This is a genomic window from Mycobacterium sp. 20KCMC460 (assembly GCF_022179425.1).
GTDB lineage: Bacteria > Actinomycetota > Actinomycetes > Mycobacteriales > Mycobacteriaceae > Mycobacterium > Mycobacterium kiyosense.
On record NZ_AP025524.1, the window covers coordinates 5,491,084 to 5,606,426 of the forward strand.

Genomic DNA, 115,343 nt, shown 5'->3' on the forward strand with positions numbered 1-115,343 from the left:
ACCGGACCTTGTTGGCCGCGCTGATCGCGACCAACTTCTTCGGCCAGAATTCGCCGGCCATCGCGGCCACCGAAGCCCACTACAGCGAAATGTGGGCTCAGGACGCGGCGGCGATGTACGGCTACGCGGCCAGCTCCGCGGCGGCGTCGACGCTGACCCCATTCGACGCTCCGCCGCAGGTCACCGATGCCGCGGGAGTGGCTTCGCAGGCCACGGCCGTCGCGCAGGCCACCGGCGAGGCGGGCGCGACGCAGACCACGCTGGCATCGCTGGTGAATTCGCTGCCCACCGCGCTGCAGGGGCTGGCGACGCCCACGTCGTTGGCGTCGGTCGAATCGGCCGCCGCGTCGGTCCTGCCCACCACCGGCTCTACCTCCAGCGGCGACCTGGCCAACATGCTGAACATCGCCGTCATGCCGCTGTTCGCATTGAGCAGCCTGTTGAGCATCGCGCAGACCATGCAGGGCATGGCGCAGGCCGCGGCCACCCAGGTCGCGGAGGTTGCCGCGGACGCGGCCGGCGCAGTGGCGGGTGCGGCGGACGCCGTGGGCGCGGGAGGCGCCGGCGCTTTCGGCGCTATGGGGCAGGCCGCCGCGCTGGGGTCGCTGTCGGTGCCGCCGGCCTGGACCAGCGTCATCCCCACCGCACACCTGACCGGCATCAGCTCGGCGTTGCCCGCCGCGGGTGGTGGGGGGCCGGTAGGCGCGGTGCCGCCGAGCCTGCTGGGTGGGATGCCGCGCAACGCCGCCCAAGGACCGGTTGCCGGACCTCGCTACGGCCTGGTTCCGACGGTCATGGCGCAACCGCCGTCCGCGGGGTACGGCGCGTTCGCCTGAGCCGGCCGGGTGGCAGCCCAGCCACCCGAAAAGCGCAGACATTGCGCATCCGGCGCGTCTCCTCGCTCGAGCCTCCAAATAAGGTAGTAACTGTACTAGCAGTTTAGTTTTAGGCTTTAAACCGTTCTAATAGTATGTATACTAGGCACTACTTAGTTATCGGGTATGGACTGCCCGGCCGCCGACGCAGAGCTGCGATCAGCGGCTCGCATCGGGCAACCGAGAGCCGTCGCCCGTTCGAGCCCGAAGGGGGCAGGTAGATGAAGGTCGTACTCTTCTGCGGCGGATACGGGATGCGGATGCGCAGCGCCGACGGTGACCTGGTCCCCAAGCCGCTGCAGATGGTCGGGCCCCGACCCCTGCTCTGGCACGTGATGCGCTACTACGCGCACTACGGCCACACCGAATTCATCCTGTGCCTCGGCTACGGCCAGGCCATGGTCAAGGAATTCTTCGTCAACTACCGCGAGACCGAGTCCAACGACTTCGTCATGCGTGGCGGCCAGGTGGAACTGCTCGACACCGACATGTCGGACTGGACCATCACCTTCGTCGACACCGGGCTGGAGTCCCCGATCGGCGAGCGGCTGCGCCGGGTCCGCAAATACCTCGGCGAGGACGAGTACTTCCTGGCCAACTACGCCGACGTGCTCACCGACGCCCCGCTGGACACGATGATCGACCGGTTCCACGACAGTGGCGCGGCCGCCTCGATGCTCGTCGTGCCGCCGCAGTCGTCGTTCCACTGCGTCGACGTCACCACCGACGGCGACATCAAGGAGATCGCCCCGATCACCAAGTTCCCCATCTATGTCAACGGCGGCTACTTCGTGCTGCGCCAGGACGTCATCGACCTGATTCCGGAGAACGGCGACCTGGTCGGCGACGCCTGCACCGAACTGGCCGGCACCGGACGGCTGCTGGGGTACCAGCACGACGGGTTCTGGAAGCCGGCCGACACGTTCAAGGAGCGCGCCGAACTCGACGCCGACTACAACCGCGGCGTGCGTCCCTGGGCGGTCTGGGAGACACCGACGGACCTGTCGGCATGATTCCGTTGACGTTTGGTGCCCCCATCGGCTCGGTCGCCGTCGTCGGCGCGCACTGCGACGACATCGCCATCGGCGCCGGTGCGACACTGATGCGGATCGCGCGCGACAACCCCGCTCTGGTGATCCACGCGCTGGTGCTCAGCGGCGCGGGAACCGAAAGGGAAATCGAGGAGAAGAACGCGTTCGCGGCCTTCTTCCCGCGCGCCGACGTGCGGTTGACCGTCGCCGATCTGCCCGACGGGCGCCTGCCCGAACACTGGGGCACCGTCAAACAACGACTCGCGGACTTCCGCCGCAGCTGCGAGCCGGACCTGGTGCTGGGACCGCAGCGCGACGACTACCACCAGGATCACCGGCTGCTCGCCAAGCTGCTGCCCACCGAGTTCCGGGCGCAACTGGTGCTGGGCTACGAGATTCTCAAGTGGGAGTCCGACCTACCCAATCCCACTGTCTACGTACCGATTCCGGACGACGTCGCGCAACAGAAGGCTCGACTGCTGGCTCAGTCGTATCCGTCCCAGACCGGCCGGGACTGGTTCGACGACGAGACGTTCCTCGGGTTGATGCGGATCCGCGGCGTGCAATGCCGCTCCCGGTACGCCGAAGCCTTCGTGGCCGAAAAAGCCGTGCTGACCCCGATCACCGGCTCTCCCGGCGCCTGACGACGCGGCTCGAATCATCAGAGGGGACAACAGATCCGGATGAAGTACACACCCACCAGCGTCGCCGGCGTGACGATCGTCGACATCGAACCGCACCGCGACCACCGCGGCTTCTTCTCGCGCGTCTTCTGCGCCGAGGAGTTCGCCGAGCACGGATTGATACCCGAGGTCTCCCAGACCAGCATCTGCTTCAACCAGACCCGCGGCACGGTGCGCGGTCTGCACCGCCAGCTCCCACCGCACGCCGAAGCCAAGCTGGTCCGCTGCGTCCGCGGCGCCATCGCCGACGTCGCGGTCGACGTGCGCCCGGAGTCGCCGACCTTCGGCAAGCACGTGATGGTGGAGTTGAGCGCGGCCAACCATCGCGCCCTGTTCCTGCCGCCCTATGTCGCGCACGGCTTCCAGACGCTGACCGACGACACCGAGCTCATCTACCAGATCAGCGGCCCTTACGTGCCGGGCAGCGAAGAGAACTTCCGTTACAGCGAACCGGAATTCGGCATCCAATGGCCGCTTCCGGTGACGGTCATCTCCGAAAAGGACGCCAGCTGGCCCCTGCTGAACTCCGGCCTGGCCCCGACCGGAGCCGCACCCGCATGATCCGCCCACACGAAAAGCATTGGGGGTAGCGCGATCATGGCCAACAACGCGCCGGCCCAGGCATCGGTACGGATGGTCGTCAGCGGCAGCATCGTCGAGCGCTGCGAGACGCACCAGGTGCTCTCGATCATCGACTCCCGACTGCGCTGTACCTCGGGGCGCGGCTTGGCGGTGGGTTCGGTGAACCTGGACCACCTGCACCACTTCCGCAAGTTGGGCGCCGCCCCCAGCGGGCTGCTGGAGTGGCTGCTGCTGGCCGACGGCATGCCGATCGCCTGGCGGGGTCAACTGCTCACCGCCCGACCGTGGCCGCGGGTCACCGGAGCCGACCTGCTGCCGGCAACACTGGCACTGGCCGAAGCCGACGGGCACCGGGTCGGGTTCTTCGGCGGCAGCGCGGCGACCCATCAGCGCCTGGCCGGGTACCTGCGCGAGAAGCATCCCGCACTGGTGGTATCCGGGATGTGGTCGCCGGACCCCTACGACATCGAAACAGATTCTGCTGCACTGTGTTCAGCGATCCGGGCCGCCCGAACCGACCTGCTGATCGTCAGCCTCGGCAAACCGAGGCAGGAGCACTGGGTCGACCAGCACGGGCACGCCACGGGAGCCAAGGTGTTCCTGCCGTCGGGCGGTGCCATCGACTTCTTGGCCGGCACCACCAGCCGCGCGCCCGAATGGATGCAACGGTCCGGGCTGGAATGGCTCTATCGGTTGACTCGCGAGCCGCGCCGCCTGGCTCGCCGCTACCTGCTGCAGGGGCCGGTCGCGCTGCTGCGCGCGCTACGTGCCCAGCTGATCTGCTATCCCGGCATCCACTACGTCGCGTTACCGACGCACGAACACGTCGAAAACTCAAGCGCCACAACCCAAGCAGTGTCCGCATGACAGAGGGAGCTGCCGGCATGACTGCCACCCTGCGGACACAGGCCAGCCTGCCCACCGTCGTCACACTGCCCACCACCAAGGACAAGGTGGGAGGCGTGCCGCGCTGGCAGCAGCAGTATTCGGCGCGGCTGCGGTTCACCGACTCGCTGATCGTCTGCGCGGCAATTGCCCTCGCGCAGTTGGTCCGGTTCGGCGACACACCCAACATGTCGGGCTATCCGGGCCCGGTGATGACAATGTTCTCCTGCTTGTTCGCGCTGCTGTGGCTCACGTCCATCTCGGTGTTCCAGGCCCGTTCGGCCCGCGTCATCGGCGCCGGCATCGACGAATACCGTCGCATCGCCAGCGCGTCGTTCTCGGTGTTCGGCATCATCGCGATGGTCACGCTGCTCGCCAAGATCGACCTGGCCCGTGGGTATCTGGCCGTCGCGCTGCCGGTCGGCACGCTCGGCCTGCTGCTCAGCCGCAACCTGTGGCGCAAATACGTGTGGCGCAAGCGGGCGCAGGGCCACTACCAGACGATGGTGCTGGCAATCGGCGACCGGTCCGGCGTCACGCACTTGGCGCACGAATTGGTCCGCAATCCCAAAGATGGCTATGTCGTTGTCGGCGTGTGCATCCCGGGCTACGGCCCGCATCGCGGCGAGACCATCAAGGTGGGCGGCCAGGAGATCCCGATCCTGGGCGACGAGACCGGCGCCGTCGCCGCCGTCGGCGCCTGCGGAGCCGACACCGTCGCCGTGACCCGTACCGAACATTTCGGTGTGCACGGCATCCGCGACCTGATGTGGCAGCTCGAGACGATGGACGTCGACATGGTGGTTTCCCCGGGTGTGATGGACGTCGCGGGGGCGCGGCTGACGATGCAGCCCATCGCCGGGTTCCCGCTGCTGCACGTCGACAAGCCGCAATACGAAGGGACGCAACGCCTGCAGAAGCGGGCGTTCGACTTCTGCTTCGCCCTGGCAGCGCTGCTGGCAACCGCTCCCATCCTGGTGCTGGCCGCCCTGGCCATCAAGTCGACCAGCAAGGGTCCGGTCTTCTACCGCGCCGAACGCATCGGACTGGACGGTCAACCCTTCACCATGCTGAAGTTCCGCACCATGGTCGACGGCGCGGACAAACAGGTCGAACACCTGCTGCCGTTGAACCAGGGAGCCGGCGGCATGCTGTTCAAGATCCACCAGGACCCACGCGTCACCCCCGTCGGAAAGACGTTGCGCCGCTACAGCATCGATGAACTGCCACAATTCATCAACGTGCTCAAGCAGGACATGAGCGTCGTCGGCCCGCGCCCGCCGCTGCGGCGCGAAGTGGAGAACTACGACGGCCAGGTCAAGCGCCGGCTGCTGGTGAAGCCCGGGGTCACCGGACTGTGGCAGGTCAGTGGACGCTCGGATCTGTCCTGGGAGGACTCGGTCCGACTCGACCTGTCCTACGTCGACAACTGGTCGATGGCCGGCGATCTCGTCATCATCGCCCGGACCCTGCGCGCCGTCCTGGCCAGCGACGGAGCCTACTGATGAAGGGCGGCACCGTGTTCGAGCCGACGAGTCCGGGGGCTCCTCTTGCGGAGCCTGCGCCGCCGGGCACGCCCGACGTGCCACAGGCACGGATCGCCCACGCTTTCTCGATCCAGCTGATCTGCCGGGCACTGGGGATGGTCGCCTCGGTGGTCTCGGTGTCGATCACCGCGCGCTACCTGGGCCCGGGCCGCTACGGGCAGCTGATGGTCGCGGTCGCCTTCATCGGAATGTGGACCGCCATGACCGATCTCGGCATCACCACCGTGATCGTGCGGCGCGTCACGTCCGGCCGCGGCGAGCTGGAGCGACTGGTACGCGTCAACAGCGGCCTCTCCCTGGTGTACTGCATTCCGCTGGCCGTGATCGCGGCCGTCACCGGGTGGCTGATCTACCGCGACGCTGACGTACGGGTGATGCTGGTGGTGTTGTCCGGTCAGCTGCTGATGCTGACGATGCGGACCCGATTCGAACCGGTATTCCTTTCCACAGTACGGTTTTCCGCGGTCGCCATCTCCGACGTGGCCGGCCGGCTGGGCACGCTGGCGATGGTGGCCTGGCTGGTGACCACGCACGCCGACGTGGTGTGGTTCGCGGTCGCCCAGCTCATCCCGCCGGCTCTGGCCCTGGCGATCCAGGGCGCGGCGGCGGCCCGGCACATCTCGCTGCGCCCGGTGTTCTCGGCGGCCGAATCCGTCGACCTGCTCCGGGAAAGCCTGCCGCTGATGGGCGTTGCGGTGATCGGGATCCTGTACTGGCGTGCCGACGGGGTGATCCTGTCGCTGCTCAACACCCACGCCGAGGTAGGCGTTTACGGGCTGGCCTATATCGTCGCGTTCAACACCGAGGCGCTGTCGGTCTTCTTCCAGAAGTCGACGCTGTCGACCGCCACCGGGCTCTACGCCCGTGACGTGGGTGCCTACGTCGCGTTCCTGCGCCGCAGCGTGGAGCTGATGAGCTTCCTCGCCTTTCCGGTGGCCGTGGTGGGCGCGTTGCTGGCCGGGCCGCTGATCGAGCTGTTCGGCGACCATGATTTCGTCGACCGGGGCGCGCCCACGCTGGCGCTGCTGCTGGTCGCCGCCGCGTTGCGGTTCGTCACCGGAACCCTGGGGCAGGGCCTGTTCGCCTGCCACGAACAACGGTTCTTCTTCGGGCTTTTCATTGCAACACTTGTCGTCAACGTGGCGCTGAATCTCGCTCTGGACGGCCGATTCGGGGCGGTGGGGGCCGGCATCTCGCTGGTGTGTACCGAGCTCTTCGGGTTGGGGCTGGCCACCTGGCGGCTGGGTCGGCACTGCGGTTACCGCACGCCGGTGGCGTTCCTGGCCCGGTTGCTGATCCCGACGGCGGCCAGTGTGGTTGTGGTGCTGCTGCTTTCGGCTCAGCACGTGGTGTTCGTCCTCGTCGCGGCCGCAGTCGCATATCTGGGCGTCAACATGACCGCCGGGCCGGTCAACTGGTCGGCGCTGACCGCACTATTCCGCAAAGAGGTGACCACATGACAATCGAACTCGATCGCGCGTATCTCAAACGGCCGTCGCCGGGTTCCGGGCCGACCGAGCTGCCGTCGGACCGGCCGTTGTCGGCGCTGATCGTCACCTACAAAAGCCACGACCTGGTGGAGCAGTGCCTGGCCGGGCTGGCCGAGCACGCCCCGGAATTACCGGTCTACGTCTACGAGAACAGCGGCGAGGGCTATCCGGGTCGCCGGGAGCTGGCCGCCCGGCACCCGAACGTGCACTGGGTGTTGGGCCCGGTGAATCTCGGCTTCGGCGGCGCCTTCAACGCATTGGTGGAGCACACGCCGCCCGACACCGATCTGCTGCTGCTCAACGCCGACACCCGGCTGACCGGGCCGCTCACCCGCACCCGTGCGCTGCTTCGCCAGCCCGGTGTCGCGGCCGTCTCACCGCTGATCCAGGATGCCGGCGCTCCCGGACCGCAGCGGTGGGACATCGCGACCCGCCGCCGCACGCTGACCAGGGCGCTGGTGGCAGCCGCGGGTTACTCGGACCGATTCCGCGGTACCCCGATCTCGCACCTGTACCCGGAGCAGCCCGGCGAATCCCACAGCATCGAAGGCTATCTGGCCGGCATCTGCCTGGCCATCAACCGCGTGGCCTGGAACCAGATCGGCGGGTTCGACGAGGAATTCTTTCTCTACGGCGAGGAAACCGACTGGCAGGAGCGAGCCGCCGCGGCGGGCTGGCGCATCCTGCTGGCCGACGAACTCGACGTCGACCACGGCAACCCGGCCGCCAGCGAGGCCGTCTCCGCACACGGTGCGCAGGTCTCCACCGTCGAACGGTTCCGCAACCGTGACCTGTTGCGCGCCAACATCGCCCTGCTGCTCGAGCGCCAGGACAGCGTGCATCACGCCGATGCCTACCTGGCCGCCACCTCGGTGCTGGACCGGGTGCAGCGCTCCAAACGTGAAGTCCGCAGGGCCGTGCTGAGGGCGACCACCGCCAACCGCACCGGCAAGCCCGTCATCGTCATCACCACCAACCGGCTGGTGTACGGCGGCGCCGAACGCCAAAAAGCTTTGCTGGCGGCAGAACTGGACCGCCGCGGATACCCGGTCACCATCGTCTGCATGCAACGGTTCGGGCCGTTGATCAAGGAGATCCCACACAGTGTGCGGGTGGTGCGCCAACCCTGGTGGGCGCCGATGGTCGACCTGCCTGCCGGCCCGTCGGTGTTGATCAGTGGCGACACCAACACCGAGACGGGTTTTGCGACACTGTGGCGCGCGAGGTCCCGGGACCGGCGCTGGTTGGTGGCCCCGCACGTTCCACCGGAGACCGAAGGGCCGATCTACTCGCGGCCGCTCACCGCCGCGATATGCCGCTCAGACGGATTCATCGTTCTGGCGCAACGGCATTGGGACATGCTGACCCCCCACCATAGGATCAAGGGCCGTCCGTTCGTCGCCCCCAACGGGGTTGAACCCGCCGTTGCCGCCGGGCCGCCGCGCCGGACCGGGCCGGCGGGCGCACCGCCACACCTGGTGATGCTGTCCCGCATCGTCGAACACAAGAACCCCCAACTGCTGATCGAGGCGCTCGACGAGTTGGCGGAAATGCCCTGGCGACTCTCGATTTTCGGAGACGGACCCGACCGCGAACGATTGGAAGCCGGCACACCCGAGGCGCTTCGGAACCGCGTGCAGTGGCGCGGCTGGTCGCCCGGGCCGGGCCCGGCGCTGGCCGATGCCGACCTGCTTTGTGTCCCAAGCCGTTCCGAAGCATTCCCGCTGGTGATCCTGGAAGCCATGTCCCGCGGCGTGCCGGTGGCCGCGTCGGGCATCTGCGCGGTCCCGGAGATGCTGGACTTCGGCAAGGCCGGCTTTGTCGTCGAACCGGTTTCGGTGTCGGCGTGGCGCGACCAACTGGCCGAGATACTGGCCGACCCGGACCGACTGCCGGAAGTGGGCCGGCGTGGTTTAGAGCGGCTGCGCACCCACTACACCGTGGCGGCGATGACCGATGCCTACCTCGACGCGATCGGCGCGGTGATGTGAACGCCCTGAACTCCCAACCAGAACAACGGACTCAGAGAATCGAGGCCTGACATGAAGTGCCGCCTGTGCGACTCGGACCGGATGCTCAGCGTCCTGGACCTAGGTGCGACCCCGCCGTGCGAAAAGATTCTTTCCGCAGCCGAACTCGACCTGCCGGAGCCCACCTACCCGCTGCACCTGCGGCTGTGCGAGGACTGCCTGCTGTTGCAGATCCCGGCACTGATCACCCCGGAAGAGACCTTCACCGAATACGCCTACTACTCGTCGTATTCCGACAGCTGGGTGCAGCACGCCGGGACCTTCGTCGCGCAAGCCGTCGAGCGGCTCGGACTGGGGCCCGACTCCTTCGTGGTGGAGGCCGCCAGCAATGACGGCTATCTGCTGCAGCACGCGGTCGCCAGAGGCATCCCGTGCCTGGGCATCGAGCCGTCGTTGAACGTCGGCGCGGCTGCCGTCGAGCGCGGGGTACCCACGGTGTCGGAGTTCCTGGACCAGGATCTGGCCCGACGAGTGCGTGCCGAACACGGCCCGGCGAATCTGGTGGTGGCCAACAACGTCTACGCCCACATCCCCGACCTGCGCGGGTTCACCCAATCACTGCGTGGGCTGCTCGCCGACGACGGTTGGCTCAGCATAGAAGTGCACCACGCGCTGAACCTGGTGTGCCTGGGCCAGTTCGACACCATCTATCACGAGCACTTTCAGTACTACACGGTGTTCTCGGCACAGAATGCACTCGCCAGCGCCGGCCTGGCCGTCGTCGACGTCGAGATGCTGCCCACCCACGGCGGGTCGATCCGGGTGTGGGCCCGCCCGATCGAAGTCGCCGGGCCGCCCACCGACCGGGTCGCCAAGATTTTACGGATCGAAGAGGCTGCCGGGCTGCACCGTCCCGAGGGCTATCGGCAACTGCGGCAGCATACCGAGCAGATCCGCCACGACCTGTTGCGCTTCCTGCTGGAATGCAAGGCGGAGGGCAAACGGGTGGTCGGCTACGGCGCCCCCGGCAAGGGCAACACGTTGTTGAACTACTGCGGGATCCGCACCGATCTGCTGGAGTACACCGTCGACCGCAATCCGTACAAGCACGGCCATTTCACGCCGGGCACCCGGATCCCGATCCACGCCCCGGACCTGATCGCCCAGGACCGCCCGGACGTGGTGTTGGTGCTGCCGTGGAACCTGGAGACCGAGATCACCGAACAACTCAGCTACGTCACCGAGTGGGGCGGCCAGATCGTCTACCCGCTCCCGAGCCTGCACTGGGCCAGCAATGTGAAACCGCGCAGTGCCGCACTCGCGTGAGAAGCTGTCGAGCATGCGGCGACGCTGACCTGACCCGGGTCCTCGATCTGGGGAATGTGCCTGCGGCCGACCACTTTCCACCGGCCGACCAGCCGGTCGACCCCCAGGAGACGGCGCACGCGCTGGCGATGGACCTGTGCGGTCGCTGCGGACTGGCTCAGCTGGCCGACGACGACACCGTCACCGAAGAGCCCCGAGGTGTCGAGCCGCAGGCCTTGCGCGACCAGGCCGCCGATGCCGTGCAACGGGTCGCCGATCGGGGCTGGTTGCGCGGTCGCACCGTCCGCGAATTCGGCAGCCCGCACGGCGGCACCTGGTTGTCGCTGCTCGCCGAGCGTGGCCTGGCCGAAGCCGAAGTCGCCGATCTGGTGCTGGACTCGTTCGGCGTCATGCACGAGGCCGACCAGCGGGCCGGTTTCGAGCTGCGGGCCAAGGTGACCGCTCCCGACGGGGTGCTGCTGGTGCAGTTCCCGTCGTTGATGGCGATGATCGAGCAAGGCCAGTGGAACTCGTTGCGGCACGGCCACTTCGGCTACTACTCGCTGACCGCCATCGGCAATCTGCTCCGTGCGGCGGGGATGAGCATCGCGACCGCCTGGGAGTTCGACCTCTACGGAGGAACGTTCCTGGTGGCCGCCGTGCACGGCCACCTCGAACCGGACCGGCATGTCGAGGACATCTTGGCGCGCGAGCGCGAGTTCGGTGTGACGCGACCCGAGGTGCTGCGACGCATGCAGCAGGCGGTCGACGCGCATGCTGTGCAACTACGTGAATGGCTTGTCGCACAAGCAGATCAGGGCCACAGGGTGTATGGGTATGCGGCCGGTTCGCGGGTGCCGGCGCTGTTCAGCATCGCGAAGGTGGACCGGCGGCTGGTGCAGGGTGTCGCCGACGGGTCTCCGGCCAAGCAGGGCCGCCGGCTGCCCGGCACCGACATCGCCATCATCTCCCCCGAGCAACTCATCGCCGCCGATCCCGACCGGGTGCTGTTGACGCTCCCCGATCTCTACGGTGAGCTGCAGCGGCAGTACCCGCAGTTCGCCGGACGCTGGTGGGTGGACAACGGGCCGCTGCAGAGTCCGACGTCGTCGTGAATCCACCTCGGGTGCTTTGGCTTTCACCGTGGATGCGGCCGTTGGCCCGCGTTCAGGCCGAGGCGTTGCGGCGCCGCGGTGCTGACGTGCTGCTGGTCACCTCCGATCAGCATCCGGAGTCCGATGCCGCCCGCGCCTACGAGCTGGTGCTCGACCCGCGGTTCCGCTCCGCCGCGACGTGGCCGGCCAGCTTCGCCGCCTGGCGCCGCATCCGCGACTTTCAGCCCGACGTGGTGCTCACCGAGCTGGTGCGCGATCCTCGCTGGATCGCGCTGGCCGGTGGCGTGCCGCGGGTGCAGTTGGTGCACGACGACTGCCCGCATGACGACTCCGAACGGCGGCCCGTCTACGAGGCGGCTGTCTTCGACCGGTGGGGTGCGCGGTCGACGGCGACGGTTGCCTACAGCCGGTATGTGGCGGCCGGGGTGGCCGACCGCCGCGACGTGGCGGGCATGCCGGTGCGGGTGGTGCCGCTGACCAGTGACCTGGACCCGCGGCTGGTCCCCGAGCCGGTGGGCGCCGAGCGGCGTCGCGACTTCGTGATGATCGGCCGGCTCAACCCGTACAAGAACATCGACGTGGTGCTGTCGGCGTGGCAGCGACATGTGGACGGAAGTGGCTGGCGGGGAGACAATCTGGTCTTGATCGGCGACGGGTCGATCGATGCGCGACGGTTGCCGCGCCACACCGAGTGGCGCTCGGGCAGCTACCGCTATGCCGATGTGCTGCCCACGCTGTCCGCGGCCAAGGGCTCGCTGGCCCACTACCGGCGCGCCTCGCAGAGCGGGGTGCAGGTGCTCTCCATGCAATTGGGGGTGATGCCTATCGTCTCCGATCTCGGCGCGCTGCCGGAATACCAGCCTGCCGACTGCCCACCGGTCGACGTCGACGACATAGCTGCTCTGGCAGCCACTTTCGATACGCTCGCCGACCCTGCCACCGCCGCTCGGCACGGCCATGCCGCGGCCCGCCACTACGCGCAGAACTATGCCGTCGACCACGCCGCCGAGCGATTGCTCGAGGTGATCGACCAGGCTCGCCGACCGTGGTGGGCCACCGCCGCTCTCTAGAGAGCGCGCAATGCGCGCCAAGTGTGGCAGCCGGCTACGGCACGTCGTCGTCTTCGTTTGGTGGGTAGCGGCGTTCGGGGTGGTGGAAGGTGTTGATGCGGGGTTGGCCGTGGTCGAGGTGGGTGGGGGGTAGCCATTGGGTGTGGCCGCGGCTGGTGGTGTGGGTGGTCCAGCCTTTGTCGGCGAGGCGGTTGTGGATGCCGCAGGCTAGGGCGAGGTTGGTGATGTGGGTGCTGTGGCAGGTTTGCCAGGCGGTGAGGTGATGGACCTGGCAGTGGTAGGCCGGGGTGGTGCAGCCGGGGCGGGTGCAGCCGCGATCCCGCGCATACAGCATCAGGCGTTGGGCGCGGTTGGCCAGCCGCTTGGTGTGGTAGAGGGCCAGCGGTGTGGCGCCGTCGAACAGGGCGAGGTAGGGGTGCGCGGCGCCCGACCAGCGGATCACATCGGACATCGGCACTAAACTGCCGCCGGCGGTGCGGGCTTTGCCGGTGCCGGCTTCCAATTCGGTCAGGGTGGTGGTGACGATCAGGGTGACCGGCAACCCGTTATGGTGGCCGAGTTTGCCGGAGGCCAGCAGCGCCAGCAGCCCGGCCTGCAGCCCATCGTGCTGACGCTGAGCCGTGGTGCGGGTGTCGCGGCGGACCGCCTCGGCATCGGGCTCGCCCTCGTCGATGTGGGGCAGGTGGTCGTCGGGGTTGGCGATGCCGGGGCGGCCAGTTGGCCCAGGCGGCTTGCAGGGCGGCGCGCAGCGCGGGGGTGATCCAGCCGGTGAGTTTGGACATGCCGTCGGGGTCTTGTTTGCCCAGACTCAGGCCGCGCTTTTTCGCGCGTTCGTCGTCGGAGAATTCCCCGTCGGGGTGCAGGTAGGTCAGTAGTGCGGTGGCGTAGTCGGCGACCTCGTCGGGCCGGGTGGCGGTGGCTTGGTCGGCCAGGTCGGCTTCGGCGTGTTCGCGGGTGCCGGCGTCGATGTCGGCGGGCAGGTGTGTGAAGAAGTCGCGGATTTCCGCCACGTGCTCACTGCCGATGCGGCCGCGGCGTTGGGCGGCGGCGGTGGCTTCCAGCTTCGGGGGCAGCGGCTCCCCCGTCAGCGACATCCGGGGACCGAGGTCGGCGGCGTCGGCGATGCGCCGGCTGGCCTGGGCGCGGGTGATGCGCAGCCGGTCGGCCAGCGTATTGCGCAGGGTGTCGCCCAGCTCCTCTTTGGTGGCGGTGCCCAACTGGTTGAGCAGCTGATGCTGCGGCACCGGCAACCGCCGCGCCACCGTCTCGAGCCGCTCCAGGATCGCCATCCGCTCCGGAGTGGTGAGCACATCAAAGCTCAACTCGCACAACCGCTCGACGGCCGCATCACACGCGTCGAGGACCTCGACTATCTCCGCACGCGTGTTCGCAAGCATGTTCGAATACTATCCCCGCCCGGCGACACCAGCCCGGCCGTCACCCACCCGAAAGCCAGCCTGTAGACCAAAGCCCAACTGTGGACAACCCACGCCGGCGACCCCCCACGGACCGCGTAGAAGAACAAGCGGCACAGCAGATTTCAATCCACCCAAGGTGATATCACCGGCGATATCGCCCCTGGACATCGGGACAACATCGGGACACGACCTCCGAGTCACTAACGGAACCCGGCCACCATTTCCGGTGAGCGCACCGCGCAGAAGTCGTGCACATATCCCTTGGGCATCGCGAAGGGATGGAACTCACCGGAATTCACCATGTCCATCTGGTCCCGCTGCACGTCGAATTCGGCGATCGGCCGCAACCCGGACTCCGCGACGTAGAACAGGTGATACCCGAATTCTTCGATCAGCCCGAAGACCTCGGCGATCGGGAACGACAGATGCCGCTGCTCGATTTCGATCAAAATCGTTGGGCGGCAACGCTGGAACATCTCCGATCCACCGCGCAGCACCGACATCTCGTGCCCCTCGACATCGATCTTGACGAAGTCGACCTGTAAGTCCGGCGCCAACACTTCGTCCAGTCGCAGCAACGGCACGTCGATCGTGCACACCTCTACGCCCTGCCCGTCGAATCCGTGGGACAGACTGCCCTGCGCGGTCACCTGCCGGTTGTGCTGCGCGGGCACCAACAGTTGCGCGGTACCGACCGTATCGGACACCGCGGCCTGACTGAAATGCACATGAGGCAAGGCCTCGTCGAGCTTACGCAGCATCGGCGCATTGTCGGGATGCGGCTCAAAGCTGAACAGCTGCCCGCTTTTTCCGACCCGGCGGGCCAGGTGATAGCTGAACAGACCCCAACTCGCGCCCACATCAAGCACCGTTGACCCACGGGTGGCGAAGTGGTCAGCCACCGACATGGCTGGGTCCTGGCGCAGCCGGCGACGCCACAACGCCTCCGTGGCCGTGGCCATTGCGGTGCGGCCGAACACCCGGCCGACGTTGCGCACCGTTACATATTTCGCGGCCCAGTTCGCAACATCGCTGTGCGACAGGCGTTCTTTCGCTGACAAGTTGCCGCCCTCGGCGGTCGGCACGCACTGGACGTCCGTCCACACCTGATCCAACCGCTCATACCATCGCTGCAGCCCGAAGTCGGCGGCTCGGGCGCGGGCCGCCTGGGCCAGTTCCGCCCGCAAGGTGTCGTCTTTGAGTAATTCCGTTAGCGCAGCGGCGATTTGGGCGGGGTCGCCGGGCTCTATCAGCAGCCCGTTCACCCGGTCGGTGATCGCTTCGCCGATGCTGCCGACCAGTGTCGTCACCGGGGCCAGCCCATAGGCCATCGCCTCCAGCAGTGCCATCGGCAGGCCTTCGTCGTAGCTGGGCAGCACGAAAACATGTGCGCTGCATAGCAATGAGTCTCTGGCCGCCGGATCAAGCCATCCCGCCACGTGAATTGTTTCGGACAATCCCGCCGCCCGCACCGCCGCGCGCACTTCGTCGACCTCGCCGTCGCCGGCCAACGTCAGCTGCAACCGACCGCGTAACGAAGAATCAAGCCTGCCGACCGCGTCGATCAAGTCGTAACTGCCTTTGCGCACGCCTAACCTACCAAGTGAAACCGCATGCACGCGTTCGACATCCGACTGGGCTACCGAGTGTGACGGCATCGCCACCGCATTGTTGAGCACCCAAATCCGATCCGTGGACACCCCCAGCCGAACGGCGTACTCCTCGACGTGACGCGTACCCAGCACCAGCCACCGATCTGCGACCAGCGCCCGTCGCACCAGGCGTTGCACCAGCGCGGGCAGCCGGTCGAACCAGCCGCTGAAGTCATAACTGTGCGCGTGCACCACGGTGGGCACTTTCACCATCCGCGCCGCCGCCAGCGGCAGCGCCTTGCGCACAACGCTGCCGCCGTGCGCCAGGTGGACGTGCAGGATGTCGGCGCGGCCGCGCAGCACCAGCCAAGTGGCGCGCACCATTCCGGACACTCCGACCCAACGCCGGTACCAGAACGAGCCCTCGATGTACGTCGGCACCGGGGTGATGCAAATCCGCGGGTCCGGGTGCGCGGCCATCAGGGTCATCACCGTGGCCATGCCGCCGCGACTGGCCGCCTGTGCGGGCGCCGGGCCGACCACCAGTATCCGTACCGTCATCGGACCGCCTCGGCACCAGCCTCAGCCGGAATCGCTTCGAAATCCTCGTATTCCGGCCGCGGCGCGCGCTGCCGCAAGGTGGCGAAGGCCATCGCGGCACCCAATGCGACACCGAGTGTCATCGAATTGGCCGGGTCTTCGGGCAGCGGATCGATGACGCACATCACCAACAGCCCAACACTTGTGGCCGCGCTGACCTTGGCCGGCACCGACGCGCTGCGTAGCGCCCGCACCAGCGGTGCTAAAGCGAACACCGCAAACCCCAGCATGCCGACCGTACCGGACTTCGCGAGCCACCACAGGTAGAAGTTGTGCGCATAGGTCGTGCCCAGCGTCTGGGTGAACTCGGTTGGGTCATCGCCTCCGAAGGGCAGCTGATAGGCATAACCCAAGCCGTGGCCGAAGACCGGGGCGGCGGCAATCGCCTCGTTGAGATGGCGGTCCTCGGCAAACCTGGCCAGCGTCGAGGGATCCTCGGTGAGCGCGGTACCGGTCGACCTGCCGAGCACCCGATGGCTGAAGCCGGTGATCTGATTGGCCAGCCACACCCCCGCTGTGGAGTCCCCCAGCAGGAACAGCGCCAGCGGGATCGTCACCGCCAGGATGCCGGCGCCGATGAGGGTCAGCCGGGCGGCCCGGCGGACTGCCGACCAGCCCATGCTGGCGAAGAAGGCGACGACGGCGGCGACACCCACCGACAGAATGGTGTTGCGCGAGAAGGCCAATACCGCGATCACCAGTGCCGGCAAGCCCAGCGCGAGATACGCCGACGGCCGCACCCGGCCGGCTATCTGAGCGGCCACCAGCGCGGTCAGCACCGCGATCGCCGGGATGAGGCTGGAGGTGATCACCCGGTTGGCGGCGTCCCCGGTGTCGGCCTGCAGGCTCTCGGTGCGACCGGCCAACCGAATGCCGCCGGAGGAGCCCAGGATGGCCATGCCCGCGGAAAACCACAGGGTGAAGGCCATCGCGTGAATCGACAACATAATGTAGTCGCCGTAGACGATCACCAGCGCGAGGACGAATCCGGCGATCATCTCGAACAGGAAGGTGGACTCTCGCACCACGATCGCAGTGTTGTGGCCGGTCGAAAAACCAACGGCGGCAAAGTAAATGACCATCAGCCCGAACATGCCGGGCAGCAGGTAGTCGGACATGCGCAGCCGCACCACGGGCAGCACGAAGCAGATCGCCAGGATCAGTACCACGTGCGAGGCGTAAATCGACACGGGGCCAATCACTTTGCCTACATGCAAACCTTGTGGCAGCGCCGCGCAGCCCAAAAATAATGCCAGCCCGATCATCAACTCCGGCTTGGCCCAGTACACGATCAGAAAGAACGTCAGCCCGATCAGCAGGATGCCCTGGGTGGTGTTACGCACCGAAAGTGCGCCGTAGAGAAAGCACCCGAATACGAACAGCACCAACACGGCCGCAGCCATCGCCAGGCGATGACGACTCCGCAGATAGACGATCACGCCGGTCCACTGATCTTGGTGCGGTAAGTCCGGGTGGCAGCCCTGGTGTGGCGGGCGATGCGGGCGTCGGTCAACACCGTGCCCACCACGTCGGCGCCGGCCGCACGCAGCGCGGTCAGCGCGTCGGAGAGTTCGTCCTCGGTGGTGCGACCGGCCCGGGCCACCAGCACGGTGGCATCCACCGCGCCGCCGAGTAAGCCGGAGTCGGCCGACGCCAGTACCGGCGGACCGTCGACCACCGTGCGCTCGAACGTTTTCGCCACGTCGGTGAGCACCTTGTCCAGCACCTCGGGCAGGAAGGCGCTGGTGGGCAACGTCTCTCGGCGCACCGCACGGGCCGCAAGTACGAATAACCTCGGAATGGACGTCGGTTTGGTTGCCTCGGTGGCGATGTCGGGGTTGGACAGCACGTTGGACAGACCCTCCCCCGACTCGACCTTCAACAACCCGGCGATCGTCGGCCGCCGCGGGTCGCCCTCGATCAGCAGCACGTCCTCGCCCAGCTCCGCGAAGGCCCGGGACAGGTTGATCGCGGTGGTGGTGGTCCCCTCACCGCCGAACGGCGCCGTCAGCAACACCCGGTTGGCGCCGGGTCCAATCGCCCGCAGCAGCCGTGCGCGCAGGCCCCGCACCGCGTCGTCGAACGAGATGTCGGTGCCGAATCGCGGGGCGTTGCCGCGGTGCCCGGGCAGCTCGGCCAAGGTCGGCAGACCGGTGAGGTTTTCCAGCTTCGCTCGGTCGCGCACCGTGCGGTCGGCGGCCTCGCGGGTCAGCGCCACCCCGGTGCCCAGCAGCAAGCCGGCCACCAAGCCCATCGCCATGTTGCGCACCGGCACGGGCTTGACCGGCTTGTCGGGCACCCCGGGCTGTTCGACGACGGTGGCCCGGGCCATCGGCAGCTGCGACGGCGTCGGTGAGGCCTGCTGCGTCGGCTCCTGCTGTGCGTCCGGTGCCGCCGTCGGTGCTGCCGTGGTGGCCGAAACCGGCGCCGGCACCGACGCCGACGCCGACAGCGAAGGAGTGGTGTCACCGGCCTGGGGCTGGTCGGTGGACGGCGCAGCCGAGGGCGACGGCGTGGGCTGCGGGGTCAGCGGTGCGCCGGGGGCTTTGGGAGCACCCAGCGTGCCGACCATCATGGTGAACTCGTCGGCGACCGCTTTGGCCAGTGCCGCGGCGCGGTTGGGGTCGGTGTCGGTGACGGTGACGGTGAACAGTGTCGACTTCGGCGTGAACGCCACCTTGGTTTCGTTCGCCAGGACGTCGGCGCTGACCGGCAGGTGGAAGTGCTCGACCGCGCGTTCGGCCACGGCATGCCCACCCGCTATCGCCGCGTAGGAGGACAGGCGTTCCTCTGCGGCCTGCGTGCCCTGGTACACCTGCATCAGGTCGGTTTCGCCGGAGAAGGAGAGCAGGACGGTGGCCGAGGACTCGTAGCTCTTGGTCTGGAACGCGGTGATCGCTGCCGCGCCGGCCAGACAGGCCAGGACCGCCCCCACCACGAGCTTCCAATGCAACAGAAGCGTCCGGACGAACGTGCGGAAATCCATCCACTAACCTCTCTGGACGCCCCCGGGGCGGGGCGGCCGGGACCGTGGACGATTTGCATTTCGCAGGTCGCGACGATCCCGGCGTCAAGTGCCGTGGTCAAACCCGGCGGTTTCTAGATACCCATGTTGCCATACTTTTAGTACGCCAACCAAACCTAGAACAGTCTCCAGGTATGCCGAAGCCCGCAGCGGGTCTACACCTGGCCAGGAGTGCTGAGGACGCTGCGGGGCACATCCAGCGTGGCGATCGGATAGAAGCCCGCATCGTCGCGCCCGTCGCGGGCCAACCGCATGGGCGGATAGTTCACCGCGTGCGAGCCGTTCGGCTTGTGCTGCTGCCACTCCACCGCGGCCCGCAGCGTGTAATGGCCCGGCGGTAGTCCTTTGAGTTCGACCCGCACCGTCTCGGCCGCCGACACCGGCGGCGGCGTGTCGCTGCTGCCGCTGCCCGAAGAATCCGGAACCAGGCCCCGCAGGTTCACCGACCCGGGTATCACCCGCACCGTCTGCCCGGTGAAATCCACCACCCGGTACGCCGCCGCCCACTTCTCGGTGGCCGCGGCGGCGCCGTAGTTGGTCCAGTTGACCGAGATCGACGCCGTGTTGTCCTGCAACGACTGCGAACCCGGCCGCGCTTCGACCGAATAGCGGTAGCCGGCGACCGCGTTCGCCTGCGCCCACAGCACATACAGCTTGGGATCCATCGGCGAGGTCGCGTCCTGATCCGGAAAGTTGATACTCGAGGTCATCGACACGTGGTAGCCGATGACGTCGTGCAGTCCTTTCTCGTAGTACTGCTGCGGCGTCATCCCATTCTGCAACTGGCACCACTCGGTGATCACCGGTGCTTTTCCGAGCCGCTCCTTGAGCTTGTCGACCAGTGCGCCCTCGGTCTGCGGATAGTGGCCCGACTCGGCCCAGACGGGCAGCGGTGAGTAGACCCCCAGACAGTCCGAGCGAATACCCACCGGCGCAACCAGCTTCTTGGTCACGTCGTCGGAGAGCAGCTGCCGGGTGATCTCGGGGTTGTTCGGGGTGACCACCAGCTGCGTGTGCGGGAAGGCGGCGACATTGGCCGCGACCAGCTGGGTGATGGACGCCTTGGTGATGTTCTGGTCGCGGTACTGGCTGTAGTAGCCCAGCACGCGTTCGCTGTTGTCGGGATCCGGGCCCGGCACGCCGAGCGTGTCGCGCAGATAGGCGACGTGGTTCTCGCTGAAATCGCCGTAGCCGGAGAACTCGAAAACGCTGAGCCGTTCGTCGTTGTCGTAGCGGCGGCCGAGCGCGGCCAGCAGCTGCCCGAAATCGTTCAGATAGGTGGGGTCGTTGAAATTCGGCACCACCTGCGTGACGCCGGGCGCGGGCGCCTTCGCACCGCCGGAGTAACTGGTGCTGGTGCCGGGCTTGGCGCGTTCCCAGTCCGGGATCTCGATGTTGGTGTTGTCCGGGTAGCTGGGGTTGCAGCAGGAGTTGTAGGCCTGCACCCGCAGCGTCAGCCGCATGTGCCGCTCGGCGAGCTTGGTCAAAGCATCGTCGATGACGCTGAAGTCGAATCTGAGGTCGTCCGGCGCATCCGGCGGCAGGGTGGCGGGATCGGTGGGCTGCAACTGACGCCAGGTGACCCGAAGGCTGGCGTCGTGCGACGCGGGCCAGGCCGGGTAGCGCTGCTGGGCGAGATCGCGCTGCGGAAACAGCGGCTCGAGCAGGTCCTCGTACTGCCCGCGCAGCGGATTGGGTATCTCCTGCGCCGCCGGCGGGATGGCCGGGCTCACCATGGCGTTCAGCGGTCCGGGATCGGTGTGGTGGCGGCTGCACCCGCCGATCATCAGGGCAGTACCCGCGACCAGGACGGTGGCCAGCGCCGTCGCGCAGGCGACAGCGATCAACGTGGGATTTCTGATTGTTCGAACCATTCTCTGCGTTGGCTAGATCACGCCGAGCGTCAGCGCTTCGCGATCGGCGAGGAAGGGCATCGGCATCCAGCGTGCGGCCAGCAACTCCTCCATGGCGTTGCCGGGGACGGGGCGTGACAGCAAAAACCCCTGCGCGCGATGGCAACCGTGCTGCATCAAGGTGAGCGCGGCGGCCGGGGTCTCGACGCCCTCGGCAACCAGCTGCAGGCCGAATGCCTCGGCCAGGCCGATGATCGCCCGCACGATTGCCAGGTCACCGGCGTTGGTCCCGAGGTCACGGACGAACCCGGTGTCGATCTTGAGCATGTCGACCGGCAGCGACTTCAGGTGCGACAACACCGCATAGCCGGTACCGAAGTCGTCGATGGCGATCTGCACGCCCACGTCTTTGAGCTCGTGCAGCGTCTTGCGGGTGGCCTCGATGTCGTGGACCACCGCGCGCTCGGTGATCTCCAAGCAGACCGACCCGCCGTCGATGCCGAACTCCTCGATCGTGTCCGCGACGGTGCGGACGAAACCACGGGTGATCAGCTGCACGGGCGAGACGTTGATGCGCAGGATGGCGGTCTGCCCGACACCGTGGGACCGCCACCGGCTGAACTCCGCGCATGCGCTGCGCATCACCCAGCGCCCCAGCTCACCGGCCAGGTTGGTCGATTCGGCGACCCCGATGAACGAATCCGGCAGCAGCAATCCCCAGATCGGGTGCCGCCAGCGCACCAACGCCTCGGCCGCAACGATGGCCCCGGTCCACAGGTCGACCTCGGGCAGGTAATGCAGCAGCAGGGCCTCGCTGTCGATGTCTCCCTGCAGGTGCAGCTCGATGTCGTTGCGGAACGCGCTCTTGAGCGACATGTCGTCGGTGGACACGGCTACCTGGTTGCCGCCGGCGCGCTTGGCGGTGAGCACCGCCTCGTCGGCACGACGCAGCAGGTCGGTGCTGTTGTCGCGGCCCGGCATGCCCACCGCCAGCCCGATGCTGACGGTCCGGGTGATCTGATGGCCACCGATCGCCAGCCGCTCGCGCAGCATGGTGCCGAGGCGGCGGGCGAACGATTCGGCTGCGCCGCTGGACATCGTCTGGTCGGGGATGACGACGAACTCGTCGCCGCCCAGTCGGGCGATCATGCTCTGCGAGCCCGCGCAGACCCGCAGCCGCTGGGCGAAGACCCGGATGAACCAGTCACCGGCGGTGTGCCCGAGGTAGTCGTTGATCGACTTCAGCCGGTCGAGGTCCATGTAGAGCACGGCGACCGGGCCGGGGTTGCCGGCCGCGAGCCGGTCGGAAAGGTGCGCGACCAGCGCCCGCCGGTTGTACAGGCCGGTCAGGTCGTCGTGTTCGGCCAGGTAGCGCAGCTTCTCCTCGGCCGCGATCCGGGCCTGCAGCTGCGCGAACAGCGCCGCCACCGCCTCGAGGGTGTTGATCTCCTCCTGCTTCCACTTGCGGGCGCCGAACTTGACGAAGCCCAGCACCCCGGTGGTCATCTCGCCGGAGACCAGCGGGGCGGCAGCCACCGACGGCGATGCGGCCTGCTTCCCGCCCCCGATCCAGCGGGGCAGCGTCCGATTGTTCTGGTCGGGCCGGATCACCACCGGCTTTCTGCCGTGCTCGCACTGCGCGAGCACCGGGTCGGCGCTGGTGAAATGCACGACGCCCTGCGGATCGGGATCCGGCACATTGGCCCGCGGCGGCCATTCGGCGACCAGCACCGAGGCACGGATGTCGTGATCGTGGTGACGCAGAAAACTGGCGTCCACGTCGAACTGCTCGACGAGCTGAGCCAGGACCCGTTCGCTGACCTGCGTAGCGGTGGACGCGGTCGCCTCCATGAGCTGGGTAGCCACGGAGGTGACGACGAGGTCCAAGCTGCGCGGCACCGGTCCTCCGATTTGTGCACGAGTCGAGTGGCTGCACCGGTTGGGCAACTGACCCGGCCACCGTCAGTTTTGACGAACCGCCGCATCCGAACACCCACCGATGCGCTTCGAAGCGGCCCCTTGCCTAGCCTGGTTCCCTGAGAAGTACCCGGACCGGCGCAGGTCACGGACGAATTATCTGTCGGTGAGATTATCACGCGGGCCGGTCTGGACCCTTCGAAATCTTTGTGACCTGCACGATCCCGACGCCTCACCCCGGACCCCCGTCCGATACTGTCGTCACGATGTCGCTCGCCCGCACCGCCAAACATCGGCTCGCGCCCGCGGCGAAGTTGATCGCGCCGGGCCTGTTCTGGCGGCGCAAATACCGCATCCTGCAACGTCTCGGCGAGTCCCGGCCGGACGTGGCGCTGGTGCGATCGCTGTGCGATCCCCATCGGGTGTCGCTGGACATCGGCGCCGACATCGGTGAATTCGCCATCGCCATGGCGTCTTCGTCGCGCTCGGTGATCGCCTTCGAGCCCCGCCCGGCCCAGGCCCGCGAGCTGACGACGATGTTCGCCGCGGTCGGCGCGCCGGTGCGCGTCGAGGCGCTGGCCCTTTCCGACCAGCCCGGCGTAGTGGCCATGCGGGTCGTCGAGTCCGACCCGGGCCGCAGCACCATCGACGCGGACAACGTGCTGGACACCGCGGTCGGCGGACCGGTCGCCACCATCGAAGTCCCCGTCCAGCGCCTAGACGACCTCAGCCTGGACGGCGTCGGCCTGATCAAGATCGACGTCGAGGGTCACGAACTGGCCGTGCTGCGCGGCGCCGTGGAGACGCTGGACCGCAACCGGCCGACGATCGTCGTCGAGGCCGAGGACCGCCACCACGCCGACGCGGTCGCCGAGATCACCCGGCTGCTGACCGGCCTGGGTTACCGGGGCCACTTCACCCTGGACGGCGAGCGCCGGCCCATCGAGGAGTTCGACGCCGCCGAACATCAGAATCCGGCCAACATCGGCGGCGCCGAAGACGGCTGGGCGCCGCGGGGTGTCTACGTCAACAACTTCGTCTTCGTTCCGGCGGAGTGAAACAGCTCACAATCCGCGCCTGTTCTGTCACGTCTGGCCGCCCCACGGTGTCTTGAGGGCGTAACCCGATCAGAACAGGAGACAACGATGTCCAAGCTGTCCAAGGAGTCCAGGCCTGCCGAACCGGCCGCCCCCAAGACCCGGGTGGTCGTCGTCGGCGGCGGATACGCCGGCACCATGGCCGCCAATCATTTACGGCTGCGCGCCGCCGTCGATATCACCCTGGTCAACCCGCGGCCGCAGTTCGTGGAGCGAATCCGCCTGCACCAGTTGGCCGCCGGCACCGCCACCGGCACCGCGGACTACGGCACGCTGCTGGGCAGGGGCATCCGGCTGGTCGTCGACACCGCCACCCACATCGATGCGACGGCGCGGCGGGTGGAACTGAGCTCGGGCGGCGCGCTGGAGTACGACTACCTGATCTACGCCGTCGGCAGCACCGGAGCCACACCGGCCGCGGTGCCCGGCGCCGCCGAATACGCCTTTGCCCTGGCCGAGCTGGAAGGCGCGCAGCGGCTGCGCTACGCGCTCACCGATCTGGCCCCCGCCGCGCCCATCACCGTGGTCGGCGGCGGCCTGACCGGCATCGAGGCGGCCGGCGAGCTGGGTGAGCAGGGCCACCCGGTGACCCTGGTCTGCGGCGGCGTCCTGGGTCCGTCGCTGAGCGAGCCCGGCCGGCGCTCGGTGGCCAAACAGCTGGCCAAGCTCGGCGTGCGGGTGCTCGAGTCCGCGACGGTGACCGAGGTCCGGTGGGAGTCGGTGGTGCTCGGGGACGGCGCCGTGCTGCCCAGCGCTGTCACCGTCTGGACGGCCGGCTTCGGGGTGCCGGACCTGGCCAGCCGCAGCGGATTGCGCACCGACGCGCTGGGCCGCCTGCTCACCGACGAGACGCTGACCAGCGTCACCGACGACCGGATCGTCGCGGCCGGTGATGCCGCCGCGCCCTCCAACCAGCCGTTGCGGATGAGCTGCCAGGCCGCCATTCCGCTGGCCGCCCAGGCGGCCAACACGGTCCTGGCCCGGATCGCCGGCACCACCCCGGACCCGTTGAACCAGGCGTTCACCGGGCAGTGCGTGAGCGTGGGCCGCAGCTACGGCACCATCCAGCTGGCCCGCGCCGACGACACCCCGCTGAACCTCTACATCGGCGGCCGCTTGGCGGCGTCCGTCAAGGAGCTGGTCTGCAAGGGCACGTTGTGGGGCCTGCGCAAGGAGGCCGCCAAGCCCGGCTGGTACCGCTGGCTCAAAGGCGGCAACCGGCCGGCGCGGCTCGGCACCGACGAGCAGGTCGCCGTCCGGTGAATTCTCCCAGCCCGGTGAGTTCGCCGGGGAACGGCGGCGGGCACGCGGAACGGTTCACCCTGCTGCGCCCGCTGCTGTTCACCATCGCCTACGAGATCCTCGGCTCGGCGACCGAGGCCGACGACGTACTGCAGGACAGCTACCTGCGCTGGGCGCAGGTCGACCTGGACGGCGTGCGGGACACCAAGTCATACCTGGCCCGCTTGGTCACCCGGCAGGCGCTCAACGCATTGCGGGCTCAGGTCCGCCGCCGGGAGGAGTATGTGGGGCCCTGGCTGCCCGAGCCGCTGCTGCTCGACGACCAGGACGCCAGCGCCGACGTCGTGCTGGCCGAATCGGTGTCCATCGCCATGCTGGTGCTGCTGGAGACCCTCAGCCCGGACGAGCGGGCGGTGTTCGTGCTGCGCGAGGTGTTCGGGTTCGGCTACGACGAGATCTCCGACGCGGTGGGCAAGCCGGTGCCGACCGTGCGGCAGGTCGCGCACCGGGCGCGTGAGCACGTCCAGGCCCGGCGCACGCGGTTCGACGGCGCCGGCCCGGTGGATCCCGATCGGCACGCGCGGATCACCCGGCAGTTCCTGGCCTCGGCGGCCAACGGTGACGTCGAGGCGCTGCTGGAGATGCTGGCCCCGGACGCGGTTTGGCTGGCCGACGGCGGCGGCAAGGTCACCGCCTCCCGCAAGCCCATCGTCGGCGCACGGAAGGTGGCCGGCGCCATCGTCGGATTGCTGCGCAAAGCGCGCGGCGAACTGCACGTCGAGGCCGTGACCTGCAACAGCGCTCCGGCCGTGGTGCTTTACCTGGACGGCCGGCTGCAGGGGGTGATCACGGTGGAGATCGTCGACGACAAGATCACCAACTTCTACGCGATGCGGAATCCCGAGAAGCTGCTGGCGCTGGGTAATCCACGCAAGATCAGCCGCGGGTGAGGGCTTCTGTCAAGCTAGGCCGGTGCGAATCGAGCGGCTCGGCGATCTGGGTGGCGCACCGCAGGTGCTGCGGTCACTCGGTCGCGCCACTGCTCGGCTCGGGCTGGCCCCCCCGGCGGCCCTGACCGGCGAGTGGTTCGGCGCGCTGGCGGTGATCGCGCCGAGCGTGCAGGTGCGCCCTACCCCTGCCCGGGAAGCGTTCGCCCTGCCGACTGCGCTCCCGGCGGGGACCGCCCCGCCCGGACCGGTGGATGCGGTCGGAGGCGGCTGGATCGGTTACCTGTCCTACCCCGACCCCGGCGCCGACGGGTTGGGGCACCGGATTCCCGAAGCGGCCGGCGGCTGGACCGATTGCGTGCTGCGCCGCGACCGCGACGGGCAGTGGTGGTTCGAGAGCCTTTCCGGTGCCCGGATGCCGGATTGGTTGACGGACTCGCTGGCGGCGCCGGCGCCCAGAACTGGACCGCTGTGCCATATCGAATGGCAGCCGGCGAACCGGTCAGCACACACAGAAGGTGTGCTGGCATGCCTGGAGGCGATCGCGGCGGGCGAGGTGTACCAGGCCTGCGTCTGCACCCAGTTCAGTGGCGCCCTGACCGGGTCCGCGCTGGACTTCTTCGTCGACGGCGTGGCCCGCACCGCGCCGGCCCGCGCGGCGTACGTCGCCGGGCGATGGGGGGCGGTGGCATCGCTGTCTCCCGAACTTTTCCTGCGCCGCCACGGTGGCCTGGTGATGTCCAGTCCCATCAAGGGAACGCTGCCACTGGACGCTTGGCCGACGGCACTGCGGGCATCGCCCAAAGAGGTGGCCGAGAACATCATGATCGTCGATCTTGTTCGTAATGACCTTGGGCGCGTTGCGATTACCGGAACAGTCACCGTCCCGGAACTGTTGGTGGTCCGGCGCGCGCCGGGCGTCTGGCATCTGGTGTCGACGGTCTCGGCCCAGATCCCGCCCGAGTTGCCCATGGCGGCGCTGCTGGACGCGGCCTTCCCGCCCGCATCGGTGACCGGAACACCGAAAATTCGTGCCCGCCAACTTATTTCGCAATGGGAACGCAGACGGCGGGGAATCTACTGCGGCACCATGGGATTAGTTTCGCCGATAGCGGGATGTGAACTCAACGTCGCGATCCGCACAGTGGAGTTCGATGCCGGTGACAACGCCGTCCTGGGTGTGGGCGGCGGGATAACCGCCGATTCGGACCCCGCGGCGGAATGGGCGGAGTGCCTGCACAAGGCCGCCCCCGTCGTCGGGCCGCCGACCGCCGCCACGGCGAGTCGCGTGAGTTAGCCCAGCAAATTTTACCTCGATCGAGCTGGTTGGGCTGATTTCGCAGAAAGCCCGCGGCGGTCGTCGGGTGCGCCTAAGCTTCAGCCAGCAGTGTGTCGATTTGCACACTTGAAGGCGCGAGCGGGTGCGAAAGGTCTGTCATGAGAGTTGCCATCGTCGGCGCCGCGGCCGCCGCCGTGTTGGGCGGCGCGCTGGCGGTTGCGCCGTTGACCCTGTCCAACCAGAGCAAGGTGCTGTCCGGCGGCACCTGCACCGCCGGTAAACAGTGCGACAAGCTGGCTTCGGTCCTGATGCCGCCGGCGGGTAAGCCGGGCGCCGACACGGTGCCCCAGGCTCCCGCAGCACCCGCGGCGGTCGAGGCGCCGCAAACACCCACGCCCGCACCTGCTGCGGCGAAACAACCGGGCTCACCCGAATCGGCCGCCTACACCTCTCCCGGCGGGTCCAGCGGCAGCACCAGCGCGTTGCCCGACGCGTCCAACGCCGCCGCACCCCCTGCAGGTCCGCCACCCGATGCGGCCGCCCAACCCCCCGGCTCCGGCGACCCGGTCGACATCTACTCGATTCCCGGTGTGTCGGACCTCTACGGCGCTGCGGCCGGAGGCACCGCCCTGGCCAACGTCCCCAACGGCGTGAACGCGGCGACCGCCGTCGTCAACGGAGTGCTGGGCGTGGGCAACACCATCTCGGGCACGGTCTCGACCACCGCGCTGGCCGTCACCTACGTGGTGCTCGCCTACAACACGCTGAATTCCTCGGGTCTGCTCCCCGCCGTCAACAACCAGGTACAGGGCGCCGTCAACTCGGTCAGCAATCTGCTGTTGCCGATCACCAGCAAACTGCCCACCGCCGCGCTGCCGAGTCTGAGCCTGCCCGGCGTGCCGAACCTGAATCTGGCCGGGCTGCCCGGCGTTTCGCCGGCCGGCATGATCGGTTTGGCCGCCGCGGGCGGCCTGCCGGGCATCAGCCTGCCCGCCCTGCCGGGCGTATCTCCGGCAAGCCTGATGTCCCTGGCCGCCACCGGACTGCCGGGGCTGCCGGGCGTTTCGCCTACCGACCTGCTCGCGCTGGCCTCAGCCGGCGGCATTCCCGGCCTGCCGGCCCTGTCCGGGGTCAACCCGGCGATACTGACGGCCGCCCTGCCGGCGTTGACGGCTGGAATCCCGGGACTGCCGCCGATCCCCGGCGTGGACCCGGCGATGCTGGCGGCCGCGCTGCCTGCGCTGGCCAGCGCCCTTCCGGCGGTCAACCCGGCGATGCTGGCCCAGGCCCTGCCCGCCCTGGCCGGCGGCGCGCTGCCCGGCGTGGACCCGGCGCTGCTGGCCGCCGCACTGCCGGCGCTGGTCGCGGGCGCACCACAACTACAGGGTGTGGACCCGGCCGCGCTGGCCGCAGCACTCCCGGCGATGCTGGCCGCTGCCGGGGTTCCCACCAGCCTGCCGGCGCTGCCCGGGGGCCTGCCGGCGCTGCCCGCGGGCTTACCGGCACTGCCCGGGGGCTTGCCGGCGCTGCCCCCGCTACCCGCCCTGCCCGCTCCGCCGCCGCTACCGGCCCTACCGCCGCTGCCTGCGCTGCCCGGTCCGCCGCCGCACCCCCCGATCTGTCCCGTACCGCTGCCGGGCGTGCCCTGCCTCTAACCCCGGCGCGCTGACGGGCCGGGCCTACTCCTCGGTTTCGCGGCGCGACTTCAACACCGCCTCGTAGAGCTGGCGCGACCGCACCTCCGGATAGCCGGCCGCCACGTGACTGCACGCGTCTTTGACGCGGATGCCGCCTTCGACGAGGTTCTCCACCTCGGCAACCAGGTCGGCCACCAGCGTGGACAGGTCGGCCCGCGGGGTGGCTCCGGACAGCACGACGGTGATCTCGCCGAGGACGCCGCCGGCCGCCCAGTCCGCCAGCTCGTCCAGCGATCCCCGCACCACTTCCTCGTGCACCTTGGTCAGTTCCCGGCAGATCGCGGCCTGCCGGGCCCCGCCGAGCTGGTCGACCGCGTCGCGAAGGCAGGCGGCAAGCCGGCGCGGAGACTCGAAGAACACGCAGGTACGCCGCTCGTCGGCCAGCGAGGCTAGCCAGGATCGGCGGGCCGCGCCCTTACGCGGCGCGAAACCCTCGAAGCAGAACTTCTCGGCCGGCAGCCCGGAAACCACCAACGCCGTCGTCACCGCCGACGGCCCCGGCAGGCAGTGCACCGGCAGGCCGGCCTCGATACACGCCGTGGTCAGCCGGTAGCCCGGGTCGCTGATGATCGGCATCCCGGCGTCGCTGACCACCAGCACCGTCGCCCCCGAGCCGATCGCGTCGACCAGCGTGCCGACCCTGGTGGCCTCCACGCGGTCGAATAGGCTGAGCACCCGCCCGCCGATCGTCACGTTCAGCGCCTTGGCCAGGTTGCGCAGTCGCCGGGTGTCCTCGGCGGCCACCACGTCGGCTTCCGCGAGTGCCTCGATCAGGCGCGGCGACGCGTCCGAGGGCTGGCCCAACGGGGTCGCGGCGAGCAATAGGCGGCCGGTAGTCACGACCGACAGCCTACGATCGACACCGATGACTGCCCCGCCCCGAGAAACCTCCGTCTGCGACGAGGACCCCGCCGAGGACGGGGTCTTCGAGCGCGAGTCGATCCGCCCGGCAGCCACCGTCAGCCCCGCGCCGCTGCTTCCCGCTGCCGACTTCGGCCCGCGCGACCGGCTGCGGGGCTGGGTCACCACCGCGGTGATCACCCTGCTTGCCGCGCTGACCCGGTTTCTGAACCTAGGCTCCCCGACCGACGCCGGCACCCCCATCTTCGACGAGAAGCACTACGCGCCCCAGGCCTGGCAGATGCTGAACAACCATGGGGTAGAAGACAATCCGGGCTTCGGCCTGGTGGTGCACCCGCCGGTGGGCAAGCAGATGATCGCGCTCGGCGAGGCGCTGTTCGGCTACAGCGGCTTCGGCTGGCGGTTCACCGGAGCGTTGCTGGGCGTGCTGCTGGTCGCGCTGGTGACCCGCATCGTGCGGCGGATCAGCCGCTCGACGCTGGTCGGTGCGATCGCCGGGATCCTGGTGATCTGCGACGGGGTCAGCTTCGTCACCGCACGGACCGCGCTGCTCGACGGATTCCTGACGTTCTTCGTGGTCGCGGCGTTCGGTGCACTGATCGTCGACCGGGACCAGGTTCGGCAACGCATGCATGTCGCGTTCAGCGAAGGTCGCTGCGCCGCGACGGTGTGGGGCCCGCGGCTGGGGGTGCGCTGGTGGCGGTTCGGCGCCGGCGTGCTGCTGGGGCTGGCGTTCGGGACGAAGTGGTCGGGACTGTATTTCATGGCCTTCTTCGGCCTGATGTCGCTGGGCTTCGACGTGTCCGCCCGCCGCCAGTATCAGGTGCCCCGGCCCTGGCTGGGCACGCTGCGCCGCGACGTCGTGCCCACCGCGTATGCGCTGCTAGTCATCCCGTTCGCCGTCTATCTGGCCAGCTACGCGGCGTGGTTCGCCTCCGAGACGGCGATCGACCGCCACCAGGTCGGCCAGACCATCGGCCCGGACAGCGTGGTCCCGCTGCCCGACGCGATCCGCTCGCTGTGGTGGTATACCACCAAGGCGTTCCACTTCCACGCCACGCTGACCAATTCCGCGGGCAACTACCACCCTTGGGAATCCAAGCCGTGGAGCTGGCCGATGTCGCTGCGGCCGGTGCTGTACGCCATCGACCAGAACAACGTCGCCGGCTGCGGTGCCCAGTCGTGCGTCAAGGCGGTGATGCTGGTGGGCACCCCGGCCATGTGGTGGCTCGCGGTGCCGGTGCTGCTGTACACATCGTGGCGGATGTTCGTGCGCCGCGACTGGCGCTACGCGGTGGTGTGGGTGGGCTATTGCGCGGGCTGGCTGCCCTGGTTCGCCGAGATCGATCGGCAGATGTACTTCTTCTACGCGGCGACCATGGGCCCGTTCCTGGCGATGGCGATCGCGCTGATCCTCGGCGACATCCTGCACCAGCCCGGCCAGAACAAGGAACGACGTACGCTCGGCTTGATCCTGGTCAGCTGCTACGTCGCGCTGGTGGTGACGAACTTCGCCTGGCTGTTCCCGGTGCTGACCGGGTTGCCGATCTCCCAGCAGACCTGGGACATGGAGATCTGGCTGCCCAGCTGGCGTTAGCACGACTGCTGCGCGCCGAACGTCACGCTAGCGTGACGTTGCGCGCCGAACGTCACGCTAGCGTGACCCCGTCGGCCGACCGCGAGGGTGATGCGAGCCACCCTAAAGCGGGTCGCGGGCGGCCGGGCAGGTCATGCAGCGGGGGCCGCCGCGGCCTGTGCCCAACTCCGAGCCCGCGATGGTGAGCACCTCGATGCCGGCGTCCTGCAGCCGGGCGTTGGTTTGCGCGTTGCGCTCGTAGGCCACCACCACGCCGGGTGACAGCGCCAGGGTGTTGTTGCCGTCGTCCCACTGCTCGCGTTCGGCGACCACGGGATCGCGGCCGGTGTCGATCACGCGCAGCTTGTCGAGCCCCATCGCCGCGGCGGCGGCCGCCACGAACGGCGCCGCGTCGCTGATCGTCACACCGTCGGGGGTGCGCGCGATGGTGAACGCCGACAGCGTGTCGACGACGTTGGCGTACATCACCATCGCGTCGACGTCGACCATGGTGCACACCGTGTCCAGGTGCATCTGCGCGCGCTGCTGGGCGATCGGCACGGCCAGTACCGTATGAGCCAGATCGTCGTCGAAAAGGCTGCGCGCCAACGCTTCTGCACCGGCCGGGGTGGTCCGCTCCCCCACCCCCACGGCGATCACGCCCGGGGCGAGCAACAGCACATCGCCGCCCTCCACGGGCGCGGTGCGCGATTCGTAGGCCCGCCGCACCCCGGTGAACCGCGGGTGGTGTGCGTAGACGATGTCGGTCAGCGAGGCCTCGCGCACCCGCGCGCGCAGCGCCAGCGACGGGATCACCACCCGCGGACCGATCCAGATCGACGAGTCGCGGGTGAACACCAGGTTGGGCAGCGGGTCGATCACGAAGTCCGACTCGTGGTGCATCCGCAATACCAACGACACCGCGGTGCGGGCCGCCGCGGGCAGTTCCTCGAAGGTCATCCCGGCGGTCAGCACCCGCGCCAGCGCGGCCGGCTCGAGGCCCCGCAGGTGGGCCGAAACCGATTGCGCCAGCGGCGTTCCCAGTCGCCGCGCGTCCACGGCCGCCGCGACCCCCTGCATCCGGGCGGCCCCGCTGTGCTGCAGCGCCTCGGTCAGTAGCTGCGAGAGCAGCAGCACCTCGACCCCGCGCGAGCGCAGCAGCGCCGCGAACTCGTCGTGCTCGTCCTGGGCGCGCGACACCCATGGCAGCGCGTCGAACAGCAACTGGTCGTTGTTGCGCGGGTTGAGCCGGCGCAGTTCGTCGCCGGGGCGATGCAGGATGGCCACCCGCAACTCGCCCACCTCGGAATTGGTCCCCAGCGCGACACCCACGCCTCAAACCGTAGCGGCGGCGGCGGCCGCGGGCGCGTCACACACCGAGCGATCGAACTGGTGTGCGATAGACTCGCGGGGTGGCGATCGCGGTTCAGGGCTCGCTATTCGAGCACAACGAGCGCAGGTATCTGGGCGACGGCGCATTCCTCGACGTCCGCGCGAACTGGCTGCGGGACTGCGACGATCTGCTCGGGGAACTGCTGCGGACCGTGCCCTGGCGCGCCGAGCGCCGCCAGATGTACGACCGGGTGGTCAACGTGCCACGGCTGGTGAGTTTCCACGACCTGACCGTCGAGGATCCGCCGCACCCGCAGCTGGCGCGAATTCGGCGGCGACTCAACGACATCTACGGCGGTGAGTTGGGCGAGCCGTTCACCACCGTCGGATTGTGCTGCTATCGGGACGGATCCGACAGCGTGGCGTGGCACGGCGACACCATCGGGCGCAGCAGCTCGCAGGACACCATGGTCGCGATCGTCAGCCTGGGCGCCACCCGCACCTTCGCGATGCGCCGGCGCGGCGGCGGGCCGTCGTTGCGGTTGCCGCTGGCCCACGGCGACCTGCTGGTGATGGGCGGATCCTGCCAACGCACCTGGGAGCATTCGGTTCCCAAGACGTCGGCGGCCGCCGGTCCACGGGTCAGCATTCAGTTCCGGCCGCGCGACGTGCGGTAACCCGCAGCTGAAGCTACTGGCCGCGGACTGCGGCCACCGCCTTGACCAGCAGGTCGCGGGCGCGCTGGGTGTCGACCTTGGCGACCGGCTGGCCGGGTATCACCAGCGGGTTGGCGATCACGATCACCTGGTAGTCGCCGAACTGGGCAGAAAAGTCGTAGAGCTCGCCGGTGTGTGCCGAGCCGTCCACCAGCGCCTGCAGCACGCGATGGATGCCCTGGGTGTGCACGCCGTCGATGTGCGGCGCCTCGACCACCTCGATGCCGCCGCGCACCTGCGCACCTGCGAAGCCCACCTTGGCGCAGTCTTTGCCCGGATCGTTGACGGGCAGCGCCTGGGACGTCTCGACCGCGATCGCCACGAATCGGTTGCCGTTGCCCTCGGCGGAGATGGCGGCCATGTTGCCCTCCAGGCCGGGTGGCATCTCCGGGCCCACCGCCGTCTTGGCACAGGCGGCCGGGTCGAAATTGAGGCCCGCGGGCAGTTTGCGCGCAGCGAAGAACTGTGGGTCGATGGCGCGCGGGGTGACGTCGGTTACCTTGAATTCCGGCCCGAAACTGGACTTCACCTCGCTGATCTTGGCGATGTCGACCTTGGCGGGCTGCGAACTGTGGGTGCCGCCGGAACAGCCGACGAGCACACACACCGATCCGACCGCGAGCGACACCCTGAACATCGTGGCCAATCTACCGAACCGGGGAGGCTCAGCCGCGTAACGTCGACACCGTTTTGACCAGTAGATCCGCGGCGTATTGCGGTGGCAGCGGCGGCAGCATGGACCCCGGGTCGGTGGTCAGCGCGGTCAACACGTAGTAGGCGCCCAGGTATGCGACGAATGTGTATGCCCGCGAATCGATTTCGCTCCCCGATTCGACCGCGGCGCGGATGTCGGCGACCATTCCGAGCGTGTCGGCGCCGTCGATGTGCGGGGCTTCGATCAGGCCGACGTTCACCAGGGTGCGCCCGGCGGTCAGATCCCAGTGCGCGCACGCCGTTTGCGCGTTGCGGTCCAGCGTCGCCAGACCCCCGGACATCGTCACGACCACCGAGTCGACGATGCCGCCCGGGCCGGACCCCGACACGCCCTGCGCGGCCGGCTGATGCGCGTCACCCGGATCGGCCAGCACCATACACAGCGGCGGATTCGCCACGGTGTCTGCGCCCAATCCCCAGATCGCCTTCGGCGATGCGGCGCGGGCGACGTTGCTCACCTCGTAACCTGCGGGCAGTTCACGGCCGATCCGCCTGATGTTGCCCGGGTTGACGGCAGCGCCGGGGGCACGGCTCGACGTCGGTACCGACAGTGAGGCAGGCGCCGCGGTGGGCCGCTGCTCGGCGCAGCCGGCCAGCATCGCCACCGCGAGCCCAATCCATATGCGCCGCATGATCGTTGATACCACGACGGACGGGCTTCGTCGGGGAGCTCAGCTGACCACGTCGATAACCTGACGAGCGACCTGCTTGATCTGATCGGCCATCGCGGCGTCGATCTTCAGTTCGCGGGGCACGTCGATGACGGTGGCGATCACCCCGACGTCCTCGCGCTGCCATACCGCGCCGGCGCGGTCCATGATGGTACGCATCGGCAGGTTGTCGGAAAGCATTCGCGCAGAAAATCTTTCGACGCCGTCCGCCCGGGCGGCCACCGACAGCGCGTCGATCAGAAACGTCCCGATGCCACGTCCCTGATAGGCGTCGGCGACGGTGAAGGCGATCTCGGCGACCGTCGGGTCTTCCTGATCGCGCACGAAGCGCGCGTCGGCGACCGGGTCGCTGCCGTCGACCATGACCCAGACGAAGTGGTCGACGTAGTCGACCTCGGCCAGGTAGTGCATCATCGCCAGGCTGGGCGCCCGCGCCGACATGAACCTCCGGTAGATGGTTTCACTGGAGAAGTGCACGTGGCCGTGCACGGTTCGTTCGCTGTCGCCGGGCAGCACCGGACGCAGCATCAGCTCGGATCCGTCGCGCAGCCGCACCGGAATCGGGGTGATGAAGGCGGCCAGACGCTGGCGTACCGTGCGCACCAGCCGGTCCATGATCCCGGGGATGTGCACCATCTCATTCAGGGCGTCCCGGTCGCCGATCCAGCCGGTGAGCGGTTCGACGGTGGCGATCGTCGCCGTGCGCGGGATGTCGCGCAGCAAAGCGATCTCGCCGACGAGCATGCCCGGCACGGCCTGCTCGACGATTACTGCGTGGTCGCTGCCGACGTGCATGACCTCGGCGCTGCCCGATGCGATGAGCAGGAACGACAGCGCCTGCTCGCCTTGGCGCATCAGCACCTGGCCGGCCGGAGCGGACAGCGGAGACAGGCGCGCTGCCAGCGGCAGCAGATCCTGCACCGGACAGCCCCGGAAAATGTCCATTCCCGCGAGTGCTTCGACCCCCACGCCGGTCAATTCGGCCATCCCTCCGCGGTCTACTGCGCCCCAGGCTAAGACGTGCGGCGCCGCTCCGGCAAGGACGGGCACTAACCTGAGGGCAGGGAGGAACCGGCGACGATGATCGATAACCAGGATCGGCTCGAGCTCACGCGCAGTCTGCTCACCAAGCCCGCAGTGCTGCGGCACGGCTACCTCGACGTGCTCGGAGAGTCGACGGCCGCACCCGTGCCGACGTTGGCTCAGCTCGCGATGAACAACTCGTTCGTAGCGACGGTCTACGAGCAGCTCTGGCGCCCGATGTCGTTCTACCTGGCCAGCGGTGTCACCACCGGAGCCGAGCAGCGTCGCGCGGCGACGGCCCTGGGTTTGCGCGGCGCCACCACGTTGCTCGATGTCGCTTGCGGGCCAGGCAATTTCACTGCTCCGCTGGCCGAGCAGCTGTCCACCGGCAGCCTCGCGGTCGGGTTCGACATCTCCGAGCCGATGCTGACCCGCGCCGTGCAGGACAACAGCGGACCGCGGACCTGCTACGTGCGCGGCGATGCCCGTGAATTGCCCTTCCACGACGAAACCTTCGACGCGGTTTGCTGTTTCGGTGCGCTGTACCTGATTCCGGAACCGTTCCGGGTGGCCCAGGAGATGGTGCGGGTGCTGGCGCCGGGTGGTCGTATCGCGATCCTGACGAGTTATTACCCTGCGCCACAACCACTGGGCTTCGCGCTGAGCGCGGGCGCGCGCCTCATCGGGCTTACCATGTTCGACAGTGACGCATTCGTCGACCTGTTCACCTCGGCGGGGCTGGTCGACGTCGAACAGCAGACCCAGCGGGTGTTGCAGTTCGTGACCGCCGCCAAACCGCGCTGAGGTCGAGACTCGGGAGGCTTCAGGACGCTGCCCTCGCGCAGATGCCGAAGAGCCGCACAACCGGTGTGCCCGCTTCGTATTGCAGCGTGGCGGCGGTATCCGAAGTCAGGGTGACCGTCACCGGTTGGCCGCCGCGCCGCGACACCTCGATGCCTTCCACTTGGAACAGCCGGAACTTGGCGCCACCGGTGCGGACGGCATCGCGGATCGCGAGCGAGTAGCCCGGCTCGACGGCCTCCACGGGAATCTTCTGCAGGTAGTACTGGGTGTTCATTCCCTCGACATTAGAGACGTCCCCGGACACAATTCGACGCAGAAACGCTGTCTCAGCGAATGTTCAGCTGAATATTGGACGTTCATCAGGCTGCGGCGCGGCTCGCCGGTCCGTGGCTGTGCCGGAGGGCCGGCGGCCCAGTAGCGTTTGCGACATGGTCGACGATTGGGGTGTTCGATGAGTGTCGCCGGCTTCGTGCTGGGCTTGGTCGCCACCGTTCTTGCGGTGGCGTCCCTGGGCTGGCAGATCGGCACGTTCCTGCGGCAGCGACCGCGTCCCAGACTCACGGCGGTCATCGGCCGGCTGACGCCCGACGGATTGCTGACCAACGACGCCAGTGCCGATGTCCGGGAGTGCCTGAGCAATGCCGCCGAGCAATTCGACGATCTGGTGATCGGGGTGAAGGTGGTCAATGCCGGACGGGCGCCGTTCCACGTCGACGGGTGGGCGATACGTTCCGATCCGGACGGTACGTCGCTGGTCCCGATCGGCAAGCCGGTCGCGGGCGCCGATGTTCCGCACGAGATACCGCCCGCCGGCAGCGCGGTGTTCCTCACCGAGCTGGCGCATGCACACCACTTCAGCGACGTCGCCGCGGGTGTCGCGGATCAGCGTCTGGTACTGACAGTGTCTTCAGGTGCACGCACGTACGCAACCAAACCTATTGCGACCGAACTGTTTTCAGCCGGTTAACCGGGCCCGGTCGGTGCGCAGCGTAACCTGCGGACTTTGACCGTACTGTTCGCGGTAGTGCACGGCGAACCGGCCCGGGTGCGCGAATCCCCAACGCCGTGCTATGTCGGCCACGGTGGCCTCGGCGCGGTCGGCGATCAACAGGTCACGGTGGGCGTGGTGCATCCGTACCCGGCGCAGGTATTCCGTTGGGGTGCAATCGCGGTGCTTGCGGAACATGTACTGCAGCGCGCGGGGCGTGATGTGCACCGCTGCCGCGATGTCGGCCAGCGAAAGGTCGGTGTGGGCGTTGTCGTCGATGAATCTCATGGCACGCTTCAGCAATACCGGTGTGATGCCCCGCATTTCGGCCCTGGTCGGTTGTTGTGGTGCGGTGCTGGGGAAGATCGCCAACAGCACCGCCGCCAGGTATTGCTCCAAGTTGCTGCGGATCAACTGATTACGGTCCGCATATCCGGCGGCCGCGACGCCGTGCAGGTAATCGATGCAGTCGAAGAGATGCCGGTTGGCAGCCGGCGACAAGGGTGTGGAATCGGTCAGCCGGACGGGTTCGCTGTTGTGCGAAGGTGTTCCGGCTGCCCTGTTCAGGAGGGACCGGTCGACGACCACGTGGTAGTACTTGCCCCGCCGGACTCGCCCTCGGTATCCCAGCCCGTCGGCCGCGCCGAAGGCGTAAACCTCGCCGGGTCGGCAGAAAGTGGCTTCCCGCCGATCGGGCCCCGCTTCCAGTCCACCGGAGACCACGCCGCACACCACGATCGGTTCCGGCGGGTCCATTTCGTAGGTGAAGCCGCATCCGTAATCGGCGGCGTCGACGCCGATCGAGCCGAAGCAGCTCCGTTCGATACGCATCGCGGCGGGGGTGCCGTCCGGCGTCGCGTTGATGCGGATCTTCGAGTAGTTCGCGCTGAGGGCTGTCTCGGCCTCGGCGAGATCGCTGGTGTCGAGTAGGACAGTGGGCACTACGGTGACTTTCGGTGCAGGGAACGGCCACTACGGCATCGTTCTGAACCGACTTTCCATCTTAGCCACGCTCGTCAACCTGCGCACCGCGCCTGCAGGCGGACCGCCACGGCAGGCCGAACCTCATTTGATTGACGACTGTCATTGACGATCGTCAATCAGCTGGGTAGCGTCACCGGCCATGCCCATCCCACCAGCCAGCAGCCTGCGGGAGACGCGGCGACTCGAAACCAGGGCACGCCTATCCGCGGCGGCGCTGGACGAAATTTCCCGGCGCGGCCTGGCCGGGGCCGACGTCAGTTCGATCGCCGCCGCGGCCGGCGTGGTGCGCGGAACCTTCTATTTTCACTTCCCCACCAAGGAGCACGTGCTCATCGAAGTCGAACGCACCGAGGAAACCCGCATCGTCAGTGAACTCGGTGCGGCCGCGGGGCCCTTGGAATCGGTGCTGGCCCGCGTCGTCGAACTCGTCCTGGACGCCGAGCGCCGGCTGGGCGCAGCGGTGTTTCGCGACATGCTCGGACTGCACTTCTCCTCGACCCGGCCCGTCGAGGACGAGCTGGGCCGGCACCCCCTGGCGCAGTTCCTGGTGGGCGTGATCAGCCGGGCGCAGGACGGCGGGCAGGTTTCCCCGGACGCAGACTCCGCCGAGCTCTCAATGTTCTTCCTGACCGGGCTTTTCGCGCTGCTGGCCACCGGGGCGCACGACGCCGCGCTGCTCAACAGATACGTCACGACGATTGTCAAAGGAATGGAAAGATCATGACGCTCAATGGGATTGACGGTTACCGGGACTTTCTGGCCCGGCGCGACGGCGAGGCCGATCTGCTCAATCGGCGGTTGGCGAATCGTGAGGACTTCTTCGTCGAACTCGAGGCGAACCCGGTCCGCTCGGCCCGGCCGGCCGATCGGGTGACGTTCCTTCGCAACCTGCGGCGGCGGCGGCCCGAACCCGGCCTGGACCGCAGGATGTTGTTCCTGCTGGCGACGGCCAAGCTGAATCAGGCGGAGCGGTTCGGCGTCGGTCTGGGTGAGACGTACGGGCGCAACAGCGACGCGAACCTGCCGCCGGAGAACGTCTATCTCGAACTCGAGGAGCACTACCACACCCGGCTGCTGGCCTACGTGCTCGACGTGTTCGACCTGACCTTCCAGGTGGTCCCGCCGCCGTTCGTGCTACGCCAGTTCGTCAAGGCCGGGGTGTTCATGCCCCAACGGCTGGGCTTCCTGTTCGTCGGGGCCGCCGAAATGGCCGGCTGCATCATGTTCGACGAACTGCGACGCGTCGGTATCGAGCTGTTCGGCGACGAACCGGCCGTGGCGGCGCGAATCGAGTTGCTGTACAGCGAGATTCTGACCGATGAGATCGGACACGTCGGTTATTGCGCGTCCCGGTGCACTGCTGCCGAGCGCGCGGTCATGCGCCGGATCTACCCGATGATCGGCCGGTTGTTCGCCCGTCAGACCGCGGAGATCAGCCTGCTCGTCGATCCGAAGGCCCTGCACGCCCGCCTCGACCGACCGTTCGATGTCGAAGAACTCAGAGCCGGGCTGAGCAACGAGACGTATCTGCTCGCCCATCCGTGATGAGCACGAACTTTGTGGAGCTATGGGGAATCGAACCCCCGTGCTTTGGTGGGGAAATAGCCTTCGAACTGCAGTGATTGAAAGTCTGCATCGTTACGCACGTTGGCGTTGTTCTGGCAATATGTCTCCGCGTGTTACGCGACGTAACAGCGTGTGCGCCCATTGCGCCGCGCGGCAATACTGGGTCAGTTACGAAGGTCGCAGTGGTCGCAATCGCGATCGAGGCGCCGAGAAGGGCTCTCCGCAGTCTGTTCTCACTCGCTGCGGCACGAATTGCGACAGCCCGTCCTCATAGTCATGAGCTGCTGGCTCGGTCGCTCGAAACTCGATGGTCTCGAGCGCACAGTTCAACACCGGCCTATGTCCGCATGGTTGCGCACCGATCCGTGGGACTTCCCGGAGTTTTTTTCGGCACTGATCCTGCGGCGGATGCTCAGCGACCAACCCATCGCATATGTCGATCTGCGAAGTCCCGCCGGAATCGGCCTGGGAGCCTTCGTCTACAACTACGACGGAACCGTCTTCGCCTCCGACGAAGCCCGCATGCTCGCCGAAATGGGCGATCGGCGCTTCGAGCTGGGCAACGTCGGCGAGCACCACTACCGGGACCTGGTGCTATCGGACACCCTGGTGTCAGCGGTCGCGGACTCCCTCACCCAAACCGCACCCCAATGCTCAACCTGCGTCTTCGAGCCCAACTGCGGCGCCGATCCCGTGTATCACCATGCAACCCAGGGTGATCTGCTGGGGATCAAACCGCTCTCAGAGTTCTGCGAGCGACACAAGGGAGTCATCACCCATCTGTTCGAGCTGCTCGAACACTCCCCCGAGGACGCCGCCATACTCCGGAACTGGGCACAATGAAACCGCTCGTCCTGTCCGCTCGGACGCCGACGGCTGACATCATCGGACTGGGTGCACAGCGGCGATCCTGGCGACTGCGGCCCCCCAGCACCGTCCCGACCGACGCCCGCGACGCCGCACTCATCACCCACCACGGCGAATGGACACTGGCCCAAGCGCACGGCTATCACGTCGCCATCGGCCGCCGCGCGCGCCCGGACGACGTGATGCTGAACTATGTGAGGCTGCCCGCCGCGTTCGCCGAACTCGGCGACGGCGACGTGCTGAGCATCCACCCGCCATCCGGGCGAGTGCGGGTGCTCTACCGCCGCTCCTCGCGCCACAACTATTTCCTGGTCACCGAACGCTGCAACAACTACTGCCTCATGTGCTCGCAACCACCCAAGAAAAGCCGACGACGGTTGGCTGATCGACGAGATCGCCGACACTCTGCCGCTCGTTGACCCATCGACGCCGGCGCTGACCTTCACCGGAGGTGAACCGCTCACGGATTGGCGCCGGTTCATCGGTCTACTTGATCTGGCACGAAATGTGCTCCCGGACACCGCGGTACACGTGCTGACCAACGGCCGAGCCTTCGCCTCGCCCGAGATCGCGGATGCCTGGGCAACGGTTGGTCACCCCGAACTCTCGGCAGGCATACCAATCTATGCTGCCGTCGACCACATCCACGACTACGTAGTCCAAGCCCGGGGCGCGTTCGACCAGACAGTGCTCGGTGTACTACAGCTGAAAGATCGCAGCCAGCGAGTTGAAATCCGTGTCGTATTGCACGCGATCACCGCGCCACGCCTGCGCGAAACGTGCTCATGGAACGCCCGGAACCTCCCCTTCGTCGACCACGTCGCACTGATGGGCATGGAACACACCGGCTTCGCGATCGCCAACGAAGACACACTGTGGATCGACCCCGTCGACTACCAAGAGAAATTGAAGGCCGGCGTCCATATCCTCGCAGCAGCCGGGGTGAGCGTATCGATCTACAACCTCCCACTGTGCGTCCTCGACCCCAGCGTGAGACCCTTCGCAGTGCAATCGATCTCAGACTGGAAGAACGCCTACATCCACGAGTGAGAAGGATGCTCAGCCCGCAGCCAATGTGCGGGCTTCTTCTCCACCGGGCGACCCTGGTTCAGCCGAGGCATAGCAGCGATCTAGATTGTCCTGTCGCTGTCTCGGCCCGCAGACGTTCTCCGAGTCGCGGTTGGCCGGCTGACCTGACCAAGTGGTCAGTGCGACAAATCAACAGGTCCTCAGCGGCGACTGGAAGACTCACCACCGAGCGCACGCTTCAGCGACAGAGCGCCCCCGTCGACGGTGTCGTGCAATCGCCGTTCGGGGGGTCGAACGCGACAGCTGACGGCGTAGCGGAGGTACTCCCGGCGGGAAGCCTTGCGTCATCGTTGTCATCAGCGCTTGACCAGGGCAGCTTCAACGAGTCATCGACGACCCGGTCGTCGGGGGCCACGGGCAAAGCCAGGTCGGTCAGCGTCGCCATGGCGCAGCCGACCCTCGCCAACTCTTCAGCCGGTCTGACTGTAAGACCCATGACCCGCCAGGTCACTCGCGCCGGGGGAGTTTTCGGGAAGCCTTCGCAGCAGCCAGATATTCACGCACGCCCACGTAACAATAACGAGGATAAAACTGATAAAGATCGGTGAATAGAAATAGGAATCGATAAAGCTGTAAGCGGCCAGTAGCGCTAGGGCTTGGGGGATTTGCGTCAGTTGCATAAGGACGGACTGCCCCTGACGAGATTGCCTGCGAATCATTAGAGCTGTACTGAATGGAAGTGGCGAAAAGACCGTCACGGCAAAGCTGACGAAATAAAGTTCGTCGTTTATCGCATCCTTTACGAGAAGCCAAAAAACGGACAAACCTACCGTGGCCAGTATCACCAGAACGGTAAAACCCTTCTGTTTCAGGAAGGGGAAGGTTTCCGCACGACCATAGCGGGCAACAAAGTAGATCAACAGCATTTCGAGCGGGACAGTAATAAGCAGCACAAACCACCACGCTTTGCACCACCAGTGGCCGTACTGGTTGAACCATTTGTCATAGTAAACCAGGAATGATAAGTCGTGAGCGAAAATAAATATTGCGGTGGCCAGAGGTACTGCGTAGACCTTTTGCGAAATGGTCAATCTTATCGCTTCTATAAAGTAGACGAATCCAGCCAACACCGCAACGGCGTAAAACAGCAAAATAGATAGTGTATGGCTGTCGATTGCTTCCAATGCGGCATGCGGGTCGTACATAGCTACCTCGTTTATTCATGGTGTGAGACCTGGAGTAACAAAGGGGCCTGCGGTGATTTCCTGTTGGTTGAACCGGTCGTTCGGGTTTAATCCATCCAAGCGGTGAATGAGTAGGGACCCTGTGGGCTGCACGTTCAGTCAAGAGGCGGACCAGCCGCCGTCGGCGGTGAACTCGCAACCGGTTGTGTAGCTGGACTCGTCGGACGCCAGGAAGAGGATCATGTTGGCGATCTCGTCCGCTCTCCCGATCCGGCCCAGAGGCAGGTTCGGAGGAAGTATCTGATCAACTATGTCCCGTATGCCGCCCAGGATCGGGGTGTCGATCACGCCTGGGTGCACGGAGTTGACCCGGATGCGATCTGCGCCCAAGTCGAGGGCGGCTGACCGGGTCATGCCGCGCACCGCCCACTTCGACGCGCAGTAGGCCAGCGACTGCGCCATACCGACGAGACCGGCCAGAGACGACACGTTGATGATCGAGCCGCCCCCTGCGCGGCGCATGGCCGGGACGACCGCTTGCAAGCCGAGGAAGGTACCGAGGGCGTTGATGTCCATAACTCGGCGGAACTCGGCTTCCGCGAGATCGTCGATCGGAGCGCTTGAGGCGACGCCGGCACTGTTTACCAGGACGTGCACTGGGCCGAGCTCGGTGTTCACGCGCTCGAGGAGGGCGGTCCAGGCGGAGCCGTCGGTGACATCCAGCCTTGTCGGTCGGGCCTGCGACCCGATCTGCTCGGCGACTGTGGCAGCACCGGTCAGGTTGATGTCGGCAAGGACAACAGTCGCCCCCTCGGCCGCCAGCCGCCTGGCGGTTTCGGCGCCGATTCCGCTGGCTGCTCCGGTAATGATTGCGGTCTTGCCCGCTACCCGCTCCACGTCGGAGGTCCTTCCGGTCAGCCGACGGCGGGCAGCAGCGCCCGCCGGGTGGTGGCATGAAACATGGTGGCATCCACGCGGCGGCTGCGGCGGAGCATGTGGCGCATCGTTCCTGCGTACACCGCATGTACGTCGCCGCTGGGGTCCTGGTACCAGCTGTCGCAGCCGCCCGCGCCGAACACCGCCTTTGCGTGCTTCTCGCGTTGCTCTTGCTTCCAGGCATCGACCACCTCGGCCCGAATGTCCAGACTGGCCGCGCCCAGTTCGACGCGTGTGCGCAGCGCGGCGACGATGTAGTTGAGCTGGGCCTGCACCATCACGAAGTTGCAGCCGGTGCCCGCATTCGGGCCCCAGATCTGATACGCGTTCGGGAAACCCGGGACGCTGCTGCCCATGTACGCCTTGGGGTTGTCCCCGTACACCTCTGCCAGGGTGCGCCCATTTCGTCCGAGCAGCCGGGCTAGGAACGGCGGGTCAACGGTGTGGAAGCCGGTCGCCCAGATGATGGTGTCCACTTCGTGTTCGCTGCCGTCCTCGGCGACTATGGAGTGTTTTCGTACCTCTTTCAGCCCGTGTCCGACCACGGTGACATTGGTACGGGTAAGCGCGGGGTAGTACACGTTCGATGTCATGAATCGCTTGCAGCCAATTACATGGTGTGGCGTGAGGGTCCGGCGCAGCTTCGGGTCGCGCACGCTGGCCAGCAGGTGCAGCCGCCCGACCACGTGCAGCAGCCGGGCCAGGCGCACGCGCAGAAAGAGCATCAACACCAGGTCGTCGAAGGTGAATTGCAACCAACGGGCGAACCGCAGCAAGGTCGTCGAACGACGGTAGAGCGCGTACTCGAGCCGGCTGGTCCGCCAGTCCGGCTTGGGCATCACCCATCCTGCTGTCCGTTGCAGATAGGTCAAGTGAGCCACGTCCGGCTGAATCGAAGGGACAACCTGCACGGCGGTAGCGGCGGACCCGACCACCGCCACGCGCTTGCCGCGCAAATCATGGTCATGATTCCACCTGGCGGAGTGGAACTGGACGCCCTGGAAATCCGCGACGCCCGGCACGTTCGGTATGAATGGCTCGTTGAGGGCGCCGACACCGAACACCAGGGTCGCCGCAGCGAAGGCTCCGTTGGTGGTGTCCACCAACCAGCGCTGGGTGTCCTCGTCCCAGACGGTCCGGGTCACCTCGGTGCCCAGCAGGGCGCGGTCGGTAACCCCCAACTCGTCGGCCACTCGTCGCACGTAGGCCAGAATCTCGGGCTGAGGGGCGAACATCCGCGACCAGTTCGGGTTGGGAGCGAACTCGAAGGAATACAGCAGTGACGGGATGTCACAGGCGGCGCCGGGGTAGGTGTTGTCGTTCCAGGTGCCGCCGAGGCCGTCGCTCTTCTCGATGAGCAGAACGTCGTCAATCCCGGCCTCCTTGCGCAGCCGGACCACCGCCGCAATCCCGGAGATTCCTCCGCCGATCACGATCGCACCTCGCTCCTGGCGGACGGAGTCATTGACCTGACCGTTCACTGGGCATCACTTCCTCGGCGGAACGCATCGAGAACCTGCTGGTAGGCGTCGGCCGTCTCGTCAGCGGACAGCGGTGGCACATAGGGCGGATGCAACATCACGTGATCGATAACACCTTCCCAGCAGGCCAATTGTTCGCGACCTTCGTCGGGGGTGCCGGCGATGCTGAACGTGCGCACCAGCTCGTCGTCGGTCACCTCCGCCAGCGCCGCCGGGCCGCCGCTCATGATGGCGTCGCGTACCTCGTCTACTTGTTTGCGCAGTCCGTGAGCATCAATAACCCCGTCACTGACCGGATTTAGCACCAGCTGACCGACGTGGATGCGGGCGCGGCGCATCGCCACCTCTCGGTCCGGGTGCACGCAGCACACCACTTGGGTGATCGTGTCGAGTTCGGCGGCGTCGCGACCGGCCCGCTCGGCACCGATGGCCAGGTTTGGCCGCACCACGTCGGTGACGAATGTCCGCGAGTAACCGCCGCCTACCAGTCCGTCGCCAAGCTCACCGGCCAGCTGAATCATCTTCGGATTCATCCCGCCGAGGTACAGCGGAACTCTCCGGCGCACTGTCCGAGTGCCCAGCGGGTTACCCGGCAGCGGGGTGAACTGATAGTAATCGCCGCTGAGGTCCTCGGCCTCGCCGCCACTGAGGTAGGCCCAACTGCTCCGCAGCGCCAGCACGTACTCCCGCATGCGGGACAGCGGTCGATCGATCGCCGCGCCGTGCAGGGTAGCCATCAGCCCAGGAATGCCCAGTCCGACGCCGAGCAGTAGCCGGCCATCGGACAGGTCATCGACGTCGGCCGCGGCATTGGCCAGCTCGAACGGCGTCCGGGCCAAGGCGGTGACGACTCCAGTACCGAGCTGTATCCGGTCGGTGCGCATCGCGACGGCGGCCAGGACAGCCAGGGGGTTCTCGTACACCTCGTAGGTCCACACCGAGTCGAAACCAGACTGCTCGGCAGCTCGCGCCATCTCGGGGTATGCCCGCAGTGGATGCTTACCCATAGGCATAGTCACGCCGACTTGCACAGCGCTCCTTCCATACAGCTCGAAGTCGCTCTCACGATGAGTCGCATGAAATAATCTCAACAAAAAACGCTCTGTGTCAATGTTTGATAGTTCGGCACACCGTTGGGGTAGAGCTGGTCTGCCAAGCACGCAGCCTGCATCGAGCTCTAGAGTGAACAGCGTGTCCGCGTTGTCTCCCACTCCTGCGTCGGGCCACCGTAAACGCGGTCCAAAATCGATCCTCGGCGAGAACCCGCGTGACCGAATCCACGATGTCGCCTTAGCCTGCTTCGAACAACAGGGAATCGCCGCAACCAGCATGGACGATGTTGCCGGAAACCTCGGCGTATCTCGGCCGACGCTCTATTACTACTTCTCTTCCAAGGACGAACTAGTTCTCGAAGTCGTCGCGCGCCAGGGCGGAGCAATCCTGCGCGACCTGCCACACCGCCTGACTGCCACCGGCCTGGAGCGAATCGCCGAGGCCGCCTACCTCGGACTGATTGCCTCCCTGGATAATCCGTACGCTCGGCTGACAGTTGAGGCCGGCGCAACTTCGTTCACCGGTGCCGCGATGGAGAGTCCCCGGATGTGGGAGCTGCAACGGGCCTTCTGGCTACCACTGCTGGAGTATGCTCAGGGAAACTCTGACCTGCGGGGCGACCGCAGCCTCGACGAGATCATGAAACTGATTGTTTTCACCCAGTTCTCGCTAGCCACAGCTGGCATCGCGTTCGGCATGACTCGCGAGCAGATGCGCGAAATAATCACGACTTACCTGATCCCAGCTTTGCGTGGATAAAGTCCGGCCCTACCGTCGTGGTTGGCCGGAAATGCCACTGGCACAACGTATCGAATTCACTGACAATCTGTCTCTAGCGTCAATATTAACGACCGTCCCCGCCCGAAGCCGAGGGGGCCATCTGCGCTCCGATCGCAGCGTCCACCGCCAAGCGCAAGGCCGCGCGCGTCATCAAGTACAAAGGCAACAACAAGCTGGTTGCCGAGCGTGAACAAGAGGGTGATGTGCCCCGGGTTGCATGGAGTCAGTTTGCTTGACTTTTGGTCACGACATCCGATGAAGGAGCCGTGTCCGTGCCCAAGCGTTATCCCGAGGAGTTCCGCCGTAAGGTGCTCGATCTGGTGGCCGCTGGCCGCCCCGTGGCCCAGATCGCTGCCGATCTGGGCATCAGTGACCAGACGATTTACGGCTGGCGCAAACAAGAACTGATCGACACCGGGCAACTACCCGGTTTGAACCGCGCCGAACAAGCCGAGCTGACTGCGGCCAACAAGCGCATCCGCGAACTGGAGAACGAGGTAGTCATCCTGAAAAGGGCTCGTGAGCTGCTGCGGGAGCCGGACGACCCAAAAGGCGGTACGCGGCCATAGCCACGATGGCCGCGGAAGGACTGCCCGTGCAGCTAGCCTGCCGACTGTTGTCGGTGGCCGAATCGGGCTATTACGAGTGGCGCTCACGACCGCCGTCAGCGCGGGCTGTTCGTCATGCGTGGCTGACCGAACAGATCCGCGCCGTGCACAGCGCCTCACGGGGCACCTGACGGCGCCCGCAGGGTCCACGCTGAACTGACCCTCGGGCTCGGACTGCAGGTCGGCCACAACCAGGTCGAGTTGTTGATGGCGCGGGCAGCGATCAAGGGGCTGCCGGGTAACCGCCGTCCTCGGCCGCGTCACGAGACACCGACAGCCGCTGATCTGGTCGAGCGAATGTTCACACGTGAAGCGCCAAATCGGTTGTGGGTCACCGACATCACCGAACATCGCACCTACGAAGGCAAGGTGTACTGCGCGGTGGTTCTTGACACCTTCTCCCGCCGGGTCGTCGGGTGGTCGATCGATTCCAGCCAGACCGCAGCGCTGGTCACCAACGCGCTGAGCATGGCCATCGCAAACCGTGATCCGCAGGGCGGTGGCGTCATCCACTCCGACCACGGCGTGCAATTCACCTCTTGGGCATTCACTGATCGAGCCAAGCGCTCGGGGCTGGTGCCCTCGATGGGCTCGATCGGGGATTGCTATGACAACGCAATGATCGAATCATTCTGGGGCAGAATGCAAACCGAGCTACTCAACCGCAAACGCTGGAAGACACGCATCGAGTTGGCCAACGCCATCTTCGACTACCTGGAAATCTTCCACAACCGCCAACGCCGCCATTCCGCCCTCGGGATGCGCACTCCGATAGAGTTCGAACTGCTACACCAATCCGCCCAACCCGTGGCCTGAAACCAAGTATGACGACACCGCCGAACCCGGGGTACATCAGAGTCTCCGGACATGCCGGGGCGATTCAGAAACCTGTTCTGTGGTCATGAATTCGCCGCCATCCACCGGGCGCAGTTGTGGCGGTTGACTCGGGGGCATTCCGTTGCTCCTTGTGTTGGCGCGCCATCAGTTAGGGCGCTCTAGGTGCCAATGGTGCAGCACGCCGTTGACAGCGCCCACGTACAAAAGGCGTTATCTAGCAACGGAATTGCGCTTATGCCACCATTTGGTGGTTGCACCGCAACCAATCTCGGCGTGCACGGCACGTAGGCATAGGACGGCCACAAGCGGTGTGACCTGCACATTCACCTTGCAACCACAGGCACCCAGGGTTCCGGCCGCAAGAGGAGTTGTCCAGTTCGGCGAGGTCGTGGTTGTTGTCGACGTTGCCGAAGGCAATTACCTGGAACAGACTTAGTAGTCATGTTGACCTGGCGCACAGAACTTTTGCAATTCGTTCAACGCGTTGGGCACTTCGGTTGCACAGTGCATCATGTTGGTGGAAAGCCCACTAGCTACCAGGGCGGACAGACATGGCAACGAAACGCAATCGGCGCGCTGGCGTGGAGGACCGTTGGACGAAAACAGTGCGCGATGCCGATGGCAATGCCACGACGGTGCACCGCGCCACGCATGGCAAGGGGAAGCGTTGGCGCGCAATGTATGTGGACGATGCGGGCCGTGAGCACGGCAAGGTTTTTGAACGGAAGGCGGCCGCGCAGCCGTGGCTCGATACCGAGGTGACCGCCAAGTTCGCGACGGGCAGTTATGTTGCGCCTTCGGCCGGAAAGGTCACCGTCGCCGCCGTCTACGCGGTGTGGTCGGCGGCGCAGGCGCACGTGTTGCCTGAGACAGTGGCGTCGCGGCGCAGCAGTTGGCGTAGCCGCGTTGAACCGCAGTGGGGCGACATGGCGGTGGCCGACGTACGGACAGCGGCGGTCCGCGCGTGGGTTGCGGCCATGGCAGCGGAAGGTGCTGGTGTACCGACAATGGAGAATGCGTTCGGGCTGCTGCGGCAGGTGCTCGGCGCGGCTGTCGAGGACGGCGGCCTTGCCCGCAACCCGTGCCAGGGTGTGCGGCTGCCTAAGCGTCAGCACGCCGACCGGGGTTACCTGAGCCATGTGCATGTGGCCGCGCTGGCCGCGGCCGTTGACCGCCAACCGGAGGTCATTCGGTTCCTTGCCTACACCGGATTGCGGTGGGGCGAGATGGCGGCGCTGCGGGTGTGCGACTTCGATATGCTGCGCCGCCGCGTCAACGTGTCACGGCCGGTCACCGAAGCTGGTGCGCTGGGAATGGCACCGAGCGCCGCTCCCACGTCTTCGGCGTTGACCACACAAGGCCGGCGGGGTGCTGCGGAATTCCAACTACCGCGGCCGCGTCTTTCAGTCCGCCGTGGAGACGTGCCAGGAGGCCGCGCTGGAACAACGGGCGAAGGAGACCGCAGCCAGCGGCATACCGAGCACCCCCGAGTTCCCGACGATCACACCGCACGACCTGAGGCACACCGCAGCCTCGCTCGCTGTGTCGGCGGGAGCCAACGTCAAGGCAGTGCAGCGGATGCTGGGGACGCGAAGGCGTCGATGACGCTCGACGTCTATGCCGACTTGTTCGACGACGACCTGGACGCCGTAGCGGCGAATTTGGACGCGGCGATCGAATCTGCTGCGGCACGACTGCGACACGCAGGCAATTCTTGAAATGTCCGGCCAGCGAAACCGCTGGTCAAGTTGTGGAGCTATGGGGAATCGAACCCCAGACCTACTCGATGCGAACGAGTCGCGCTACCAACTGCGCCATAGCCCCTGACCGCTAGCAGGCTACCAGCCGCTGGCCCGTTGGGCCGAACCGCGGGCTACTGGCCGACGGCGCGGGGAAGGTCGCGCGGCCAACCGTAGTTGCGGGCGGCCACCGCGTAGTCCAGGTGCTCGAAGATCGGGTCCTCGTCGTCGATCTCGAGGACCACCGCGCCCGGGCGCCGCAGCCGCGAGGGCACCACGTCGTAGTCGCGGTCCTCGGTGTTCTCCACACCCATGCGCGCGCGGGCCATCCGGCGCATCCGCCGCCGCCGCACCTGCTCCTCGATCTTGGTCTGCCGCCGCAGGTAGGCCAGGTAGAACAGGGTGATCGTGGTGGCGATCCCGCACACCCACCAGGCCAGCGAGGTCACCTCGAACGCCGCGATGGCCGAACCGACCAGGACCAGCGCCATCACCACCAGCACCCGCTTGCGGAAGGCGTACTTGCGGGCGCTGACCGCCGCAGCGGTCTTGTTGTCGTAGCGGCGGCGCCGCGACGCACCCGACGCGTAGGTCAGCGGCGCGTCCTCTTCGTCGTCCTCCTCGGGCTCCAAACCCGAAGAGTCGTCGACGTATTCGTACTCGTCCTCGGCGAGGTCCGCGTCGGTTTCGGTCTCGGTGCCGGTTTCGTCGACAGGCTCGGCCTCGTCCTCGGCTACCTCGTCTTTGACCACGAGCAGCGCCGCGCCGTCGGCAGCGGCGGCGCCGGCACCCACCGGCAGTGCGGGCGCATCCTCGTCGACGATATCGACGTCGAGGTAGTCGTCCCCGCCGTCTGCTGCGGCCTTGTCGGCCTTGGTCAGCGTCGCCACGGCGGACCGCTGGCCCACCACCACGTCGGTGTCGACGTCGTGGTCCTGGTCAGCGTCGGCGTAGGCCCCGTCGATGCGGTCGGTGTCCCACTCCTCCTCGGGCTGCCAGTCGGGATCGGTGCGGTGACCCGCGGCGGGTCCGGTCCGTTTGAGCAGGCGGGAACCGGCGCCGCCGTTGAGGACTCTGGTCGCCAGGGCCACATCGCTGGTGCGCCGTACCGCGTCCCGTTTGCTGATCAGCATCGGCACCAGCACGAACAACCAGAGCACCACAAGCGAGATCCACAACAACGACTGCGGGATGCTTGGCATGATGACCTGCTCTCTTCGGTTCCGCTATCCGCGAGGCACCTCGTTGGCCAGCGCGGCCGGGTCTGTCGTGACCAGGGCAATTACACACCTGTAATTTGCCTCTTTCAAGCATCACACGCCACATATGTCACGCCAGCCACACTTTTATTTCGATTTACTCAGCAAAAGCGCGCCCGGATCGTGTCCCAGTGCCTCCCAGCGCCTCCCAGCGCCCTTCGAGACGCCCGGCCGGCCGCGCCCCCGGGCTCAGACCCAGCTGGCGCGACCGGCCCTGACCAGCGTCGATGCCACCGACCCGTACACCTCTTCCACCGTCAGCCCCACCAGCAGATGGTCGCGCCAACCGCGGTCGACCTCGAGATATCGGCGCAGTAGGCCCTCTTCCCGGAACCCGACCTTGGCCAGCACGGCGCGGCTGGCCGCGTTCTCCGGGCGCACGGTGGCCTCCACCCGGTGCAGTCGCACCGGGCCGAAGCAGTGATCCAGGCCCAGCGCTACGGCTCCGGTTGCCACGCCGCCGCCGGTGCATTCACTGGACACCCAGTAGCCGATCCACGCTGAGCGCAGCGCCCCGTGCGTGACGTTGCCGATGGTCAGCTGCCCGCAGAACTGCCCGTCCAGCTCGATCGCGTAGGGCAGCATCCGGCCCTTGCGCGCCTCGGCACGCAGACTCGAACACACCGCCGGCCACGCGGCAGTGGAATGACGGATCGCCCAGTCACCGTCGGCGCTGGGTTCCCACGGCTCGAGGTGCGCCCGATCCGACAACCGAATCCGGCTCCACTGCGCGCCGTCGCGCATCCGCACCGCGCGCAGCCGGATCACCCCCGCGGCAACCCGTAGCGGGCCCACCGTCATCGGCCAACCCGGGTGCCGGGCACTGGAACGCAGCAGGTTCACGCGCGGTGGGGCTCAGCCGTGCTGAGCCAGGAAGGCGACGTCGACGATCTCCCCGGTACGGATCTGCTCCGCCCCACTGGGAACCACCACCAGGCAGTTGGCCTCGGCCAGCGTCGCCAGCAGATGCGACGACGCCCCCGGCCCGCCACCCAGGGCCTGCACCAGGTACTCGCCGCTCTCCTGATCACGCATCAGCTGACCGCGCAGATACCCCTTGCGCCCGGCCACCGAGGTGATCGGCGAGAGCGTGCGCGCCTGTACCACCCGCCGCATCGGGTGCCGTCGGCCCAGCGACAGCCGGATCAGCGGACGGACCATCACCTCGAACACCACCAGCGCGCTCACCGGATTGGCCGGTAGCAGAAAGGTCGGCACACCGTCTCGGCCCAGTTGCCCGAATCCCTGGACGGAGCCCGGATGCATCGCGACCCGGACCACCTCCATGTCCCCGAGTTCGGACAACACCGCACGCACCCCTTCGGCCGCGGCGCCGCCCACTCCCCCGGCGATCACCAGCACCTCGGCCCGGTTGAGCTGCCCCTCGACCACCTGGCCGAGTTCCTTGGGGTCGTTGCTGACGATGCCGACACGGTTCACCTCGGCACCGGCATCGCGGGCGGCGGCTGCCAGCGCGTAGGAGTTCACGTCGTAGACCTGCCCGTTGCCGGGGTTGCGGGAGATGTCGACAAGCTCGCCGCCGACGGCCATCACCGACACCCGCGGCCGTGGATGCACCAGCACCCGCTCCCGGCCGACCGCCGCCAGCAGTCCGACCTGGGCGGCACCGATGATCGTCCCCGACCGCACCGCCACATCACCGGGCTGCACGTCGTCACCGGTGCGCCGCACGTATGCGCCCGACGGCGCACCGCGCAGGATCCGCACCCGGTTCATCCCCCCGTCGGTCCAGCGCAACGGCAGCACGGCGTCGGCGAGCGTCGGCAGCGGCGCACCGGTCTGCACCCGGGCTGCCTGGCGGGGCTGCAGCCGGCTGGGCGTGCGCGCGCCGGCCTCGATGGTCCCCATCACCGGTAGGGTCACCACCTCACGACCTTCGACACCGATCTCGCCGCCCTCGCCGCCGAACGCGACTTCGACCGGTCCCGAATCGCCGACCCCGAGCACGTCGACGCTGCGCACCGCGTAGCCGTCGATGGCGGCCTGATCGAACCCGGGCAGCGGGCGTTCGGTCACCACCTCTTCGGCGCACAACAGTCCCTGCGCCTCGGCAATGGCAACCTTGATCGGCCTCGGAGCCACAGCGGCTGCCGAGATCCGTGCCTGCTGCTCCTCCACAGAACGCACAGTGCGCCTTCCTGCCGCCGGCTTGCGCCTACTGTTCGGTCAGGCCCAATCGCGCTACCAACCACCGCCGAAGTTCCGGGCCGTAGTCGTCACGATCCAAAGCAAAGTCAACCGCAGCCTTGAGGTAGCCGCCGGGATTTCCCAAGTCGTGTCGGGATCCGCGGTGCACCACGACGTGAACCGGATGCCCCTCGGAGATCAGCAGCGCGATGGCATCCGTCAGCTGCACCTCACCGCCGGCGCCGCGGTCGATGCGGCGTAGCGCGTCGAAGATCGCCCGGTCGAGCACGTAGCGCCCGGCTGCTGCGAGCAGCGACGGAGCATCCTCGGTCTTGGGCTTCTCGACCATGCCCTTGACCTTGAGGACATCGGGGTTGGCGGCCCCTGCGTCACCGGCCAGGGGCTCGACGTCGAACACGCCGTAGGCGCTGATCTCGTCGGGCTCGACTTCGATGGCGCACAAGACCGTGCCGCCGTGCTGCGCGCGCACCTGCGACATCGTCTCCAACACCCCGGTCGGGAGCACCAGGTCATCGGGGAGCAGCACCATCACCGCGTCCTCGTCGGCCGACAGCGTCGGTTCCACGCAGCCGATGGCGTGGCCCAACCCGAGCGGCTCGGCCTGCACCACCGACTCGACCTTGAGCAGCGCGGGCGCCCGGCGGACCTTGGCCAGCATGGCCTTCTTGCCCCGGGCCTCGAGGGTGCCCTCCAGCACCAGGTCCTCGACGAAATGGGCGACCACGCCGTCCTTGCCTTCGGAGGTGATGATCACCAGCCGTTCGGCACCGGCGTCGGCGGCCTCCGCGGCGACCAGCTCGATGCCCGGCGTGTCGACGACGGGAAGCAGTTCCTTGGGCACCGTCTTGGTCGCGGGGAGGAAGCGCGTTCCCAGTCCGGCAGCGGGGACGATCGCCGTGAACGGGATCGGGTTTGGCGAGGGTAGTGACATCGATTCACACCATAACCTGCTGCGACGCTGTGGCGCCGGGAACACCGCAGCTGTCATGGTGGACGGCATGACCGACGGCGGTGGCGCAGCGAGTAAGGCTGCCTGGCGAGAACGGCTGAGCGCGGCCCGGTCAGAAGTTGCCGACGACGTCCGCGCCGCCGAGGCCGCGATGCTCACCCACCACCTCGAGGCAGCGGTGACCAGCGGCAGCACGGTTTGTGCCTACGTGGCGGTGGGGTCGGAGCCGGGTTCGATCGCCATGCTCGACGCGTTGCTGAGCCGCGCCGCCAGGGTGCTTTTGCCGGTGGCGCGCACCTCGACCAACGACGCCGCGGAGCCCCTGCAGTGGGGGGAATACCGAACCGGAAACCTGGTGACCGCGCGGTGGGGGCTGCGCGAACCGCCCGGGCCGTGGCTTGCGGCCACAGCCCTGGCCGAAGCGGATCTGGTGCTGCTGCCGGCGCTGGCGGTCGACCGGCGCGGCGTACGGCTGGGCCGCGGACGCGGCTTCTACGACCTGTCGCTGCCGCTGCGCAATCCGCGGGCCCGCCTGGTTGCGGTGGTGCGCGACACGGAACTGGTCGACGAGTTGCCGTGCGAACCGCATGATGTGCCGATGACGCATGCGCTCACCCCGACGTTGGGACTGATCGCACTGCCGATCCGGGAATGATTGCGATCACGTGGCGGTTCTAGCACTTAAGACGGTAGAGTGCTAACTCAGACTTACTCATCATCCGGAGGTTTTTGTGCCCACGTACAGCTACGCGTGCACCGAGTGCGGCCACCGCTTCGACAAGGTGCAGGCCTTCACCGACGACGCGCTGACCACCTGCGACCAGTGCTCCGGCCGGCTGCGCAAATTGTTCAACTCGGTCGGGGTCGTCTTCAAGGGCAGCGGGTTCTACCGCACCGACAGTCGCGAGGCGAGCAAGAAGAGTTCGACCAACGGCTCCTCGTCCAGCGATTCGGGGTCCAACGGCTCGGGCTCCGGCGACACCAAGTCGTCGGCCTCGGGTGAGAGCAAGTCGTCGGGGTCCGGTGAGAAGGCCAGCAGCTCGCCTGCGCCCGCCGCGGCCGCGGCATCCAGCTAGACCGGTTATCCACACCCCCGTCGCCCCGCGGACCCCATCGGCGCGCTACGCCACCTAACGTGGCGGACGTGCGGGAGTCACCGACGCTCAACCCTTCGCTGATCGACCGGATCGGCGCGCTCGTGCGTCCGGATTGGGCGCGCACCGTGCTGGCCCGGCGGGTCGCTGCCGCTGCGCTCGTGGTGCTGGCAGGCATCGCGGCGCTCCGCGCCAATCCCGAGGGCGACCGGGTCGACGTGCTGGTGGCCAGCCACGACCTGACCTCGGGAACCGCGCTGACCCCGGACGACGTGCGGCTGGAAAGACGGTTGAGCACGACCGTTCCCGACGGCTCGCAAGCGAAGCTGGAAACCGCACTGGGTTCCACGCTGGCCAGTCCGGCCCGCCGCGGCGAAGTGATCACCGATGTGCGGCTGCTGGGCAGCCGGCTGGCCGAGTCGACGGCGGGGCCGGGCGCCCGGATCGTGCCGCTGCACCTCGCCGACTCCGCGCTGATCGACCTGGTCAGGGTCGGCGATGTGGTCGACGTCCTGGCCGCACCGGCCGGCGAGGCGTCGGCATCCTCCCGCGTGCTGGCCGCCGATGCGACGGTGGTGCTGATCTCGGCTCGATCCAAGACGCACACCGACAGCGACGACCGCGTGGTGTTGGTGGCGCTGCCGGCCCGGCTGGCCGCCGCGGTCGCGGGCGCGGCGCTGGGTCAGACGGTGACCGTCGTGCTGCACTGACACGCACGAATCGCTGCCGGCAACAAGGCAACTCAGCGCGATACCGGCCCAGCCCCTATGTTGTACGCGTGAGCTCTGCATCCGAGAACGCGTGCCGTCGGCTGGACGACGCCCGGTTCGCCGCCGGCGTGCGCGACGGTGTCTCCCGGATCGCAGACCTGATCGACCGCGAACTCGCCCTGGACGACGACGTCGTACACGACGGCGTCACGCAGGACGACGTCGTTGCCGCAACCACCCAGCTGCGAGCGCTGTTCACCGTCCTGGCCGCACAACTGGGCCCCGACCCAGACGCGTGGCAGGTCACGACCGTCGGCGCAGCACTCGAGTTGATGCACCAGGCCACCCTGTGCCACTACGACGTTGCCGAAGACGAAGACGACGTTGCCGAAGACGAAGACGACGTTGCCGAAGACGCCGCCTCCGAAGACGGCGGCGCCGAGGGCAGGGCCGCCTACCGCGCACGGGTCAGCTCGGCCATTCTCACCGGCGACCACCGGTACGCGACAGCCTCGCGCCTGGGCTCGCGGCTGGGCCCGGAAGCCTTCGGCGTGATCGCCGAGACGTTCGCCGAAGTGGTCACCGGTCAAATGCGTCAGAAACGTTATACTGCAACACATTTCGAAAACGCCGAGCACCACTTGCGCATTGCGCGGGAGAAATCCGGCTCGCTGCTCGCGGCGTGTGGGCGGCTGGGTGCGCTGTGCGCCGGCGCGCCGGACGACGTGATTGCCCGCATGGGGCGGTTGGGGCACCTGGTCGGTGTCACGGTGCATCTGGGTTCTGTCGAAGCCTCGGGCGAACTGCCCGGCATCAGGGCCGCGGCCGCGAGCCATGCCGCGCGCGCACATCAGGAACTGGTCGAGCTACCCGATTCCGAGATCCGACAAGCCTTCTCGATCCTGGTCGACTCGGTGTACCCGGGCGGCGAATCCGAGCAGCGTTCGCACTGACCGGAACTGCCGCCGCAAAGGCGCGCCCCACACTTAGTCGTGGCAAATCGCGCCGACTGGGTTAGGTTTGCCCTGGGGTAGGAATTCTGAGATCAACCGAAGCCCACTGCAGAAAGGACGTCCCATGCTCAAAGGGTTCAAGGAGTTTCTCTCGCGGGGCAATATCATCGACCTGTCGGTCGCGGTCGTCATCGGTACCGCGTTCACGGCGTTGGTCAAGAGCTTCACCGACAGCGTCATCAACCCACTGGTGAGCTCGGTCGGCTTCAACCAGGAGTCGAAGCACGGCATCCTCAACCTGCACATCCCGGGCACCGACCTCTACATCGACCTCAACACGGTGCTGTCGGCCGCGATCAACTTCTTCCTGGTCGCCGCGGTGGTGTACTTCCTGATCGTGTTGCCGTACAGCAAACTGCGCAAGCAGGGCGAGGTGGAGCAGGCCGACGACGCACAGGTCGTGCTGCTGGAGGAGATCCGCGATCTGCTCGCGCAAACCAACGGCGCAGCCTCCTCGGGCCGGCACGGCGGCGCACCCGCAGCCGGCGAGGTTCCGCTGTCGCCGCCGCCCAACTACGGACCGCGCGGCGACCGCTGAGCCGGAGGCAGCCTCAGATCTCGAGGCTGGACAGCTGCCCGATGATGTGGGCTGCCAGGGGGTTCAGGGTCGCCATACCGTCCCGCACGGCGTAGCGCGAACCGGCCAGGTTCACCACCAGCGTGCTGCCGGAGACCCCGGCCAGCCCGCGGGACAAGCCGGCGTCCGTGATGCCGGCGGACAGGCCGGAAGCGCGGATGGCCTCGGCGATGCCCAGGATCTCCCGGTCCAGGATGTCGCGGGTGGCTTCCGGGGCGACGTCGCGCGGCGTGACGCCGGTCCCGCCGACCGAGACCACCAGGTCGACCCCGCCGATCACGGCGGTGTTCAACGCATTGCGGATCTCCACCTCGTCCGCCTCGACCGCCACGACACCGTCGACGACGAACCCCGCCTCGGTGAGCAACTCGGTGACCAGCGGGCCGCTGTGGTCCTCGTCGCCGTGCGCGGTGCGATCGTCGACGACCACCACCAGCGCCCGGCCGACAACCAGCTCCGCGTCCTGTTCCATGGGTGCGACCGTATATCCGAGGTCGGACAGCTGCCCCTCGGCCTTCATCACTGATCCGCCTTTCCGAGCGTGACCTGCACCGTGCGGCTCCCGCCGGCAGGATCCTCAAATGTCAGCGACACCTTGTCCCCCGGCGCTTTGGAACGCACCGCGGCGACCAACGCGTCGGCGCTGTTGATCGTACGGTCGTCGACTTTGGTGACGATGACCCCCTTGGGCACCCCGGCGTTGGCGGCGGCGCCGTTGGCGACGACCTCCATCACCTTGGCGCCGGGGACGCCCTTGTCGGTGGTCACCTGCACGCCCAGCGAAGCGTGCGAAGCCTTACCAGTGCTGATCAACTCGTCGGCGATGCGCTTGGCCTGGTCGACCGGGATCGCGAAGCCCAATCCGATCGAGCCGCTCTGCGCGTCACCGGAGTCAGCGCCCAGCGTGGCGATCGCCGAGTTGATGCCGACGAGTTGCGAGTTCATGTTGACCAGTGCACCGCCGGAGTTGCCCGGGTTGATGGCGGCGTCGGTCTGAATCGCGTCGAGCACGGTGTTCTGGTTGCCGGCCTCACCGGTGGTCGACACCGGCCGGTTGAGTGCGCTGACAATGCCGGTGGTGACGGTACCCGCCAGTCCCAGCGGCGAGCCGATGGCCAGCACCGGCTGCCCCACCCGCAGACCCGCCGATGAACCCATCTGGATCGGGGTGAGCCCGGAGGCGCCCTGCACCCGCACGACGGCGATATCGCTGGTCGGGTCCGCTCCGACGACGGTGAAAGAGGAGGTGTGCCCGTCGGAGAACGTCACCGTGGTCTTCGGCGGCGGGCTGCCGGCCGGCGGTTTCGCGGCGGCGGCCACGACGTGGTTGTTGGTCAGGACCAGACCGTCAGCGGACAGGATGACTCCGGAACCTTCCTCGGACTGACGCCCCAGGTCGGTCTCCAGCATCACGACGCTGGGCACCACCTTGGCCGCGACCTGTTCCACCGAGCCGGGCGGCATGTTCGCCGCCGGGACGCTGGGCGCCGAACCCGAGGCCACCGTGGTGCCGTGCGCGCCGCCGGACTGATGCCCCAGCTCGACCACCGTCGCCGCCGCGCCACCGATTCCCGCCGACACCACCGCGATGGCCAGCGCGCCGAAGATCAGTCCGCCCGAACGGCGTCGCCGCGGCGGGGGACCCATCGGCGGGTACATGCCGGGGATGGGGCCCGACATCGTCGCTCCCGGTAGGGGGCCGTGCATGGTTGCGCCGGGGACCGGACCGACCCCGGTGCCACCGGGAATGGTGCGGGCGCCGGTTCCGCCGGGTATCGGGCCGGGCCCGGTCCCGCTGGGAACCGGGCGTCCCCCGGTGCCGCTCAGCGGGTCGAAGGATCGGTACTCCGGCTGCGTGGCCGATTGGTAGCGCCAGTCGAACTGCTGGTTGTAGCTTTGCTGCCCCTGGGCATAGGCGGGCGGCACCGGCTGGTTGGACGCGGCACTGTAACCCGGCTGTTGCGGCGGTGGCGAATACCTCGGGTGATTCGTCATGGCGCTAAGACGCTCTTCCTCTACTACTACGTGGGGCTTGCTTACGGCCTAGAACATGCGTGGCTTGCATGGCTCAGGTTTTCAACACTAACTGCAACCAGCGTCCGCGCGCGGACTAAGAGTCCACTGAGATAACGTTCGCCGAACCCCGTGAGTTCTCGTTGTGACCAGTTTCTTCGTGCCGCATTTCCGCGGCAGCCGGGGGGTAGGCGCCCGGCGGCATCGGCCGGCCGGGTAACAGCACGTGAATCGAGGTTCCCGGCGGTTGAGCGGTGGGATCGGTGTCCTCGACGCGCAGTGATCCACCGTGGTTGAGCACCACCTGTTTCACGATCGCCAGACCCAGACCGGAGCCCGGCATCGCGCGCGCCGAGGTGGACCGGTAGAAGCGTTCGAACACCAGGCGCCGCTCTTGGGGCGGGATTCCCGGCCCCTGGTCGGACACCACGAGTTCGGCGTGCGACGGATCGAGCTGGCGCAGCACGACGCCCACTCGCCCGCCCGGCGGGCTCCACTTGGCCGCGTTGTCCATCAGGTTCAGCGCCGCCCGCGACAAACCCGCGGAATCGCCGTAGACCTGCCAGGGAACGACATCGACGTCGAAGTGAATGTCGTTGCGCCGCCGGCGAACTCGTTCCAGGCTGCGGTCGACCACCTCGGCCAGGTCGACCGGCTCGTGCACCACCTGACCGGCGTCGCCGCGGGTCAGGTCCACCAAATCGCCGACCAGCGTGGACAATTCCTCGATCTGCGCCAGCACGTCGGCGCGCAGGTCGACCATCTCCTGCTCGGGCAGCCGGGGGGCGCCGGGCTCCATCGAGGCCATCAACAGCTCGACATTGGTGCGCAAAGACGTCAGCGGGGTGCGCAGTTCGTGCCCGGCGTCGGTGACCAGGCGCGCCTGCCGCTCGCGCGATTCGGCCAGCGCCCGCAGCATCAGGTTGAACGCCTCGGTGAGCCGGGCCAGCTCGTCACTGCCGAACACCGGGATGGGCCGCAGGTCGTCGGTGCGGGCCACCCGCTCGGCGGCCTCGGTGAGACGCCCGACCGGTCGCAGCCCCGCGCGGGTGACCATGCCCCCGGCAACCGCGGCCACCGCGACGCCGACCCCGCCGACCATCAGCAGCACGAACCGGAGTTTGGCCATGACGTGATCGGTGGGTTTGAGGCTCTTGGAAATCAACAGCGAGCTGCCGTTGGGTAGGTGGATGGCGAGTACCCGCTGGTCGGAGGCGGTACGACGGGACATGAACAACTCACCGCGGATGACCGCCTTCTCCGGCGAGCCGACCGGCAGGGTCTGCCCCGGCTGGTTGGCGGTGTAGATGGACCGGCCCGGGTTCACCAGCATCGCGTTGACGTCCGAGTAGGCGGTGCCCTCGATGGCTTTGCCCGGGTCCGCGGCGAGCGAGCCGCTGGCGATCAGCAGCTGCGCGCGGCTCTGCAGTTGATTGTCCAGGTCGCTGTAGAGGGCAGCCGAGATCACCGCATAGACGGCGAACGACATCAGCACCACGCCGAGGGCGACCATCGACATCGCCAGCAGCATCACCCGCCACCGCAGCGACAGCGAGCTCGTCGCGCGCAGCGGCACGCGCCTCTTGCGGCGGAGCGAAAGCATCAGGGCGGCGTTTCGCGTAGCACGTAACCCACCCCGCGCACGGTGTGGATCAGCCGCGGCTCGCCGTCGGCCTCGGTCTTACGGCGCAGGTACCCGACGTACACCTCGAGCGCGTTGCCCGAGGTGGGGAAGTCGAATCCCCATACCTCCTCCAGGATGCGGCTGCGGGTCAGCACCCGGCGCGGATTGGCGATCAGCATCTCCAGCAGGGCGAACTCGGTGCGGGTCAGGCTGATGCGACGCTGACCGCGGGTGACCTCGCGGGTTACCGGGTCCAAGGTCAGATCGGAGAAGACCATCGCCACCGAGTCGGCGGCGTCCTCGGGCTTGGTCCGGCGCAGCAGCGCGCGCATCCGGGCCAGCAGCTCTTCGAGCGCGAACGGTTTGGGCAGGTAGTCGTCGGCTCCGGCATCGAGACCCGCGACGCGCTCGGAAACCGAGTCGCGGGCGGTCAGGACCAGAATCGGCAGGTCGTCGCCGGTGCTGCGGAGCTGCCGGCACACCTCCAGGCCGTCCAGCCGGGGCATCATCACGTCCAGAACGACCGCATCGGGCCGGTCGCTGGCTATCCGCTCGAGAGCCTCCACCCCGTCATGGGCCAGCTCAACCGAGTAGCCGTTGAAGGAGAGCGACCTGCGCAGCGACTCGCGCACGGCGCGATCGTCGTCGACGACAAGTATTCGCACGGAGCCTAGTTTCGTACGAGCGCCTGAGACTGGGCTGAGAGGCGCGCCGACGCCCGACGAGGAGGCGCTGCTGCGCAGCCGGTCAATCCAGCGCCGACCGTCGGGTCAGCGCTTGTCGAGGTCGATCAGGCCCAGGCGTGCGGCCTTGAGCAGCCGGCGCGGCACCTTGTGCTTGTGACCTGCGACGTTGACGCCCACCAGCTCGGTCGAGGTGGCCTTCCACTGCGAGCGCCGGCTGCGGGTATTCGAGCGCGACATTCTGCGCTTGGGTGTGGCCATGGTCGGGCCTTACTCCTCGATCGGGTTTTCGGGTGGGGCGTGTCGCAGGGGCCGTTGCTGACCGGATGTGGCGACAGTTGTCGATCAGGATAGTCGGTGGGCCTGCCGCTCACCAAAATGACTTCGGCCGCGGCGCCTCATCCCGGGGCGGTGCCGGTTGACGGGACACCCGACAGACGGGCTAACCTACCGGTTGGTTGGTCGTGTTCACGCCGATCCCGGGAGGATGCGCATGGCAGCTCTGGACGCCGTCCGGATCGCGAACTGCTCCGGTTTCTACGGCGACCGGCACTCGGCGATGCGCGAGATGCTCACCGGCGGCGACGTCGACTACATCACCGGGGACTACCTGGCCGAACTGACCATGCTGATCCTGGGCCGCGACCGGATGAAAAGCCCCGAACGCGGTTACGCCAAGACCTTCCTGACCCAACTCGAGGACTGCTTGGGACTGGCTCACCAGCGCGGCGTGCGCATCGTCGCCAACGCCGGCGGGCTGAATCCCGCCGGGCTGGCCGACGCGGTACGCGCCTTGGCGCAGCGCCTGGGCATCCCGGCCCGGGTGGCCCACGTCGAGGGTGACGACCTGCAGCCGCGCGCCGCCGAACTCGGTCTGGGTTCGCCGCTGACGGCGAATGCCTACCTGGGCGGCTGGGGCATCGCGGACTGTCTGCGGGCCGGGGCCGACGTGGTGGTCACCGGGCGGGTCACCGACGCCTCGGTGATCGTCGGGTCCGCCGCCGCGCACTTCGGTTGGGGCCGTAACGATTACGACGCACTGGCCGGCGCGGTGGTCGCCGGACACATCATCGAGTGCGGCACCCAGGCCACCGGCGGCAACTTCTCCTTCTTCACCGAGATCCCCGACCTGACCTACCCCGGTTTCCCGCTGGCCGAGGTGGCGGCCGACGGCTCCGCGGTGATCACCAAGCACCCGGGCACCGGTGGTCTGGTCAGCGTCGACACCGTAACCGCCCAGCTGCTCTACGAGATCGCCGGCGCCCGATACGCCAACCCGGACGTGACGGCGCGGATGGACACCATCTCCCTGTCCTCGGACGGGCCCGACCGGGTACGGATCAGCGGCGTGATCGGCGAGCCGCCGCCGCCCACGCTGAAGGTGTCGCTGAACAGCATCGGCGGGTTCCGCAACGCGATGACGTTCGTGTTGACCGGGTTGGACATCGAGGCCAAGGCGGAGTTGGTGCGACGCCAGCTCGAGGCCACCCTGACGGTCAAGCCTGCCGAGATGCAGTGGACGCTGTCGCGCACCGATCGCCCCGACGCCGACACCGAGGAGACCGCCAGCGCGCTGCTCAGCTGCGTGGTCCGCGATCCCGATCCCGCCAACGTGGGACGCAAATTCTCCGGCGCCGCAGTCGAATTGGCGCTGGCCAGTTATCCGGGCTTCACCGCCACCACGCCGCCGGGCGACGGCCAGGTGTACGGGGTCTTCACACCGGGCTACGTGGATGCCGCCCTGGTGCCGCACGTCGCCGTGCATGCCGATGGCACCCGCGTCGAAATCCCCTGTGCTGAACAGACTTTGACGCTGGCGCCGACCGCTGCCGCGCCGCTGCCCGACCCGCTGCCGCCCGGACCGGCCCGCCGCGTCCCGCTGGGGCTGATCGCCGGGGCCCGCAGCGGCGACAAGGGCGGCTCGGCCAACGTCGGGGTGTGGGTACGCACCGACGACCAATGGCGCTGGCTCGCACATACTTTGACCGTCGAGTTGCTCAAGGAACTACTACCCGAGGCCGCCGAGCTCGACGTCACCCGCCATGTACTGCCCAACCTGCGGGCGGTGAACTTCGTGATCGAGGGAATCCTCGGCCAGGGCGTTGCCTACCAGGCGCGTTTTGATCCGCAGGCCAAGGGGCTGGGCGAATGGTTGCGCAGCCGCCACGTCGACATTCCGGAGGCGCTGTTATGACCATCTGGACCACACCGGAGCGCGAGCAGCTGCGAAAAACGGTCCACTCCTTCGTCGAACGGGAGGTCCTGCCGCACGTCGACGAGTGGGAGCGCACCGGCGACCTGCCTCGCGAACTGCACCGCCGCGCCGGCGAAGCGGGCCTGCTGGGCGCCAACTTTCCCGCCGCGGTCGGCGGCGGTGACGGCGACGGCGCCGACGCGGTGGTGATCTGCGAGGAGTTCCACCAGTCCGGCGCGCCCGGCGGGGTTTTCGCCTCGTTGTTCACCTGCGGCATCGCGGTGCCGCACATCATCGCCTCCGGCGACGAGCGGTTGATCGAGACCTACGTGCGCCCGACGCTGGCCGGCGAGAAGATCGGTGCGCTGGCCATCACCGAGCCGGGCGGTGGCTCGGACGTCGGGCACCTGCGGACCTCGGCGGTGCGCGACGGTGACCACTACGTCGTCAACGGCGCCAAGACCTACATCACCTCCGGGGTGCGCGCGGACTTCGTGGTGACCGCGGTCCGCACCGGCGGCCCCGGCGCTGCCGGGGTTTCGCTGCTGGTGGTCGATAAGGACACACCCGGGTTCGCGGTGACCCGCAAGCTGGACAAGATGGGCTGGCGGTCCTCGGACACCGCGGAACTGTCCTACACCGATGTACGGGTGCCGGTGGCCAACCTGGTCGGCGCCGAGAACAGCGGCTTCGGCCAGATCGCGCAGGCATTCGTCTCCGAGCGGATCGGCCTTGCCGCACAAGCCTATTCGAGTGCGCAGCGGTGCCTGGACATCACCGCGCAGTGGTGCCGGGACCGGGAGACCTTCGGCCGGCCGCTGATCTCGCGCCAGGCGGTGCAGAACACGCTGGCCGAGATGGCTCGCCGCGTCGACGTCGCCCGTGTCTATTCACGCAATGTGGTGGAGCGGCAACTGGCCGGCGAGACGAACCTGATTGCGCAGGTGTGCTTCGCCAAGAACACCGCCGTCGAAGCCGGCGAGTGGGTCGCCAACCAGGGCGTCCAATTGTTCGGCGGGATGGGCTATATGGCCGAATCCGAGATCGAACGCCAGTACCGGGACATGCGGATCCTGGGTATCGGCGGGGGCACCACCGAGATCATGACCGCATTGGCCGCCAAACTCCTGGGGTATCAACAATGATCACAGCTCCTTTTCCTCATCGCTTCGCTCTGCATCGCCGGAGCTGGCAATGATTCTGCGGTCCACGCTCGATCCCGCTGCCGACGCTTTCACCGAGGCCGCCGCGGCGGCGACCACCAAACTCGACGAGATCGCCGCCGAACTGGCCAACGCTGTCGAAGGCGGCGGACCCAAATACGTTGAACGCCATCATGCCCGGGGCAAGCTGACCGCCCGGGAGCGAATCGAACTGCTGGTCGACGCGGACTCCCCGTTCCTGGAGTTGAGCCCCCTGGCGGCCTGGGGCAGTCCGTTCAAGGTGGGCGCCAGCGCGGTCACCGGAATCGGCGTCGTCGAAGGCGTCGAATGCATGATCGCCGCCCACGACCCCACGGTGAAGGGCGGCACCAGCAACCCGTGGACCTTGAAGAAGATCCTGCGGGCCAACCAGATCGCCTTCGAGAACCGGCTCCCGGTGATCTCGCTGGTCGAGTCCGGCGGCGCGGACCTGCCGACGCAGAAAGAGATCTTCGTTCCCGGCGGCCGGATGTTCCGCGACCTGACCCGCCTTTCGGCGGCCGGAATACCGACCATCGCACTGGTTTTCGGCAATTCGACCGCCGGTGGCGCCTACATCCCGGGCATGTCGGATCATGTGGTGATGATCAAGGAACGCTCCAAGGTGTTCCTGGCCGGTCCCCCGCTGGTGAAGATGGCCACCGGTGAGGAATCCGACGACGAATCACTGGGCGGCGCCGAAATGCATGCCCGGGTATCAGGTCTGGCCGACTACTTCGCCCAGGACGAATTCGACGCGATCCGCATCGGCCGCCGCGTCGTGGCCCGGCTCAACTGGCGCAAGCAAGGCCCGCAGCCGCGTCCGGTGACCGAACCGCTGTTCGACACCGAGGAACTCATCGGCATCGTCCCGGCGGACCTGCGGATCCCGTTCGACCCGCGCGAGGTGATCGCCCGGATCGTCGACGGCTCCGAATTCGACGAGTTCAAACCGCTGTACGGGTCGTCGCTGGTGACCGGCTGGGCGCAGCTGCACGGCTATCCGATCGGCATCCTGGCCAATGCCCGCGGCGTGCTGTTCAGCGAGGAATCGCAGAAGGCCACCCAGTTCATCCAGCTGGCCAACCGCTACGACACACCACTGTTGTTCTTGCACAACACCACCGGCTACATGGTGGGCAAGGACTACGAGGAGGGCGGGATGATCAAGCACGGCTCGATGATGATCAACGCTGTGTCCAACTCGAAGGTCCCGCACATCTCGCTGCTGATCGGCGCATCCTACGGCGCCGGGCACTACGGCATGTGCGGCCGCGCCTACGACCCCCGGTTCCTGTTCGCCTGGCCCACCGCCAAATCCGCGGTGATGGGTGGCGCCCAGCTGGCGGGGGTGCTGTCGATCGTGGCCCGGGCGGCTGCCGAGGCCCGCGGTCAGCAGGTCGACGAAGAGGCCGACGCCGCCATGCGGGCCGCCGTCGAAGGCCAGATCGAAGCCGAGTCGCTGCCCATGGTGCTCTCCGGAATGCTCTACGACGACGGGGTGATCGACCCCCGCGACACTCGCACGGTGCTGGGAATCTGTCTGTCCGCCATAGCGAATGGCGCGATCGAGGGGACGCCGAACTTCGGCGTCTTCCGGATGTGAGCCCCATGATTACTCGAGTGCTGGTCGCCAATCGCGGTGAGATCGCCCGGCGGGTGTTCGCCACCTGCCGTCGGCTCGGTCTGGGCACCGTCGCGGTCTACACCGAACCGGACTCCACATCCCCGCACGTCGGCGAGGCCGATGCCCGGGTCCGATTGCTCAACACCAACGACTACCTCAACGCCGAGGCCATCATCGCGGCGGCCGAAGCCGCGGGCGCCGACGCCGTGCACCCCGGCTACGGATTCCTCTCGGAGAACGCCGAATTCGCCGCTGCCGTGCAGAACGCCGGCCTGGCCTGGATCGGGCCACCGGTGGACGCGGTGCGCGCCATGGGCTCCAAAATCGAATCCAAGAAGCTGATGTCGGCGGCCGGAGTCCCGGTGCTCGAGGAACTCGACCCGGCCACCGTCACGCAGCAGCAGCTGCCGGTACTGGTCAAGGCCTCTGCCGGCGGCGGCGGTCGGGGCATGCGTGTGGTACGCGAATTGTCCGCACTACCAGGCGAAGTCGAGGCGGCCCAGCGCGAAGCGCAGTCGGCATTCGGCGACCCGACGGTGTTCTGCGAGCGCTACCTGCCCGCCGGGCACCACATCGAGGTCCAGGTGATGGCCGACAACCACGGCACAGTCTGGGCCGTCGGTGAACGGGAATGCTCCATCCAGCGGCGCCACCAGAAAGTGATCGAAGAGGCCCCCTCGCCGCTGGTGGAGCGTGTTCCGGGGATGCGTGCCAAGCTGTTCGAAGCGGCCCGGCTGGCGGCCGCCGCGATCGGTTACAGCGGCGCGGGCACCGTGGAGTTCCTGGCCGACGACCACGGCGAGTTCTTCTTCCTGGAGATGAACACCCGGCTGCAGGTCGAGCACCCGGTCACCGAGGAGACCACCGGGCTGGACCTGGTCGAGTTGCAGCTCGACGTCGCCGGCGGCGGCAAGCTGGGCGCCGAACCATCGGTGACACAAGGACATTCGATCGAAGCGCGACTCTACGCCGAAGACCCCGCACGCGGCTGGCAGCCGCAGGCCGGCCAGGTGCACGCCATCCACCTGCCGTCGGTGCGAGCCGAGTTCGGCGCCCTTGGACACCGGACCGGGATCCGGCTCGACTCGGGCATCGTCGACGGCTCCGTGGTCTCGATCCATTACGACCCGATGCTGGCCAAGGTGATCTCCTGGGCCCCGACTCGCCGGCAAGCGGCGCTGGTGCTCGCCGACGCGCTGGCCCGCGCCCACCTGCACGGCCTGCGCACCAACCGTGAACTGCTGGTCAACGTGCTGCGCCAGCCCGCCTTCCTCGACGGCGCCACCGACACAGCGTTTTTCCACACGCACGGGCTGGCCGAGCTGGCCGCACCGCTGGCCGATGCCCAGGCGGTCCGGTTGTCGGCACTCGCCGCCGCGCTGGCCGACGCGGCGCACAACCGCGCCGCTGCCACCGTGCTGGCCGCCGTTCCCAGCGGCTGGCGCAATCTGGCATCGGGCTTTCAGTCCAAGGCCTACCGGGACGACGACGACAACGAACAACTGGTCCGATACCGTTACACCAGAACGGGTTTGGCCCTTCCCGATGACCCTGCCGTGCAGTTGGTGTCGGCAACGCCGGATCAGGTGGTGCTGGCCGAACACGGGGTCGCGGTCGGCTTCGCCGTCTCCCGCTACGGTCACGACGTCTACGTCGACTCGGCACGCGGACCCGTGCACCTGCACGTACTACCGCGCTATCCCGAGCCCGGATCTTCCGTCGAGCAGGGGTCGCTGGTTGCGCCCATGCCCGGCAACGTGATCCGCGTCGGCGCCGACGTCGGCGACACGGTCACCGCCGGCCAGCCGCTGATCTGGCTGGAAGCCATGAAGATGGAACACACCATCGCCGCACCGAACGACGGCGTACTCGCCGAACTCAACGTCCAAGCCGGCCAACAAGTCGAAGTCGGCGCCCTATTGGCGCGCGTCGAAACACCCGAAGCACCGCAAGCAGAAGGGGATCCCCAATGACCGACACCAGTTTCATCGAGAGCGAAGACCGTCAGGCATTGCGCAAGGCGGTGCGCGAATGGGCGTCCGGCTACGGCGCCGAGTACTACCTGAAGAAGGCGCGCGCCCAGGAACACACCGACGAATTGTGGAGCGAGGCAGGAAAACTCGGCTTTCTCGGGGTGAACCTGCCCGAGGAGTACGGTGGCGGCGGCGCCGGCATGTACGAGCTGTCGCTGGTGATGGAGGAGATGGCGGCCGCCGGCAGCGCACTGCTGCTGATGGTGGTGTCACCGGCCATCAACGGCACCATCATCAGCAAGTTCGGCACCGAGGAGCAGAAGAAGCGCTGGATTCCCGGCATCGCCGACGGCACGCTGACCATGGCGTTCGCCATCACCGAACCCGACGCGGGCTCCAACTCGCACAAGATCACCACGACCGCCCGCCGCGACGGCAGCGACTGGATCCTCAAGGGCCAGAAGGTCTACATCTCCGGCGTCGACCAGGCCCAGGCGGTGCTGGTGGTCGGGCGCACCGAGGAAGCGAAAACCGGCAAGCTGCGGCCGGCGCTGTTCGTGGTGCCCACCGACACCCCGGGCTTCACTTACACCCCGATCGACATGGAGATCGTCAGCCCCGAACGGCAGTTCCAGGTCTTCATCGACGACGTGCGGCTACCGTCGGATGCCCTGGTCGGCGCCGAAGACGCCGCCATCGCACAGCTTTTCGCCGGCCTGAACCCCGAACGCATCATGGGCGCGGCCAGCGCGGTCGGCATGGGGCGCTGCGCACTCGGCAAGGCTGTCGAATACGTCAACACACGCAAGGTCTGGTCCACCCCGATCGGGGCGCACCAGGGCCTGGCACATCCGTTGGCGCAGTGTCACATCGAGGTCGAGCTGGCCAAGCTGATGATGCAGAAGGCCGCGACGCTCTACGACAGCGGTGACGACGCCGGCGCGGCCGAGGCGGCCAACATGGCCAAGTACGCCGCGGCCGAGGCCGCCAACCGCGCGGTGGACCAGGCCGTTCAGTCGCTGGGCGGCAACGGGCTGACCAAGGAGTACGGCGTGGCCGCCATGATGTCGTCAGCTCGGCTGGCGCGGATCGCGCCGATCAGCCGCGAGATGGTGCTGAACTTCGTCGCGCAGACCTCGCTGGGCCTGCCCCGCTCCTACTGATGGACACCCTGGTCGACTACGCACGCGTCGGTGTCGTCGCACGGCTGACGCTGAACTCCCCGCACAACCGCAATGCCCTGTCGACCGCCCTGGTCACCCAGTTGCACGACGGCCTGCGGGCCGCCGCGGCGGACCCGGCGGTGCGGGTGGTGGTGCTGGGGCACACCGGCGGCACGTTCTGCGCCGGCGCCGACCTCAGCGAAGCGGGCAGCGGCGACCCCTACGAACTGGCGGTGGCGCGGGCCCAGGAGATGACCACGCTGCTGCGCAGCATCGTCTCCTCGCCGCTGCCGGTGATCGGCGCCGTCAACGGGCATGTGCGGGCCGGCGGGTTCGGTCTGGTCGGGGCGTGCGACATCGTGGTCGCCGGACCCAGGAGCACCTTTGCCCTGACCGAGGCCCGGATCGGCGTCGCGCCCGCGATCATCTCGCTGACCCTGCTGCCGAAACTGTCGGCGCGGGCGGCGGCGCGCTACTACCTCACCGGAGAAACGTTCGGCGCCAGCGAAGCCGCCGAGATCGGGTTGATCAGCCTGGCCGCCGACGACGTGGACGCCGCGGTGGCCAGGCTGGTCGCCGACGTCGGCCGCGGGTCACCGCAGGGCCTGGCGGCGTCCAAGGCGCTGACCACCGCGGCCGTGCTGGATGGTTTCGACCGCGACGCGCAGCGGCTCACCGAGGAGTCGGCCCGACTGTTCGTCTCCGACGAAGCACGCGAAGGGATGCTGGCATTCTTACAGAAACGGCCCCCCAGCTGGGCTTCTGCACCGGAATAGGACTGGGCCGACGGCGCGAAGATTGCAGTTTAGCCAAACCCTCTTGCAGCAAAAATATGAAGTCGTAAGCTCGCCTGTGAGATGACCAACCCAGCCCAACGTAATGTGAAGGCCTTACGCGACGAGCTGTCGCGCGCAGAGGACACCGATCGCATCCAGATTGCGCAGTTGCTGGCCTACGCCGCCGAGCAGGGCCGCCTGCAGCTCAACGAGTACGAAGATCGGCTGACCAAGGCCTACGCGGCGACGACGTACCGGGAACTCGATCAGTTACGCGCCGACCTGCCGGGCACCGTGGTGAGCGAGCGCCGCGGCGGTAGCTGCAATCCGGCGCCGTCCACGCTGCTGCTGGCCATCATGAGCGGCTTCGAGCGCCGCGGGCGCTGGAACGTGCCGAAGAAGCTGACCACTTTCACGTTCTGGGGCAGCGGGGTGGTGGACCTGCGCTACGCCGACTTCACCTCCACCGAGGTCGAGATCCACGCGTACTCGATCATGAGCGCGCAAACCATCCTGTTGCCGCCGGAGGTCAACGTCGAGATCGACGGCCACGGGATCATGGGCAACTTCGACCAGTCGGTGGTCGGCGAGGGCAGCCCGGGCGCACCCAACATCCGGATCCACGGCTTCTCGCTGTGGGGCGGGGTCGCCATCAAGCGCAAGCCGCGCAAGCCTCGCAAGTAATCCACAGACACCACATCGGGTAATCCACACGGGCCACCGCAGTGAGTGGCCCGTCGTTTTGACCGCTGCCACGCTTTCGCCGGAAGTTCACCTCGGCGGAGGACGGATGGTATGGCGGAAGAACTGCGCGTGGCTCCCCACGTGCTCGCCCAGGTTGGGACGGCGCTGGCCGACCACGGCCAGGCGTTGCTGGATCTGCAGCAGGCGTGTCACACCGACGCCGACGGCGCCCAGCCCGGCTGGGTGGGCGCTTCGGCCGGCGCCCTGTCGGGGCTGTTGGACGGCTGGACGGCCTCGAGTGCTGACCACCTTGGTCGCATTGACCAGCATGCGGCTGGGATGCATTGTGCTGCAGCCGGTTTCGCTGAGCTGGAGCACGCCGGCGCGGCACAGCTGACCGGTCGGTCGGCGCCATGACCGTGACCCCGGCCGATATCGAGCGCTGGGATCCCGAGGCGATCCGTGCCGTGTTCGACGCGGCGATCCGGCGCGCACATGGCACCCGCACCGCCTCGGCGGCGGTCACGGAGACGATGCGGCTGCTGAACTTCGGCGGCGACACCGCCGACGCGGCGCAAGCAGCCACCCGGCACACCGCACTGGTTCTGGACGGCCACGCCGACGCCTGCGAAGCCGTCGCGCGCGCCGCCGAGCAGTCCGCCGACGAAGTCACCGCAATCAAGCTGCAGCTGAGCACAATCCGCGATCTGGCCCGGTACAGCCGGGTGGTCATCGACGACGAGAGCGGCGCGGTGCTGCCGCCCTCCGACTTCACCTCGCTGCCCGCCGACGACCAGCAGCGCATCCTGGACGCGGCGCTCAGGCTCACCGAAAGTATGTGGAATCTGTTGGTGTCGGCCGAGATCGCCGATGAAGATCTGGCGGCGGCGATCCGCGGCGCTGACGGCGATCTCTCCCCCGACCAGCTCAGCGCGCAACTCGGTCACCAACCGACCGGCCTGCCGGCGCTGCCGCCCAGCGGCAGCACCCCCGATCAGGTGAGCAGCTGGTGGCATGCATTGACACCGAGCCAGCAGGACCGGGTCGAGGAATCGGCCCCGGACGCCATCCGCAACCTCGACGGTATTCCAGTCGCCGTCCGCAGCCGGCTCAATCTGCCGGTGCTGCAACACGAAATCACCCGTCTGCAGCGAGGCTGGTTCGACGGCGCCGGCCTCTGGCACACCGATCCGGAGAAGATGGCCGACCTGCGGGCGCTGCGCAGCGCCCTGGACGCCAATCCCGGATCCAGCCTGATCCTGTTGGACACCACCGGGCTTGCCGGAAAGGTGCTGGCGGCGGTCGGAGTCGGCGACGTCGACAACGCCGAGTGCGTCGGCGTCATGGTGGGCGGCTTGAACACCCGGGTCAGTGCCAGCGTCTTCGACGTGACGAATCAGGCTGCGGCACAGCGGGACAAAGCGCGCGAACTCCGCACGGCGGCGCACCGCAGCAATCCCGGCGCGGTCGCGTCCATCGCCTGGCTGGGATACGACGCACCCGACAGCCTGCGCGACGTCACGCACGACTGGCATGCCCGCGACGGAGCCGACAAACTCAACCGCTTCTACAAAGGGCTTGCCGCGGCGAGTAACGTTGCCGATCAACACATCACCGCGTTCGGCCACTCCTACGGCTCGCTGGTCACCAGCCTGGCCCTGCAGCAGGGCGCACCGGTGAGCGACGTCGTCCTGTACGGTTCGCCGGGCGGCGAACTCACCGACGCGTCTCAGCTGGGCGTACAGCCCGGCCACGCGTTCTACCTGAACGGCGTGAACGACTATGTGGCGCAGACCATTCCCGGATTCGGCGCGTTCGGCCCGGCTTTGCAGGACGTGCCGGGGATGATGCCACTGTCGACCGGGACGGGCGTGGCGCCGCCCAACGAATACGGCGACGGGCAACTGCACGAACGCGCCTACGGCCATTCGGACTACGCCCGAATGGGCAGCAACGGGCAACTACGCATGAGCGCCTACAACATGGCCGCGGTGCTGGCCGGCTTGCCCGACGACCTGATCCGGCCGGCCGGGCCGCGCCGATGAGCCGGCCCCTCCGTCCGCGAGCCCTACCGGCGACGCCGCCGCGACCGCAGGTAGTCCCCGACCACCGCGGCACCCAGCCCGTCCAGATCGGGCACCACCACCCGGCCCTCCACCCGCCGGGCCACCTGGTCGATGAACCGCGCCAGCCCGGGATCGCTGCCCAGCCGGAAGATGGTGATCTGCGCGCCGAGCCGGGCCATGTCGTCGAAACCCTTGACGGTGAACGAGATGGTGCGCGGATGCGGCGGATAGTCAAAGAACACCGACGTGCCGTCGCCGTTGAAATCCTCCAGGTGGGCCGTCGGTTCGCCGTCGGTGACGATCAGCACCACCGGCTGCGCATTGGGGTGACGACGCAGGTGGCGCCCGGCCAGCGCCAGCGCGTGATGCAGGTTGGTGCCCTGCTCGTACACGCCCTCCAGCCCGGTCAACTCACCCGCCGTCACGGTGCGCGCGTAACGTCCGAAAGCGATGATCTGCAAGGCATCCGAGCGAAACCGGGTGGTCACCAGATGGTTCAGCGCCAGCGCCGTCTGCTTCATCGGCAACCAGCGGTTCTCCATCACCATCGAGAACGAGGTGTCCACCAGCAACGCCACCGCGGCCTGGGTGCGGGTCTCGGTCTCGGAGATCTCGACGTCGTCCACGGCGATGCGCAGCGACGGGCGGCCCTCGTCGAGGGTGTGCGTACCCGCTTGGCGCAGTACGGCATTGGTGAGCGTGCGGGAGATGTTCCACGGTTCGGTGTCGCCGAATTGCCAGGGCCGGGTCGCTCCGGTCAGCTCGCCGGCCGCACCCGCGCGCCGATGGTCACGCTCGCCGTGCCGGCCGGAAAGCTGTTGCGCCACATCGCGTAACGCGGTCTCCCCGAGCCTGCGCAACGCCTTCGGGGACAGCCGCCACTGCCCGTCGGAACCGCGATCCAGAAAGCCCTGATTGACCAGGGCGCGTTCGAGTTCGGCCAGGGTGCGGGCGTCGACGGCGGCCTCGTCGCCGAGCTGGCGGGCCAGCGCGTCGAGGTCGACGTCGTCCATGGTGGCACCGGGGTACGCCTGCGAAAGCTGTTCGGCGAGTTGCTCGAGCTCTCCGATGTCGGCCAGCGCCTGCGCTCCCTCGCCCATGCCCAGCGGGTTGTCACCGGAGAACTGCTGCGACCCTTCCCAATCCTCGCCCGGGCGGGCGGCCTGCAGATGCGCGTCCAGCCGGCCCAGCGCCTGCATCAGCGACGGTGAACCGAAAGCCTGCTGCGCCAAGGCATCCAGCTCGTCGCGCTGCTCCTGGGACAGGCTGTTGCGGAACCGCTGCGCGGCAGCGGCGCGCTTGGCCAGCGAGTCCAGCAACTCCTCCACGTTCTGTGGGTTCTCCGGGAAGAACTCACCGTGGGCGTCCATAAAATCCTGAAAGTCCTGCTGAGTGTCCTCGCCGCGAGAGTGCTTGTCCAGCAAGTTGTTCAGGTCGTTGAGCATGTCGTTGACCCGCTGGCGGTCCTCGTCGGTGGCGCCTTCCAGCGCCTGCTTCATGCCGGCGAAGCGTTGGTCGAGCATCTCGCGGCCCAGCAGATCCTTGATCTGCTCGTACTTCTGCCGGGCCTCGGGACTGCGCCAGTTGTATTCGGACAGTTCCTGCACGGCCTTGGCCGGAGACGGCGGCAGCGCTTCCAGCTGCAGCTCGGAGAAGCGTGCGTCGTCGTCCAGTGCGCGCGCCAGTTCCTTGCGCTCGGCCAGCACGGCCTCGTCGAGCAGCTTCTTGATTTCCTGCAGCGTGCCGTCCAAGTTGTTGCGGCGCAACAGGTCCCGGCGGCGGCGGTTGGCCTCGGCGGCCAGCCGGTCGGCGCCGCGCATGTTCTCGGTGCCGCGCCTCAGCAGCTCGGACAGCGCGCGGCGCGGCGAGGTGCCGGCCATCACGTCCTGGCCGATCTGTTCGAGCGCCTCACGCAGGTCCACCGGCGGAGCCAGCGGGTCGGGCCCGCCGGTGTACGCCGAGTACCGCGACGAGTGCCCTCTGTTAGCCATAGACGGTCTGCCCTTCTCCGGACACCTTGTCGACCCGCTTCGCCAGGTACAACGCTTCGAGTGCCAACTCCAAGGCGGCGGCCCGCTCGCCCTCGGATTCGGCGCCGAGCTTGCGGGCGATGGCGTCCACCACCGGCAGTCCGGGCACCGCGGCCAGCACGTCCTTGGCCGACACCCGTTCGCCCGTGGTCACCGCGGAACCGCCTTCGACAGCGGTCACCAGGGTGCCGACGTCGATGCCACCGAGCACGCGGGACGCGGTGTCGGCGGTGGCGCGGCGCAGCAGGTGCTCGAGCACGGCCTGCTCGCGACCCTCCTCGCCGGACTCGAATTCCAGCTTGCCGCGCAGCACGTCGATCACGGTGCCCAGGTCGACCACCCGGGCCACCGGGTCGGTTTCTCCCAGGATCGCACCGCGGTGGCGGGCCGCGGCGGCGACGGTCTCGGCGGCGGCGATGGCGAACCGCGCCGACACCCCGGAGCGCTGGTCGACCGAGCTGGACTCCCGCAGATAACGGGCGAACCGGGCGATCACCTGCAGCAGATAATCCGGCACCTGCGCGCTCAGGTGCGCCTCCTGGGCGATGACGCCCATTTCGGCCTCGAGTTCCAGCGGGTAGTGGGTGCGGATCTCGGCGCCGAACCGGTCCTTGAGCGGGGTGATGATCCGGCCGCGGTTGGTGTAGTCCTCCGGGTTCGCGCTGGCCACCACCAGCACGTCCAGCGGCAACCGCAGCGTGTAGCCGCGGACCTGGATGTCGCGCTCCTCCATCACGTTGAGCATGGACACCTGGATGCGCTCGGCGAGGTCGGGCAGCTCGTTGACGGCGACGATCCCGCGGTGCGCGCGCGGGATCAGGCCGTAGGCGATGGTCTCGGGGTCGCCCAGGCTGCGGCCCTCGGCGACCTTGATCGGGTCGATGTCGCCGACCAGGTCGGCGACGCTGGTGTCGGGGGTGGCCAGCTTTTCGGTGTAGCGCTCGCTGCGGTGCTTCCACGCGATCGGCAGGTCGTCCTGGGCCTGGGCGGCGCGGCGGATCCACTCCGGGGTGATCGGGGTGTAGGGGTGCTCGCCCAGCTCGGAACCCTCGATCACCGGGGTCCACTCGTCGAGCAACCCGGTCAGCGCGCGCAGCAGCCGGGTCTTGCCCTGGCCTCGTTCGCCCAGCAGCACGAAGTCGTGCCCGGCGATCAGCGCCCGCTCCAGCTGCGGGATCACGGTGTCTTCGAAGCCCAGGATGCCCGGCCACACGTCGTCGCCGTCGGCCAGCGCGGTGAGCAGATTCTCGCGGATTTCCTGCTTGACGCCGCGCTCGCGATGACCGGAGGCGCGCAGCTCGCCGACGGTTCTGGGCAGATTGCTCGGTGAAGTCACCTCTCCACGCTACGACCATGCCGCGGATTCGGCACGGGCGCGTTCCTCGAATGCACACAAGGCCGGGCAATCAAGTTGATCGCCCGGCCCTCGCGCATTGCCTCGGTCAGCTGGTCGTGACGGTGGCGTCGGCGTCGCCCGGCTTCCAGGTGATGGTGCCGTGCTCGAACGTCGACTTGTAGGTGCCGTCCGGCTGCACCTGCTCGTCAGCGGTGGGGTAGCCCAGCTTGCCCTGCGAAGCCTGGTTGGCGTTCCACGCGTCGCGGATCTTGCCCCAGACGAAGTAGACCGGGCCACCATTGCGGTAGATCAGCACTCCGCCGTCGAACTGCTGGTAGACGCCGCTGTTGTCGAGGGTGTTCTTCTGGTTGTCGAAGGGCGCGCCGAGGTCCTTCTTCTGGGCCTCGGTCAGGGTCTGCCACTTCGCCAGAATGGGCCCTTCGACCGTGTACTGGGTGCCGTTGGCGCCGGGGATCTGGGTCGAGCTGGCCGCCGCACTCGAGCTGGGGCTCGACGCCGACGACGTCGCGCTGGATACTGCGCTCGAGGCCGCCGAGCTCGCCGAACTGGCGGAACTGGAAGCCCCGCCGGACTTGTTCGAGTTGCTGCAGCCGGCGCCGATCACACCGAATGCGGCAATCGCCGCAGCAAACGCCGCTGTTTGTCTGGTTATCGCACGCATCATTGCCTCCGAATCTTCAGTCCCGTCCCTAATTGACGATGCTTTCAGTTTCGGGGTCGCACGACAAGGGCCCTCAGTGCGCGAAGTGCCGGGCGCCGGTCAAATACAGCGTGATCCCAGCGTTGGCGGCGGCGGCGGTCACCTCGTCGTCGCGCACCGAACCGCCGGGGTGCACGATCGCCCTGACCCCGGCGGCGGTGAGCGTCTCGAGGCCGTCCGGGAACGGGAAGAACGCATCCGACGCGCCGACCGCTCCCCGGACCCGCTCGCCGCCACGCTCCACGGCAAGGCGGGCGGCGTCCACCCGGTTCACCTGGCCCATACCCACCCCGATGGTGGCGCCGCCGGCGACGATGACGATCGCGTTGGATTTCACCGCCCGGCAGGCCCGCCAGGCGAACACGAGGTCGGTCAGGGTGGCCGGGTCGGCGGGTTCGCCGGTGGCCAGGGTCCAGTTGTTGGGGTCGTCACCGGTGGCGTCGAGTTGGTCGCGCTGCTGGATCAGCAGTCCCCCGCTGATCGGACGCAGTTCGTGGGCGCCGCTGAGCGGTTCGGAGGCCACCAGCACCCGGATGTTCTTCTTCTTGGCCAACACCTCCACCGCACCCGGCTCGTAGGCGGGCGCGACGATCACCTCGGTGAAGATGGTGCTGACGTACTCGGCCATCTCCACGCTGACTTCGGTGTTGGCCGCGATCACCCCGCCGAAAGCACTCAACGGGTCGCATTCGTGGGCTTTGCGGTGCGCATCGGCAACCGAGATGTCGGAAATCGCGATGCCGCACGGGTTGGCGTGCTTGATGATCGCCACGCAGGTCTGCTCGTGGTCGAAGGCTGCCCGCCAGGCCGCGTCGGCATCGGTGAAGTTGTTGTAGGACATCTCTTTTCCGTGCAACTGCTCAGCCTGCGCCAGGCCCGGCCACGCGGCGGGGTCGGTGTAGAGGGCGGCCTGCTGGTGCGGATTCTCGCCGTAGCGCAGCGTCGCCGCTCGGCGCCAGTTGCGGGCGAAGAAATGCGGGAATTCCTGCGGGGGATCCTCGGGCGCGAGGTTGGACTGCATCCAGTTGGCGACCGCGATGTCGTATTCGGCGGTGTGCTGAAACGCCAGGGAGGCAAGCTTTTTGCGCTCGGCGAGGGTGAAGCCGCCGTGCCGTACCGCGGCCAGTACGCCGTCGTAGCCGCGCGGATCGGTTACCACGGCGACGCTGGGGTGGTTCTTGGCCGCCGCACGCACCATCGACGGACCGCCGATGTCGATCTGCTCGACGCATTCGTCTTCCGACGCACCGGATTCGACGGTCTGGGTGAACGGATAGAGGTTGACGACGACGAGTTGGAACGCCTCGATGCCGAGTTCAGCCAGCGCCTTCTCGTGGGCGGTCTTGCGCAGGTCGGCGAGCAGGCCGGCGTGCACCCGCGGGTGCAGGGTCTTGACGCGCCCGTCGAGCACCTCGGGGAAGCCGGTCAGTTCCTCGACCCGGGTCACCGGAATCGCTTTGTCCGCAATGGTCTTCGCGGTCGAACCGGTCGACACGATCTCGACGCCGGCGTCGGCCAGCCCCCGCGCCAGATCGACCAGACCGGTCTTGTCGTACACGCTGATCAACGCGCGGCGGATCGGCCTCTTGTCGATGGTGCTCATCCCAGGGTCGCCTTTCGTCCCGTCACCGTCACGCCGCGGGTGGCGATCGCGGCTACCACATCCACCAGCAGTTGTCGTTCCACGACCTTGATGCGTTCGTGCAGCGTCTCTTGGTCGTCGCCGTCGAGTACCTCGACGGGTTGCTGGGCCAATATCGGACCGGTGTCCACGCCGGCATCCACCAGATGCACCGTACAGCCCGTCACCTTGACACCGTAGGCCAACGCGTCGGCCACACCGTGCGCGCCCGGGAAGGCCGGCAGCAACGCCGGATGGGTGTTTACGGTACGGCCGGAGAATCGCGAAAGAAATTGCGGGCCAAGGATTCTCATGAATCCGGCGGACACTATCACGTCGGGGCGCTGCGCGGCGGTGGCGGCGGTGATGGCGCCGTCCCAGGCGTCGCGGCTCGGGTGGTCGCCGACCCGGACGGTGAAAGCGGGGATGTCGGCGGCGGCGGCGATCGTAGTGGCCCGGCAGTCGCGATCGACGCCGACGGCCACCACCCGGGCCGGATAGTCGCCTTGGGCCGCGTCGAGCAAGGAGTTGAGCAGCGAACCGGTGCCCGAGGCCAGCACCACCAGCCGCGCCGGTGCACTTGGGGGTACCCGGAGCGGTTCCTGCACACGGCGAGCCTAATCTGCCGCCGCCGAGTGTGCGTGGGGGGCTTTGGGTATGGATCCGGCCTCAGTCCCGGCTCTCGCGCGGGTGGCCGGACGACGGGTTGCCGCCGTCGTCGGGCAGGATCTCGTCGCCGACCGGGTTCGCGCCGCCGGTCGGGCTCTCCCCGCCGACCGGGGCGTCACCGTCGTCGGGCACATCTTCGTCGGCGTCGTCGGCGAACTCGCCGGCCTCGAGGTCGTGGTCGAAAGATCCCAGCAACGGATCTTCCTGGTCGTTGTCGGGCTCCGGCGCAACGGGCCGGGGGCGGGGACGTCGCCGCCGTCGCCGGACCCCGCCGGCCATTATGACGGTCATCGCGCCCACGACGGTGAACCAGAACAGCACCCCGAGGAACATCGCCGACAGATCCACGCCGACGTCGCCGAAGTTGCCCAACCGGCCGCCGCCACCTAACCCGAGCAACGTCATCATCAGCGCCCCGACCACCGCGGCGACCACCAGCTTGGCCATCGCCGCCGGCAATGGCAGCGGCCGCCGCGCGCACTGCTGCCCGACCGCCACCCCGGACGACGCACCCACGATCAGCAGCGCCACCCAGGCCGGACCCAGCTGCGGGGTGGGCGCGGCGGCCAAGATCGGCACCGCCGGCACGTCGCCGCCGAACACCGCGAACGCGCTGAAAGTCGCAAACCCGATATGAGCGCTGGAACCGACCGCAACCGCCGCGGCCCCCACCATGACGTTAGGCGTATAGAGCACCGACAGCACCGCAAGGTTGAACTGTCCCCAGATTGAATCGGTGATGCCGAACAGGTCCTGCATGGTCGCCCAATGCACCACCAGCGATCCCGTCGTCACCGCGCCGGAGAGACCCAGCAGGGCCAGCACTCCGGCGACGGAGGCGCGCAGTGCATCGCCCAGCCAGTTGGGCAACGGGGTCGCGGCCAGCGCACGCCGGCCGACCTGGGACCACACGCCGATCGTGGCGCCGATCAGATGTACCGCCAGCACGCTGGTGAACGCCCGCAGCGCGTTGGGCGTCTGCAGTTCGGTGAGCACCGACGAGGCGTCGTGGATGACCGCCAGCGCGATCGCCGTCATCAGCAGCGGCCCGCCCAGGGCTGAGGCCACCACCCACCGCACCACCAGCCACGACGAATACGGTGACGTCGCGCGCGCCGTGGTGCGTGCGGTGCCCCAGATCATCAGCAGCACCGGCAGTAGCGGCATGATGCCCAGGTCGCGGCCACCGATCGAGACCGGGACCTGGTGCACGCCGAGCCACATGCTGGCGATGGCGCCGAGGGCGCCGGTCATGTCGCTGTTGGCGATCAGCAGTTCCAGCAGCGTCACCGCGGCGATGATGACCAGCGCCACCACGGCCGGCGCGAACGCGACCCTGACCAGGTCACGTGCCTGACGGGCGCCTGCCCGATTGTCCCCGCGTCTTGCCGACACGCTGCTCACTCTTCGCGTGTCACTCTTCGTGCACCGACGCGACTAGGCGCGAAAGCGCATGGTTAGGCCGGCGCCGAACCAGGCTGGCCGTAGGACTGCTGTCCGCCGGACGGATTCGAGTAGTTGGCAGGCGCCGAGCCGCCGCCCTGTGAGTCGCTGCCGGCCGACACCGGTGGCGGCGGGCTGAAGCTGGGGAAGCCGGTGGGCGGGGTGTGCGTCGGCGGTCCCTGATGCTGCGGCTGGTTGACCACCTGGGTGGGCTGTGCCGCGAAACCACCGGATTGCGGGTTCGGGCTGGACGAGTAGCCGCCGTATTGCGACCCGTAGCCGGGCGCCTGGCCCGGGTTGGGCGTGGGCTGCTGTGCACCTGGCTGACCGTAGTACCCACCGGGCTGTGCGCCGTACTGGCCGTACTGACCGTATTGTCCGTAACCGCTGAACGGGTCGTATTTGGGACGCGGCGTCGGCGCGGTGATCACGCCGGCGTCCAGCAGCAACGCGCCGATCGCGGCCACCGCTTGGAACACGATGCAGACCAGGACGATCCACAGCGCCCAGCCGGCCGAGAAGCCCTCCGGTTTGTTGAACGTCGAGGAGATGATCAGCAGCACCGCCGCAACCGAAAGCACCGCCGCGACCGGTATGTAGTTCTTGACCTTCGGCAGCAGGCTCACCCCGGCCAGCAGCGCGGCCAGAATCGCCACCGGAACCGCGTACCCGGCATCCCCGTGCAGGTCGCCGGTGATCTCGGATTTATAGGTGAACATCGGGCCGAAGCTGAAGAAGTAAGCCAGCAGGCCCAACCCGAGCACCGCGCTGGCCAGAATCAGGCCCAGCTTGCTTTCGGGGGCGGCCGGTTCGGCCGCCGGCTGGGTGGCCACCGGGCCGGAGGCCGGGTTTGCCGCGGGGGTGCTGCCGCTGTAGGAGCCGCCCTGCTGGGATGGATAGCCGGGACTACCGGGCGAGTAGGTCATGGACTCCTCCTATTGCTTCCGGTCTGTTGCTTCCGGTTCGTTGCTTGCTTCTGGTGCTCTGCGAGCCGGGGCGGCGCCACTGCCGCCGTAGCAGGCAGTGCAGTGCCGCGCTGCCCGCGACGCGTTCCGATCACCCACGCTAGCGCACTGCGCCGGACAAATACCCCCGCCGGTCGCCGCAGCTCGCGCCGGTGGCCCCGGCTCGCGGGAGGGGTGCCTGCGGGCAAAAATAGAACACGTTCTAAATTGGGGCATGGACTACGGACTGGTTCTGTTCACCAGCGACCGCGGCATTGCCCCGGCGGCGGCCGCCAAATTGGCCGACGACCACGGTTTTCACACCTTCTACGTGCCCGAACACACCCATATCCCGATCAAGCGGGAGGCTGCCCACCCGACCACCGGTGACGAGACGCTGCCCGACGACCGCTATATGCGCACGCTGGACCCGTGGGTCAGCCTGGGCGCGGCCTCGGCGGTCACCAGGCGGGTCCGGTTATCCACCGCGGTGGCTCTGCCCGTCGAGCACGACCCGATCACGCTGGCGAAAAGTATCGCCACGCTGGACCATCTGTCCGGGGGCCGGGTCAGCCTCGGCGTCGGATTCGGCTGGAATACCGACGAGCTCGCCGACCACAACGTGCCGGCCGGGCGGCGTCGCACCATGTTGCGCGAGTACCTCGAGGCGATGCGCGCGCTGTGGACGCAGGAAGAGGCCGAGTACGACGGCGAGTTCGTGAAGTTCGGGCCGAGCTGGGCCTGGCCCAAGCCGGTGCAGGCGCACATCCCGGTGCTGGTGGGTGCGGCGGGCAACGAGAAGAACTTCAAGTGGATCGCGCGCAGCGCCGACGGCTGGATCACCACGCCACGGGATTTCGACATCGACGCGCCGGTGAAGTTGCTGCAGGACACTTGGGCGGCGGCCGGTCGCGACGGGGCGCCGCAGATCGTGGCCCTGGACTTCAAGCCGGATGCCGAGAAGCTGGCACGCTGGGCCGATCTGGGTGTGACCGAGGTGCTGTTCGGGCTGCCGGACAGCGACGAGGACAAGGTCGCGGCCTATGTAGAGCGATTGGCCGCCAAGCTGGCCAGCCTGGGGTAGCGCGAAGCTCTGCGGCGGGCGATCGACACGCAGGTAGCCCAATACTCGGTGCTGCCCATTCCCCGACGGCGATACTGATGCCCGGGACCGCCATCGTTCGCGTCGGAGGGTACGAAATGTCGTTCGTCATCGTGACACCTGATCTTGTGACCGCTGCTGCGTCGGATCTGTCGAATATCGGCCGGGCAATCGGCCAGGCCAATGCGGCGGCATCGGCACCGACGACTGAGCTGCTTGCGGCGGGCGCCGACGAGGTGTCGACGGCCGTCGCCGAGCTGTTCGGTGCGCACGCCCGGGTGTATCAGCAGCTGAGTGCGGATGCGGCCGCTTTCCACAGCCGATTCGCGGAATTGATGAGCACCGCCGCGGGGCAGTATGCGTCAGCCGAAGCCGCGGCCGCATCGCCCTTGCAGCAGGTACTCGACGCGATCAACGCGCCCACCCAGCTGCTGCTCGGGCGCCCGTTGATCGGCAACGGCGCGAACGCCGCCCCGGGTAGCGGCGCCAAGGGGGGCGACGGGGGGTTGCTGTTCGGCAACGGTGGCGCGGGCGGCTCCGGCCAGTCCGGAGTTCCCGGCGGAAATGGTGGGGCAGCCGGACTGTTCGGCAACGGCGGAGCCGGCGGCAGCGGCTCTGGAAATGGCGGGACCGGCGGCCTCCTGTTCGGCAACGGCGGAGCCGGCGGACCTGGATTCAACGGCGGCAATGGCGGCGCCGCCGGTCTGTTCGGTAACGGAGGCGCCGGTGGCGCGGGCACACCCGGCATACCTGGGAACGGCGGAATGGGTGGTACCGGAGGTGCCGGCGGAATGATCTTCGGCTCCGGCGGGATCGGCGGCGGCGGGGGCGCCGGGTTGGAGGAAATCACCAACAGCATCGGCGGCGCCGGCGGAACCGGCGGCAGCGCCGGCATGTTCGGGTTCGGCGGCGCCGGCGGCACGGGCGGGTTCGGCCGGCTTGCCGGCGGCGCCGGCGGAACCGGCGGAGCCGGCGGCACCCTGCTCGGAGTCGGCGGGGCCGGCGGCACCGGCGGGCCGGCCTCGGCGATGTACCCGGGCAATCCCGCCGGCGTCTTTGCAGGCTACGGCGGAACCGGCGGAACCGGCGGCACCGGCGGAATCCTCTACGGAGTCGGCGGCACCGGCGGCAACGGCGGATACGGCTACGTTGGCGGGTTGGGCGGCGACGGCGGCAGCGGTGCACTGCTGGGCGGCGACGGCGGCGAAGGCGGCGCCGGCGGGTACGGACTGATATACGGCGGTCACGGCGGTCACGGCGGGCACGGCGGCACCATCATCGGCTCCGGCGGCAACGGCGGCGTCGGCGCGACTTCTCGCTACCCGTTTGCCGCGGCCGCCGGCGGCGTCGCCGGTGGCGACGGCGGCGACGGTGGCGATGCGGGGCTGTTCGGCATCGGCGGCAGCGGCGGCAACGGCGGCCGCATTGCCGGCAATCCCGCGATAAGCGGCGAGGGTGGTGCGGGCGGCGCGGGCGGGCCGTTGTTCGGCCTCAACGGGTTGGCCGGCCTGCACGGCTGACGCCGGATCCCGCGCCGCGGAACCGTCAGCCCGGCAGGCAGCGGTTGCCGTAGTCGAAGGACTTCACCTGCACCGGCTTGCCGAGCGGATCCCCGTCGATCAGCTGCGCCAGTAGGTCGTCGTCCTCGGTGGTGGCCAGGAAGCGGCTGCCGTCGGCGTCCAGTCGGCCGATGATGATTCCGGTGGGCCGGCCGCCGTCGCGGCGCACGGTGTAGGTCTCGATGACGCCGGCGCCGTCGGGCGACTCGGTGACCGGCACGGTGGGCCGACTGTCGATCTGGGTCTGCAACGCGGCGCTGCGATCGGCACGCCAGGGCGCTGGTGCGGTGGAATAGATCCCGACCGAGTACTTGCTCTGGATGCCGCCGTTGGCCCCGACGAGACCGAATTGCCCTGGCGCACTTCGCATCCGGGCCACCGTCTCGGCGACGCCGTGCATCGAGTAGTTGTTGCCCGCGCCACCGAAGTACGGCAGTCCGCCGGTCAGGGTCAGCCCGCGGGGGTCGTCGGTGGCAATCCCGAGGCCGTCGCAGAAGTTGAACACCGGCACCGGGAAGCAGCTGTAGAGGTCGAAGGTGGCGATGTCGTCGACGCCGATGCCGGCCACCTCGAGAGCCTCGCGCGCCGCCAACACGGCCGCCGGGTAGCTGCCCAAGTCCTCGCGCTGCAGGAACGGCTGCGACTCGAGATCGGCGTGCCCGCGCAGATACACCCACTTGTCCTCGGGCACACCGAGTCGCCGCGCCGCTGCCACCGACATCAGTAACGCCGCCGCGCCCTGGTTCACCTGGTCACGCGCGACCAGCAACCTCGGATAAGGCTCGGTGATCATCCGGTTGCTCTCGGTGACGGTGATCAGTTCGTCGACGGTCCGTTCGACCGGCGCCGCGGAAAACGGGTTGGCGGCAGCAACTTTGGTGAACGGCGAGAACAGCTCGCCCATCCGCCGCAGATACTCGGCCGGCCCCAGCCCGGTGCCGGCCCGCCGGGCGTTCTCCATCAACGCGTACTGGGTGGGCGCGTCCACCAGGCCGTGGATCACGGTGTAGCGCGAGATCAGCTTCTCGATGCCCGGCCCGCGGTCTTCCAGGTCGCCTTCGACGGTCTCGCTGAAGTCCGGCTTGTCGTCGCGCCCCGCGAAATAGCGCAGGGTAGACGTCGCGTCCGAACCGAAGATCAGGGCGACCTCCGAGTGGCCCGCGGCGATCTCCCCGGCCAACTCGGTGATCAGATGCTGCGGCCCCTGCCCGCCGACGATCTCCAGGATCGCGCGCCGCGGTTCGGCACCGATCCGTTTTGCCACCGAGCGGGGGTAGTTATTGGATCGGCCCAGCGGGGCCGTGGCCACCGGCCCGGAGATCTCGAACTGCCGGGTGGCCGCGATGGTGTCGATCTCGGTGGCCACCGCTGTGGCGCCGGAGTCGTCCAGCGCGGCCTGGGCCGCGGCGGCGGCCAGTTCGACCGGTGACATGGCCCGGTATCCGGGGTCGTCGATGCGTTCGGCGGCCTGCCCGACGCCGACGATGACGGGCGTCCGGGGGTCTAAATTCATAGCCTTACTATCTACCGGAGTGGCAGCAGACGCAAAATCCCCCTGTCTTGGGTTAGAAAAGGCGATTTTGCGTCAGCCCGGCGAAAACTTGGGATCGGTAGCCGGCAGGGTGACAATACGGTTCTGCTTATCGGGGACCAGCGGGCGGTCGCCGCAGCATTCGGAGGCCGGAAATGGCGTATGTAATCGCGGTACCCGAGTTCCTGACGGCGGCGGCATCGGATTTGGCAAATATCGGCTCGGCGATTAGTGCGGCCAATTCGGCGGCGACGGTCCCGACTTCGACGCTGCTGGCCGCCGCCGGCGATGAGGTGTCGGCGGCGGTCGCGGCGTTGTTCAGCGCACACGCGCAGGCCTACCAGGACCTCAGCGTCGGCGCGGCGGAGTTTCACCAGCAATTCGTCCAACTCCTGACCTCTGGGGCCGGCACCTACGCGACCGCCGAGACAGCGAACGCCAATTCCCTGCTCGCTGCGATCAATGACCCATTCCTGCGGTTCTTGGGCCGCCCACTGATCGGCGACGGCGCCAACGGCGTCGACGGAACCGGCGCCAGCGGCCAGAACGGCGGGCTGCTGTGGGGCAGCGGCGGCAACGGTGGAGCCGGCGCCGCCGGCCAGAACGGCGGCAGCGGCGGTGACGGCGGCTTCCTCTACGGCAACGGCGGCCGTGGCGGAGCCGGAGGTGCCGTTCCTAACGGCTTCGCCGGCTCCGGCGGCAACGGCGGCAACGCCGTCGGCCTCTTCGGCAACGGCGGTCCCGGCGGGATCGGCGGGGCCGGCGGGACCGGCGTGGCCGGCGACGGCGGCAACGGGGGCAGTGGCGGGCTCCTGCTGGGCAACGGGGGTGCCGGCGGTGCCGGCGGGCGGGGCTTCGTCGCTGGCTGGGGCGGGTTCGGCGGCGACGGACTCGGGCTGCTCTACGGTGCCGGCGGCGCCGGCGGCGGCGGTGGCGAGACCCCGTTCAACGGCGGCGTCCCCGGAGTGGGCGGCACCGGCGGCAGCGGCAACGTCCTGTTCAACCTGATCAGCACCGGCGCCGACGGTGGTGCCGGCGGGGCAGCAGCCGGCACCACCACCGGCGGCCAGGGTGGCCAGGGCGGTGGCGGCGCCGGCCAGCTGTTCGGGTTGGGCGGCAACGGCGGGGCCGGCGGGGCAAACCTCGGCTCCGGCCACGGCGGCCCGGGCGGAAACGGCGGCGACGGCGGCGCCTACTTCGGAATCGGTGGCTCCGGCGGCGTCGGTGGAGCCTCGGGGGCGGGTGGCACGGGTGGCGTCGGCGGCATCGGCGGGCTCGGCGGACTGATCTTCGGGCTCGGCGGCGCCGGCGGCAACGGCTTCGGTGCGTCCAATCTGGCTATCGGAGGCAACGGCGGCCAGGGCGGCTACGGCGGCGTCATCTTCGGCATCGGTGGGCCCGGCGGCAACGGCGGCATAGGGGCTACCCCGGGCATCGGCGCCCCCGGTGGCTTCGGTGGCTATTTCTTGGGCGGCCCGATCGGACGGCCCGGGGTGACCCCGCTGTGAACCAGTCCTACGCAACGCGAAATCGTCGCGGGGTCGGCAGCGACGGCGGCGACGCGGGACTGATCGGGAACGGCGGCAATGGCGGCTACGCGCCGTTCTGGGCGCCCCTCAGTACGCCCAGCGCCGGCGGGCAGGGCGGGCTGCTGCTGGGCGCGGCCGGCCTGCCCGGCTACCCGGCAGCTAACCAAACAGTCACAGCGGCGGGTCTGCGGCGATGGCTCCGGTGCGGCTTCCTGCGTCTGCGGGTGAAACCTACTCGTGTGAACTCGATGTGCATTCGCCTGGATCGTCCTATTATCCAAGTCAGCCGATCACATCAATTTGACTTGTTCGGGCGACGTCTTAATCAATCTGGCCACATGCGGGAGGTGGCAGGTGTCGTTTGTCATTGCAGCGCCAGAGTTTGTGACGGCGGCGGCTTCGGATCTGGCAAATATCGGCTCTACTATCCGGGCGGCAAATGCGGCCGCGGCCGGATCGACCTCGCAGGTGTTCGCCGCGGGCGCCGACGAAATCTCGGCGGCCGTGGCCGCGCTGTTCGAGGCGCATTCCCAGAGCTATCAGGTGCTCAGCGCTCAGGCAGCGGCATTCCACGACCAGGTTGCTCAACTCATGAGCGCAGGTGCGGGCCAATACGCGATGGCCGAGGCTGCGGCCGCTACTCCGCTGCAATCTGTTGAGCAACAGTTGCTGGACGTAATCAACATGCCCACGAACCTACTGCTGGGACGTCCGCTGATCGGCAACGGAGCCAACGGAGCCCCGGGGGCCGACGGCCAGGCCGGCGGCCTCCTGATCGGCAACGGCGGAGCAGGCGGGGCCGGCACCACCGCCCATCCCACCGGCGGGAATGGCGGTGCCGGCGGGATCTTCGGCTCGGGCGGAATCGGCGGAACCGGCGGGTCCAAGGGCGCCGGCGGCAACGGCGGCGCCGGCGGGTTGTTCGGCAATGGCGGCGCTGGGGGCAGCGGCGGATTCAGCGGTGCCGGCGGCGCCGGGGGGTCGGCCGGGCTGTTATTCGGCACCGGCGGTGTCGGCGGTGCCGGCGGACTCGCAGTCGACGGCGCCGGTGGGGCAGGCGGCGCCGGCGGAGCCGGCGGATTGTTCGGCACCGGCGGAGCCGGCGGGCGCGGCGGCACCGGTAGCTCTGGCGCCTTGGGTACCGCCGGACCCGGTGGCGCGGGCGGCGCCGGTGGCGCCGGCGGAATCGTCCTGGGTTCCGGCGGAAATGGCGGCGCCGCCGGGGATGGGTTTGCGGGGCCCGGGGCGACCGGCGGAGCCGGCGGCCACGGCGGATTCCTCAACGGCACCGGCGGCATCGGCGGCGCAGGCGGATTCGGCGGAACCGGCGGAACCGGTGGGGCAGGCGGTGGCGGCGGCACGCTGTCCGGCTCGGGCGGCGCCGGCGGCCTCGGTGGCGCGGGCGGCAACACCGGGGGCACCGGCGGCGCCGGCGGCGACGCGGGCTTGCTGTTCGGTGACGGCGGTACTGGCGGCTCCGGAGGATCCGCGATCACCAAAGGCGGCAACGGCGCACCCGGTGGACACGCCGGTCTGATCGCCGGTTTCGGCGGAAACGGTGGCAACGGGGGACCCGGAAACCAGGTGGGCAAGGGCGGCGCGGGCGGCGACGGGGGGCAGTTGCTCGGGGCGCCAGGCGCGCCCGGTTTGCCCTAGCGCGACCTGCACCAGCCCCATCAGCAGACGCGAAATCCCCCATTTCGGCACGAATGGGGGATTTTGCGTCTGTTCGCGATCTACAGCGTCTGGAGGATCTCCCGGGCCAGCGCCGCCGTCTCGGACGGCGTCTTGCCGACCTTCACCCCGGCCGCCTCCAACGCTTCCTTCTTGGCGGCCGCGGTGCCCGACGAGCCGGACACGATCGCACCCGCGTGGCCCATCGTCTTGCCCTCCGGCGCGGTGAAGCCCGCGACGTAGCCGACCACCGGCTTGGTGACGTTGGCCTTGATGAAGTCGGCGGCCCGCTCCTCGGCGTCGCCGCCGATCTCCCCGATCATCACGATCAGCTTGGTGTCGGGGTCCTTCTCGAACGCCTCGATGGCGTCGATGTGGGTGGTGCCGATCACCGGGTCGCCGCCGATGCCGATCGAGGTGGTGAAGCCGAAATCGCGCAGCTCGTACATCATCTGGTAGGTCAGCGTGCCCGACTTGGACACCAGGCCGACCGGGCCGGGCCCGGTGATGTTGGCCGGGGTGATGCCCACCAGCGACTGTCCGGGGCTGATGATGCCCGGGCAGTTCGGCCCGATGATGCGGGTCTTCGGAGTCTTGCCGCCACCTTTTTGTAGGTTGTAGGCCCACGCATATGCGCTGTCCTGCACCGGAATTCCCTCGGTGATGACCACCAGCAGCGGGATCTCGGCGTCGATGGCCTCGATCATCGCGTCCTTGGCGAATTTCGGCGGCACGAAGATGATCGACACGTCGGCGCCGGTCTTCTCGATGGCCTCGACGACGGTGCCGAACACCGGCAACTCCACGGGGTTGCCGTCAACGTCCTTGTGCGACACCGTCGTTCCCGCCTTGCGGGCGTTGACGCCGCCGACGATCTGGGTGCCCGCCTTGAGCATCCGCGCGGTGTGGGTGGTGGCCTCGCCGCCGGTGATGCCCTGGACGATGACCTTGTTGTCCGAGTTCAGAAAGATAGCCATTGGGTCATGTCTCCTTGTCAGGCGTTCGCCAGCTCGGCGGCTTTGTCGGCACCGGCGTCCATGGTCTCGGCCTGGATCACCAGCGGGTGGTTGGCCTCGGCCAGGATTCGCCGGCCCTCCTCGACGTTGTTGCCGTCCAACCGGACCACCAACGGCTTGTTGGCCTCGTCGCCCAGGATCTCCAGCGCCTTGACGATGCCGGTGGCCACCGCGTCGCAGGCGGTGATTCCGCCGAAGACGTTGACGAACACGCTCTTGACCTCGGGGTCGCCCAGGATCACGTCCAGCCCGGCAGCCATCACCTCGGCCGAGGCGCCGCCGCCGATGTCCAGGAAGTTGGCCGGCTTGACCCCGCCGTGCTTCTCACCGGCGTAGGCGACGACGTCCAGCGTCGACATGACCAGGCCGGCGCCGTTACCGATGATCCCGACCTCGCCGCTGAGCTTGACGTAGTTGAGGTCGTGCTCCTTGGCCTTGAGTTCCAGCGGGTCGGTGGCCTCTTTGTCCTCGAACTCGGCGTGGCCGGGCTGGCGGAAGTCGGCGTTGGCGTCCAGGGTGACCTTGCCGTCCAGCGCCAGGATCCGGTCGTCAGGCGTGCGCACCAGCGGGTTGACCTCGACCAGGGTTGCGTCTTCGCCGACGAACACGTCCCATAGCTTCGCGATCGTGACCGCGGCCGCGTCGAGCACCTCGGCCGGCAGGTGGCCCTGTTCGGCGATCGAGCGCGCGAAGGCCAGGTCGACACCCTTGACGGCGTCCACCGGCACCTTGGCCAGCCGGTCGGGCTTGGTCGCTGCGACCTCCTCGATCTCCATGCCGCCCTCGACCGAGCACATCGCCAGGTAACTGCGATTGGCCCGGTCCAGCAGGAATGAGACGTAGTACTCCTCGGCGATGTCGCTGGCCTCGGCGACCAGCAGCTTCTTCACGATGTGGCCCTTGATGTCGAGGCCGAGGATGTTCTTGGCGTGCTCGTAGGCCTCGTCCGGAGTGGCGGCGTACTTCACCCCGCCGGCCTTGCCCCGTCCGCCCACCTTCACCTGGGCCTTGACCGTCACGGGCTTGCCGACTTCTTCGGCGATGGCGCGCGCGCCTTCGGCGGTGTCGGTCACCCGGCCCTGCGTGCCGGGCACACCGTGTTTGAGGAACAACTCCTTGGCTTGATATTCGAAAAGATCCATTGGGCGTCACTGCCTTCGCTCGGCTTGCTTACTAGGCCAATTGGTGGCGGTGCCGGTAATCGGCAACTCGCACGCAGGCACTGTATCCACATGCCGAACGAGGCCCGTCGCCGCATCCGATCGCTGTGGCATACGTCACGTATGATTCGGGCGCTTCAAACGTGATCCAAGTCACAAAATTGGCCGGTTTTGGCACCGAGGTTGCCAGTCCCATACGTTTGCGGATACCTTCTCAAAGGTCCAGATAACGTTATGGTCACGATACAAGGACATTCAGGTTGTCCCAGCACCGTTTCGCCCGCACTGCCGCAGCCGGCTCGACTCTCGCATCCCGGGATCGCTGGCCGCATCACCACCGCAACGAAGTCACCGAGATCATCCCGTTAGATGGGTTTGATGAACTCGACGACATGGAACTCGCCGATCTGGACGAGCTGGACTTCGGAGAAGCCGAGTTCGACACCTCGGCGCAGCTGCTGCAGGCACCCGAACTCGACGATCTGGACGACACCGACAACCTGAGCCCGCTGTGGCTGGCCGCGCCCGTCACCGAGGTGCTGCCCCCGGTCGCTGCCGACGACCCGCGCCCGCCGCGCATTGTCCGTACGCACACCACGAACGTCACCCCGGTGCCCCGCCGCGGCGGAAGCCACCGCAAGCAACCCACCAGCGCCGCCAAGGGCCGCATGCTGATCGGGGCGATGGCCGCCGGCGCCGCGGCCGCAGCCACCCACTCGGCGCTCAACCAGTCGGACGCGCCGAAGATCGAGACGGTGCTGACCGCCAACGCTTCCACGATGTCCGGCGGCTCCGGCACCAACGGGCCGCGCGGCGTCCAGGTGGTGGCCGCGCAGCCGGGCAATGTCGCGGTGCACAACGAGGAGTTCGCCCGCGGGGTGGCCTTCGCGCAAGAGCGCGCGCAGCGTGAGGCACGGCTGCAGCAGCCGCTCTTCGTGATGCCGACCAAAGGCATCTACACCTCGAACTTCGGCTACCGGTGGGGCGTGCTGCACGCCGGCATCGACCTGGCCAACTCGATCGGCACCCCGATCTACGCAGTGTCCGACGGCGTCGTGATCGACGCCGGGCCGACAGCCGGCTACGGCATGTGGGTCAAGCTGCTGCACGCCGACGGCACCGTCACCCTCTACGGCCATGTCAACACAACTCTGGTCAGCGTCGGAGAGCGGGTGATGGCCGGCGACCAGATCGCGACGATGGGCAACCGGGGCTTCTCCACCGGGCCGCATCTGCACTTCGAGGTACTGCTGGGCGGCACCGAGCGAATCGACCCGGTGCCGTGGCTGGCCAAGCGAGGACTGTCCGTCGGCAACTACGCCGGCTGACCAGTGACCGCGCCGAACGACCCCGCCGACGCCGCCGCACCCGAATCGCAAGAGTCAACCGAGGAACCACGGACTCGGATCATCAGGCGCGCGCCGACGGCGCCGCTGCCGCCGATCGCGTCGCCGCCCACCACCCAGCTTCCGCGCAGCCCAACGTCTTTGGATGCGCGGACCGGCGTACCGCCGCTGCCCGGCCTGTTGCCTCCCGCGCCGCTTGCCCGGACGGCCGTGGCGGCCAGTGCGGTGAGCATCGTCAGCGGCTGGGCCACTTCGGTGGTCGCCACCGACCTGATCGCCGGCTGGTGGCACACCGACCGGTTGTTCTGCGTCGCGGTCGGATTCCTGGCCATGGTCTTCGCGATCACCACGGTCTCCGGGGTGATCACGCTGCTGCTGCACCGCCCGGTCGGGCGGTACCTGATCATGGCCGGCGCAGCCGTCGCGCTGTTGACGTATCTGGGCGTGTTCATCGCCGGGGCGCGCGTGGCGTGGGTGGTGCATGCGCTGCCGCTGCTGCCGGTCGCCAGCGCCGTGCTGGCGTCGCTCCCGGAAACGAAGCGTTGGGTCGACTAGCCGGGTCAGGCGCCGGAACTGCACCGGGACAAGACTTCTCGCGCTTCGGCCCCGGGCCTGCCTCGGGGCCGAACGCTCACAGCTTGCTGATCGGGGCGTGGTTGTGCATCAGCTTCACCCGGCCCGCGCTGCCGAAGTCGATCAGCGACATCGCCGATTCGCCGGCGCCGGAGACTTCCTCGACCCGCCCCAGACCGTACTTGTCGTGCGTCACCCGATCACCGGGCTCCAGCACGATCAGTGGGCGCTTGCCCGCCCCGGAACGCGCCGGTGCGACGCGCGGCGTACCGAACCGGCCGGCGCCGCTCACCGGCGCACTGAACGACGGCTTCGGCGCGACGCGGCGCCAGTCGATGAGCTGTTGCGGAATCTCGCGCAGGAACCGCGATTCCGGGTTCAGCATCGGCTGTCCCCACGATGACCGGACGATGGCCCTGCTCACGTACAGCCGCTGCCGGGCCCGGGTGATGCCGACATAGGCCAGCCGCCGTTCCTCGGAAAGCTCCACCGGGTCGTCCAGCGCCCGCATGTGCGGGAACATCCCGTCCTCCCAGCCGGTCACGAACACCACCGGGAACTCCAGGCCCTTGGCGGTGTGCAGCGTCATCAGCGTGACGACGCCGGAGCTGTGCTCGGGGATCTCGTCGCTGTCGGCGACCAGCGACACCCGCTCCAGGAACGCGGCCAACACCCCGGTGTCGGGGACGTCTTCGGTGTCGGTCTCGGATTCCAGTGCGGCCGCTTCGTTGGTTTGCAAGGCCCGGTCGATGCTGAATTCGTGTGCGACGCTGACGAGTTCGTTGAGGTTGTCCAGCCGCGCCAGCTCCTGCGGGTCGGTCGAGGACTCCAGCTCGCGCCGGTATCCGGTGCGCTCCAGCACCGCCTCGACCAGATCACCGAGGTCGTCGTCGAGATGCCCGCGCAGTTCGTCGAGCAGTTCGACGAAACCGGCGATGCACTTCTCGGCGCGAGAGTTGAGCATCGGCACCTTGCCGGCGGCGGCGGCCTGCAGTGCGTCGGCGAAGCTGGCGCCGGTGTTCTCGGCGTACACCGCCACGCACGCCTCGGCTCGCTCGCCGATGCCGCGGCGCGGCGTGTTCAGGATGCGCCGCATGCTGACCGCGTCGCCGGGGTTGTCCAGCACCCGCAGGTAGGCGACGATGTCGCGGATCTCTTTGCGCTCGTAGAAGCGCACTCCGCCAACGACTTTGTACGGGATCCCGGCCCGGATGAACACCTCTTCCAGCGAGCGCGAGGAGTTGTTGGTGCGGTAGAACACTGCGACGTCGTTGTAGGTGATCTCACCCCGGTCGGCCAGCGCGTCGATCTCGTCGGCCACGAAGCGGGCCTCGTCGTGCTCGTTGTCGGCGACGTAGCCCACGATCAGTTCGCCCTCGCCGGCGTCGGTCCACAGCCGCTTTTCGCGGCGCCCGGAGTTGCGGGCGATCACCGAGTTGGCCGCCGACAGGATGTTCTGCGTCGAGCGGTAATTCTGTTCCAGCAGAATCGTTGTCGCGTCCGGGTAGTCGCGCTCGAAGTCCTCGATGTTGCGAATGGTGGCGCCGCGGAAGGCGTAGATGGACTGGTCGGCGTCACCGACCACACACAGCTCGGCCGGCGGCACGTCGTCCTGGGCATCGTGGCCGACCAACTCGCGCACCAGCACGTATTGCGCGTGGTTGGTGTCCTGGTATTCGTCGACCAGCACGTGCCGGAACCGCCGCCGGTAGTACTGCGCGATATCCGGGAACGTCTGCAGGACCGCGACGGTCTCGCCGATCAGATCGTCGAAGTCCAGTGCGTTGGCCGCGCGCAGCCGCCGCTGGTATTCGCCGAAGACGGCGGCGACGGTGCGGGTCAGCTCGTCGGACTCGTCGGTCAGGTTCGCCACCGCCTGGTGCGGGTCGATCAGTTCGTTCTTCAGATTGGAGATGGCGTTGGCCAACAACCGCGGCGAGTACCGCTTGATGTCCAGTCCCATGTCGCGGCCGATCATCTGCAGCAGCCGGCGCGAGTCGTCGGCGTCGTAGATGGAGAAGTTGGAGTTCAGTCCCTCGATCAGCGCGGCCTGGTTGCGCAGTATCCGCACGCAGGACGAGTGGAACGTCGACACCCACATGTAGCGGGCACGGGGACCGACGAGGTTGACCACCCGTTCGCGCATCTCGGCGGCGGCTTTGTTGGTGAAGGTGATCGCCAGGATCTGGCCGACGCTGACGCCGCGCTCGGCGATCAGGTAGGCGATGCGGCGGGTCAGCACCGCGGTCTTGCCCGAGCCGGCGCCCGCGACGATCAGCAGCGGCGAACCCTGATGGACCACCGCCTGGCGTTGTTGCGGGTTGAGGCCCTCCAGCAGTTGGTCGGCTTCGGATTTTGCGTCAGCAGCGTGCACACTCATGTCGGTCCAAACTTACCGCCGTCCACCGACGGCCTACCCGGCAACCGATCGAGTCACCCGGCGATGGGCAACGGGAGCCGGTTGACCCAACTTGCGAACCCGGATTGCTGGTTGCCCTGGTGGAATCCGCCCGAGCTGCCGTTACCGGAGTTGGCCAGACCGGAGTTACCGGTGCCGGTGTTGCCGTATCCGGAGTTGTCGGTGCCGGTGTTCAGGAAGCCCACGTTGCCCGGCCCGCCGCCGTTAGCCCAACCGATGCTGAGGTTGGCCGTGTTCGAGATACCGACGTCGTTGGTGCCCGAGTTGAAGAATCCCGTGTTGTTGGCGTTGGTGTTCTGGAACCCGGTCTGGTTGTTGCCGACGTTTCCGTAACCCTCACTGTTGTTGCCGGTGTTCTGGAATCCCGAGGTGTTGTTTCCGTGGTTGTTGAATCCGGACGTGCCGGTGCCGACGTTGCCGAAGCCCGAACTCGACGCGCCGGTATCGGTGGCGCTGCCGAACCCGGTGTTGACATCGCCGGCATTGCCGCCACCGGTGTTGACGTTGCCCGAGTTCCAGATTCCGGTGTTGGTGTTGCCCGAGTTTCCGTAGCCGGTGTCGCCCGAACCCGAATTGCCGAAGCCCACGCTGCTGCTGCCGGAGTTACCGAAGCCCACGGTTCCGCTGGCGCCGGAGTTCAGCCCGCCTACCGCGAAGCTGCCGGCGTTGCCGAATCCGACGTTGTCGTGGCCGGCGTTCCAGAACCCCAGATCGCCGGCGCCGGAGTTGCCGAACCCGAAGCCGGTGTTGGCGGAGTTCGCCCAGCCGGTGTCCAGGCTGCCGGTGTTCCAGAAGCCGGTGTTGGTGCTGCCGGCGTTGCCGAAACCGGTGTTGAAATTGCCCGAGTTTCCGAACCCGAAGTTGCCGTTGCCGGAGTTGAAGAAGCCGACGTTGTTGTTGCCGGAATTGAAGAGTCCGATATTGCCGCTGCCTGAATTCAGCAGGCCGGCGAAGTTGATACCGACCTGGTTGTCGCCGGACAGCCCGATGCCGAAGTTGTTGTTGCCGGTGTTGCCGAAGCCCAGGTTGTTGTTGCCGAGATTGCCGAAGCCGATGTTGCTCAGACCGTTGTTGCCGATCCCGATGTTGAGGTTGTTGGTGTTGCCGAAGCCGAAGTTGTTAGCGCCGCGGTTGCCGAAGCCGTAGTTGGTGTTCCCGAAGTTCCCGCTGCCGATGTTGTAGTTGCCGGTGTTGCCGCTGCCGACGTTTCCGCTGCCGCTGTTTCCGCCGCCGACGTTGCCGCCCCCGGTGCTGGAGTAGTTGCCGAAGCCCACGTTGGCGTTCCCGCGGTTTCCGCCGCCGAGGTTGCTGCTGCCGATATTGCCACTGCCCAGGTTGAAGCTGCCGGTGTTGCCGTCGCCGACGTTGAGGTTTCCGTTGGCGTTTCCACTGCCCAGGTTGAGGTTGCCCTTGTTGCCGCCGCCGAAATTCACACTGCCGGTGTTGCCGCTGCCAAGGTTCAGGCTGCCGATGTTGCCCAGCCCGAGGTTCGCGGCACCGATGTTGCTCGCGGACGCGAGCGCGGGAAGCACCTGCTGCCAGGGCAACAACGCCTCGGCCACCGCCGACACCCCGCTGTGGTAACCGAACATCGCCGCGACGTCCTGGGCCCACATCTCCTCGTACACGCCCTCAGCGGCCGCGATGGCCGGGGCGTTCTGGCCGAACAGATTCGACAGCACCAGCTGCACAACCTGCGAGCGGTTGAGCGCAACCGCCACCGGCTGCACCGTCGCCGCCCGGGCCGCCTCGAAGACTCCGGCCACGGTGCGTGCGAGTCCCGCCGCACCCGCCGCCTGCGCGGCCGCGGCATTGAGCCAGCTCGCGTAGGGGGCCGCCGCGGCCGCCATCGCCATGGACGCCGGCCCCTGCCATGCGGCGGCCGTCAGTCCCGACGTCAATGCACCGAAAGACGTTGCCGCCGAATCGAGTTCCCCGGCCAGGCCCTCCCAGGCGGCTGCGGCCTCCAACATCGGCATCGATCCCGCTCCGGAGAACATCCGCAGCGAGTTGATCTCGGGGGGCAGCAACGAAAACGTCATCAGCACATTCCTTCCCCGCCCTTCCGAGGGCGTCAATATGGCGGATGGAATTCTAGGTCGCAGCCCGGCGTCCGCACCGGCGTTTCTTCAGAACCGATCCGATCGCTCGGTGGCGACCAGTTGATCTGCAGGACAACGCCGATCGGCGGGCGGCGGCGACGGGCGCGGCTCGCTCCCGGTTGGCGAACGCGGGGAATTTGCGCCAAGTTTTTGCGCGGGCGCGGCCCTTAGTGGCACACTCGACGCGTGCTCAACACGCAGCCTCGATTTTTTTACGGGTACCCGACAGCGGTGCCCGTGGTCTAGCTGCTTTTCGCAGAGCCCCGTGGTCCGCTTCGGATTCGGGGCTCGTCTCTTGTGTGAGGCCCGAACCGGATGAGACCAGACCCCCCACCTCACGAAAACACGGAGATTGCAGAGATGAACACCGAGACCCTCGATTCCGAAGAGCTCAGCATCGAAGAATTGCGCGCGGAGATCGACCGCCTGGACGCCGAGATCCTGGCCGCGGTCAAGCGTCGCGCCGAAGTATCCCAGGCGATCGGCCGGGCGCGGATGGCATCGGGCGGCACCCGTCTGGTGCACAACCGCGAAATGAAGGTCATCGAGCGTTACAGCGAGCTGGGTCCCGAGGGCAAAGATCTCGCGATGCTGCTGCTGCGGTTGGGACGGGGACGGCTCGGCCACTAAGAGTCGGCCTCTAATCGGTTGCGACCGTCGTTACATTCGGCTGATTCCGGCTTTGCTGGGGTAAATTTCGCCGAAAATGGTTACGGCATCGACAGCTGGGCTTTCGCCGTTGCGCCGGTTGAGATTCCTGTCGGCCGCAGCGTTGCTCGCTCTGCTGGGTGGGGTGTCGGGTACGGGTTCCTCGGCGGCGTGGTCGCGGCAAGGCCAGCCGTACCTGCTCGACGGGATGCTGGCCCGAGACGACTTCAACGGCTGGGACATTCACCTTCCGGTGTTCGAATGGTTCGGCCAGTCCGGTCTGTCCCTGGTGATGCCGGTCGGCGGGGAGGCCAGCTTCCGCTCGAATTGGTACCGGCCCGCCGTCGGCAGCGGCGGCACCCACACCTACAAGTGGGAGACGTTTCTCGCCGACGAACTACCTCAGTGGCTGGCGACCAACGGCCAACGACCCGACGGTCAACGTGCCGAAAATGGTCGCCAACAACACCCGCGTCTGGGTGTACACCGGCAACGGCGGCGACCGGCACAAAGCTGGATGCCAGCCTGCTGGAGAGCGCCACCCGGATCAGCAACAAGGTCTTCGCCGCCAGATACCAGGCCAAGGGCGGTACAACGGCGTCTTCAACTTTCCAGACAGCGGCGCTCACCTGGCAGTACTGGGGTGAACAGTTGCAGACGATGCTGCCGGATCTGCAGCAAGTGCTCGGTAGCGCGGGGCCGCATTAGGGTCGAACTATGACCTCCCAGCCATCAGACATCACCGCCACCTCTGAGTGGGACGCCCTGCGCAAGCACCACGACCAGATCGGTTCAACCCACCTGCGGCAGTTGTTCGCCGACGATCCCAAGCGCGGCCGCGACCTGACCCTGACGGTCGGCGATCTGTACATCGACTACAGCAAACATCGCATCACCCGCGAGACGATAGAGCTGCTGATCGACCTGGCTCGCGCGGCGGGGCTGGAGCAGCGCCGCGACGCCATGTTCGCCGGCGAACACATCAACACCTCGGAGGACCGCGCGGTGCTGCACACCGCGCTGCGGCTGCCGCGCAACGCACAGCTGGAGGTCGACGGCCAGAACGTGGTCAGGGACGTGCACGAAGTGCTCGATGCGATGGGTGACTTCACCGATCGGCTGCGCAACGGCGACTGGACCGGGGCCACCGGCGAGCGGATCCGCACCGTGGTCAACATCGGCATCGGCGGCTCGGACCTGGGCCCGGTGATGGTGTACCAGGCGTTGCGGCACTACGCCGACGCGGGGATCTCGGCGCGTTTCGTCTCCAACGTCGACCCGGCCGACCTGGTCGCCACCCTGGCCGACTTGGAGCCTGCCACAACACTTTTCATCGTCGCGTCGAAGACGTTCTCGACGCTGGAGACGTTGACCAATGCGACGGCGGCGCGGCGCTGGCTCACCGATGCGCTGGGTGACAGCGCGGTGGCCAAGCACTTCGTCGCGGTCTCCACCAACAAGCGACTGGTCGACGAATTCGGGATCAACACCGACAACATGTTCGGGTTCTGGGACTGGGTCGGCGGACGCTACTCGGTGGACTCGGCGATCGGGCTTTCGGTGATGGCCGTCATCGGCCGAGAAGCGTTCGCAGACTTCCTTGCCGGGTTCCGCATCGTTGACGAGCATTTCAAGACCGCGCCGCTGAAGTCGAATGCCCCTGCGCTGCTTGGTCTTATCGGCCTGTGGTACTCGAACTTCTTGGACGCCCAATCCCGGGCGGTTCTGCCGTACTCCAACGACCTGGCCCGGTTCGCGGCCTATCTGCAGCAGCTGACCATGGAATCGAACGGCAAGTCCATCCGCGCCGACGGTACCCCGGTCACCACCGACACCGGCGAAATCTATTGGGGTGAGCCGGGAACCAACGGTCAGCACGCTTTCTACCAGTTGCTGCACCAGGGCACCCGGTTGATTCCGGCCGACTTCATCGGGTTCAGCCAGCCCCTCGACGACCTGCCCACCGCCGAGGGCGACGGCAGCATGCACGACCTGTTGATGAGTAACTTCTTCGCCCAGACCCAGGTGCTGGCGTTCGGCAAGACCGCCAAGGAGATCGCGGCCGAAGGCACCCCGAAGGACGTGGTGCCGCACAAGGTGATGCCCGGAAATCGGCCGTCGACCTCGATCCTGGCAAACCGTCTGACGCCGTCGGTGCTGGGCCAGTTGATCGCGCTGTACGAGCACCAGGTGTTCACCGAGGGTGTGGTGTGGGGTATCGACTCGTTCGACCAGTGGGGTGTGGAACTGGGCAAGACACAAGCCAAGGCGCTGTTGCCGGTGATCACCAGCGAGGCGTCGCCGGCCAAACAGACCGACAGCTCAACGGACGCGCTGGTGCGCCGCTATCGCGCCGAACGCGGCCGGGTGGAGTAACGCCAGCGCCCCGACGGCCCCGAGCCCCGAGTGCCGACCGCCGACCGCCGACCGCCGAGCGCCGAGCGCCGAGCGCGAATTTCACGACACGACACGCCGTTTCGGCGTCGCGGATTTCACACTGGGCGGCTGGAGTTGGGTCGGGCGAACGGGCTGGGATCGGGTCAGGCGAAGGGTTTGGTCAGCTGCGGCGGCAGCACCCGCATCAGCTGCACCAGCGGCGCCCACGGCCACCACGGAATCGCGGCCCGGCCGGGCTCGCGTTCGATGGCGCCGACGAGCGCCTTGACGCCGGTTTCGTTGTCCACCATCAGCATTGTGCTGTTCGACTTGGCCGTCATCTCCGACTCGATGTAGCCCGGCTCGATCACCGACACCTTGATCGGCCCCTTCGCATACTCGGCGCGCAGCGATTCACCGAGTGACCGCAGGCCGGCTTTGCTTGCGGCATAGGCGGCTTTGACGCCCGGGACGCCCTTGTTGCCGAGCACGGACGAAATCAGCACCAGGTGACCCGAACCGCTCTTCTGGAACATCTCCAGCGCGGTCTCGATCTGGACCAGCGCCGCGATCAGATTGGTCTCTAGCGTCGCCTTGTTGGCCCACACCTTGCCGGAGCCCAGCCGGGCACCTTTGCCGATGCCGGCGTTGACGATCACCCGGTCGATGCCGCCGAGCTCGTCGCTGAGCTCGGCGAACACCTTGGGCACCTGCTCGTGGTCGTTGACGTCCAACTGCGCCACCGCGACTTTGATCGACGGATACCGTTGTGTCAGTTCGTCTTTGAGCTCATCGAGGCGGTCGGTGCGGCGGGCGCACAGCGCCAGGTCGCGCCCTTTGGCGGCGAAGGCCCGCGCCATCCCGGCGCCCAGGCCGGAACTGGCTCCGGTGATCAAAATTTTCTGACGAGTCACCCGCGCAGCATATCGGTGCTACTTGAGCAGTCGCGACATGCGCCGGTCGGCCAGTACCTTGCCACCGGTCTGGCACGTCGGGCAGTACTGAAATGACTTGTCCGCGAACGACACTTCCCGCACGGTGTCGCCACACACCGGGCAGGGCAGGCCGGTGCGGGCGTGCACCCGCAGTCCCGAGCGCTTCTCGCCCTTCAACGTGGCGGCGCCCTGCCCGACGGAGCGGCGCACGGCATCGTTGAGCACCGAGATCATCGCGTCGTGCAGAACGGTGAGTTGTTCCGCGGTGAGTTTGCCGGCGGTGGCGAACGGGGACAGCCGGGCGACGTGCAGGATCTCGTCGCTGTAGGCGTTGCCGATGCCGGCGATCACCTTCTGGTCGGTGATGACGGTCTTGATCCGCCCGGTGTTGCCGGCCAGCATTCGGGCCAGGTCTTCGGGGCCGAGTTCCAGGGCGTCGGGACCCAGCGAGGCGATCTGCGGGACCTGCTGCGGATCTTCGACGAGCCAGACCGCGAGCCGTTTCTGGGTGCCGGCCTCGGTGAGGTCGAAGCCCGGCGCCGCACCCGGGGTGCCCAGGTGGACGCGCAGCGCGATCGGCCCCTTGCCCGGCCGCAACGGCGCGGCGGCGAGCTTGTCCGACCAGCGCAGCCAGCCGGCCCGCGACAGGTGGGTGATCAGCCACAGGTCACCGGCCTGCAGGCCCAGGTATTTGCCCCACCGGCCGGCGCCGGCGACGGTCTGGCCGTGCAATGCGTGGATCGGCGGGTCGAAGGTCTTGAGCACCGACAGTGCCGCGACGTCGACGCGGCCGATGGGCAGTCCGACGGCGTGCCGGCGCAGATGGTCGGCCAGCGCTTCGATCTCGGGGAGTTCGGGCACCGGTCCAGTCTGCCCCTAGGTCCTGATGCCCGGCGTTCCGGCGGCTCCCGAGATAAGCCCCATGTTGCCGCCGGCGGCCGGGGGGTCGCCGTTGCCGCCGCGGCCGCCGTTGCCGTACAGGCTGGCGTTGCCGCCGTGGCCGCCTGCGCCGTTGGCGCCGAGGGTGCCGGTGTACGTCGTGCCACCGACCGTGTTTTGCCCGGGAGGCCCGCCCAGACCACCGTCGCCGCCGTCGCCGCCGTTGCCGAGCCAGCCCGAGGCGCCTCCCGCAGCGCCCGAACCTCCGGCACCTCCGTTACCCGAGGCCGGGGCCGCGACGCTCAAGCCCTGGTTCCCGCCTCGCCCGCCGCCACCACCGAACCCGCCGGCGCCACCGTCGCCGACGACGTAGCCGCCGCGACCGCCCAGCCCACCGTTACCTCCGGCGCCACCGTCGCCGCCGTTTTCGTACCTGGCGCTGCCGCCGAACCCACCCAGACCACCGTTGCCGCCGGCACCACCCGCGCCGAATAGTCCGGCGTCGCCACCCGCTCCAGCCGTAAGACCGGCCGCGCCACCCTCGGCGCCCTTGACGACTTGGGACCCGCCGCCGGCCAGACCCCCGCCATCTCCGCTGTCGCCGCCGTGCCCACCGTTGCCGGACAACCACCCCGCATGGCCGCCGTTGCCGCCGAGGCCGCCCGTTCCGCCAGTGCCGGCAACCGTGGTACTGGTGTTGTGGCTGGTGGAGCCGCTGCCCTGCCCCCCGGCGCCGCCCGCCGCACCGGCACCGCCGTCACCGAACAGGTAGCCGCCGCGGCCGCCGGCGCCACCGTTCCCACCGATGCCGCCGTTCGCGCCGGAGCCGCCGGAAGCGCTGTTGTTGAGACCGGCATTGCCGCCGGTCCCGCCTATCCCGCCCTGCCCGCCGTTACCCCAGATCCAGCCGCCGGCCCCACCGTTGCCGCCGTTACCACCGTTGGCACCCGCCAGGGCCGTGCTGCCCGACAGGCTGTTGGCGCCCGCTCCGCCGGCACCGCCGCGACCGCCGTTGCCGAAGAACCCGGCCGACCCGCCGTTACCGCCGTTCTGGCCGGCCCCACCATTGGCGCCGTTACCGCCGTTGCCCCACAGGATCCCGCCGTCCTGACCGTTGGCGCCGGCGGTGGCGCCGTTGGCACCGTTGCCGATCAGCGGCCGGTTCAGCAGAGCCTGGGTGGGCGCGTTGATCGCAGCAAGCACCTCCTGCTCGGCGGTCTGCAGCACGTTGGATGCCTCGGCGCTGGCGTACTGCCCAGCACCTGCGCTCATCAGCTGCACGAACTGCTCGTGGAACTGCGCCGCCTGCGCGCTCAGCGCCTGATAGGCCTGGGCATGCGCCCCGAACATCGCGGCGATGGCGGCCGAAACCTCGTCGGCCCCGGCGGCCAGCACGCTGGACGTGGGAAACAACGCCGCTGCATTCGCCTGGCTGATCGTCGAGCCGATCCCGGCCAGATCGGATGCGGCAGCATTGACAAACTCCGGCGTAGCGTTCACAAACGACACAAGCGGACCTCCTACGACCCGCATGCTACTGCGATCAAGATCACATTTTGGGCGTTTGGCCCGAATTCGATTGAGGCCGAAGAAGTTCAGCCCCGGCCGCTATGCGGACCCGGGTGCTCCGTCCTTGCCGGAGATCGTCCCGCCGGAGCCGCCGCTGCCCCCAGGCTGGTTGAACCTGCTGTCCCCGCCGTGGCCGCCGGCGCCGAACAGACCCGCGTCGCCGCCGTTGCCACCGATACCGGTGTGAATGTTGAACGGCGCTCCCGACGGCGAAAGCCCGGCGTTGCCGCCGCCCCCGCCGTTGCCGAACAGCCAGCCGCCCTGACCGCCGTCGCCGCCGTTGCTGACCGCGGGAACCAGGAAGGAGGTGGTACCGGTGTCGCCGCCGTCACCGCCGCGTCCACCGCTGCCGAACAGCCGGGCGTCGCCGCCGAGGCCGCCGTCGCCGCCGACGCCGGAGTATCCGTTACCGGCATCTCCGGGCACGCCTATGGTGCCGCCGTTGCCGCCGGCGCCGCCCCTTCCGCCGGCACCCCCAGAGCCGATCACGCCGCCGCGGCCGCCGTCTCCGCCGGTGCCTCCGACGCCACCGTTGCCCCCGTCACCGCCGTTACTGGTTCCACCGAGGCCGCCCGTTCCGCCGACTCCCCCGACGCCACCGTTGCCCCACAGCAATCCGCCGTCGCCGCCGTTGCCGGCGAAGCCACCCTGCCCGCCGTATCCGCCGGATCCGTTGGCGACGCTCGCAGCCTGGCCGTCGCCCCCGTAACCGCCGTTCCCGCCGGCCCCACCGTGGCCGAACAGACCGGCATCGCCGCCGTTACCGGCGTGGACGTCGAACAGGTAGTAGCCGTTGGCAGAACCGTTGACCCCTTCGTCGATGGGCGTGTTGCCCGGGTTGGTGAAGGACCCGCCCCTGCCGCTGTCCCCGCCGGCGCCGCCGTCGCCCGCGATCAATCCACCGTGGCCTCCGTCGCCACCGGCACCGGCCAGGCCACTCACGCCGGCCCTGCCGATCCCGCTGATGGCCTGGGAACCCACGGCGTCGCCCCCGGCCCCACCGGTGCCGCCGGTGCCGCCGCTACCGAACAGCCCGGCCGACCCGCCGTTGCCGCCGCCACCGCCCGGGCCCGCGTTGCTGCCGCCCGTGATCGAAGACTGGTAGTAGCCGTTGCCGCCGTTGCCGCCGAGACCACCGCCCCCGCCGTTGCCGTAGAGCCACCCGCCATTGCCGCCGTTGCCGCCGAGGCCGGCCGCCTGCCCGGATCGGGCAGTGCTGTCGCCGGCGACGCCGTTGGCGCCGTTCCCGCCGGTGCCGCCTTGGCCTCCGTTGCCGATCAGCCCCGCCGAACCGCCGTTACCACCGTTCTGGCCGACGCCACCGGCCGCGCCGTTGCCGCCGTTGCCCCACAGCAGTCCGCCGGCTTGGCCGCTGGCGCCCGCTGTGGCCCCGTTGGCGCCATTGCCGATGAGCGGCCTGTTGAATAGCGCCATGGTGGGGGCGTTGACGACGCCGAGCACATCCTGGCCGGCCGCAGCAAGCACGTTGGACGCTTCGGCGCTGGCATATTCCGTGGCGCCGCCGCTCATCAGCTGCACGAACTGCTCGTGGAAGAGCGCCGCCTGCGCGCTGATCGCTTGGTAGGCCTGGGCGTGCGCACCGAACATCGCCGCGATGGCCGCCGAGACGTCGTCGGCGCCGGCCGCCATGACCGCCGCGGTGGGCGCGGCCGCGGCGGAACTGGCGGCGTTGATCGAGGATCCGATGTTGGCAAGGTCCGACGCCGCAGCGGCAACCCACTCCGGCGTGGCGAACACATACGACATCCGGCAACCTCTTCCCGACCGAATCTCTTTCCCGGCCGATGCTGTGTTTAACACGTGTCAAGCACGCGAGCAATGATCGTATCGTGCCGGGGGGCGCTTGGAGCACACGTTCTTCGTGGGATTCGGCGAACCTCAGCTACCGGTCACCGGCGTCACGGCCCTCGGGCGCCCGCAACAGGTAGGTATCCATGATCCAGCCGTGTCGGGCGCGGGCCTGCGCACGAAGCTCGGCGATGCGCTTCCCCACCCCGCCGACCGTTCCCGCCACCAACAATTCGTCCGGGGTGCCCAGGTAAGCGCCCCACCAGATCCGGGTGTCGGGCGCGCAGGCCGCAAACGAGCATTCGGCATCGAGCATCACCACCGCTGTCCCGGACAGCCCGTGCGTGCGCAGTTGGCGGCCGGTGGTGATCAGCACCGGTTCGCCGACGTCGTTGAGGGGGATGCGGTGCCGCGCGGTCAGCGCCTGCACCGCGGTGATCCCCGGGATGACGTCGTAGCTGAGGTCGATCTGCGCGGCCACCGCGTCCAGGATCCGCAGCGTGCTGTCGTAGAGCGATGGATCACCCCAGGCCAGAAAGGCCCCGCACCCGTCGGGCCGCAATTCGTCGGCGATCGCCGCCGCCCAGATCCGGGCGCGCTCCGCGTGCCAGTCGGCAACGGCTTGCCGGTACTGCGCAGCATCCCCGGCGCCAGCGGCGCGGCGCGGATCGGGCAGCTCGACGAACCGATAGCCCGGCTGGCGGATGTAGCGGGCGCAGATCTGCTGCCGCAACGCCACCAGATCACTCTTGGCTTCCCCTTTGTCCACCGCGAAGAACACCTGGGTGTCGTTGAGCGCCTCGACCGCTTGCACCGTCACATAACCGGGATCACCTGCGCCGATACCGATGACGTGAATGCGCCGGCCCATACGGCTCAACCTAGATAGGGCGCTGGGTCAGCACCAACACGAGACCAGCGGTACCCGGTACCCGGGGTATTGACTAATGAGTGTGACCTCCCTAACGTTTTCAACTATCCGACGGAGGGAGGCCAACGATGACCACTGCGGTGCGGCCAAGCGGGCCGAGTCGCGAAGAATTCTCCGAACGCCTGTTGAAGGGCTCGGTCAAGAAGTCCTACGAACCGGTCGTCGACATCGACTGGGATGCCCCACTGGACCCCGACCGGTTCTTCCTGCCCCCGCGACTGGTGTCGCTGTATGGCACTCCGATGTGGGACGAGATGACCCGCGACCAGCAGATCGAGTTGTCGCGGCAAGAACTGGTCAACACCCTATCGGCCGGGATCTGGTTCGAGAACATGCTCAACCAGTCTCTGTTGCGCACCATCCTGCACGAGGATCCCACCAGTCGCTCGACGCACTACAAGCTGACCGAACTGGGTGACGAAACCCGCCATATGGTGATGTTCGGCAAAGCCATCGAGCGTGTCGGCGCAAAACCGGTGCGGCCGAAGCGGTTTCACCGCTGGGTCATCAACCTGCTGCCGCTGGCCTTCCAACGCGGTTCGATGCTGTGGGTGGCGGCGCTGATCGGTGAGGAGATCTTCGACTCGTTGCAACGGCAGATGATGGACGATCCGGAGTTGCAGCCGATCATCCAGCGGCTCATGCGAATTCACGTCACCGAAGAAGCCCGCCACATTCAGTTCGCCCGCGACGGAGCCCGCAAACGGGTGGCCGAGATGCCCCGGCTCAATCGGTGGTTCATGGCCAACATCAACGGGCTGGGCGGATACTTTTTCAACTACCTGTTCAGCAACCCGGTGCCGTATGCGCGCACCGGCCTGGACGTCAAACGCGCCAAGCATCTGGCCCGCACCAGCGCGCACCGCCGCGAGGTACAGGTTGCCGGATTCGCTCCGCTAGCAGCGTTTCTGACCGAGGTGGGGTTGATGGGCCGGATCGGCCGCCGTGCCTGGCAGCGCAGCAGGTTTCTGTGACGGTGATCGTCGTCGGGGCGGGTGTCCCGGACGTCGAGGCGGCGTTGTCGCAAGCCGGCATCGGTGACGTCACGACACTCGAGCGGGCAGTGCTGCGTTCGGAATTCGATGAGGACACCGACTCCTGGATCCTGCACACCGACGCAGCACCGCTGCGCACTCGCGTCGTAATCGCCACGGACGGAGGTCTTTTCACCCCATTCATACCGACAATCAACGGCCACAACGAATTTCGAGGCGAATCCTGTCACGCGGCGGCATGGGACCCGCATTTCCATCCGGCCGGAAAACACGTCGCAGTCATCGGCACCGATTCGTGGGCCGGACATCACCTCGGCCGACTGGTCGAATCCGCGCGGTCGGTGACCGTCTTCCCGCATGCCCCGCGCCGGGTGGTCACCGAATTGCCTCGCTGGACCACGCGCACCGCGCGCCGGCTGCGGCGCCGCCGTCCCGCTGCGGGCCCGCAGATCGGATCGACCATCACTGCCGTCACCGCGTCGGGCATCCGCACCCCCGATGGCCTCGAGCACCCCGTCGACGCCATCGTCTACGGCACCGGCTTGGCGACCACGGATGAGTCGCTGATCGGGGTCGGCGGACGCACCCTGCGCGAAGCCTGGCACGACGGGATGGAGCCCTTCGCCGGAGTTGCCGTGCACGGCTTCCCCAACTACTTCTTCCTCGCCGGTCCCGACGTCGCTGCGCAAGCGCGCTACATCGCCCGCTGCCTGGCGACGATGGAACGCACCGGCAGTCGCCGGATCGAGGTGCGTCGCTCCACCCAGCAGGTGTTCAACGAACGCGCTCAGTTGGGGCCGTTCTCGCCGCCCGCGCCGACCGGCGCGTTCGAAACCTTCGAACTGTCGTCCGGCGCGCCGGACTACGAAGACACCTACGACGGCGCCGCCACCCTCGAAATCGGCGGCACCCGCCATTCGGTGCGCGTCCGCCTGGTCGGCCACCTCGACCCGCTCGACGGGAACTACCACTGGCAGGGAACCCTGTTCGACGCCCCGCCCGACGACTCCCTGACCAAGGCCCGGGCGGGCACCCTGACCGTCGGCCAGCGCAGCGCGGCGGCCCGCATCGTCGAGAAGACGCCGTGGGGTACCCACTCGGTCACCGGGGTGGGCGCGCCGCCGTATCCCTGCTGACCTCGCCAGGCCCCGCTGCCCGCCGCCCGCCGCCCGGTGCCTTTTCTGCCGAGCGTCACGCCAGGGCAACAGCGGACGCCGAACGTCACGCCAGCGCGACGCTCGACGCGGGTGGGGCGGGAAAAATATTTGCCGCTGAGGATTGATCGCGCTCCAAACGGGTAACTCGTGTTTGGGGTGCGCGCCACGGGCGCGCTGTTGCGGTAAGCGATACAGCGAGAACGGCGAGCTCGGCGTGTTGGTGACCAGGCGAAACGCACGGCTCCGGGGGAAGTCTGCCGGCGGTGCATATTCGCGTATCCATGTCGGTCCAGGCGTGTCGACCGCACCCTTTTTTCACAAATCGGGCAGTTTGCTTGAAGATAGGTCCTTAGCAACGACGGGGGCGCAGCACTGAAGACCATCGATGACGGGGCAGAAGTTCGAGGAGCTGGAATGAGCGCGGTGGCCAAGTCCTCCGGTTCGTTGGCCCTGCAGGCCCGCACCGAGCAAGGGGTGGTCCTGCTGGCCGCCGAGGGCGTGCTGGACGCCAACAACGCCGCGGCGCTGCGCGACAGCGTCACCAAGGCCACGCTCGACGTGCCCACCGCCGTCGTCGTCGACGTCAACGCCCTGCAGGTACCCGACGAATCGACCTGGTCGGCGGCGTTCGTCAGCGCGCGCTGGCAGTTGAACTCACGGCCCGATGTCCCGATCGTGCTGGTGTCGGGCAACCGCGCGGCCCGCGACGCGATCACCCGCAGCGGCGCCGCCCGGTTCATGCCGGTGTACCCGACCGACAAGGGCGCCCTGAAAGCCGTCACCCGGCTCGGGCGGCGCAAGTTGCAGCATGCCCAGGCGAAGCTGCCGGCCAATCTGTCCAGCCTGCGCGAGTCCCGCCAACTGGTCCGCGAATGGCTCACCAACTGGTCGAAACCGGGACTGATCCCGGTCGCGTTGGTGGTGGTCAACGTGTTCGTCGAGAATGTGCTCGAGCACACCGGCAGCGAACCGGTGATGCGGATCGAATGCGACGGCCAGACCGCTACCATCGCCGTCTCCGACACCAGCACCGCACCCGCGCTCCGGTTGGCGTCGCCCCCCAAGGGCATCGACGTGTCCGGGCTGGCCATCGTCGACGCGTTGTGCCGCGCCTGGGACAGCACACCGACGTCGTCGGGCAAGACGGTATGGGCGATCATCGGGCCGGAGAACCAGCTCTGAGGAAGCCCGCTGCGGGCCGAACTGCAACACGTTCTAACCTCGATCGGGATGCCCCTCCGAGGAAAGCAGGGACGACGTGCGGTTCAGTTACGCCGAGTCATTGACCGACCCCCAGTTCTATATTCCGCTGGCCAAAGCGGCCGAGGCGGCGGGCTATCACAGCATGACGATCGCCGACAGCCTGGCGTACCCCTTCGAGTCCAACTCGAATTACCCCTACACCCCAGACGGTGGCCGCGAGTTCCTCGACGGTAAGGAGATTGTCGAATCTTTCGTTCTGGCAGCGGCATTGAGTGCGGTGACGACGACCTTGCGGTTCAATTTCTTCGTCCTGAAGCTGCCAGTGCGACATCCGGCGTTGACGGCCAAGCAGGCCGGGTCGCTGGCCGCATTGTTCGGCAACCGGCTGGGCCTGGGGGTGGGCAGCAGTCCGTGGCCGGAGGACTACGAGCTGATGGGTATCCCATTCGTCAAGCGCGGCAAGCGAATGGACGAATGTATCGAGATCGTGCAGGGGCTGACCACCGGGGAGTACTTCGAATTCCACGGCGAGTTCTACGACATTCCCAAGACGAAGATGAGCCCGGCGCCCGCCCAGCCGATCCCGATCCTGGTGGGCGGACACGCCGACGTCGCACTGCGACGGGCCGCGCGGCTGGACGGCTGGATGCACGGCGGCGGCAGCTCACCGGAAGAATTGGACCGACTTATCGCCCGGGTCAGGAAGTTTCGCGACGAGGAGGGCAAGACGGGACCGTTCGAGGTGCATGTCATCTCGACCGACGCCTACACCGTCGACGGCATCAAGCGCCTCGAAGACAAAGGCGTCACCGATGTCATCGTGGGGTTCCGCTGGCCCTACATCATTGGGCCCGACAAAGACCCGCTGGGCAAGAAGGTCCACCTGCTGGAGAAGTTCGCCGACCAGGTGATCGCGAAAGTCTAACGCTTACAGCGAATCCCAGTTGGGCGCCCGCTTCTCACGGTGCGCCATAGCCGCTTCGGTTGGATTGTTGGTGAAGCCGGTCAGGATCTGGGTGCGGTTCTCGATTTCGATGGCATGCCGCAAACTCGGCGCATCCAGCGCGGCATTCAAGCCGATCTTGGTCTGCCACACGCCGAAAGCGTTGTTGGCGGCTATCTCTCGCGCCTTGTCCAGCGCGGCGGTCATCAGGTCGGCGGCCGGCACCACCTGGTGCACCAGCTTGATGCGGTAGGCCTCGTCGGCGTCGATCATCCGCCCGGTCAGCATCAGTTCGCGCGCCACGCCGGCGCCGACGATCTTGGGCAGCAGGTAGCTGGTGCCCATGTCCATCGAGGAGAACCCGGCCTTGATGAACGCCGACCCGAAGCGGGCGCTCGCCGCGGCGATCCGGATGTCGGAGTGCAGCGCGAACGCCAACCCGCCCCCGACCGCCACCCCGTTGACGGCCGCGATCACCGGGATGGGCAGCTCGTAGAGCCGGATGAACAGCTCGGCCAGCCGCACCTGCGAGTCGTAGCTGACCTTGAAACGCGGGGTCGACGGCTTGACCTCGGTCCAGGCCTCGCCGGTGCCGCTCAGGTCGGCGCCGGCGCAGAAGCCGCGACCCGCGCCGGTGAGGATCGCCACCCGGTGCTCGCCGCGGCTCAACACGTCCAGGGCGTCGTCGGTGGCCCTGATCAGCGCTCCGTCGATGGCGTTCAACAGCTTGGGCCGGTTGAGGGTGAGGCGCGCGATGCCGTCTTCGAGGGTTTCCAGCGTCACTGCGGGTTCGGATGCCATACCCGAACCGTAAGCGACTCAGCACACGTCCAGGCAGCGGGCATACCGTGAACGTCATGACACGGTCGGGCCTCGGCTCGCGGAGTTTCTGCAACGCCCCCAGCATCGCCGGCAAAAATCCAGATCGCCTCCCGGGCAGAACGCTGTCAGCGCCCGGCGCGCTCCCGCTCGATTTCCTGCTCGACTTCCTGGCGAACGCGCTGTCGAACATCATCGAAGTACCGGTCAGGGTTATCCAGGATTTCTTTCGCTCGCCGGTCCTCAGGAGGTGCTATTTGAACCGCCATTGCAGCCGCCGCCCTTCTCACACGGTATGGGGTTTCACACCTATCGTTCGCCCGACCTCTCAGGCCGGTCATTCTAATCTGTAGTCTGCTGGACGCCGAGCTGATCAGAGCTTCCAGCCGTAATGCTACGGACGCACATTCTCAGCCTTCCAGCTATGGATCATGAGTGGTGGCCATCGCCGCAGCGACAACATCAGCAACCACCCTCAGTACATCGAGATCCAGCGCCGAGAGGTCGCCGGGACTCAGCGAATCAACCGTTAGTAACCCGTAAGCCACATTCCCCGCGACTACGGGGACGGAGATGCACGTTTTCCATCTGGCCCCAGCGGCCACGAAGTCATCGAACCCCGGGGGCGCATCCTCGTCAAGGTTCGGGTAGAACTCGGCCTGATTCCTCCTCACCTTGTCGAGTGCGTAATCACCATGCGGCGTCCCTTCTTTGAACGCGAATTGGACTACCTGATCTGGACGGCCACCCCAGTAAGTCGATGCGACAAGCTGTTGCGGCGGCCCGGCCTCGAAATAGGTAGTACGCGCGCGAGGAATTCGGTGGCCCCATGATCCGGGGAGTGGTTTCGACTGCAAGCCTCAGAACTGTGTTGCGAAGTCCCCGGCGGATTCCGGGGCGCTGAACTGGCCTGGCTGTGCGTAGGTCCGCGGCACCGTCGGCCAAGCTGCGAACGATCGGGTCAAGCGCTCCGCCTACTTCCACACGCGCCTTGGTGCGCGCGTCGATTTCCTCCGCTTTGCAAGCGGCGGCCGTACGAGCTTCTCGCCGCTTCGAACGAAGCGCCGTGATCGCGGGCAGCGCCGTGGCAAGGAGAACGGATCCGATCTGACCGACAAGTACCCATCCGTAGACCCCGTCGCCCTCCGGGCGCTTGAGTAGCGCTGCGCAGACGGTTGACGTAGCTACGAATATTAGGGTCAACGGGATCGCGACGTAGTCCCACCGCGTTAGTGTCGAGCGCAATTGCACACGGTTAGCCGATGTGTCGCCCACGGCGCGACGATAACAGGCAGCTCCGACGCTATTGTCGCTGGCTCGTAGCAACGGCTCCGGGCCCGAGGCCGCCCTGGGCAATGGAGTCCAGTGTCATACCTACTGATGCTTCGCCAGCCACTCCGCCTGCATCGCAAACAAATTCAGCAACTCCGGCTGCGGGGTGTCGGGATCCAATTCGCAGTAGCGCCGGAAGATGTTGACCACCACCCGCTCGGAGTCCAGCCAGGACGCGTACTCCCCCAGTTCGACGGCATCCACCGCTTCGGCCAGCGACAGTCCCTTGCGGTGCGCCTCGTCGGCGT

General features: G+C 67.9%; 99 protein-coding genes, 1 tRNA gene and 4 pseudogenes (2 of these 104 only partly in view). 55 read left to right on the top strand and 49 right to left on the bottom strand.

All coding sequences use genetic code 11. The annotated features are described in order from the left end of the window. From MKCMC460_RS25225 to MKCMC460_RS25275, 11 genes are all read left to right on the top strand, one after another. Window positions 1–836, top strand: partial view of a PPE family protein gene (locus tag MKCMC460_RS25225; protein ID WP_238305003.1) — the 3' portion only. Its footprint begins 337 nt before the window's first position; 836 of the gene's 1,173 nt are visible here — the last part of the coding sequence; its start codon lies beyond the left edge, outside the window; its stop codon occupies window positions 834–836. 260 nt (window positions 837–1,096) lie between these two features. After that, window positions 1,097–1,888: a glucose-1-phosphate cytidylyltransferase gene (locus MKCMC460_RS25230; protein ID WP_236977776.1), complete on the top strand. Its 792-nt coding sequence runs from the start codon at window positions 1,097–1,099 to the stop codon at window positions 1,886–1,888. Continuing rightward, window positions 1,885–2,550: a PIG-L deacetylase family protein gene (locus MKCMC460_RS25235; RefSeq protein ID WP_236977778.1), complete on the top strand. Its 666-nt coding sequence runs from the start codon at window positions 1,885–1,887 to the stop codon at window positions 2,548–2,550. The genes MKCMC460_RS25230 and MKCMC460_RS25235 overlap by 4 nt, the downstream gene beginning before the upstream one ends. A 39-nt stretch (window positions 2,551–2,589) precedes the next feature. Beyond that, window positions 2,590–3,150, top strand: a complete 561-nt coding sequence (locus tag MKCMC460_RS25240; protein ID WP_236977780.1) for a dTDP-4-dehydrorhamnose 3,5-epimerase family protein — start codon at window positions 2,590–2,592, stop codon at window positions 3,148–3,150. Window positions 3,151–3,186: 36 nt separating this feature from the next. Continuing rightward, on the top strand, window positions 3,187–4,038 hold the full coding sequence (locus tag MKCMC460_RS25245) for a WecB/TagA/CpsF family glycosyltransferase (RefSeq protein WP_236977781.1): 852 nt from the start codon (window positions 3,187–3,189) through the stop codon (window positions 4,036–4,038). Between the two features lie 17 nt (window positions 4,039–4,055). Further along, window positions 4,056–5,561, top strand: coding sequence for a sugar transferase (locus MKCMC460_RS25250; protein ID WP_264915956.1), 1,506 nt, complete (start codon window positions 4,056–4,058; stop codon window positions 5,559–5,561). Then, entirely contained in the window at window positions 5,561–7,063 is a 1,503-nt protein-coding gene (locus tag MKCMC460_RS25255; RefSeq protein ID WP_238305004.1) for an oligosaccharide flippase family protein, read from the top strand. Before MKCMC460_RS25250 ends, MKCMC460_RS25255 begins: the two co-directional genes overlap by 1 nt. Continuing rightward, window positions 7,060–9,084 carry a glycosyltransferase gene (locus tag MKCMC460_RS25260; protein WP_238305005.1) on the top strand — a complete coding sequence of 675 codons (2,025 nt, stop codon included), beginning with the start codon at window positions 7,060–7,062 and terminating at the stop codon, window positions 9,082–9,084. The genes MKCMC460_RS25255 and MKCMC460_RS25260 overlap by 4 nt, the downstream gene beginning before the upstream one ends. Window positions 9,085–9,135: 51 nt before the next feature. Continuing rightward, the gene (locus MKCMC460_RS25265) at window positions 9,136–10,389 is read left to right on the top strand and encodes a class I SAM-dependent methyltransferase (protein WP_236977784.1); all 1,254 of its coding nucleotides are present in this window, start codon (window positions 9,136–9,138) and stop codon (window positions 10,387–10,389) included. Further along, window positions 10,386–11,483, top strand: coding sequence for a methyltransferase domain-containing protein (locus MKCMC460_RS25270; protein WP_236977785.1), 1,098 nt, complete (start codon window positions 10,386–10,388; stop codon window positions 11,481–11,483). The genes MKCMC460_RS25265 and MKCMC460_RS25270 overlap by 4 nt, the downstream gene beginning before the upstream one ends. An 11-nt stretch (window positions 11,484–11,494) precedes the next feature. Further along, a complete protein-coding gene (locus MKCMC460_RS25275) occupies window positions 11,495–12,553 on the top strand; it encodes a glycosyltransferase (protein WP_236984411.1) in 1,059 nt (352 codons plus the stop codon). A gap of 34 nt (window positions 12,554–12,587) precedes the next feature. Here the strand turns inward: MKCMC460_RS25275 and MKCMC460_RS25280 are convergent. The 6 genes and pseudogenes from MKCMC460_RS25280 to MKCMC460_RS25305 all read right to left on the bottom strand — a co-directional run bounded on the left by MKCMC460_RS25280 (window position 12,588) and on the right by MKCMC460_RS25305 (window position 22,940). Beyond that, a pseudogene (locus tag MKCMC460_RS25280) lies at window positions 12,588–13,950 on the bottom strand (HNH endonuclease signature motif containing protein). A gap of 221 nt (window positions 13,951–14,171) precedes the next feature. Further along, a complete protein-coding gene (locus MKCMC460_RS25285) occupies window positions 14,172–16,124 on the bottom strand; it encodes an FkbM family methyltransferase (protein WP_236977786.1) in 1,953 nt (650 codons plus the stop codon). Continuing rightward, the gene (locus MKCMC460_RS25290) at window positions 16,121–17,602 is read right to left on the bottom strand and encodes an O-antigen ligase family protein (RefSeq protein ID WP_370653016.1); all 1,482 of its coding nucleotides are present in this window, start codon (window positions 17,600–17,602) and stop codon (window positions 16,121–16,123) included. Before MKCMC460_RS25290 ends, MKCMC460_RS25285 begins: the two co-directional genes overlap by 4 nt. Further along, entirely contained in the window at window positions 17,599–19,149 is a 1,551-nt protein-coding gene (locus MKCMC460_RS25295) for a polysaccharide biosynthesis tyrosine autokinase (RefSeq protein WP_236977790.1), read from the bottom strand. The genes MKCMC460_RS25290 and MKCMC460_RS25295 overlap by 4 nt, the downstream gene beginning before the upstream one ends. A 194-nt stretch (window positions 19,150–19,343) precedes the next feature. Continuing rightward, on the bottom strand, window positions 19,344–21,062 hold the full coding sequence (locus MKCMC460_RS25300) for a hypothetical protein (protein ID WP_370653018.1): 1,719 nt from the start codon (window positions 21,060–21,062) through the stop codon (window positions 19,344–19,346). A 12-nt stretch (window positions 21,063–21,074) separates the two neighbouring features. Next, the gene (locus MKCMC460_RS25305; protein ID WP_238305006.1) at window positions 21,075–22,940 is read right to left on the bottom strand and encodes a bifunctional diguanylate cyclase/phosphodiesterase; all 1,866 of its coding nucleotides are present in this window, start codon (window positions 22,938–22,940) and stop codon (window positions 21,075–21,077) included. Between the two features lie 284 nt (window positions 22,941–23,224). Between MKCMC460_RS25305 and MKCMC460_RS25310 the strand changes: the two genes are divergently transcribed. From MKCMC460_RS25310 to MKCMC460_RS25330, 5 genes are all read left to right on the top strand, one after another. Further along, complete coding sequence (locus MKCMC460_RS25310; RefSeq protein ID WP_236977792.1) at window positions 23,225–24,016, top strand: FkbM family methyltransferase; 792 nt, start codon at window positions 23,225–23,227, stop codon at window positions 24,014–24,016. A gap of 87 nt (window positions 24,017–24,103) precedes the next feature. Next, the gene (locus MKCMC460_RS25315; RefSeq protein WP_236977793.1) at window positions 24,104–25,318 is read left to right on the top strand and encodes an NAD(P)/FAD-dependent oxidoreductase; all 1,215 of its coding nucleotides are present in this window, start codon (window positions 24,104–24,106) and stop codon (window positions 25,316–25,318) included. A gap of 14 nt (window positions 25,319–25,332) precedes the next feature. Beyond that, window positions 25,333–26,247, top strand: coding sequence for an RNA polymerase sigma-70 factor (locus MKCMC460_RS25320; RefSeq protein WP_236977794.1), 915 nt, complete (start codon window positions 25,333–25,335; stop codon window positions 26,245–26,247). 22 nt (window positions 26,248–26,269) lie between these two features. After that, window positions 26,270–27,541: an aminodeoxychorismate synthase component I gene (locus MKCMC460_RS25325; RefSeq protein WP_236977795.1), complete on the top strand. Its 1,272-nt coding sequence runs from the start codon at window positions 26,270–26,272 to the stop codon at window positions 27,539–27,541. 140 nt (window positions 27,542–27,681) lie between these two features. Then, window positions 27,682–29,178, top strand: coding sequence for a hypothetical protein (locus MKCMC460_RS25330; RefSeq protein WP_238305007.1), 1,497 nt, complete (start codon window positions 27,682–27,684; stop codon window positions 29,176–29,178). A gap of 24 nt (window positions 29,179–29,202) precedes the next feature. Here MKCMC460_RS25330 and rsmI read toward each other — a convergent pair whose 3' ends face one another. After that, entirely contained in the window at window positions 29,203–30,060 is an 858-nt protein-coding gene (rsmI, locus tag MKCMC460_RS25335; RefSeq protein ID WP_236977798.1) for a 16S rRNA (cytidine(1402)-2'-O)-methyltransferase, read from the bottom strand. A gap of 25 nt (window positions 30,061–30,085) precedes the next feature. Between rsmI and MKCMC460_RS25340 the strand changes: the two genes are divergently transcribed. After that, a complete protein-coding gene (locus MKCMC460_RS25340) occupies window positions 30,086–31,678 on the top strand; it encodes a dolichyl-phosphate-mannose--protein mannosyltransferase (RefSeq protein WP_236977799.1) in 1,593 nt (530 codons plus the stop codon). Between the two features lie 102 nt (window positions 31,679–31,780). Here the strand turns inward: MKCMC460_RS25340 and arcA are convergent, their stop codons facing one another. After that, entirely contained in the window at window positions 31,781–32,989 is a 1,209-nt protein-coding gene (gene arcA, locus MKCMC460_RS25345) for an arginine deiminase (RefSeq protein WP_236977800.1), read from the bottom strand. 80 nt (window positions 32,990–33,069) lie between these two features. Here arcA and MKCMC460_RS25350 point away from each other — a divergent pair, with 80 nt between their 5' ends. Further along, complete coding sequence (locus tag MKCMC460_RS25350) at window positions 33,070–33,666, top strand: alpha-ketoglutarate-dependent dioxygenase AlkB (RefSeq protein ID WP_236977801.1); 597 nt, start codon at window positions 33,070–33,072, stop codon at window positions 33,664–33,666. A 13-nt stretch (window positions 33,667–33,679) separates the two neighbouring features. Here MKCMC460_RS25350 and MKCMC460_RS25355 read toward each other — a convergent pair whose 3' ends face one another. Genes MKCMC460_RS25355 through MKCMC460_RS25365 form a run of 3 tightly spaced genes read right to left on the bottom strand, consistent with a single transcriptional unit; the run spans window position 33,680 to window position 36,077 of the window. Continuing rightward, entirely contained in the window at window positions 33,680–34,342 is a 663-nt protein-coding gene (locus tag MKCMC460_RS25355; RefSeq protein WP_236977802.1) for a DUF5642 family protein, read from the bottom strand. A gap of 28 nt (window positions 34,343–34,370) precedes the next feature. Continuing rightward, complete coding sequence (locus MKCMC460_RS25360) at window positions 34,371–35,051, bottom strand: DUF5642 family protein (protein ID WP_236977803.1); 681 nt, start codon at window positions 35,049–35,051, stop codon at window positions 34,371–34,373. Window positions 35,052–35,090: 39 nt separating this feature from the next. After that, window positions 35,091–36,077 carry a GNAT family N-acetyltransferase gene (locus tag MKCMC460_RS25365; protein WP_236977804.1) on the bottom strand — a complete coding sequence of 329 codons (987 nt, stop codon included), beginning with the start codon at window positions 36,075–36,077 and terminating at the stop codon, window positions 35,091–35,093. Window positions 36,078–36,170: 93 nt separating this feature from the next. On the opposite strand from MKCMC460_RS25365, the gene MKCMC460_RS25370 reads away from it, so the two are divergent. Further along, window positions 36,171–36,917, top strand: coding sequence for a class I SAM-dependent methyltransferase (locus tag MKCMC460_RS25370; RefSeq protein WP_236977805.1), 747 nt, complete (start codon window positions 36,171–36,173; stop codon window positions 36,915–36,917). Window positions 36,918–36,936: 19 nt separating this feature from the next. Here MKCMC460_RS25370 and MKCMC460_RS25375 read toward each other — a convergent pair whose 3' ends face one another. Further along, window positions 36,937–37,191: a hypothetical protein gene (locus MKCMC460_RS25375; RefSeq protein WP_236977807.1), complete on the bottom strand. Its 255-nt coding sequence runs from the start codon at window positions 37,189–37,191 to the stop codon at window positions 36,937–36,939. 177 nt (window positions 37,192–37,368) lie between these two features. Between MKCMC460_RS25375 and MKCMC460_RS25380 the strand changes: the two genes are divergently transcribed. Beyond that, window positions 37,369–37,884, top strand: a complete 516-nt coding sequence (locus MKCMC460_RS25380; protein ID WP_236977809.1) for a hypothetical protein — start codon at window positions 37,369–37,371, stop codon at window positions 37,882–37,884. Here MKCMC460_RS25380 and MKCMC460_RS25385 read toward each other — a convergent pair. Further along, entirely contained in the window at window positions 37,873–38,847 is a 975-nt protein-coding gene (locus MKCMC460_RS25385) for a helix-turn-helix transcriptional regulator (RefSeq protein ID WP_236977810.1), read from the bottom strand. The genes MKCMC460_RS25380 and MKCMC460_RS25385 overlap by 12 nt on opposite strands. A 181-nt stretch (window positions 38,848–39,028) precedes the next feature. On the opposite strand from MKCMC460_RS25385, the gene MKCMC460_RS25390 reads away from it, so the two are divergent. The 5 genes from MKCMC460_RS25390 to MKCMC460_RS25410 all read left to right on the top strand — a co-directional run bounded on the left by MKCMC460_RS25390 (window position 39,029) and on the right by MKCMC460_RS25410 (window position 42,372). Continuing rightward, window positions 39,029–39,613 (top strand): TetR/AcrR family transcriptional regulator, encoded by a 585-nt coding sequence (locus MKCMC460_RS25390; RefSeq protein ID WP_236977811.1) that lies wholly within the window; start codon window positions 39,029–39,031, stop codon window positions 39,611–39,613. Further along, a complete protein-coding gene (locus MKCMC460_RS25395; RefSeq protein WP_236977812.1) occupies window positions 39,610–40,434 on the top strand; it encodes a hypothetical protein in 825 nt (274 codons plus the stop codon). The genes MKCMC460_RS25390 and MKCMC460_RS25395 overlap by 4 nt, the downstream gene beginning before the upstream one ends. 360 nt (window positions 40,435–40,794) lie before the next feature. After that, window positions 40,795–41,298: a hypothetical protein gene (locus MKCMC460_RS25400; RefSeq protein WP_236977813.1), complete on the top strand. Its 504-nt coding sequence runs from the start codon at window positions 40,795–40,797 to the stop codon at window positions 41,296–41,298. After that, complete coding sequence (locus MKCMC460_RS25405) at window positions 41,295–41,741, top strand: hypothetical protein (RefSeq protein ID WP_236977814.1); 447 nt, start codon at window positions 41,295–41,297, stop codon at window positions 41,739–41,741. The genes MKCMC460_RS25400 and MKCMC460_RS25405 overlap by 4 nt, the downstream gene beginning before the upstream one ends. Further along, complete coding sequence (locus MKCMC460_RS25410) at window positions 41,728–42,372, top strand: hypothetical protein (protein ID WP_236984413.1); 645 nt, start codon at window positions 41,728–41,730, stop codon at window positions 42,370–42,372. Before MKCMC460_RS25405 ends, MKCMC460_RS25410 begins: the two co-directional genes overlap by 14 nt. Before the next feature lie 449 nt (window positions 42,373–42,821). On the opposite strand, the gene MKCMC460_RS25415 is transcribed toward MKCMC460_RS25410, so the two are convergent. From MKCMC460_RS25415 to MKCMC460_RS25430, 4 genes are all read right to left on the bottom strand, one after another. Beyond that, the gene (locus MKCMC460_RS25415; protein ID WP_238305008.1) at window positions 42,822–43,556 is read right to left on the bottom strand and encodes a hypothetical protein; all 735 of its coding nucleotides are present in this window, start codon (window positions 43,554–43,556) and stop codon (window positions 42,822–42,824) included. Between the two features lie 138 nt (window positions 43,557–43,694). After that, on the bottom strand, window positions 43,695–44,432 hold the full coding sequence (locus MKCMC460_RS25420) for a glucose 1-dehydrogenase (RefSeq protein WP_236977817.1): 738 nt from the start codon (window positions 44,430–44,432) through the stop codon (window positions 43,695–43,697). A gap of 17 nt (window positions 44,433–44,449) precedes the next feature. Then, entirely contained in the window at window positions 44,450–45,904 is a 1,455-nt protein-coding gene (locus tag MKCMC460_RS25425; RefSeq protein ID WP_236977819.1) for an NAD(P)/FAD-dependent oxidoreductase, read from the bottom strand. Between the two features lie 44 nt (window positions 45,905–45,948). Then, window positions 45,949–46,959: an LLM class flavin-dependent oxidoreductase gene (locus MKCMC460_RS25430; protein ID WP_236977821.1), complete on the bottom strand. Its 1,011-nt coding sequence runs from the start codon at window positions 46,957–46,959 to the stop codon at window positions 45,949–45,951. Window positions 46,960–47,143: 184 nt separating this feature from the next. Between MKCMC460_RS25430 and MKCMC460_RS25435 the strand changes: the two genes are divergently transcribed. After that, window positions 47,144–47,764, top strand: a complete 621-nt coding sequence (locus MKCMC460_RS25435; protein ID WP_236977823.1) for a TetR/AcrR family transcriptional regulator — start codon at window positions 47,144–47,146, stop codon at window positions 47,762–47,764. 293 nt (window positions 47,765–48,057) lie between these two features. Then, window positions 48,058–49,209 (top strand): annotated as a pseudogene (locus MKCMC460_RS25440) (IS3 family transposase). 554 nt (window positions 49,210–49,763) lie between these two features. On the opposite strand, the gene MKCMC460_RS25445 reads toward MKCMC460_RS25440, so the two are convergent. Further along, window positions 49,764–50,408 carry a hypothetical protein gene (locus tag MKCMC460_RS25445; protein ID WP_238305009.1) on the bottom strand — a complete coding sequence of 215 codons (645 nt, stop codon included), beginning with the start codon at window positions 50,406–50,408 and terminating at the stop codon, window positions 49,764–49,766. 235 nt (window positions 50,409–50,643) lie between these two features. Between MKCMC460_RS25445 and MKCMC460_RS25450 the strand changes: the two genes are divergently transcribed. Continuing rightward, window positions 50,644–50,835 carry a tyrosine-type recombinase/integrase gene (locus MKCMC460_RS25450; protein ID WP_236984414.1) on the top strand — a complete coding sequence of 64 codons (192 nt, stop codon included), beginning with the start codon at window positions 50,644–50,646 and terminating at the stop codon, window positions 50,833–50,835. A gap of 146 nt (window positions 50,836–50,981) precedes the next feature. Here the strand turns inward: MKCMC460_RS25450 and MKCMC460_RS25455 are convergent. The 5 genes from MKCMC460_RS25455 to MKCMC460_RS25475 form a co-directional block, all read right to left on the bottom strand. Further along, a tRNA-Ala gene (locus tag MKCMC460_RS25455) sits at window positions 50,982–51,054 on the bottom strand. Window positions 51,055–51,103: 49 nt separating this feature from the next. After that, window positions 51,104–52,171, bottom strand: coding sequence for a gephyrin-like molybdotransferase receptor GlpR (gene glpR, locus MKCMC460_RS25460; protein ID WP_236977827.1), 1,068 nt, complete (start codon window positions 52,169–52,171; stop codon window positions 51,104–51,106). A 246-nt stretch (window positions 52,172–52,417) separates the two neighbouring features. Then, the gene (locus MKCMC460_RS25465; protein WP_236977829.1) at window positions 52,418–53,071 is read right to left on the bottom strand and encodes a GNAT family N-acetyltransferase; all 654 of its coding nucleotides are present in this window, start codon (window positions 53,069–53,071) and stop codon (window positions 52,418–52,420) included. Window positions 53,072–53,083: 12 nt separating this feature from the next. Continuing rightward, entirely contained in the window at window positions 53,084–54,376 is a 1,293-nt protein-coding gene (gene glp, locus MKCMC460_RS25470; RefSeq protein ID WP_238305010.1) for a gephyrin-like molybdotransferase Glp, read from the bottom strand. Window positions 54,377–54,404: 28 nt separating this feature from the next. Further along, the gene (locus MKCMC460_RS25475) at window positions 54,405–55,328 is read right to left on the bottom strand and encodes a UTP--glucose-1-phosphate uridylyltransferase (protein ID WP_236977831.1); all 924 of its coding nucleotides are present in this window, start codon (window positions 55,326–55,328) and stop codon (window positions 54,405–54,407) included. A 67-nt stretch (window positions 55,329–55,395) separates the two neighbouring features. Between MKCMC460_RS25475 and MKCMC460_RS25480 the strand changes: the two genes are divergently transcribed. From MKCMC460_RS25480 to mscL, 5 genes are all read left to right on the top strand, one after another. Next, entirely contained in the window at window positions 55,396–56,001 is a 606-nt protein-coding gene (locus MKCMC460_RS25480; RefSeq protein WP_236977832.1) for a 5-formyltetrahydrofolate cyclo-ligase, read from the top strand. 76 nt (window positions 56,002–56,077) lie between these two features. Continuing rightward, window positions 56,078–56,422: an FmdB family zinc ribbon protein gene (locus MKCMC460_RS25485; RefSeq protein WP_236977833.1), complete on the top strand. Its 345-nt coding sequence runs from the start codon at window positions 56,078–56,080 to the stop codon at window positions 56,420–56,422. Window positions 56,423–56,490: 68 nt separating this feature from the next. After that, the gene (locus MKCMC460_RS25490) at window positions 56,491–57,150 is read left to right on the top strand and encodes an SAF domain-containing protein (protein WP_236977834.1); all 660 of its coding nucleotides are present in this window, start codon (window positions 56,491–56,493) and stop codon (window positions 57,148–57,150) included. Between the two features lie 68 nt (window positions 57,151–57,218). Continuing rightward, entirely contained in the window at window positions 57,219–58,103 is an 885-nt protein-coding gene (locus MKCMC460_RS25495; RefSeq protein ID WP_236977835.1) for a polyprenyl synthetase family protein, read from the top strand. 124 nt (window positions 58,104–58,227) lie between these two features. Further along, on the top strand, window positions 58,228–58,701 hold the full coding sequence (gene mscL, locus MKCMC460_RS25500; RefSeq protein ID WP_236977836.1) for a large-conductance mechanosensitive channel protein MscL: 474 nt from the start codon (window positions 58,228–58,230) through the stop codon (window positions 58,699–58,701). A 13-nt stretch (window positions 58,702–58,714) separates the two neighbouring features. Here mscL and MKCMC460_RS25505 read toward each other — a convergent pair whose 3' ends face one another. From MKCMC460_RS25505 to rpmF, 5 genes are all read right to left on the bottom strand, one after another. Next, window positions 58,715–59,260: a molybdenum cofactor biosynthesis protein B gene (locus MKCMC460_RS25505; RefSeq protein WP_236977837.1), complete on the bottom strand. Its 546-nt coding sequence runs from the start codon at window positions 59,258–59,260 to the stop codon at window positions 58,715–58,717. Beyond that, the gene (locus MKCMC460_RS25510; protein WP_236977839.1) at window positions 59,260–60,735 is read right to left on the bottom strand and encodes a S1C family serine protease; all 1,476 of its coding nucleotides are present in this window, start codon (window positions 60,733–60,735) and stop codon (window positions 59,260–59,262) included. The genes MKCMC460_RS25505 and MKCMC460_RS25510 overlap by 1 nt, the downstream gene beginning before the upstream one ends. Before the next feature lie 115 nt (window positions 60,736–60,850). After that, a complete protein-coding gene (locus MKCMC460_RS25515) occupies window positions 60,851–62,356 on the bottom strand; it encodes a HAMP domain-containing sensor histidine kinase (RefSeq protein WP_238305011.1) in 1,506 nt (501 codons plus the stop codon). Next, window positions 62,356–63,042: a two-component system response regulator MprA gene (mprA, locus tag MKCMC460_RS25520; RefSeq protein ID WP_236977843.1), complete on the bottom strand. Its 687-nt coding sequence runs from the start codon at window positions 63,040–63,042 to the stop codon at window positions 62,356–62,358. Before mprA ends, MKCMC460_RS25515 begins: the two co-directional genes overlap by 1 nt. A gap of 105 nt (window positions 63,043–63,147) precedes the next feature. Further along, a complete protein-coding gene (gene rpmF, locus MKCMC460_RS25525) occupies window positions 63,148–63,321 on the bottom strand; it encodes a 50S ribosomal protein L32 (RefSeq protein WP_236977845.1) in 174 nt (57 codons plus the stop codon). Between the two features lie 232 nt (window positions 63,322–63,553). On the opposite strand from rpmF, the gene MKCMC460_RS25530 reads away from it, so the two are divergent. From MKCMC460_RS25530 to MKCMC460_RS25570, 9 genes are all read left to right on the top strand, one after another. Continuing rightward, on the top strand, window positions 63,554–65,254 hold the full coding sequence (locus MKCMC460_RS25530) for an acyclic terpene utilization AtuA family protein (protein ID WP_238305012.1): 1,701 nt from the start codon (window positions 63,554–63,556) through the stop codon (window positions 65,252–65,254). Then, entirely contained in the window at window positions 65,251–66,399 is a 1,149-nt protein-coding gene (locus MKCMC460_RS25535) for an acyl-CoA dehydrogenase family protein (protein WP_236977846.1), read from the top strand. Before MKCMC460_RS25530 ends, MKCMC460_RS25535 begins: the two co-directional genes overlap by 4 nt. A gap of 52 nt (window positions 66,400–66,451) precedes the next feature. Beyond that, complete coding sequence (locus MKCMC460_RS25540) at window positions 66,452–68,041, top strand: acyl-CoA carboxylase subunit beta (RefSeq protein WP_236984415.1); 1,590 nt, start codon at window positions 66,452–66,454, stop codon at window positions 68,039–68,041. Between the two features lie 5 nt (window positions 68,042–68,046). Then, the gene (locus MKCMC460_RS25545; RefSeq protein ID WP_236977847.1) at window positions 68,047–70,035 is read left to right on the top strand and encodes a biotin carboxylase N-terminal domain-containing protein; all 1,989 of its coding nucleotides are present in this window, start codon (window positions 68,047–68,049) and stop codon (window positions 70,033–70,035) included. Then, entirely contained in the window at window positions 70,032–71,198 is a 1,167-nt protein-coding gene (locus MKCMC460_RS25550) for an acyl-CoA dehydrogenase family protein (protein WP_238305013.1), read from the top strand. The genes MKCMC460_RS25545 and MKCMC460_RS25550 overlap by 4 nt, the downstream gene beginning before the upstream one ends. Then, entirely contained in the window at window positions 71,198–71,974 is a 777-nt protein-coding gene (locus tag MKCMC460_RS25555) for an enoyl-CoA hydratase family protein (RefSeq protein WP_236977848.1), read from the top strand. The genes MKCMC460_RS25550 and MKCMC460_RS25555 overlap by 1 nt, the downstream gene beginning before the upstream one ends. An 81-nt stretch (window positions 71,975–72,055) precedes the next feature. Next, window positions 72,056–72,658, top strand: coding sequence for a DUF1707 domain-containing protein (locus tag MKCMC460_RS25560; protein ID WP_236977849.1), 603 nt, complete (start codon window positions 72,056–72,058; stop codon window positions 72,656–72,658). A gap of 111 nt (window positions 72,659–72,769) precedes the next feature. Beyond that, entirely contained in the window at window positions 72,770–73,075 is a 306-nt protein-coding gene (locus tag MKCMC460_RS25565; protein ID WP_236977850.1) for a hypothetical protein, read from the top strand. After that, window positions 73,072–74,703: an alpha/beta hydrolase gene (locus MKCMC460_RS25570; protein ID WP_238305015.1), complete on the top strand. Its 1,632-nt coding sequence runs from the start codon at window positions 73,072–73,074 to the stop codon at window positions 74,701–74,703. Before MKCMC460_RS25565 ends, MKCMC460_RS25570 begins: the two co-directional genes overlap by 4 nt. A gap of 23 nt (window positions 74,704–74,726) precedes the next feature. Here the strand turns inward: MKCMC460_RS25570 and MKCMC460_RS25575 are convergent, their stop codons facing one another. From MKCMC460_RS25575 to MKCMC460_RS25605, 7 genes are all read right to left on the bottom strand, one after another. After that, on the bottom strand, window positions 74,727–76,715 hold the full coding sequence (locus tag MKCMC460_RS25575) for a VWA domain-containing protein (protein ID WP_238305017.1): 1,989 nt from the start codon (window positions 76,713–76,715) through the stop codon (window positions 74,727–74,729). Continuing rightward, window positions 76,708–78,090 carry an ATP-binding protein gene (locus MKCMC460_RS25580; protein ID WP_236977854.1) on the bottom strand — a complete coding sequence of 461 codons (1,383 nt, stop codon included), beginning with the start codon at window positions 78,088–78,090 and terminating at the stop codon, window positions 76,708–76,710. Before MKCMC460_RS25580 ends, MKCMC460_RS25575 begins: the two co-directional genes overlap by 8 nt. Window positions 78,091–78,196: 106 nt before the next feature. Next, entirely contained in the window at window positions 78,197–78,775 is a 579-nt protein-coding gene (locus tag MKCMC460_RS25585) for an LGFP repeat-containing protein (protein WP_236977855.1), read from the bottom strand. Between the two features lie 70 nt (window positions 78,776–78,845). Continuing rightward, window positions 78,846–80,414, bottom strand: coding sequence for a bifunctional phosphoribosylaminoimidazolecarboxamide formyltransferase/IMP cyclohydrolase (purH, locus tag MKCMC460_RS25590; RefSeq protein ID WP_236977856.1), 1,569 nt, complete (start codon window positions 80,412–80,414; stop codon window positions 78,846–78,848). Beyond that, the gene (gene purN / locus MKCMC460_RS25595) at window positions 80,411–81,040 is read right to left on the bottom strand and encodes a phosphoribosylglycinamide formyltransferase (RefSeq protein ID WP_238305019.1); all 630 of its coding nucleotides are present in this window, start codon (window positions 81,038–81,040) and stop codon (window positions 80,411–80,413) included. Before purN ends, purH begins: the two co-directional genes overlap by 4 nt. Before the next feature lie 61 nt (window positions 81,041–81,101). Further along, on the bottom strand, window positions 81,102–82,505 hold the full coding sequence (locus tag MKCMC460_RS25600) for a DUF6350 family protein (RefSeq protein WP_370653023.1): 1,404 nt from the start codon (window positions 82,503–82,505) through the stop codon (window positions 81,102–81,104). Between the two features lie 53 nt (window positions 82,506–82,558). Further along, a complete protein-coding gene (locus MKCMC460_RS25605; protein WP_238305021.1) occupies window positions 82,559–83,470 on the bottom strand; it encodes a DUF5336 domain-containing protein in 912 nt (303 codons plus the stop codon). 253 nt (window positions 83,471–83,723) lie between these two features. Here MKCMC460_RS25605 and MKCMC460_RS25610 point away from each other — a divergent pair, with 253 nt between their 5' ends. Both MKCMC460_RS25610 and MKCMC460_RS25615 read left to right on the top strand, forming a co-directional pair. After that, window positions 83,724–84,572 (top strand): LLM class F420-dependent oxidoreductase, encoded by an 849-nt coding sequence (locus MKCMC460_RS25610; RefSeq protein ID WP_236977859.1) that lies wholly within the window; start codon window positions 83,724–83,726, stop codon window positions 84,570–84,572. A 116-nt stretch (window positions 84,573–84,688) separates the two neighbouring features. Continuing rightward, a complete protein-coding gene (locus MKCMC460_RS25615) occupies window positions 84,689–86,110 on the top strand; it encodes a PE family protein (protein WP_238305022.1) in 1,422 nt (473 codons plus the stop codon). Between the two features lie 25 nt (window positions 86,111–86,135). On the opposite strand, the gene MKCMC460_RS25620 is transcribed toward MKCMC460_RS25615, so the two are convergent. Next, window positions 86,136–87,662, bottom strand: a complete 1,527-nt coding sequence (locus MKCMC460_RS25620) for an acetyl-CoA acetyltransferase (protein ID WP_238305023.1) — start codon at window positions 87,660–87,662, stop codon at window positions 86,136–86,138. Window positions 87,663–87,835: 173 nt separating this feature from the next. On the opposite strand from MKCMC460_RS25620, the gene MKCMC460_RS31580 reads away from it, so the two are divergent. Continuing rightward, window positions 87,836–89,188, top strand: a complete 1,353-nt coding sequence (locus MKCMC460_RS31580; RefSeq protein WP_289624849.1) for a PE family protein — start codon at window positions 87,836–87,838, stop codon at window positions 89,186–89,188. A gap of 375 nt (window positions 89,189–89,563) precedes the next feature. Beyond that, window positions 89,564–90,865 carry a PE family protein gene (locus MKCMC460_RS25630; protein ID WP_238305024.1) on the top strand — a complete coding sequence of 434 codons (1,302 nt, stop codon included), beginning with the start codon at window positions 89,564–89,566 and terminating at the stop codon, window positions 90,863–90,865. Window positions 90,866–90,945: 80 nt separating this feature from the next. On the opposite strand, the gene sucD is transcribed toward MKCMC460_RS25630, so the two are convergent. Further along, window positions 90,946–91,860, bottom strand: a complete 915-nt coding sequence (sucD, locus tag MKCMC460_RS25635) for a succinate--CoA ligase subunit alpha (protein WP_236977862.1) — start codon at window positions 91,858–91,860, stop codon at window positions 90,946–90,948. Between the two features lie 17 nt (window positions 91,861–91,877). Beyond that, window positions 91,878–93,041 (bottom strand): ADP-forming succinate--CoA ligase subunit beta, encoded by a 1,164-nt coding sequence (gene sucC, locus MKCMC460_RS25640; protein ID WP_238305025.1) that lies wholly within the window; start codon window positions 93,039–93,041, stop codon window positions 91,878–91,880. Between the two features lie 278 nt (window positions 93,042–93,319). Between sucC and MKCMC460_RS25645 the strand changes: the two genes are divergently transcribed. Continuing rightward, window positions 93,320–94,387: a M23 family metallopeptidase gene (locus MKCMC460_RS25645; RefSeq protein WP_236977864.1), complete on the top strand. Its 1,068-nt coding sequence runs from the start codon at window positions 93,320–93,322 to the stop codon at window positions 94,385–94,387. 3 nt (window positions 94,388–94,390) lie between these two features. Continuing rightward, window positions 94,391–94,960 carry a hypothetical protein gene (locus MKCMC460_RS25650; RefSeq protein WP_370653024.1) on the top strand — a complete coding sequence of 190 codons (570 nt, stop codon included), beginning with the start codon at window positions 94,391–94,393 and terminating at the stop codon, window positions 94,958–94,960. Window positions 94,961–95,036: 76 nt separating this feature from the next. On the opposite strand, the gene pcrA is transcribed toward MKCMC460_RS25650, so the two are convergent. Together pcrA and MKCMC460_RS25660 are read right to left on the bottom strand one after the other, a co-directional pair. Continuing rightward, on the bottom strand, window positions 95,037–97,358 hold the full coding sequence (pcrA, locus tag MKCMC460_RS25655) for a DNA helicase PcrA (protein WP_236977865.1): 2,322 nt from the start codon (window positions 97,356–97,358) through the stop codon (window positions 95,037–95,039). Window positions 97,359–97,411: 53 nt separating this feature from the next. Next, window positions 97,412–99,439, bottom strand: coding sequence for a PPE family protein (locus MKCMC460_RS25660; protein ID WP_236977866.1), 2,028 nt, complete (start codon window positions 99,437–99,439; stop codon window positions 97,412–97,414). A 375-nt stretch (window positions 99,440–99,814) separates the two neighbouring features. Here MKCMC460_RS25660 and MKCMC460_RS25665 point away from each other — a divergent pair, with 375 nt between their 5' ends. From MKCMC460_RS25665 to pgi, 3 genes and pseudogenes are all read left to right on the top strand, one after another. Continuing rightward, complete coding sequence (locus MKCMC460_RS25665; protein WP_236977867.1) at window positions 99,815–100,129, top strand: chorismate mutase; 315 nt, start codon at window positions 99,815–99,817, stop codon at window positions 100,127–100,129. Between the two features lie 76 nt (window positions 100,130–100,205). After that, window positions 100,206–100,855 (top strand): annotated as a pseudogene (locus tag MKCMC460_RS25670) (alpha/beta hydrolase-fold protein). A 9-nt stretch (window positions 100,856–100,864) separates the two neighbouring features. Beyond that, window positions 100,865–102,523: a glucose-6-phosphate isomerase gene (pgi, locus tag MKCMC460_RS25675; protein ID WP_236977868.1), complete on the top strand. Its 1,659-nt coding sequence runs from the start codon at window positions 100,865–100,867 to the stop codon at window positions 102,521–102,523. 164 nt (window positions 102,524–102,687) lie between these two features. On the opposite strand, the gene MKCMC460_RS25680 is transcribed toward pgi, so the two are convergent. The 6 genes and pseudogenes from MKCMC460_RS25680 to cobF all read right to left on the bottom strand — a co-directional run bounded on the left by MKCMC460_RS25680 (window position 102,688) and on the right by cobF (window position 108,586). Continuing rightward, window positions 102,688–103,437, bottom strand: a complete 750-nt coding sequence (locus MKCMC460_RS25680; protein WP_238305026.1) for an SDR family oxidoreductase — start codon at window positions 103,435–103,437, stop codon at window positions 102,688–102,690. Window positions 103,438–103,455: 18 nt separating this feature from the next. Then, entirely contained in the window at window positions 103,456–103,914 is a 459-nt protein-coding gene (locus MKCMC460_RS25685; protein WP_236984419.1) for a zinc finger domain-containing protein, read from the bottom strand. A 210-nt stretch (window positions 103,915–104,124) separates the two neighbouring features. Next, window positions 104,125–104,319, bottom strand: a pseudogene (locus MKCMC460_RS25690) (DNA-formamidopyrimidine glycosylase family protein); the annotation flags it as partial. A 15-nt stretch (window positions 104,320–104,334) separates the two neighbouring features. Continuing rightward, window positions 104,335–105,846, bottom strand: a complete 1,512-nt coding sequence (locus MKCMC460_RS25695) for a PE family protein (protein WP_238305027.1) — start codon at window positions 105,844–105,846, stop codon at window positions 104,335–104,337. A gap of 99 nt (window positions 105,847–105,945) precedes the next feature. Continuing rightward, entirely contained in the window at window positions 105,946–107,673 is a 1,728-nt protein-coding gene (locus tag MKCMC460_RS25700) for a PE family protein (protein ID WP_238305029.1), read from the bottom strand. Between the two features lie 136 nt (window positions 107,674–107,809). Next, window positions 107,810–108,586: a precorrin-6A synthase (deacetylating) gene (cobF, locus tag MKCMC460_RS25705; RefSeq protein WP_236977874.1), complete on the bottom strand. Its 777-nt coding sequence runs from the start codon at window positions 108,584–108,586 to the stop codon at window positions 107,810–107,812. A 128-nt stretch (window positions 108,587–108,714) separates the two neighbouring features. Here cobF and MKCMC460_RS25710 point away from each other — a divergent pair, with 128 nt between their 5' ends. The 4 genes from MKCMC460_RS25710 (at window position 108,715) to MKCMC460_RS25725 (ending at window position 112,926) form a co-directional block, all read left to right on the top strand. Next, complete coding sequence (locus MKCMC460_RS25710) at window positions 108,715–109,620, top strand: diiron oxygenase (protein WP_236977875.1); 906 nt, start codon at window positions 108,715–108,717, stop codon at window positions 109,618–109,620. A 203-nt stretch (window positions 109,621–109,823) separates the two neighbouring features. After that, window positions 109,824–110,777: a DUF4873 domain-containing protein gene (locus MKCMC460_RS25715; protein WP_236984420.1), complete on the top strand. Its 954-nt coding sequence runs from the start codon at window positions 109,824–109,826 to the stop codon at window positions 110,775–110,777. A 435-nt stretch (window positions 110,778–111,212) separates the two neighbouring features. Further along, entirely contained in the window at window positions 111,213–111,980 is a 768-nt protein-coding gene (locus tag MKCMC460_RS25720) for an STAS domain-containing protein (RefSeq protein ID WP_236977876.1), read from the top strand. A gap of 76 nt (window positions 111,981–112,056) precedes the next feature. Beyond that, complete coding sequence (locus MKCMC460_RS25725) at window positions 112,057–112,926, top strand: TIGR03619 family F420-dependent LLM class oxidoreductase (RefSeq protein ID WP_236977877.1); 870 nt, start codon at window positions 112,057–112,059, stop codon at window positions 112,924–112,926. Window positions 112,927–112,929: 3 nt separating this feature from the next. Here MKCMC460_RS25725 and MKCMC460_RS25730 read toward each other — a convergent pair whose 3' ends face one another. The 3 genes from MKCMC460_RS25730 to MKCMC460_RS25735 all read right to left on the bottom strand — a co-directional run. Next, the gene (locus MKCMC460_RS25730) at window positions 112,930–113,745 is read right to left on the bottom strand and encodes an enoyl-CoA hydratase/isomerase family protein (RefSeq protein WP_370653025.1); all 816 of its coding nucleotides are present in this window, start codon (window positions 113,743–113,745) and stop codon (window positions 112,930–112,932) included. Between the two features lie 440 nt (window positions 113,746–114,185). Next, entirely contained in the window at window positions 114,186–114,620 is a 435-nt protein-coding gene (locus MKCMC460_RS31920) for a GAF domain-containing protein (protein ID WP_370653026.1), read from the bottom strand. A 517-nt stretch (window positions 114,621–115,137) separates the two neighbouring features. Further along, window positions 115,138–115,343 carry the end of a fumarylacetoacetate hydrolase family protein gene (locus MKCMC460_RS25735; protein WP_236977878.1) on the bottom strand. It continues 1,720 nt past the right edge of the window, so the window shows 206 of its 1,926 coding nt (coding positions 1,721–1,926); the start codon falls outside the window, past its right edge; it ends in the stop codon at window positions 115,138–115,140.

Bases quoted from the DNA above. Each gene is read 5' to 3' on its own strand.
- MKCMC460_RS25230 (WP_236977776.1), top strand. From the start codon at position 1,097: ATGAAGGTCGTACTCTTCTGCGGCGGATACGGGATGCGGATGCGCAGC.
- MKCMC460_RS25235 (WP_236977778.1), top strand. From the start codon at position 1,885: ATGATTCCGTTGACGTTTGGTGCCCCCATCGGCTCGGTCGCCGTCGTC.
- MKCMC460_RS25240 (WP_236977780.1), top strand. From the start codon at position 2,590: ATGAAGTACACACCCACCAGCGTCGCCGGCGTGACGATCGTCGACATC.
- MKCMC460_RS25245 (WP_236977781.1), top strand. From the start codon at position 3,187: ATGGCCAACAACGCGCCGGCCCAGGCATCGGTACGGATGGTCGTCAGC.
- MKCMC460_RS25250 (WP_264915956.1), top strand. From the start codon at position 4,056: ATGACTGCCACCCTGCGGACACAGGCCAGCCTGCCCACCGTCGTCACA.
- MKCMC460_RS25255 (WP_238305004.1), top strand. From the start codon at position 5,561: ATGAAGGGCGGCACCGTGTTCGAGCCGACGAGTCCGGGGGCTCCTCTT.
- MKCMC460_RS25260 (WP_238305005.1), top strand. From the start codon at position 7,060: ATGACAATCGAACTCGATCGCGCGTATCTCAAACGGCCGTCGCCGGGT.
- MKCMC460_RS25265 (WP_236977784.1), top strand. From the start codon at position 9,136: ATGAAGTGCCGCCTGTGCGACTCGGACCGGATGCTCAGCGTCCTGGAC.
- MKCMC460_RS25285 (WP_236977786.1), bottom strand. From the start codon at position 16,124: ATGACGGTACGGATACTGGTGGTCGGCCCGGCGCCCGCACAGGCGGCC.
- MKCMC460_RS25295 (WP_236977790.1), bottom strand. From the start codon at position 19,149: ATGGATTTCCGCACGTTCGTCCGGACGCTTCTGTTGCATTGGAAGCTC.
- MKCMC460_RS25300 (WP_370653018.1), bottom strand. From the start codon at position 21,062: ATGGTTCGAACAATCAGAAATCCCACGTTGATCGCTGTCGCCTGCGCG.
- MKCMC460_RS25310 (WP_236977792.1), top strand. From the start codon at position 23,225: ATGTCGCTCGCCCGCACCGCCAAACATCGGCTCGCGCCCGCGGCGAAG.
- MKCMC460_RS25315 (WP_236977793.1), top strand. From the start codon at position 24,104: ATGTCCAAGCTGTCCAAGGAGTCCAGGCCTGCCGAACCGGCCGCCCCC.
- MKCMC460_RS25330 (WP_238305007.1), top strand. From the start codon at position 27,682: ATGAGAGTTGCCATCGTCGGCGCCGCGGCCGCCGCCGTGTTGGGCGGC.
- MKCMC460_RS25340 (WP_236977799.1), top strand. From the start codon at position 30,086: ATGACTGCCCCGCCCCGAGAAACCTCCGTCTGCGACGAGGACCCCGCC.
- MKCMC460_RS25355 (WP_236977802.1), bottom strand. From the start codon at position 34,342: ATGTTCAGGGTGTCGCTCGCGGTCGGATCGGTGTGTGTGCTCGTCGGC.
- MKCMC460_RS25360 (WP_236977803.1), bottom strand. From the start codon at position 35,051: ATGCGGCGCATATGGATTGGGCTCGCGGTGGCGATGCTGGCCGGCTGC.
- MKCMC460_RS25365 (WP_236977804.1), bottom strand. From the start codon at position 36,077: ATGGCCGAATTGACCGGCGTGGGGGTCGAAGCACTCGCGGGAATGGAC.
- MKCMC460_RS25370 (WP_236977805.1), top strand. From the start codon at position 36,171: ATGATCGATAACCAGGATCGGCTCGAGCTCACGCGCAGTCTGCTCACC.
- MKCMC460_RS25375 (WP_236977807.1), bottom strand. From the start codon at position 37,191: ATGAACACCCAGTACTACCTGCAGAAGATTCCCGTGGAGGCCGTCGAG.
- MKCMC460_RS25380 (WP_236977809.1), top strand. From the start codon at position 37,369: ATGAGTGTCGCCGGCTTCGTGCTGGGCTTGGTCGCCACCGTTCTTGCG.
- MKCMC460_RS25390 (WP_236977811.1), top strand. From the start codon at position 39,029: ATGCCCATCCCACCAGCCAGCAGCCTGCGGGAGACGCGGCGACTCGAA.
- MKCMC460_RS25395 (WP_236977812.1), top strand. From the start codon at position 39,610: ATGACGCTCAATGGGATTGACGGTTACCGGGACTTTCTGGCCCGGCGC.
- MKCMC460_RS25400 (WP_236977813.1), top strand. From the start codon at position 40,795: ATGTCCGCATGGTTGCGCACCGATCCGTGGGACTTCCCGGAGTTTTTT.
- MKCMC460_RS25405 (WP_236977814.1), top strand. From the start codon at position 41,295: ATGAAACCGCTCGTCCTGTCCGCTCGGACGCCGACGGCTGACATCATC.
- MKCMC460_RS25415 (WP_238305008.1), bottom strand. From the start codon at position 43,556: ATGTACGACCCGCATGCCGCATTGGAAGCAATCGACAGCCATACACTA.
- MKCMC460_RS25430 (WP_236977821.1), bottom strand. From the start codon at position 46,959: ATGGGTAAGCATCCACTGCGGGCATACCCCGAGATGGCGCGAGCTGCC.
- glpR (WP_236977827.1), bottom strand. From the start codon at position 52,171: ATGCCAAGCATCCCGCAGTCGTTGTTGTGGATCTCGCTTGTGGTGCTC.
- MKCMC460_RS25475 (WP_236977831.1), bottom strand. From the start codon at position 55,328: ATGTCACTACCCTCGCCAAACCCGATCCCGTTCACGGCGATCGTCCCC.
- MKCMC460_RS25480 (WP_236977832.1), top strand. From the start codon at position 55,396: ATGACCGACGGCGGTGGCGCAGCGAGTAAGGCTGCCTGGCGAGAACGG.
- mscL (WP_236977836.1), top strand. From the start codon at position 58,228: ATGCTCAAAGGGTTCAAGGAGTTTCTCTCGCGGGGCAATATCATCGAC.
- MKCMC460_RS25505 (WP_236977837.1), bottom strand. From the start codon at position 59,260: ATGAAGGCCGAGGGGCAGCTGTCCGACCTCGGATATACGGTCGCACCC.
- MKCMC460_RS25510 (WP_236977839.1), bottom strand. From the start codon at position 60,735: ATGACGAATCACCCGAGGTATTCGCCACCGCCGCAACAGCCGGGTTAC.
- MKCMC460_RS25515 (WP_238305011.1), bottom strand. From the start codon at position 62,356: ATGCTTTCGCTCCGCCGCAAGAGGCGCGTGCCGCTGCGCGCGACGAGC.
- rpmF (WP_236977845.1), bottom strand. From the start codon at position 63,321: ATGGCCACACCCAAGCGCAGAATGTCGCGCTCGAATACCCGCAGCCGG.
- MKCMC460_RS25530 (WP_238305012.1), top strand. From the start codon at position 63,554: ATGGCAGCTCTGGACGCCGTCCGGATCGCGAACTGCTCCGGTTTCTAC.
- MKCMC460_RS25535 (WP_236977846.1), top strand. From the start codon at position 65,251: ATGACCATCTGGACCACACCGGAGCGCGAGCAGCTGCGAAAAACGGTC.
- MKCMC460_RS25545 (WP_236977847.1), top strand. From the start codon at position 68,047: ATGATTACTCGAGTGCTGGTCGCCAATCGCGGTGAGATCGCCCGGCGG.
- MKCMC460_RS25550 (WP_238305013.1), top strand. From the start codon at position 70,032: ATGACCGACACCAGTTTCATCGAGAGCGAAGACCGTCAGGCATTGCGC.
- MKCMC460_RS25555 (WP_236977848.1), top strand. From the start codon at position 71,198: ATGGACACCCTGGTCGACTACGCACGCGTCGGTGTCGTCGCACGGCTG.
- MKCMC460_RS25560 (WP_236977849.1), top strand. From the start codon at position 72,056: ATGACCAACCCAGCCCAACGTAATGTGAAGGCCTTACGCGACGAGCTG.
- MKCMC460_RS25565 (WP_236977850.1), top strand. From the start codon at position 72,770: ATGGCGGAAGAACTGCGCGTGGCTCCCCACGTGCTCGCCCAGGTTGGG.
- MKCMC460_RS25570 (WP_238305015.1), top strand. From the start codon at position 73,072: ATGACCGTGACCCCGGCCGATATCGAGCGCTGGGATCCCGAGGCGATC.
- MKCMC460_RS25575 (WP_238305017.1), bottom strand. From the start codon at position 76,715: ATGGCTAACAGAGGGCACTCGTCGCGGTACTCGGCGTACACCGGCGGG.
- MKCMC460_RS25585 (WP_236977855.1), bottom strand. From the start codon at position 78,775: ATGATGCGTGCGATAACCAGACAAACAGCGGCGTTTGCTGCGGCGATT.
- purH (WP_236977856.1), bottom strand. From the start codon at position 80,414: ATGAGCACCATCGACAAGAGGCCGATCCGCCGCGCGTTGATCAGCGTG.
- MKCMC460_RS25605 (WP_238305021.1), bottom strand. From the start codon at position 83,470: ATGACCTACTCGCCCGGTAGTCCCGGCTATCCATCCCAGCAGGGCGGC.
- MKCMC460_RS25610 (WP_236977859.1), top strand. From the start codon at position 83,724: ATGGACTACGGACTGGTTCTGTTCACCAGCGACCGCGGCATTGCCCCG.
- MKCMC460_RS25615 (WP_238305022.1), top strand. From the start codon at position 84,689: ATGTCGTTCGTCATCGTGACACCTGATCTTGTGACCGCTGCTGCGTCG.
- MKCMC460_RS25620 (WP_238305023.1), bottom strand. From the start codon at position 87,662: ATGAATTTAGACCCCCGGACGCCCGTCATCGTCGGCGTCGGGCAGGCC.
- MKCMC460_RS31580 (WP_289624849.1), top strand. From the start codon at position 87,836: ATGGCGTATGTAATCGCGGTACCCGAGTTCCTGACGGCGGCGGCATCG.
- sucD (WP_236977862.1), bottom strand. From the start codon at position 91,860: ATGGCTATCTTTCTGAACTCGGACAACAAGGTCATCGTCCAGGGCATC.
- sucC (WP_238305025.1), bottom strand. From the start codon at position 93,041: ATGGATCTTTTCGAATATCAAGCCAAGGAGTTGTTCCTCAAACACGGT.
- pcrA (WP_236977865.1), bottom strand. From the start codon at position 97,358: ATGAGTGTGCACGCTGCTGACGCAAAATCCGAAGCCGACCAACTGCTG.
- MKCMC460_RS25660 (WP_236977866.1), bottom strand. From the start codon at position 99,439: ATGACGTTTTCGTTGCTGCCCCCCGAGATCAACTCGCTGCGGATGTTC.
- MKCMC460_RS25665 (WP_236977867.1), top strand. From the start codon at position 99,815: ATGAGACCAGACCCCCCACCTCACGAAAACACGGAGATTGCAGAGATG.
- pgi (WP_236977868.1), top strand. From the start codon at position 100,865: ATGACCTCCCAGCCATCAGACATCACCGCCACCTCTGAGTGGGACGCC.
- MKCMC460_RS25700 (WP_238305029.1), bottom strand. From the start codon at position 107,673: ATGTCGTATGTGTTCGCCACGCCGGAGTGGGTTGCCGCTGCGGCGTCG.
- cobF (WP_236977874.1), bottom strand. From the start codon at position 108,586: ATGGGCCGGCGCATTCACGTCATCGGTATCGGCGCAGGTGATCCCGGT.
- MKCMC460_RS25710 (WP_236977875.1), top strand. From the start codon at position 108,715: ATGACCACTGCGGTGCGGCCAAGCGGGCCGAGTCGCGAAGAATTCTCC.
- MKCMC460_RS25720 (WP_236977876.1), top strand. From the start codon at position 111,213: ATGAGCGCGGTGGCCAAGTCCTCCGGTTCGTTGGCCCTGCAGGCCCGC.
- MKCMC460_RS25730 (WP_370653025.1), bottom strand. From the start codon at position 113,745: ATGGCATCCGAACCCGCAGTGACGCTGGAAACCCTCGAAGACGGCATC.